Origin of the sequence: Bacillus sp. NPDC093026 (genome assembly GCF_044754665.1) — a bacterium.
GTDB classification, from domain to species: Bacteria; Bacillota; Bacilli; order Bacillales; family Bacillaceae; genus Bacillus; species Bacillus maqinnsis.
Genome location: NZ_JBIVPN010000002.1, coordinates 689,993 through 773,830 on the forward strand (window position 1 = coordinate 689,993; position 83,838 = coordinate 773,830).

The following is an 83,838-nucleotide window of genomic DNA, read 5'->3' on the forward strand; positions in this document are numbered from 1 at the left end:
GTGTGATGTGTCCGTTCATTACATTTACCCCTTCAGCAATGGCTCTGTTCTCATTGATGGCTTTCGCAACGCCTTTGTTTGCAATTTGCAGCGCATAAGGAACGGTTACATTGGTTAGAGCAACTGTGGATGTTCTTGGGACAGCGCCCGGCATGTTAGCGACTGCATAATGTAAAATGCCGTGTTTTACATAGGTTGGTTGATCGTGTGTTGTTATATGATCGACTGTTTCCACAACTCCGCCTTGGTCAATGGCAACATCTACAATTACGGATCCAGGCTTCATTTGTTTGACCATTTCTTCTGTGACAAGTGTTGGTGCTTTAGCTCCTGGAATGAGCACAGCACAAATGAGAAGGTCCGCTTCTGCTACTGAATCTGCAATATTTACTGGATTTGATATCAATGTTTTGATTTGATGACCAAATTGATCGTCAAGCTGGCGCAGTCTTTCTGCGTTCAAATCAATGAGTGTTACATTTGCTCCAAGTCCAATCGCCATTTTTGCTGCATTTGTTCCAACAACACCGCCGCCAATAATGGTGACCTTGCCTCTTGATACCCCTGGAACACCGGCAAGCAAAATCCCTTTCCCGCCTTTTGGTTTTTCAAGGAATTGTGCACCGATTTGAGCTGCCATTCTGCCGGCAACTTCAGACATAGGGGTTAAAAGTGGAAGTGACTTTCCGTCTCTTACCGTTTCATAAGCAATGGCTGTGACACCTTTTTGTTTTAATGCTTCAGCCAAGGAGGGCTCTGCTGCAAGATGAAGGTACGTAAATAAAATAAGGCCTTCTCTGAAATGTTGATATTCCTCAGGCAATGGTTCTTTCACCTTCATGATCATATCAGATGATGCCCAAACATCTTTCGCATGCTTGATGATCTCTGCACCAACAGATATATAATCGTCATCGGTGAATCCGCTTCCAAAACCAGCATTTGTTTCAATTAAAATCTGGTGTCCAGCAGAAAGCAATTGAGAAGCTGCTCCTGGTGTTAATGCTACTCGGTTTTCATTGTTCTTAATCTCTTTTGGTATGCCGATGATCATGTTTATTCCTCCTATGTGTATCTAATGATATTGTATGTATAGTTTATCCTGAAAGATAAAAAAATTCTTCGGTTGAAATAAAAAATAAAAAAACGTCTGTTTGTGAAATTTCACAAATGGACGTTTTTTAGCTTTATATCAAGGTAAATGGTCATTTTTTCATTCATATTTTTCAAGTCAATTTCTGCAATGTCTGTAATCCGCTTTAGTCTATAATTCAATGTATTAATATGAATATTCAATTGCTTTGCAGCAATATTGACGTTACTGTCACAATCTATAAATCGTTCAAGTGTTTCGACTAAATTAGAGTGGTGTCTCAAATCATAATTCTCAAGCTTGGATAAAGAATAGCTTGAATAAGAGGAGCCTTTTCGTTTTTCAGCAAGCACATCTAAATATTGATAAATACCTAATTCAGAAAAACTGTTTAAACGTTCTGTTTCTAAGGGAAAACGTTCTTTTGTTTTTAATACAGCCAGTGCCTCTTTGTAGGATGGTTGAATATGAGAAATATTATCATAAATTCCGCCAATAGCCGCTTGCACGTGATGGATATGATAACGATCAGACAATTGTTGCAGCATACTGTTTGTAAACTGTTTAATATCTTGAAGTGGATGTTCCGTTTTTGGTGAGACAAGAATAATCATTTCATGAAAATCAACAGTCGTTAATAACACCTGTACTTGCTGCGTCGTTTCAAGCAGATATGAAAGCTTTTTCTCTGTCTCCTCTGTGAGCTCATCTAGAAGACGAAAGATGATGATCGCGTACGTGTCCGGACATCTCATGCCAAGTCGCATAAATAGGTCAAGTATTTCATCCTTTTCATGAATATGGCCTGTGAGCATCTTCCAAAAAAGTTCCTGGTTTCGTTCTTCTGTTTTCGTTTTTCGAATTTGTAAATTAAGCAATTTGTTTTTAACGGCGTTTGCCGCCATTTTGAGAAGCTCCATTTCTTTTTCTGAAAAAGGCTGTGTTGATTCAATGGCCCAGATAAATCCGAGCACTTCTTTGTCCTTCCAAATTGAAATCGCTACCCTACTAGAGAGACCGACTTCGGCTATTTGAGGCACACGAAGCGGTTCATCAGTTTTCAGGAGTGTAGGAATAATGCCATCCTTCCAAAGCCGATTAATGACTTTTTCCGGTACACGGCGGGAGATAATAGTTGAAGTTCTAGCGGGATCAGTGAAATCATTATGTGTACTATACGCTAATAATCTATGATGAGTGTCTTCTATTGTAATAGGGCAATTGAGCACATCACTAATTTGATCTGCCACATCTTCTAAACGATCAAGACTATACTTAAATGGATCTGTCTTTTTGGTCATAAAAACCCCTGCTTTTTAGAATATTTCACGTACTTACATTATGAAGAGAACTAGTCACGTAAATCAATAACAAAATGCCAAAAAATTAAAAAAACAGGAAGATTGGATGTTCATCAGTTTGGTCAAAACGGGATAATTTGAAGGAATAGTACAATAACAGCTTAGTAAAAAAATAATAGGCATAAAGATTCATTGGAAGATACTTCATCATATTGGTAATATATAACTAAAAATATGTAAAATAATAGATAAAGAGCGAAAAAACAGTAATTCTATAGACTCATTTTGTAAAATAAAAACAGATTTGTTTGACTGTGTATCATTTCTGTTTTTATAATAATAACGTTAAAAAATAAGTGGATTAGCCCATTATATAGCGGCTATGCACGGGAGGTAATGAGGAATATGTCAGGAATTATTCGCGTAACCCCAGAAGAACTAAGAGCGACCGCTAAGCAATATGGTGTAGAAAGTCAAGAAGTGCTAAACCAAGTTGATCGTCTAAATAGAATGATCTCTGATTTAAAAGGTATGTGGGAAGGTGCTTCTAGTGATGCGTTCGCTGATCAATACGAACAGCTTAAGCCTTCATTCATTAAAATGTCTGATCTATTAACAGATGTCAGCAATCAGCTTGAACAAACTGCAAATACACTTGAAAGCACTGACCAAGACATCGCTAGCCAAATTCGCGGCTAATCAAAGTTACTTCCTTTCTAAGTGTAATGAGCAAAAAAAGCGCCGAGTCTGTCAGTTGATGCCGGCGCTCTTTCTATTTTGCGAGGTGGAAATTTGTGTATATCGATATTACCATCGACTTAAAAAATTATGATGGCAGTGTGTTTGATTTGAGACTATCAAATTATTTACAAATTAAGCAAGTCATTCATATCGCCTGGCAGGCAAAACAAATCTCGCTTCCAAAGAGAGCAGGCGGATGGGTGCGTGTAGTCAATAAGAAAGCTGTGTTTTCAGGCGAATATAAGCTGTCAGACTGTGGGATTACCACGGGGGATAGGCTGGAAATACTATGAAAGGACTTTTGTAAATGGCAGATAAAAAGAGTTCCTATTTAGAAGAACAATTAGAAGCAGTCATGAAAAAAGAGGAAGGCATCTATACCTTCATTTTTCAAAGAGAGACCATTAAACTCTTAGACGGTTTAGAAGCGGCTCCCATAAAAGATATCAATCCTTCATTTAAAAAAGAGATTCAATTGACTGAAGGGGAGGTCATCATATCCATTGAACCGCCTTCTGCCTATCAGGAATTTCGTTTCATCCATGCAAAAGATGAAAAAAGCAAATGGATTTTTTCATACCAGCTTGTCGATGCTGTTTGCAAACACGACGTGAAACGGCTGCATCTCATTGTTTCTCCTGAAAACATTGTTTTTCATCAGGGCTTAGCCCCTGCATTTTTGCATTACGGTGTAAAAGAAAGCATCCCGCCATATGAAACCGACTCGAATCGTCTGCTCAGAGAGGTTAAAGCAGTTGTCCTAAGAGTCGTTGACCATGAATATGAGTTCAAAGAATATTTAACCTATCATGATACGTTGAAATTATCTGAGTTAGCAAAGGAAATCAGTGAAACAGCTTCACTCGACGAGCTGCTTCATCTTATCCAAAGCAAGATTGAAGCGATCGAAACGAAAGAAAAAACGTTGTTATCTATTCCAAAAAAGAAAAGGAAGATCGAACGATACATAGGGCTAGGTCTTATTGTCCTTTTAGTGCCTGCATTGGTGTATACCATCTACAGCCTCTTTTTTGCGATGCCGAAACAAGAAGCATATGTCGAGGCCAATAAATATTATCTCAACAAACAATACAGTCAAGTAATTGACACATTAGAAAAATATCCCGCCAATCAAATGCCGGTCTCTCTTCAATATGAACTGGCCATTTCATATGTGCAAACGAATCAAGGTAATCTGTTATTAGATCAACACAAAAAGGAAATTACCGATACGTACACCTTGCAAACAGATCCGCAATATTTTCTATTTTGGATTTACATTGGTCAAGGAAACAGCAAAGAAGCCCTTGATATTGCAAGGGTACTCGGGGACGATCGTTACATTTTTACAGCACTCGTCGCATATCGTAATGAAATCCAAAACGATGACAGTCTCTCGGCTGAAGAAAAACAAAAACAGCTAGATCCAATCATTAAAGAAATGGCGAAATATGAAGAAAAAGAAACAACTAAGACAAGCACAAATGAGTCTTCAAATACTAGTCAAACGGGCGAAACATCTGATCAAAAAGAGCAATCAAAAGCTGATCAGGAGAAAAAAGAGAAAGAATCTAATGAAAAAAAAGAAACTTCTCAGACGAAAAAAGATGAGAAAAAATAATTCTTTCGATACAACTGACAGTTGGTACTGTCCTATGAGGAGGTGGAGGGTTTGAGCCTGTTTTGGGTTTTTTATCATGATAATTATCAAACCGTCCGTTTAGAAGAGCAGTTCAATCGAGAGGTCGTGATTGGACCTGAAATAGAGCATACAGTAACAATCCCTTCATTTTCATTTGATGAGGGAACGATTCGTTTATCTCCTGATCAACCGAACGAAGGCTTTTTCGTTTACCAAGGAGAGAAGAAGGATGGAAAATTGCTTCCATATGAAGCATACAAGATTGGGCCGCTTACACTGATGTTAACGGATGAACATCCTGATCAGAATATTTATTACCTAGGAAATAGAGTAGAAGTTTCCTTTTCATGTGGAAAGCAAGAAGATGCGGATATATGGAAAGAACAAGCTCATCCTATTTTTCAAGATGCCAATCATTTCTCTTTGGAACAGATTGAAGGACATTGGTACGTCATGCCTCAAGATGAAACCATTTATGTAAACGGAAAGCAAGTCCATCGACCAGAGAAGGTCGAAGTTGGGGATGAGCTTTTCTGGAATTTTCTCACGTTATCTTTCAAAGATGATGATTTACTACAAGTGACAGGACATGAACCATTTCATACACGCTTAGAAAAAACAAGACAACCGAGCACCGAAACAAAACAAAAGTATCCATTATACAGACGGACGCCGCGTTTGATTTATGATTTACCTGATGAACGGGTGTCATTTAGCTTACCTTCACAGGAGAGTGAAAATAACAGCAGGGGGTTGTGGCTTGTTATCCTCCCGCCACTTGTTATGTTAATTGTCATGGGAATTGTTGCACTTGTGCAGCCGCGGGGGATCTTTATTGTGGTTTCTATGGCGATGTTTATTATGACGCTCATTACATCGTCTGTTCAATATTTTAAAGAAAAGACACAGCGCAAAAGACGTGAAGAAAAAAGGCAGCGGGTATACACTCTCTATTTAGAGAATAAGAGGAAAGAATTGCAGGAACTGTATGATAGGCAGCGATATATACTGACCTATCATTACCCATCATTTGAACAAATGAAGTACCTGACATCAGAAATTAGTGGACGGATTTGGGAGAAAACGCTTGTAAGTGATGACTTTTTACATTTACGCCTTGGAACGGGTGCTGTTCCGGCAAGCTACGAGTTATCCATGAGCGGCGGCGATATGGCCAATCGGGATATTGATGAGTTAATGGAACAAACGCAGCAAATGCAGAGAGTTTATCATGAAATTAAGGATGTACCTATTACATTCGGTCTTGCTGACGGTCCAACAGGTTTAATTGGGAAGCCTGCTATTGTGAAAAATGAAATTCACCAGCTTGTCGGCCAGCTTGCTTTCTCGCACAGCTATCATGATTTGAGATTTGTATTTATCTTTAATGAACAGGAATATAAGAATTGGGAATGGATGAAGTGGTTGCCGCACTTTCAACTGCCTCATACATACGGAAAAGGGTTTATTTACAATGAACAAACACGTGATCAGCTATTATCATCAATTTACGAAATTTTGCGTGAACGTGACTTAGAAGAAGAGAAAGAGAAAAAAATCTTTACTCCTCATTTTGTGTTTATCGTAACAAATCATGAATTAATTGCTGAGCATGTCATTTTAGAATACTTAGAGGGAAGTGGTACAGATCTTGGTATTTCTATTATTTTTGCAGCGGAAACAAAGGAAAGTTTAGCTGAAAATATTTCAACACTTGTCCGTTACATTAACGAAGAAGAAGGCGATATTCTCATTCAGCATAAGAAGGCTGTGCGCATTCCATTTACCCTTGATGCACATCAGCGCGCGGACAATGAGCTGTTTGCAAGAACATTGAGAACATTAGATCATCAAGTCGGGATGACAAATTCAATCCCTGAGACCGTCTCTTTCCTAGATTTATTTCATGCCAAGCAGGTGAAAGACATTGGCATTCGAGAAAAATGGCTGACGTCTGAAACGTCAAAATCATTATCAGTGCCTATTGGTTATAAAGGGAAAAACGATATTGTCGATCTGAATTTGCACGAGAAAGCACATGGCCCGCATGGACTTCTAGCTGGAACAACAGGATCAGGGAAAAGTGAATTTTTACAGACGTATATTCTATCTTTAGCTGTGCACTTTCACCCGCATGAAGTGGCTTTCCTATTGATTGATTATAAAGGAGGCGGAATGGCGCAGCCGTTTCGAAACATTCCGCATTTGCTTGGGACAATCACCAACATTGAAGGTAGCAAGAACTTTAGTGAAAGAGCTCTTGCCTCCATTAAGAGTGAACTAAGGAAAAGACAGCGATTGTTTGACCAGTATCATGTGAACCACATCAATGATTATACGAAGCTCTATAAGGAGAAAAAGGCTGAACAGGCGATGCCGCATCTGTTCTTGATCTCTGATGAGTTTGCTGAATTAAAAAGTGAAGAGCCGGATTTTATCAGGGAGCTTGTCAGTGCCGCACGTATTGGTCGAAGCCTTGGTGTCCATCTCATTTTGGCCACACAAAAGCCAGGCGGGGTCATTGATGATCAAATTTGGAGTAACTCCCGCTTTAAGGTGGCGCTAAAGGTGCAAGATGCATCAGATAGTAAGGAAATTTTGAAAAACAGTGATGCAGCGTCGATTACAGTCACTGGCCGAGGGTATTTACAGGTTGGGAACAATGAAATTTATGAATTATTCCAATCGGCTTGGAGCGGAGCACCGTATATGGAAGATGGCTACGGCTCAGAAGATGACATTGCCATTGTGACCGACACCGGTTTGGTTCCGTTATCAGGGGTGAGCACAGAGCCGGCAGTGAAAAAAGAGACCGTAACGGAAATTTCTGTTGTAGTTGATGAAATTGAACGAATGCAGCATGAACTTGGTATTGAAAAGCTTCCGAGTCCATGGCTTCCACCGCTTGAAGAGCGCATTCCTAAAACACGTTATGTGTCGAGTGAAGAGCATGTCTTCCACTTTGCGCTCGTGGATGAACCTGATCAGCAAAGTCAGCACCCGCTTTCATATCAAATGATGGAAGATGGCAATATTGGTATTTTCGGGTCATCTGGTTACGGCAAATCCCTTGCTGCCACGACATTATTGATGAGCTTTGCAGAAAGGTATTCACCTGAAGAATGGCACGTCTATATTTATGACTTCGGAAACGGTTCCTTGCTTCCGCTTGCAAAGCTGCCGCACACAGCGGATTACTTCTTGATGGATCAAATGAGAAAAATTCAAAAGTCAATGAAGCGACTGCGTGAAGAGGTTGAATACCGCAAGCGTTTATTGAGACAACAAGAAATCAGTCATATCAAAATGTACAACGCATTAAACAAGAAGAAGCTTCCATTTATTTTTATCGTCATTGACAACTTTGATATTGTCAAAGATGAAATGCACGATCTTGAAGCTGAATTTATCCAATTGAGCCGTGATGGCCAGTCACTTGGAATTTACTTCATCATCACAGCAACTCGGGTAAATGCAGTGCGCCAATCACTCATGAATAACCTGAAAACAAAAATTGTGCATTATTTAATGGACCAAGGAGAGGCATATTCAATGATTGGCAGACCAAAATTTAGTTTAGAGCCAATCCCAGGAAGAGTCATTATTAATAAGGAAGAGCTTTACTTTGCCCAAATGTTTCTACCAGTTGAAGCAGAGAATGATCTTGAATTGTTTGAGCATTTGAAGCAAGAAATCCAGCTTCTTCATGATCGTTTTGCTGAGGCAGAGAAACCAAAGCCTGTTCCAATGCTACCTGATAAGCTGACGGCATGGGAGCTGGAAAGTCGTTTAGATCAGCAAAGACAACCTTATCAAATTCCTGTTGGACTAGATGAGGAATCTGTCGCTCCTGTTTACTTTGATTTGAAAAAGAATAAGCACTGCCTGATTATCGGACAAACGCAACGCGGGAAAACAAACGTGGCAAAACTTATGCTTGATCACCTATTAGAGGCAAAGCCCGAGAAGTTAGCGGTTTTTGATTCCATTGATCGGGGACTTTCCCATTATGCAAAAGAAGAAAACATAGATTACCTTGAAACAAAAGATGACATCACCGAATGGGCAATGGAGATTGATCGTTTATTTAAAGCACGTGAAGCAATGTACGTCGAAGCCGTTCGTAACGGAGAAACAGATCAGTTAGCATTTCCTCAAGTTGTGCTTGTGGTTGACGGAATCACACGTTTTCAGCAAACGATTGATACACGTTTGCAAGATCAAATAGCTGATTTCATGAAATCATATGCACACCTTGGTTTTAGTCTTGTTGCGTCAGGTAATCACACAGAATTTAGCAAGGGCTATGATGCACTGACAAACGAAGTGAAACAAGTTCGTCATGCCCTGTTACTAATGAAAAAATCAGAGCAAAGCATTATACCGCTTCCGTATGTAAGACAAGAACCAGAGATTCAGCCAGGGTTTGGTTATATGGTTGAAAATGGGAAAGAGAAGAAAATTCAGGTTCCTTTATGTGCGGTAGAAAGGAAGAGTGTTCAATGACAGAGCAGAAAAAAAGCTCAATAAAAATCGTGTCCACCATAGTACTGATTCTCGTATTGCCGATTCTGTTCTTTCACCTCATTGGGGATGAACCGACAAAGCAGAAGAAAAATGCTACCCGAAATATCGCTGTTGTGAATGAAGACATAGGAGTCAGTGAAAGTGAAAACACCGCTCGATTCGGACAGGATGTGGTCGCTGCCTTATCAGAGCGGTCTGATTATACATGGACAGTGGTGAATCGCAGTGCGGCGGAAAATGGGCTGAAAAACAGAAGGTACGATGCTGTACTGTATATTCCGTCTGATTTCTCTAGAAATGTACTGAGCTATGATAAAGATCATCCAGAAAAGGCATCCATTCAGTTTTCCATTCAAGATCAGCTCAATGCGGTCAATAAAGAAAAAGTGCAGAGAGAGCTAGAGAATGCACAACAGAAAATGAATGAGCAGATGTCGACTTTGTATTGGAGTTTTGTGTCACAGGAGATCGGCAATGTAAGAAAAGAATTCCAGCACATTGTCGGCAAAGAGGTAGAATTCCAAAATACGATGTACAACTTCTATAAGCCGAGCTCAAACAAACTATCAGATGCACTCCAGCAGCAGAAAAAGCAAATAGAAGAATTAAAAAATGCCATGGCCAATTCACAAAAACAGTATAAAGACGGTCTGAGTACAACGAAAGAAGCAAAGAGCCAGTTAAAGAATTTTGTCCAAGTTGTGGATCGATATCAGCAGTATCAAGACAAACAAAAAGATCTGCTGATCAAGGCTCAATCGACAAGTAAAAAGCAAATCCAGCAGGGGCTCAAGCAGCTCTCTGACATTCAAAATCAAAATGCCCGTAGCTTTAGTGAGCAAATGGGAGGACTTAAAACGGACATCAATGGTGTGCAAAATCAGCTAAAAACAACTGACAGCGCCATTCAATCTGTTCAGCAATCGAGACAACAGGCGATCAAAGCGCAATCTAATGGATTGATGGGGCTTATGGAAACGTTTCAAAAAGAGCTGATTAAAAATTATGAAGATCAATATATTCCTTATATGGATGGTCAAATTACTCATATTACTCAAGTGCAAAAGCAATTATTAGCTTCAAGAGAAACGTTGATTAATGCAGGGATACAGCAAGAGGAACCAAATAAAGATACAAACAATAAAGGTGAAGAACCGCAAAACCCCTCTGACGATTTGAAAATCAATCTTAAAGATGAAACGAATCAATTAACTGAAATCTCAACAGAAATGAATCAATTGGCAGATGAGTTGACAGAGCCAAAAGACAACATTTCTCCACCTTCAGGGAATGATAAAACAAATTCTAATCAATCTGTTCAATCAAAATCAACGACAGACCAATCAAAAGAGAGACTAAAAGCACTTTCTTTAAAATTGGAAGAAGTTAAAAAGAACATTGAGGATAAAACCGCAGCTCATAACGATCAATTACAAGGAAAAGTCGATCAGTTGAGCGAGGAACTGAAGTCTTTAACAGAGAGAATAGAAATATTAGAAGAGAAAGAAAGCAATTACAATAAAAGTATAAGGAATATGAAACAAAAAATCAGAGAACAAGAAGCGGATATTTCTAACAGATTAGAAGAACTAAAAAAGAGTCAATCTCCGTTAGAACAAATTACAGAGGGAGTTATTCATGAAATTGGAAATTTTGTTACAGCATCAACAGATGCATTTGATTTATTAAATTATTCAAATGAATTAGCGCAGTATAATGAGTTACTTAACAGTTTCTATACACAGAAAAATCCTTCATCCCTGCTAGACACCAAAAAAGACAGCATTCAGTCAATTCTCTCTATCAAACAAGACGAGACAGAGCGCTGGGATTCTTTAAAGAGTCAGATGCTGTCCTCAACTGACGATGTGTCTTCTTTTATTGATGGTATGCAAAAATTTTCAGATGGCTATGCCAATTACATTGCGACTCAGCAGGCCAGCATACAACAGGAATTAAACGCTATTTCTGAAAGTGCGGACAACGTAGCTGACCAAATGGCTAATCCAGGGGATACGGTGTATACGGCAGAGCTCGCTGGTAGTTCAATTGTTGTCAGTGCACAGGATTCGATTGGTCAAGAAGTGCTTCGCCTATCTGAGAATATGAGCTCTTTAACAGATCGTCAAAAAGGTGTGGCAGATTATACGAATAACATTGAAGAAAGTGTAACAACCGTTCAAGAAAAAGCGGATACTTTGAATAAAAACTGGAGTAAAAACGTCAATTCAACCAAACTTGTTCAACATGATTTGAATGGTATTTTAGGAAATACACTAAACGATCAAGGGAACAGCAACTATGTGTATAACTACTTAGCAAACCCGCTGAAAATTAGTGGAGATGTGCCGGAAGAAAAGACACAAACTGTACCGCCGGTGGTCATTTTGGTCATTATAATGATTAGCAGTTTATTGATTGGCTATTTTAGCTCGTATTATGCGAATGCCCCAATGCTGGTCAAAGGTGCATTGTTTGGCATTTTGAACCTTTTAGTCGGACTGATGATTAGCTTGTTTGGGTTAAATATATACAAACTAGCAGATGATCAAGCTATTCAATGGTCGATCTTCACCATTTTGCTGTTGATTACTTGTTCAGCCTTTATACGCACGGCCTTCCTTTTCGGTTCGATTGTAGGATGGATGGCAGCCACTGCACTCATCTTCTTCTTTATCGCACCGTTAATTGATTTGGTCATGCCGAATTTCAACTTTACAAATCCGGTCACTGACGTGTATATGTCCATCCAATACGGAAATGGTGATGAGTTTGGTATGGGCATCACCGGTTTACTGATCTTAACTGTGCTGTTTATGCTGATACCGTTTGTGACAAAAATATGGAAAGACAAAACAGAGGATCGTGATGTGACACATGAGGCTTAAGCTGTTTGTCAAGGGAGTGGTCCTTTGTATCATATCCCTTTTTCTCCTCATACCTGTTGCTTTAGCTGCTGGTGAAGATACGGATACGAATGTAAAACCGAATGAGTATAAGGAAAAGGAAATCGATATTAATACAGGTATATTGAGGGATCAAACCGAATACGAACAAAGCAAAACAACGTCGAAAGTCAAAACAGATATTCATTTTGCTGAACCGCCTAAAGCTCCAGGCGGTAGTCTCGCACCTGATCTATTCAGTGATCTGAAAGAGAACCCGCCAAAAACACCTGCTCGTATGATGAAAGAGATGAACATCTCTTTTAGTGACTCGGCTGTGTCAGCACCTTCTGAAGAGGATCATGAGAAGCAAACATCGGCAATGCTTTCTATAATCTTTGGTTTTCTAATCGTCATAGGCATGATTGTGATGGTCATACTGATACCAAAGGTGAGCGTAAAAACGGAAAAGAAATAGCCTGTCCCTTGAAAGGGACGGGTTTTCTTTATGCAGATCATTTGATGTTATCCCTTTGATGTTCGTAAAATAGTCATAACAAGGGAGGAGATTGTTATCCGAATTTCAATCGTTACAGGAGGTTCAACAGGGTTTGGCTTGGCACTTGTGAACCAATTGCTGTCTTGCGGTGATCATGTTTACTCTGCGGCAAGGCGTGCTGCGCCAATTTCTCATCCAAAACTGACACATGCACAGGTCGATCTGACGAATGAAGAAGCGGCTACTGAATGGCTGCAAAGCGTGCTGTCCCCGCACACATTAGCAGAAGCTGATGAAATTTTGCTGATCAATAACGCAGGAATGGTGACCCCCATCAAACGAGTTGGTCAAGGGGGGCAGGATACACTTCATCAGCACTATACGTTAAATCTTGTGACTCCAGTTCTGCTAAGTCATCTGTTCGTCGAATTGACGCAATCATTCAAAGGAAAGAAAACGGTTATTTATCTTTCTTCGGGAGCGGCAAAGAACCCATACAAAGGATGGAGTGCTTATTGTAGCTCAAAAGCAGGTCTTGATATGTTTATGAGAACATTACATGAGGAGCAGAAGGACGAGGCATATCCTGTGAACACTTTTTCTTTCTCACCAGGCACGATGGATACTGAGATGCAGGGAGAAATCCGGAAGTCATCAAAACAGGATTTTGAACAAATTGATCGTTTTCAACATTTATATGAAACAGGTACATTGAAGAGTCCAAATGAAGTCGCTGGCATTTTGCTTGAACTTTTGGCAGGTGATCCTGTAGGCGGGAACGTATACGATGCGCGTGAGTATGGTAAAAAGCAGTCATAGTGGCTGCTTTTTTTATATATTGTACAAGCAAAGACTACTTGTACGGCATAAGCTAATCTTGAGTCTTGAGTCAATATGACAGAACATTTGAGTTTCTTTTCGGAATATGTTAGGATGCTAAAAATATAGATAAGGAGGGGTTTCCATGAGAAAAGTAACACTAATGGATGTATACACCCATCCAGTAGCTCAAAAATACTTGAATCGTTCAGGTAAAGCCCATGCAATTGCGTGTGCTGATCATGCTTTTAAACTAGCTGTGCAAGCTGGTATTAACCCTGATCTAGCTGTCAAAGCAGCACTCTTGCATGACATTGGACACTATGAATGGTACACAGCAGGCGGAGAATGGGATTACGAGACATATAGACGTAATGATATACATGCAATTAAAGGAGCAGAGCGTGCACACAAACTGCTCATACGGCTCGGTGAGGAACCAAAAGCAGCCAAAGATATTGCACTTGCAATTCTCCTTCATACGGATTCTTATTTGCCGGAGGGCGACCTTCATATGGACACACTCCAGCAAATTGTGAAGAAAGCAGATGAAATGGATGAAGAGCCTGGAGGACATCATCACTACCGGCAAATAGATGAATCGCTTGCTTTGAAAAAAATTGCTGACTTGGATCAGAAGGTGCAGCAGGCCCTTCAGCCCATGAAACGTTCTGTTTAGTATGGAATGTCTCCATGAATGTTTCCATGCTGATCCACATACAATGTGCGAATGACGGTACGGTTAAAGGTCGATGTTCCAGAAGCGGTCAGTCCGGTATAATTGACTGTGATTGAATATGCGCCTTCCTTTTTCAAATGGGTAGCTGATGAGGAATGTGTCTGGAATCCCTTCTGTGCATCCTTAAAGTAAACTGTCTCGACTGTTTTATTTAAGCGTTTGATCAGACCGCTTGAATGTGTAAATGCATCATCTGACTTCGATGTCATCCCTTTAATTTCTTCATTTAATGGTGAATCATAGGATACTAGCAGCAAATAAGGAATCTTTTTCCCTGAATTTGATCGAATCGCCCATTTTCCAGGAACGGGTTTGTTGATTTGCACTTGATGTGAAAAAGCGCCTTCATATGGGAAAGATGCTTCTGTAGTCGTTAAATTCTTTATGACATCTCCATTTGGGGCGACTAATTCAAGCTGTGCATCCTTTCTTTCATTTAACCACTGAATTGATAAGCCATTCGTTCCTTCCTCTACATAAAATTCTTCCGTTTTATCTTTTTCACTTTCACCGCCTCTTACGTAAACATCTGTATTCGGCTCAGTAGATTCGTGATCATCTTCTTTTTCAATATTTGCTATATTTGCTACTAGTTGATTTTGAAACACTGGGAACATGTTTGAGCCGTTCTTAAGTGAAAAATGATCCCATTTTCCAGTTAAGGTATTATTTGCATAGGGTAACCTTGTGCTACTGACAGTGACAGCACCGTCATTTTCTCCAAAGCTCTTTAAATACACGCCTCCTAAATATAAAACACCGCCAAATGCTCCCCAATCAGATCCAGAATAGGTGACATATTTCATTGGGGAAGATTCTAAACGGTCCGTTTCACTTCGAAAAGCGGCCATTGGACCGGTCTGCAGAGAAAAGAGAGCTTCGCTTTTTTGCCCAAGAATTTCCGCTAGCCAGCTTCCTCCTTTGCTATAGGCTAGATCTGCCAGTGGTGTTCCGTAGTGAGGAGACCCAAGTGTGAGGACCTTACTGACATACGGATGAGCACCGTAATAAACGAGTGCGGATTGTGTATCTACCCCGCCTTTACTATAACCGATTACAATGAGTTTTCGTCCAAAGAAATCATAGATTTCTTTTAATTTTTCTGCTAGTAGTTTTCCATTCTTTTTCATGTCCTGATCTGGATACAAATCTATGAACGCGCTTTCATATCCATTCTGAACAGCCTGTTTTGCCATATCGTTTTGATCAAACCATGTGGAGGAAGAGCTGTTAATGCCATGAACAAAAACAAGAGGGGGTTTAGACCGATCTTTTTGAATCGGTTCTTCTCCTCTAAACCACTTCCCTGGTGTACCAGGTTTTTCTCCAATTGTGCCTGCATGTGCATCACTTGCAGAGGATAGAAAGAGCATGACAGCGATCATACAAATTAGTTTTTTCAAAATGAACCACCTCTTTAATCATTTGAGTTGTTGGCAGCACCAATCTATTATACTTCTAAAAAATGTAAAGAAATATAATTTGAAAAAATACGGTATTAACGTTGTAGGTTTGCTGAGTGACATTCACATGGATCTTTGCATACGCTGTGGGTAAATACACAAGTAAAGGGGCATGAAGGATGGCACAACAAGGAAGTCCACAGCTAGTTTCGTTAGTTGATCCATATGTTTATCAAACATTGCAGAAAGTGATCGGTATGAGATTAATTGTGCAAACAGTGAAAGATACGGTGCGTGGAAAATTGAAGGAAGTGATGCCGGACCATATTGTGATTGAGGCGGGGACTAAATCAGTTTTTTATGTGCGGATCCAGCAAATCGTGTCGGTGATGCCTGATCATAGCGAAAGAGTGTAATGGGCAGACGCATATGTGTCTGCTTTTTTATGCTTACTGAATTTATATATGGAAAAAGTGAATGATATGCCAATTGTTCTTTTTTTTTCAAAAAATATGGTTCTAAAACAAGAAGCAGTTGACAGAAGGTGGGTTGAATAGTAGGTTTTTATTAAGATCAATTCGTAACAGGAGGAGCATCCTTGTTAAATTCTAAAGTTCATTTTTGGACATTCCAAATACTACTTGTTTTACTCATTGTGTATGTATCAACAAAAGTATCTTTTTTATTTCAGCCGATTATTTTATTTGCGTCAACCCTGTTTGTCCCAATCTTACTGGCAGGAATCCTCTTTTTTATTTTTAATCCGATTGTTCGGTTCTTATCTAGGAAAATCCCTAGGACACTCGCCATCTTGGTCATTTATCTCCTGTTCATTGGACTCGTCACGATTATTATCAACGCTGCCGGACCTGTGATTGTTACGCAGGTGACTGGACTTGTGAAAAGTTTTCCGGGCTATGTGACTGACGTGCAGAAATTTATCAATGATTTCTCACATTCTAAAACCTTTACTTGGATGATGAACCAAGATTATGTCTCTGTGTCAAAGTTTGAACAGACGATCGTTTCGACATTAAAAAGCTTGCCAGAAAACATTGTATCAAGTATGTCTGCTGTTTTTGGCGTCATTGCCAATATTGCACTTGCGGTCATTACGGTTCCGTTTATTTTATTTTATATGCTGAAAGACGGTCATAAGTTTCCGGACAAGCTCGTTCAATTTTTGCCGATGCCTTATCGCAAGGAAGGACTGAAAATTTTCAAAGAATTAAATGACACACTTGCTGCTTATATACAAGGACAAATTGTTGTGTGTTTATTTGTCGGTGTCGCTTGTTTTATCGGATATTTATTAATTGGGGTGAAATATGCGCTGATTCTTGGCATCATCATTGCGGTTACAAATGTAATTCCATACCTCGGACCATATCTTGGAGCGACACCAGCTGTCTTGATTGCATTTCTTGACTCTCCTGGAAAAGCAATCGTGACCGTGATTGTCATTCTCGTTGTACAGCAAATTGATGGAAACGTGATTTCCCCGTTAATCATTGGAAAACGTCTGAATACGCATCCACTGACGATTATTCTTCTATTAATTGGTGCTGGAAGTTTTGGGGGAATACTAGGCATGATATTTGCTGTTCCGGTTTATGCTTTATTAAAGGCTATTACATTAAACATTGTCAGATTGATTCAGCTACGTCATCGCTCACGGGCAGAGCAACATTTAAACGTATAGGACAGATGCACAACTTTTCCTCCTTTGCATAAGATGGCTCACATAAGCAGATAGGGAGGAGAAGCAAGATGCCAGCAATTGTTGGACCGATTCATATCGAATCCTTAGGAGGGAACGCTGCGGCTACGTTTGGTGATGTCCTTGCCATCGCCCCTTTAGCTGTTGACCATTCTAGTGGTGGAGCGGGAGCCTTTAATTCGGGCGATTATATGGCCCTTACAAGTGATCCGAATGCCACCATGCTTTGGGATTTTACACTGCTAAGTCAGCCCCAATCTTTTAATGCATAAAAAAGCAGTTGATTGTAAGTCATATCAGCTGTTTTTTTATTTTTGATACACCTATCTTCGTTCTAGACATATGATGAGGTAGAAAAGGGGGTGGGAAATATGCCGGCAATTGTTGGGCCTATTCATATTGATCGTGTAGCGGGGAACGGATCGGCACAATTCGGTGATGTTTTTGCAATCTCTCCAAAAAGTGTGGATCGCTCTGCCGGTGGTTCAGGCACATATAATGCAGGAGACTTTGCACAATTTTTCAGCACTCCGAACGTCACATTTGTTTGGGATGCAAGCCTCATCAGCCAGCAAAAGAGCTTTCTTGCGTAGACAGCTTTGAAAGGGATTCCTTTTTAAGAAGCTGTCTTTTTTTATGGTACAATGGATATGGAAGTGCGAAGAAAAAGAGGTGTAAAAAACGTCAAATGAAAATAAGAAAAGCACACGTAATCGGCGAACATCCGAAAACCTACAATGTATATTTACATGAAAATAAAAAAGAATATAAAACGCTTGTAGCAGTACCTGATATTGAATGGAGTATTTCCATTGCGTATGAGACTGAAAAGCAGCAGCTTGAACGATCACTTGAACAATCCTTAATTGAAAGAGTCGAGACAGACGAAGCCCGTGAGCTGGCACAAAAAATTGTGCACTGGGTCACAGAAATGTAAATTTCATAAACCAGGAGTGAAAGCATCAATGAAAGAAGAATCCGTAGATGTTTATTTGCAGCATGGGATTTTTGGACATGCTGAAACAAAGCCCGATGAACGAAGAATGTTTCTCGGTTCATTAAGGGAACGAGCGCTTCTCGCTCTGACAAAGGGGCAGGTTTCTAGGAATCAGCCTTATCAAGAGGTAGAGGAATTATTGCGTTCCAATCGACAAGCCACTGTTCTTTTCAATGGTGAACTGTCTTATGCTACTTATTCTCAATATGTTAAAATGGCGAATGCCACTGGATGTTCCTTTAAAGTGGTCAACCATCACGAAGCGCACTCTCCTTTTGGACTCGTCATTGACATGCCACATGCGATAAACAAAGAACAGATTTATATAGAAGATGAGCTGTTTCAGAAAGCTTTTTCTCGTGAATCTGTTGAATAGGTTTTACTTGTGAAATGAATAAGCTATAATTGTTCAAAAGAACTTATTGGAGAGATGCGAATGGGCAAAGCATTGATTTGTATTGATTATACAGTTGATTTTGTTGCTGACGACGGGAAACTGACATGCGGAAAGCCAGGACAAGCCATTGAGTCAAAGATTACAGATATCACATCTTCTTTTATTGATGAAGGACACTTTGTCGTATTTGCGGTCGATCATCATGAAAAACAGGATCCTTATCATCCAGAGTCTAAGTTGTTTCCGCCCCATAATATTCGCGGAACAGAAGGAATTGAGCTTTATGGCAAGCTAAGTTCACTATTTCACACGACTAAACATTTGAAACATGTCTACTATATGGAAAAAACAAGGTACTCTGCTTTTGCCGGCACTGAATTAGATATCAAACTGCGCGAGCGCGGCATCACAGAGCTTCATTTAGCCGGAGTGTGTACCGATATTTGTGTACTTCATACAGCTATTGATGCGTACAATAAAGGCTTTAATCTTGTGATTCATCAGAATGCCGTGGCCAGTTTTAATGAAGCAGGGCACGAGTGGGCACTTTCTCACTTTAAGCATACGCTTGGCGCGAAAGTGATTGAGTAAGGGAAGGAGAATTGGAAGTTGGAGCATCGATTTGACGACGACAGTTTATCACTACATACAGATCTTTATCAAATTAATATGGCAGAAACGTATTGGAGAGATGGCATTCATGAGAAGAAATCAGTCTTTGAACTCTTCTTTAGAAAGCTTCCATTTGACAATGGTTTTGCTGTATTTGCTGGCTTAGAGAAAGCAATTGAGTATTTATCGGACTTCTCCTTTACAGAAAGTGATCTTGCTTATTTACAAGATGAACTTGGTTATAAAAGCGATTTCATTGAATATTTAAGCGGATTGTCCTTTACAGGTACACTTCATTCAATGCGAGAAGGAGAAATTGTTTTTGCCAATGAACCGATAATGCGTATTGAGGCGACACTTGTTGAAGCGCAGTTAATCGAAACGGCATTGCTCAATATCGTGAATTTCCAGACACTGATCGCTACAAAGGCGGCACGTATCAAGGGAATTATTGAAGATGAAACAGCATTAGAATTCGGTACAAGACGCGCACATGAAATGGATGCAGCGATGTGGGGAGCGAGAGCTGCACTGATCGGTGGCTTCCAAGCAACGAGTAATGTTCGTGCGGGAAAACGCTTCAATATTCCAGTGGCAGGTACACATGCACACGCGCTTGTACAAGCGTATCGAGACGAATATATAGCGTTTAAGAAGTATGCTGAAACTCATAAAGACTGTGTCTTTTTAGTGGATACATATGATACCGTGAGATCAGGCATCCCGAATGCGATTAAAGTAGCGAAAGAATTCGGAGACAAGATCAACTTCATCGGTATCAGACTGGATAGCGGCGATCTTGCATACTTATCTAAAAAAGCTCGGTCGATGCTTGATGAAGCAGGCTTCCATGAGGCGAAGATTATTGCATCAAGTGATCTTGATGAGCATACCATTATGAATTTAAAAGCACAAGGCGCTAAAATTGATGTATGGGGTGTTGGCACAAAACTGATCACGGCATTCGATCAACCGGCACTAGGTGCAGTCTATAAACTTGTCTCAATTGAAGAAAACGGCATAATGAATGATACAATTAAAATCTCGTCGAACCCGGAGAAAGTGACGACACCAGGACGTAAGCGTGTGTATCGCATTATCAATCAGTTGAATCACCACTCTGAGGGAGACTACATTGCCCTTGAAGAGGAAGATGTTCAAAGTGAAGATAAACTGAAAATGTTCCATCCTGTGCATACCTTTATCAGCAAATTTGTGACAAATTTTGTGGCAAAGGATCTTCACGTCCCAATCTTCGAACAAGGAAAACTTGTGTATGATAATCCGGATATTCAAACGATTCAGGCATATGTACAGGAAAGCCTTGGACTCTTCTGGGAGGAGTATAAACGAATCAGCAAACCAGAAGAATATCCAGTGGATCTCAGTCAGAAATGTTGGGATAATAAAATGCAATTTATCCATGATGTCAAAAATAAAATAAAAAAAGAGCTGTATGAAAGCTAAGTTTGTAAATGAAGAAGATCATCAAGCCTGATGGTCTCTTTTTATCGTTTTAGTCTGGTTAAAATGAACCATAGACGGAATCATTTGGTATACTAAAAACACATCTTGTTTTTCTTTGTATAAAGGAGGATTGGAGCAGTTGAGGGTGTTTGTTGCAAGACAGCCTATTTTTAACAGAAAAGAACAAGTCGTATCATATGAGCTGCTTTATAGAGATAGTGAAATCAATACATATAGCGCTGAAGATGGTGATCAAGCGACAACGGACCTCATTATTAACAGTTTTTTAAACATTGGCATTGAAACACTGACTGAAGGAAAACGATGCTACATTAATTTCACCGAAAGCTTGCTTTCATCTGATCTGCTTACCTACTTTGATCCACATCAGCTTGTAATTGAGATATTAGAAAATGTACCGATTACCCCGGCACTTATAAAGAGATGCAAGCAATTAAAAAAATGGGGATATACGATTGCACTCGATGATTTCTTTCTCAACGGCACTCATTTTTGTGACAAGTTGCTTAACGACCTCCTCTATTGTATTGATATTTTAAAAATTGATTTTCTTAAAACAACATTAGAAGAACGAAGAGAAATCCTTAGTACATATAAAAAGTATCGACTTCGATTTCTCGCAGAAAAGGTTGAAACACGAAAAGAATATGAAGAAGCACTTGAAGCTGGTTTCCACCTGTTTCAGGGGTATTTCTTTAGTGAGCCTCATGTGATTTCGGGGCGGGCATTATCGACTAGCTTTCATGCGTATCATCAGCTTCTGAACGAGCTGAGCAAGGAGCAGCCCAATATACAGACAGTGACACATTTGATAGAAAGTGATCTTTCACTATCATATCAATTATTAAAAATGCTGAATTCAGGCGGCATGAGAAGGCTTTATCAAATTAAGAGTATCAGACAGGCGATTATTTTGCTTGGTTTTAATGAGATCCGGCGCTGGATCTTTATCCTTTCATTTAAAGAGCTCAATGTACAAGCCAACTCAAGTCAAAAAGAAATTATCAAAATGTCATTCATTCGCGCTAAAACGTGTGAATTAATTGCCGATCGTACGGGAAGAGAGCATCCCGCATCTTATATGCTGACAGGCATGTTCTCACTGATTGATACGCTAGTGAGGGCAGACATTACGGAGCTTGTCAAAGAGCTTCCACTCTCTGATGAGGTTGGACAGGCTTTGTTAGGCTATGATAATGACTATTCCATTGTCCTGCAAGTTGCCAAGCTGATTGAACGAAATGAGTGGGATAATGACATTTTTGATGGAGATATTCCTAAGCAAGAAGCTTATGCCTGTTATATAGAAGCCATTGAATGGTGCTATAAAATGTTTGAATCATAAGAAAAGCCGTTCTGGACCGGCTTTTCTTTATGATCCCCACCGCAGTAGCAGAAAAAGTCTGCTTGAAGACAGGGATAAATATATACGTATGCCTTCGGGACTAAAGCGAATATCAATATTGCTTTTTACACCGATTTGTTTCAGCATTCGTATGACACTTGTCGTATCAGATTGTTCAGCAGCCTGCATGATCCGCTGTGCAAACGAAAGAGAGCTTGCAATCTGGCGTGTAATCAATGTTGCGTCCTCGACGAGCCGAGTGGATTCCTTTGCAGCTCTTTGAAAGGAGTGGGCATCAGCTAGAGGAAAGGTCATAGGTGCGCGCGGGTATGCGCTTATTGCGGGAACATGCAAAGCAGGATAAGGAACATAGTAAAGCAATTGGACACCTCTTCTCTCATTGAAGTGAAATTGGACGGATATCTGTTTTAAATGTATGTAGAAAATCAGAATAAAGAATCAAAAAGATTTTTCTATCTTTCTATGTTCAGCCTAAAAATAGGTATTTTTGCGGTCAATTTCGGTGGTTGTCACCAAAAAATTGCGGTGTCCACAGCAATACCTGTCGTCTGACCTATTTCATGGAAAACTTCTGAAATAAAAGGGATCGTACGTTCTGTTACGAGAGAATCGTGACGAATGATGCCTTTTTGTGTCGCGATTTTGACAAAATTCCTTTAAAATTGAGATAAAAGTATGATTAGAAAAGTCAGAAAATAATGAAAAAAGACCTATTGAATTTTGCGGTATCACGCATACTTTTTGTGTATAGTTTTCGGTGAAAAAATACTCAATAGCATATAAACTGTTAGTAACAGATCAAATACTTATGACCCAATCACCATACACAAATACATTGATCTTCCAAAAAAGGAGAGTGGAATCGATGGAAAAGTATGAAATCGAAGAACTTAAACAACTATTATGGAAACTTGAAAACGAAATCAGAGAAACAACGGCTTCTCTTCATAACATTAACAAAAGCATTGATCAATACGACAAATATGAATATGTGAAAATTTCTTAAAGACTTGATGACCATCAAGTCTTTTTTTTATCCAAATACATACAAAAAAAGGATATATTATTATATAATTGTTAAATAGTGATGTCAGTGGACATTTGCTTCTATCTTTTTAGTAAAATAAGAGGCGAGAGGGTGAGGAAACAGACCGAATATGCTAAACTATCTAGAGAACACAAAAATCAAGCAGAATATGTCTGATTTTATTCAACATGCAGTCAGGCATCATGATTTACAAAAGCTGCTTCTAGAATTTACTGATATAAAGAATGAATTTCCTTTTGCTCAATTGGCTTATCAACATTATGAGGCATTTGGCGGACAAGATAAGCAAGCGATTACAAAACTTGCAGCAGGAATTGAACTTCTCATTTTATCAGCCGATATATTAGATGATATTGAAGATCAGGACAATGATTCGTATCCTTGGATGAAGCGTAAGAGCGGAATTGCGATTAATGCGGCGAATGTTCTTTTTACATTGAGTTTTGAGGTCTTTTCAAAGCTTGACCATGCAACAGAGCTGTTAAACAGTGTATATTCCTATTCCATTCAGTCAATGCAAGGGCAGCATATGGATATGACACTGGAGCCGGAGAATGAGCAGGATTGTTTAAATATCATGAAGTTAAAGGCAGGATCACTGTTTGTATTACCCTGTGTACTGGGGGTTATTTTGGCGACAGGTTCTTTTGAGAAGAAAGTAGAAGAGTATGCTTATTATCTAGGAATGGCAGAACAGCTTGAAAATGACTATTTAGGTCTTTTTAATAAAGATAATACTGATTTTAAAAGAATGCAAACATTGCCGCTATTATATTTGAAGAGTGAGTTTAACCAATCAAGTTCAGACTTGCTTCGTTATTTTAAATCAACTGAGAAAACCCTTTGCTCTGAAGATTTAAAAGACAAATTAAAGGAATCAGGCGTTCAGCAATACGTATTTATTATGAGAAACCTCCTCATAAACAAGTTTAAACAATCAATCAAAAAGCTATGTATAGAGGCTTCTAAAAGAGAAAAGCTAATACTCTTTTTAATTGGAGATGGAGAAGATGAACATTCAAAAATTGGTTAGTTATCTAGTGGAGAATCCCTCGGCATTAAAGCAAGTTGCTAATGGAAATGCATCGTTACTTCACGTTGATCAAGTGACTGCAAGCATTATTGTTGATGGATTCCAGAAAGAAGACGTTATTAAAGCAATCATATGGGCAACTGCTTGAGTAGATAAATATTATGAGAAAGTTTTACTCTAAGTTAACAGTTATATTAGTTATCCTTAGCTTCATCTATGTGATTTACATCTCTTATATCAACGTATTTAATATTTTTGTTGGAGCAGCTGTTAAGGAAAATAGTCAGGGTCAACTTGAGGTAGTGGATGTCGATAATTTTACAGATAGCTATCTAGCTGGAGTTAGGAAAGGCGATATCATACTTGAAGTGAATGGGAATAAAAAACCAGTTGAAGAAGTTAAAAGAGGTTTTTTAGCTAATGTTAAAAGTTTAGTCGTTGATAGACATGGTGATAAAATTGATTTAGAGAATGTAAGGTTATTGAGTCAAGCGAATCTGTTTATTTATCTAATACCAGTCATTCTTTATTCCATCTGTCTATTTTGTATATTTATGATTTTAAAAATGAATAAAGCAAACCCAAAAGAGTCAGCTTATATTTTAGCTTTATTTCTTTTGGCGGTGTCTATAGGTTATGTAAGTTCTGGTGGTTCTGGAAAAGGAGAGGCTATCAGTCGTATTCTTGTAATCGTTACAATGAATAGTGTACCTCCACTATATATGCACTTTATGTATCAATATTTAAAAGAATTAGGAACAGAAATTATTCGTCGTCGAGTTCTTTTTTATTTGTATCTAGTTCCAGTTACTAACGTTTTATTAGTTTTATTCTATAAAAATAAAGCAGGACCAGTAAATCTATTAGCATATGTCAATTTACTTTCATTTTTTGTTCTGGCTTTCCTTTCGATTATTATCACTATAAGGGCTGCTAAAAAATTGAAAGACAATGAAGTCAGCAATGTACTTCGAGCATTTGCACTCATTTTAATCTCAGCATTCAGTCCATTCATGCTATTTTTTATCATTCCTTATTTTTTTGGTATATATTTTATTTCACCTTATGTTGTTGCATCGTTTGTTCTTTTAATTCCTTTTTTCTTAGTCTATCAATTTATGTCAAATAAGCTGTATAATGTTGATTTCTTTATGGGGAGGATTAAATACTACGGTTTTTTAGCGATTACACCAACAATACTAGTGGTTGTTATTTTTGATTTTATTCAAAAGCCAAATGCAAATTTCTATACAGTGAAATTTACGATTATCACGTACATTCTTATGCTCACCGTCTTCTACTTTAAAGAAATTATCGATTTCCGTTTTCGATTGAAGCGTTTTTCAGAGAAGCATAATTATCAGGATAGTGTATTTAAATTTACACAGCTTATTCGTGAGGCGTCATCACTTCATCAAGTATTGTATCATTTAAAATACACCATCTTAGAAGTACTTGTTGTGAACAAAGCCTTTGTGCTTGAAGTGAAGGCAGATGGACAAATTGTTGAAATTGATGAATCAATAGAAGAAAGCCAGCTATGGAAAGATTATGTGGATCAATTTCAAGATATTTTGGGTGAAGTTGGTAAAATCATCGGGTTGGATAAAGGATTCATGATGAAAATTGGAGAACGGGGCGGTCACTCGTTTGTGATTTGCTGTTTATCAAATTTAAAGACACCGAAGCTGACACGTGATGAAATTTCTTGGCTGAAAACATTGGCATTTTACACAAGTGTCAGTTTAGAAAATGTTGTGAAGATCGAGGAATTGATGGAGCATCTTGAAGACTTGAAACAGCGTGAAGCAAACCCTGCTTGGCTAAAAAAGATCATGTTTGCGATGGAAGAAAAGCAGCGTTCAGATTTAGCCAGGGACCTTCATGATTCGGTTCTTCAGGATTTAATTTCATTGAAAAGACAGTCAGAAATGTTTTTAACAAATTTTCAAAACGATCAATGCCCGAATTCTATTGAAAATTCGCTCATCTCATGGAATGAACAAATGTCTAAGGTGATTCAAACGACAAGAGAAACGTGTCATGAACTTCGACCGCAGCTGCTTTATGATTTAGGTTTAGTGAAGGCGATATCGAAGCTGACTTCGCAAATTCAAGAGGAAGCACCGTTTCATATTAGGCTGAATACAACACGCTTTGATAATGAAATGGACATTGACATTGATTCACAACTGAATATTTACCGGATCGTTCAGGAGCTATTATCCAATGCGTTGAAGCATTCTAAAGCCAATCAAGTCTTAATTATGCTCATTTGTATTAAAGATCAGGTCGTCCTTCATTATGAGGATGACGGAGTTGGTTTTGATTCAAGTCAGCTTGATCAGCATACAATGAGCATGGGGCTCTCTGGAATAAGGGAGAGAGTGAAGGCGTTAAATGGGAAGCTTCACATTCAGACAGCTCCAGATAAAGGTCTCAAGGTGAAAATTGAAATGGAATTGTAACGATTTATTAAGGATTAAGACTTGGCAGATGCCAAGTCTTTTATATAAAATGGGAGTGAGTGATTAAAAGGGAGGAAGACATGAAGAAGATATTGGTCATTGATGATCATCCGGCTGTCATGGAAGGGACAAAAAGCATATTAGAATCAGATCAGCACCTATCAGTCGATTGTTTAAGTCCTGATGCAGAAGCCGCCTTTTTAAAAACGCATGATTTTTCCATCTATGATGTGATTTTGATGGATTTAAACCTCGGGGATATCAATGGAATGGACATTGCGAAACAAATTCTTGAAACAAATGAGCAAGTGAAAATTATCATTTATACAGGCTATGAAGTGGATGATTATTTTGAAGAGGCCATTCGAGCTGGATTGCACGGTGCAATTAGTAAAACAGAGACAAAAGACAAGATTATTGAATACATACATCGTACATTGCAAGGAGAAGTTGTCATTCAGCTATCCTATTTAAGAAAATTAATTTCACAGCAACAAGAAAAACCAGAACAGGGGCAGCAGACAGATCATGATCTGTTAACAGAGCGGGAATGTTTGATTCTTCGTGAAGTGGAAAAAGGCTACACCAACCAAGAAATTGCCGATGTACTTCATTTGAGCAAACGCTCGATTGAATACAGTTTGACATCCATCTTTAATAAGCTGAATGTTGGATCACGAACAGAAGCTGTGTTAATTGCAAAATCTGAAAATGTGCTGTAAACGTGTGAAGGGAGAGGGCAACCATGGATGTGAGTGTGTCAAATACACTGCTTGAGGCGCTTGGCATTGAGATTGTTGAATGCAATCAATCACGTTGCATTGCGACAATGCCAGTCGATCACCGAACAAAACAGCCATTTGGATTACTGCACGGAGGCGCATCTGCTGCTCTAGCAGAAACGGTTGCGAGCATGGGAGCTGCTGCTCATTTAGATTTAACTCAAAAGGTCTGCTCTGGCATTGAAATCAATGCCAATCATTTAAAGTCTGTACGTGATGGAGTGGTGACAGCGACAGCTGTTCCTGTTCATGTAGGGCAGCGTACCATGGTATTTCAAATCGATATAAAAGATGATCGAGATCGGCACATTTGTACATCAAGATGCACACTTGCTGTCATTGATCGTATATAAAAAAGCTCCCGGTGCAGCGGAAGCTTTTTTTTATAAATAAGAATCTTCTTTTCGCTTAATCACGAAGTTACGAAAACCGTCATAGTCATCTTGGACACTTCGTTTATCCAGTTTAACCCCTGTATTGTAAGCGGCTCTTCCGATTAAGTGAGCACCGACTGGGGCTGTCAGAAAGATAAAGGCAATCCCTAATAAGATTTTTGCAGAGATGATACCTGCAAGAAACCATTCGTGAAAAAACACACCAATTAAAATCAGTACAACGCCAAGTGTTGATGCTTTGGATGCCGCATGCATCCGTGTATAGACGTCTGGTAATCGAAGCACACCAATGGCTGAGATCAGACAAAGTATTGCACCGAGCAGGATAAAGAAGATGACAATCGCTTTAGCGATGACGATCATTTTCAATCACTTCCCCTTTCTCAAGGAATTTCGAAAAAGCGACAGTGCCAATAAATGCGAGGATACCGAGCAGTAAAATAATTTCAAAGAACGTTGTTGTTCTGAGCAATACAGAAACAATGGCTGTCATCCCGATTAAATTGATTCCTATCGCATCAAGTGCACTCACGCGGTCAGGGATAGAAGGTCCTTTGATGACCCGTATGACAAAAAGCAAGGTAGACAACGCTAAGATGCCAAGTGAAATTTGCAAAAAAACCCCCATTATTTACCGCTCACCTCCTTGATGGCCTTTTCGAATGATACACGGATATCATGAATGGCCTTTTCAGCATCTTCAATATCCATTGCATGAATGTATAAAATGGATCGATCATCAGATATATCAATGACCAGTGTACCTGGTGTCAGTGTAATTAAATTGGCGAGCACAGTGATTTCCCAATCATTTTTCAAGTCCGTACGAAAGGCGAAAATGCCTGGCTTGATTTGAAGCTTCGGAGATAATATTGTTTTTAGTACACTTAAATTGGCAAGTAGTAGCTCTCGAATGAAAATCACAACGAGCTTGAAAATGGCATAAAGTGCATAGCCATAAAAACGTTGGGGGAAGAATCGCCGCAACATAAAAATGGCGACCATCCCTAGTATAAAGCCTGAAACAAATCCTGCGGCTGTGTAGGTATCATTCATTAACATCCATGTAAAGGCAAGGAGAGCATTGAGTAAAATTTGAAAGGCCATGTCATCTACTCCTTCAGCACAGCTTGAATATATTTTTCTGGTGTTAAAAGCATTTCAGCAGCTTGATTGATATAAGGTGCAATGAATTCTGTGCCTAACCCAATCGCAAGTGATAAGGCAACAAGAAGCACTCCGGGATACACCATTCCTTTTATAGATGGCTTTCTTCTGACAGGCAGCTCCTGTTCCTCACCCCAAAAAGCGAGCATGAAAATTCTCATCACAGAATAAAGGACAAGAAGACTGGAAAGTAAGACCAGAATGGCAAAGGTCATGTGTCCGGCTGTAAATCCGCCTTCGACAATTTTTAGTTTGCCAACAAACCCACTAAGTGGCGGGATACCTGCTAATGATAAGGCTGAAAGAAAGAACATCCATCCAAGGAGAGGTTTTGTTTGCATCAGCCCGCCCATTTTCTTTAGATTGTTTGTACCAGCACACACAAACAATGCACCTGCCAGCATAAATAAAGCACCTTTCATTACCATATCGTGAATGAGATAATAAATCGTCCCTTGAATCGATGCTGGTGTATTGGCAGCAATACCAAATAGAATGACTCCAACGGCTGTGACAATGTTATAGATCACAATTTTTTGTACATCAGAGTAGGCAACCGAACCAATCACACCGAAAATGACAGTAAGTGCGGCCAGCCAAGCCATCAGTGCATGTGTGAATTCGGTATCATGAATAAAGATCAAGGTAAATACTCTTGCAATGGCGTATAATCCCACCTTTGTCAGCAGCGCGCCAAATAAAGCCGAAATAGCTGCTGGCGGCGCATGATATGAACCAGGCAACCAGAAATAAAGCGGGAAAATACCAGCTTTTAAGCCGAAAACAATGAGGAACAGAACTGAAATGACCGTGATCAGACCTGTTTGCCCTGACTCTGTTATTTTCATACTTAAATCGGCCATATTTAGTGTTCCAGTGACTGCATATAAACAAGCAACACCGACAATAAATAACGCAGATGAAATGATGTTAAACACGATATATTTCAGTGACTCTCGAAGCTGAGGCTTTGAGCCGCCTAATACAATGAGCATGTAAGATGCCATCAGCAGTAACTCAAAGAAAACAAATAGGTTGAAAATATCTCCTGTTAAAAAGGCACCGCTGACGCCAGCCAATAAGAATTGAACGCCTGAATAATAGAACAGTCGCTCTCTTTCTTTCCCAATCGTTTGGAAAGAAAAGAGAACAGTCACAAATCCAATAACAGAAGCGGTCAAAACGAGTAGCGCAGCAAACTGGTCGGCCACAAGGGCGATGCCAAAGGGTGCTTTCCACCCGCCTAAAAAAAGTGTTTGTATTCCATTTGTGAAAATTGTCTGAACCAAGTATAGATTACAAATCATCGCTGAAAGAGATGCAATAACACTAAAACCTCTCGACAGCATGATATTTTGATTCATAAAGATTAATAGTGTAGCCGATAGTAACGGGATCAAAATAGGTAAGATCACGAGATTATTCATGCTGATCATTTCCTCTCATTTGATCCATGTCATCTGTTCGCAGTTCTTGGAAGGCCCGAAAGGCCAACACGAGTAAAAAAGATGTCACACCAAAAGCAATGACAATTGCAGTTAAGATTAATGCTTGTGGTAATGGATCTACATAGGATGTGAGCCCCTCTTTTAAAATAGGCGGTGCTCCTTTCTTTAAGCCGCCCATGGTTAATAAAAGCAAATGGACGCCGTGACTCAAAACGGCCGTACCGACGATGACCCGTAGAAGGCTTTTTGAGAGCATTAAATAGGTCGCCGCCATAAAGATAATTCCGACGATAATAGACATTAGAAATTCCATTATTCCTTCTCCCCAATCGTTTGAATAATGGTCATGGTGACACCGACAACAACCAGATATACACCGATATCAAACAGTACGGCTGTAGCCAGTTCTGTTTTCCCTAAAAGCGGCAATTGAAAATAATCAAATGTATGGGATAGAAAAGGTGCACCGAATAGGAAAGATCCCATTCCAGTTAAGATCGCAACGAGCAGTCCTGTGCCTGCTACATAAATAAAGTTAAACGGAAGGATGCGTCTTACTGTTTTCAGGTCATAGGCTAAGAGCAGCAGAACGACAGCGCCAGCACTCATCAGTCCACCGATAAAACCTCCGCCAGGATTGTTATGCCCTGCAAGAAACAGGTGGAGCGAGAAAAGCAAGATGATGAATGCTGTGATTTTTGTTGTGACCTGTAAGAGCATATCATTCGTATCAATTTTTCTCATCGCTGCACTCCTCTCTTCCGTTTTCCTTGAGCTTTTAATAACCCATAAATACCGAGTGCCGCAATGGCGAGCACGGTAATTTCAAAGAGTGTATCAAAGCCCCTGAAATCTACAAGAATGACATTGACAATATTGTTTCCGCCTGCGAGCTTGTAGCTGTTCTCAATAAAATAAGTTGAGATTGTGTCAAGTGACTGCTGGCTTGTGGAAGCGAAAGCGAGACAGGTGACAACAACTCCAACGCCTAATGAAATGATCAAATTGGTCACTTTGAACCTTCTCGTTTTTTGCTTCAAGCTCAGCTTTGGCAAATGATAGAAGCAAAGTAGAAACAGCGCAACAGAAATCGTCTCAATAATTAGTTGCGTCAGCGCAAGGTCAGGTGCTCTGAAAATCACGAAGAATAATGACAGCGTGTATCCCATGACACCAAGTGCGATAATGGCTGTTAACCGAGAACGGGCGAACACAGTTGTGATGGTCGCTGCCACCATAACGAATGAAAGAATGGCTTCGTAAGTGCCAATTGGTGCAGCTTGCCTAGTGTTAAATGAGAAGGCTTGCTGATAGACCATGACACTGCCAAGCACGATGATCATGAAACCAAACACATAGACAAGGTAGTCACGAAGAAAGCCTGTCATATAGCTGTTTGTCAGGCGATATGAGCCTTTTTCTAAGCCTGTCAGCGAACGATCATATATAGAATTAAATGACCATTTTGCTTTAAATACGTTGTACATTGGACGCCATTTTGACAATGTCAAATAGCTGATCGTGCCGAGCACAACCACACCGATTGTCATATAAAGCTCTGGCTGAAATCCATGCCACGCCTCAATTTTGACGACAAAACGACTTCCTGGTTCAATTGCATCAGGAATAATCGCTGAAATAGCAGGTTCAATCACAGAATAGGCAAGAATATTTGGGAAAAAGAAAAAGGTGACCACAAGTGTAGCCAGAATGATTGGTGGAATGAGCATACCAATCGGTGCTTCATGCGGTTTTTTCTCTAATTGATCCAAACGGAGGTTGCCTCTAAATGTTCTAAAGACGAGCATCATACTGTAAATGAACGTAAACACACTAGCGAGCCAAGCGACTGCTGGGAAAATAGCACCCCATGTTGAAACGTCAGTAAAGCTGATGTCAGAGATCCGTATCATACTTGTGAAAAATAGCTCTTTACTTAAGAAGCCATTAAATGGTGGAAGTCCAGCCATTGAGAATGCACCGATTAAAGTGATCGTAAATGTAATGGGCATGATGGTCATTAATCCGCCCAGCTTTCGAATGTCACGAGTACCCGTTTCGTGATCAATGATGCCGGCTACCATAAAGAGACTGCCTTTAAATGTGGCATGGTTGATTAAATGAAAAATGGCCGCAAGAATGGCTGCGCCAAAGAAGGCGGTATGATTTTCATGAATCGCAGCTGCGCCTACGCCAAGCATCAGCATCATCATGCCAAGCTGACTAACGGTAGAAAAGGCCAAGATGGCTTTCAAATCGTTTTGCCGGACAGCGTGAAATGATCCCCAGAACGATGTGACAAGCCCAACAATGGAAATGGTCCAAAACCAAACCTCTGAAATCGCAAAGATAGGGCTAAAGCGGGCGACTAAATAAATGCCAGCCTTGACCATTGTGGCAGAGTGCAGATAACTACTGACAGGAGTTGGCGCTTCCATTGCATCAGGCAACCAAATATAAAAAGGAAATTGCGCTGATTTTGTAAACGCACCTAGTAAGATCAGGAGCATGGCAGGGATAAAGTAAGGTGATGCCTTAATAAGCTGGAGCTGATTGACTGCTTCACGAATACTGAATGAATCCGTAATGAGGTAGATGAGGATGAAGCCACCAAGCATAGATAATCCACCGAAAACGGTAATCAGCAGTGATTTTGTTGCTCCATATCGAGAGCGTTCACGCTTATACCAATACCCAATTAAGAGGAAGGAAGAGATACTCGTTAGCTCCCAAAACAAGTAAAGAACCACCATGTTGTCAGAGAGAACGACACCTAACATTGCGGTCATAAACATGAACAAATACGTATAGAAAGAGCCAAGCTGTTCCTTTTCCTTTGATAAGTAGAAAATACTGTACAACACCACGAGTGCGCCGATACCTGTAATTAATAAAGCAAATAACAGGCTCAGACCATCTACATACACAGTGAAATTCATCCCTAGAGAAGGAATCCATTCAGCCTGTGAAAACAATGTTCGTCCATTTGACGTCATAGTGAGCATTTGGATGAAATAGCTAAATAAAAGAATAGGCAAGATGAGAACAAACCATCCCGTATGTATACGTCTAACATATTTGAAAAGGAAAGGTACAACAAAGGCAAGCATAAAAGGTGATAGAATGGCGAAGTGAATAAGCTGCAAGAAAATGAACCTCCTCTGATCAATATAAATTCACGTTCTAAAGAACTGGTAATTAAAATTATAGCGTAAATACAGACATAGTGCATTGGTTTGAACCGATTTCAAGCAACTGTATTCGTTTTAAGTTCTTCTGACCACAAAAATAATTTTATCAAAAATGAACCCCGTTGTATATTGTTTTGTATTTCGTACATGCTTTTCTTAAAAGGAGATGATTACATGAAAATGAAGGTCGGCATCAGCTTAAGCATATTCTGCACGATTTTAGGAGGAGCATTCTTCATTGAACGAAATGAACAAAAAAGGTGGCAGGCAGAAAGCGAATGGCCGCTATTTTCAGAGCATCTCCTCTACATGACCTATCATGAAGCGAAACAGTATCCTTTTCAGCCTCGAGAATATATACGTATTGTGCTAGCTGATGAATGAGGTCTTTATAGGAGAAAAAAATATAAAAAAGAATGTGCCCTCATTGAGATCACATTCTTTTTATTGCCTATTTTTATGAAGTAAACAATCTGAGTAAGATCGTTGCGCAAATGACCGTCGCAGCTCCGCCAAGTCGTGTAGATACTTGGGCAAAGGGCATAAGACCCATTCTTCCAGAAGCTGAGAGAATCGCAACGTCACCAGTACCGCCTAGACCGCTGTGACAACCAGTCACGATCGCAGATTCTACTGGGTACATGTTCATTAATTTACCAACGAAGTAACCAGAACCAACCATTGCTAGAACAACAGCGACACATACGCATACAAAAGGAATAGAGATAATCGTTGCTACATCATCAAGCGGAATATATAGAATTCCTAGACCAACCATTAGCGGCCATGTAAAGCTTCTTGATACGAATTTGTAGAACTGTTGTGACCCGTTTTGTAAATGTTGTGGCATGACATTTAAGTATTTGATTAAAGCTGCAAGAACAATCATCAGGATTGGTCCTGGAATATGAACAAAGCTTTCTAACAAGCTACCAAAGATGAAAGTTGTACAAGCAACCAGTACACCTGCACCCATCAGACTGAAATCCACTTTTGCCTCCATATTAGGTTGCTCGAAGATTTCGTTTGTTTCTTTCGATTTAACAAGACGACCATTCCCGTTCAGTTCAGGACGCTTTTCCCCAAGCTTCTTCAATGCGCCGGCACAGATGATGGCAATGACGTTCCCAATAACGGCTGCAGGAATTAATTGAGATATTAATGACTCTGCTGATACAGAAAGAATTTGAGAGTAAGCAATAGATAATGGCAAGATACCTTCGCCGATGCCTCCTGCAATAATTGGTACAATAATAAAGAAGAAAGAATGATGTGGTGTATAACCAACTAAAAGACCAACAAGAATTCCGGCAGAAACAGCGGCAATTGTACCTGCTACAAGTGGGACAAACATACGAATAAGTCCTTGTACTAAAACAGTTCGCTGCATCCCAAGAATACTACCTACTACAAGGGCAGAAATATAGAAATAAAGAAAGTTAGACGTTTTCATCAGAGACGTAACCGCTTCCAATGAGTTCGGGTTTAGTACATGAAAAAAGACCAGGAACGATGGTACGAATAAAGAAAGAATCGCTGGTCCACCAATATCTTTTACAATTGGAATACGTTGTCCTACATCTCCGAGGAAAATCCCCAAAATCATAATAACAGCGAAACCACCAAGCATATTTGCTGGAATCTTATTAAAATGAGCGGCAGTTAAAATAATTGCTGCCAGTACTAAATACACAGGAAGATCAATAACACCAATTTTCCAAGATATGATCTTTTGGAAAACGCTTTTATTATTATCATCAAAATCATTTGTAATCGATTTCAATTTTTGTGCATTAGCCACATAAACACCCCCAAATGCTATTTGTCTCAATTGTAGAAGATTAAAAGGGGCTCTTCTATTTATTAAACTAAATTAAGTTTAATAAAAGTAAAATAAACAAAGGAATCCTTCGTTTTTATCATACAAAAATCCCCTGAAGGTCGTTCATCCTCCAGAGAATTGATCATACAACGTATTTATCGTTTCCCTTTTAAATAAGGTGTACCGAGGGCTTTCGGTGCATCAGCGCGTCCAATAAATCCAGTAAGTGCAAGGATGGTGAGCACATATGGTGCGATGAGCATGTACACGTTCGGTATATCTTGAGATAGCGGTAAGATAGAGCCAATAATGAGCAAATTTAAAGAATCGTGCTGCTCCCATAGCACCGATTGGATGACATGACCAAATACAAGTGCAGCTCATAAATAGAAATTTGTTTTATTTAAAAAATGTGAAAAGGCATCATTCTTTGTCTTTTTATGTCAAGAGATATGATATAATGCGGCTTTTGTGATGTGCTTTACTACAGTGGAACCATTGATATCAAGGGGGTTGTCACATCATATGACATAAAAAAACATCTGACCTTTCTTAAAGGTCAGATGTGTAGATTATAAATATTGCTGTATTAGATTCATATTACTTGTATTGAGTTTATATTGGAACACAGGGCGTCCAATTGTCCCGTAAGCCATTTCTACATCAACCACTTCGATATCCTCAAGGAATTTCAAATATTTTCTAATTGACACTTGTGATATTTCTGTGTGATTGGATAGGTCTTCTGTTGTAAAAGCCTGCTGACCAAACGATTGAATGCTTGTCCAAATGAGTTTGAGTGTACTTTTGGTTAGTCCTTTTGGCAGAAGGACTTTTTCCGCTTCCGTTTTTTTATGAAAGAGCTTCGCATCTAAATCATGTTGTGAGATGCTGTTCATGGTTTGATACAGGTCATGTTTTCTTTTATAGTCAGCTAGAGCGGATTGGAAGCGCTCAAACTCAAACGGCTTGATTAAATAATCAACCGCTCCGTTTCGCATCGTTTGTTGAACGACCTCCACTTCATTGGCAGCGGATATCACAATCACATCTACACGATGATGTTGCTGGCGAATTTCTGATAATAGTGCCAATCCGTTTTGCCCAGGCATATAAATATCGAGAAGTACAAGATGAATGACTTCTGTCTTTAATAAATCGAGTGCCTGCTGAAAGGATGTCGCAATTCCCTTTAACTCAAAGCCATCTATTTGGCTGAGGTAGCGTTTGTTCAGCTCCCCAACCATCGGATCATCTTCTACTATTAATACATTAATCATTTGAATCCTCCTTTTGTTTATACGGAATGCGGAGACTAAAGGTCGTCCCTTCTCCTTTTTCACTCGTGACAATCATATGTCCGTTCAGTTTTTTGATGCTCTGATCAACGAAGTAGAGGCCGAATCCTCTGTCTTCTCCTTTTGTTGAAAAGCCTTGATCAAACATCAGTTGCTGTTCTTCTATTGTAAGACCGACGCCTGTGTCAGTAATTTCGATATGAAGCTGTCCTTGTACGAATCGGAATGAAATCGAAATGGTTTTTTTGTCTGTATGAGAAACGGCATCGAGTGCGTTGTTTAACAGGTTGCCAATGACTGTAATGAGATCATGTGTCACCGCTGGGTCCCAAGCTTCTGGAACTTGGGTGCTACAGATGACTTCTAAGGAAGCCCCTTGCTCTCGAATGTAGCTTTGTTTTCCTAGTAAAAAGCCTGCTAAGACAGAATTTTTGACATGATTGATGATTTCGTTTGTTTCCGTTTGTTGATAAATTGCAATATCCTTAATATAGGTGCCAAGGTCATCATAGTTTTTGAGTTGAACCAGTCCTAAGATGACATGAAGCTTGTTCATAAATTCGTGCGATTGTGCACGAAGGGCATTTGCATACATTTTGACACCGCTTAGTTGCTCAGCAAGGTGTTTGACTTCTGTTTTGTCACGGAATGTCGCAATGGCACCGACAATTTCGCCTTTTACGGTAATCGGGACCTCGTTAAAGACAAGTTCCAGCCCGTTCATTCTAACATCACGATCCAAAAGCGGCTTTTGCGTCTGAATCACTTGCTTTAATCCGCTTGATGGAAGAAGGGATTGAACGTCTTGTTCCCTAGGGTCAACCATGATCCCCATATGATGAAAAAGACGTTTTGCTTCTGCATTTGCCAACTTAATTTTACCGTGCTGATCGACTGCAAGGATTCCTTCCTTGGTGGATTCTAGCATGGCGCTTCGTTCTTTTAGTAATGTCGCAATTTCATCTGGCTCCAGCCCAAACATAATCTTTTTTACTTTTCGTGCCACAATGAGTGCCCCCACAATTCCAAATAGGAGACTAATGGATGTGACGAAATAGAGCGGAAGTAAGCTCTGATGAATAATCAAGTCAATTTCTTTTAACGTAATCCCTACTGCTACCGCACCAAGCTGTTTCCCATCTCGATTATAAACAGGTACAAAAGCACGCATTGATTTTCCAAGTGTTCCAGATGCGGTGCTAATGTGTTCTTTTCCTTGTAATGCTGCTTTCTCATCGCCGCCAGCAAAACGTTTTCCGATTTTTTGCGGATTCGGATGTGTTTTGCGGATGCCTTTCATATCCATGACGACAACGAATTCGGTTTTGGTAATGTGCTGGACACTCGTTGTATATTTACGTAGCGCTGTATATGAATGTTTTTCTAATGATTCGGCAGTGATAGGTGCTTCCGCGACTATTTTGGCCGTGGAGAGGGCAATGTTACGCTCCTGCTGATGAATGTTCTTGGCTGTTTCAGACCATATCGTAAAGAATGTAATACACAAGGAGATCAAAACAACGATACAGACAAAGAGGGTCAGCCTTGTTTGCAGTCTTAAATTTTTTTTCACGAGTATACCCCTAACGCTCGATTTTGTAGTCAATAGTATTACTTTAACGGGAAAGTGTTAGTTTGTGAAGGAATGCGCGTACAAAATCGAAAATTTGCTTTCCATTCCAGTTTACTTGGAAAGCATCTTGTCAATCGGTTTTAAGTGAGCCATAATAAATGTGAGCTTATGAGAAAGGATTTATTTATGAAAAATACATACTTAACTGGATATTTTCCACTGATATCAATTTTACTATTCAGCTCTGCATTTTCAATTTTTACTGTAGGTATCACCACGGATTTGTTGACACAAGCGGGTATTTTAAAAGGAATGCTGGAATTCTTTTCAGAACAGGGTATTCGTCTCGCTTTATTTGCCGCATTCGCACTCGTTTATTTTATGATATTATCTGCTTTAAAACTCATTGCTGATACGATCTTAGAGTTGTCTTTACTCTTTTTTGCGAGAGATCCTGAAGGGGAGAACTTAAAGAAAATCCGGATTTCATCACTCGTTTATTTGTTTGCAAGTTTACTTGCTTTTATTTTCACACAGCAGCTTATCTTACTTGTAGGGCTCTTTGTTGTGGCAAGTCTTGTCTATTTCATTTGGGTTGTGGTCCGAATTTATCAATCGCTGTCCATGTGGAATTTAATTGGTTTTATGATGTTTATTATTTTGTTTTGGGCCACATTTTTGATCGGAATCTTGTACTTATTTATGAAGCTTTATAACAGTGTGATGGCAAGTCTTCCTTCTTAAACAGACGAAAGCATCCTCCAAAACGGAGGATGCTCTTTTTTATGTGAGAAACCGTTTTTTTATATTTGGTGTAGGTACCATACAAGAAGTTCTTTGACCAAACCATTTGTATCGATTTTTGGCGATTAGCTGATAAATCCAATCACGAATCGGTCGAGGAATAGCGAGGAGCAAATAGCTCCACTGATAAATACCCTTTAAATGTCGTGCCGCTTTTAAGACGCCCGTTGATTTCTTGTAAAGGGTTCCTTCTTCGATATAAATGAATGAATCGAACTGATTGATTGGCAAACCATGTTCTTTTAAGATGAGTTGTCCGATATCAGATTGAAGGGAAGCAAACATCATGCGTTCATTCGGATCGTGTTTGATCACAAACTGAACAGCACCGCTACATATATGACAGACACCATCAAATAAAATTAAATGGGTTGGAAAAGTGGCATTCATTGCAATCAAACCCCCTATCTTTATCTGGCGTATTGCATCGTATTTTTCCAAATGCGTAAGTGAGGACTTGAATGATAAATGGATTCAACGCTTCCTCTATCTCTTCCGACCCATACACCCATCGTGTATTGATCTGTTAGTCCAACAAACCAAATGTCTTTGTAGTCATTCGATGTACCAGTCTTTCCGCCAATATAAGGAGAATGGAAATTGGCTTTTTTACCTGTACCGCTTTTCACAACAGATGCAAGCAGCTTGCGCATCGTTTCATTTGTACGCGGAGAATACACTTGCTTCGGTGATTCTTTCCACTTGTAAAGCGTTTTTCCATTTAAGTCTGTGACCTTTGTAATGGAATGGCTTTGCGTGTAGGAACCTTGATTGCCAAAGACCGTATACGCATCGGTTATTTCAAGCGGTGAGAATCCTTTCGTAAATCCTCCAAGTGCTGAAGGGAGACGGTAATCATCCGCCACAATATGCTTGAACGAAAATTTTTCTAAATAGCTGAATCCTTTTTTTACACCGACAGTATCCAGCATGCGGATAGCAGGTGTATTATAAGAATTCTTAAAGGCTGTTTCAAGTGTGACCGTTCCATAGGTTTTGTGATTATAGTTTTGCGGGCAGTATCCGCTGTTGCAAAACTTCCCAGCACTGATTGTGCTTGAGGCTGTGGCGCCGGTTTGGTCGATATAAGGTCCATAATCTAAAAGCGGCTTAATTGCAGACCCAGGCTGTCTTTGCGCTTGAAAGGCATAGTTGAAATCAAATTTTTGATAGTTTTTCCCCCCAGCAAGTGCCACAATTTGATGGGTCTGATGATTGATGACGGCTGCTCCTCCTTCAACACCTTGATATGGTAATTGAGCATTCAACTGATAGACAGCTCTTTGCTGCAAGGAAGGAAGAAGCGCTGTATAAATCTTCACGCCATCTTGAAGCAGGGTACTGACCTTTTCAGATAATTCCTTTTGAATCGCTTTTTTCTCTTCAGTTGTTTTGGCTTTATTTAATCGTTTTGTAAAGCCTTCTTGATCTGACACAAGATCTGTGAATTCTTCATTTGCATATGTCACATAGTCAGGGTAGAGATTTTTCTTTTGACTTAAAGACAAGTTGATTTTTTCTTTGATGGCCTTTTTGTATTGTTTATTGGTGATGACACCATCTTTTTTCAAAATACCGAGCAGTCGTTCTTGGCGTTTCTTTGTATGGTTGAATTGTTTCAGTGGATCATAAAGAGTCGGATTGTTTGGAATGGCACATATAAACGCCATCTGTGCAAGCGACAAGGAACTAAGCGGTTGATCAAAATAATAATCGGCGGCAGACCCGACACCGTAAACACCGTTGCTGAAATAAATCGTATTTAAATAGCTTTCGAGAATTTCATTTTTTGTGAATTTCCGCTCTAGTTCATAAGAATAGAGCAACTCTGTCAACTTCCGACTAAAGGAACGCTCATGGCTTAAATATAGGTTACGGGCCAACTGCTGTGTGATGGTACTTGCTCCTTGGCTGATACCATGGTTTTTGACATTTGCTACAAGGGCACGAACAACCCCCATAAAGTCGATGCCTTTATGATCATAAAAGTTGCGGTCCTCTGAGCGAAGGAAAAGTTCCTTTACAGGATCAGGAATTTTATCATATGTGACGAAAATGCGGTTCTCATCGTTAGATACGATTTCTGATATAAGAGAACCATCCCGATCATACATGTAACTGTTTTGGGCAAAATTTATCTTTTCTAGCTTGATTTTTTGATCAAGCACTTTGTTAACAGGTTTTACACTTGCAGCTTCTTCCTTTGATAAATAAAAAGTAAGAACAAATAATGGGATGAGGGCAGCAAGTAATAACCAACCAATGATTGCACGAAACATGAGGTCACTCACTTTCTTCAGATTTCTAGCCATATCGTACCATTCTTTTGCGGATACGAGAAGGTTATTTTTAGAAAAGAATGGGCGTGAAGCCTAGAGAATAGGCGGGACAAGCATGAAAAAAGAGCATCTGATTGATCATCAGACACTCCTTTCTTTTGTTTTTGAATGATAGCGGACTGCCCACAAAAATAACGCACCAAAAAGAAAAATAACGGCGGTTACATAAAAGACTGCTGGAATTCCGTAATGACTTGCTACAATCCCGCCAATGACTGGACCAACCACATTCCCAAGAAAACGGAAGCTTACGTTATATCCGAGTACTTCACCTTGCATAGATGCAGGTGCTTTGATTCGTATGTACGCCGTTGTACATGGAATAATTCCGCCTAGTGCCATCCCGTATAGAAAACGGAATATAACTAGCATGCCATAGGAATCAGCTAGCGCTTGGGGGATAAATAAGATCGAAGAGAAGATGAGGAGTGCAAGCAGCACTTTATCATGTCCAATTCGATCTCCAAGATCTCCCCACTTTCGTGTAAACAGCAGATTTCCAAGCCCTGTAGCGGAAAACGCCAGACCCGCAAAAAAGGCGAGATTTTCTGAACCGTGTAAATCATGAATGTACAGGGCTAAAAGCGGTTGAATGCTAAAGTTCCCCACTTGTGTAATGAATGTCAATAGCATAGTGACAACAAGCAAAGGCTGTTTCAAAATATGAGCGAGTACGTCCTTACGTGAGTAAGCGATGCGCTTTGCTTCTTTAGATTGGATCGGTTGTTCTTTGACACCGATGATAATCACGATGGCTGATAGATAAATCACAGTAGCTGTTAAAAAAAACGTATAAATGAATCCGACGCTGTCTGCCATCAAGCCGCCCATTAATGGACCGAACAGCCCTCCGGCGACATTGCTCATCTGCATTGTCCCAAGTGTTTTCCCAGCAGTTGCCTTTTCGGTTTGAGCAGAGATAAGCGCCATAGAAGTGGAAATGAAGCCTGTCACAAGCCCCATGAATAGCCGAAGCGCAAATAGCTGGTAAACGGTTTGAACAAGTCCCATAAATAGAATACTTGTCGCAATCCCAATTCCATTGATTAATAAAATCTTTTTGTAGCCATGCCGGTCTCCAATCCGCCCCCAAATAGGAGAAATAAGAAAGGCTGTTAAAAACGTGACCCCAAAGACGTAGCCGCTCCATCTTTGGACAAATTCATTAGAATAGCTACTATCAAGAGACGCTATGTATAGTGATAAAAAAGGAACGATCATTGTGATGCTGGCAGATACGAAAAAGTTCACAAACCACATGATGTATAAGTTTTTCTTTCTGTTTGTGATAAAACCACCTTCTTTATTTATTTCGTGTTCCTTAATAATTATAAAGGAAAGTAAACGATCTTTCATCTGATGAATAGGTTGGGCATAGTGAATCTGCATTATTTTCACGAAATTGAAGTGATTTCAAAGTCCGTCTTAATATAATAGTATCAGAGATGAAAAACAGCCGAGAAAGGGAGGTGAAACTGTTGGAACAGAAGACGCTGCTTGTGGTCGATTTTGAATTTACGATGCCTGACGGAAAGTATCATCCGCAAAATTTTTTCCCTGAAATTATTGAGGCTGGTGTCGTGAAAGCAACGAGTGAAAACATCGTAGATACCTTCTCAAGTTATGTCAAACCGAAAAAATTTCCGAAACTGACGAAGCGTTGTAAATCTTTTCTCGGAATTACGCAGCAAGATGTGGAAAGCGGGATTACATTTGAGGCGTTTATTGAAACGCTCATGTCACTTGATGGAGGAGAAGACTGTGATGTGATCACTTGGGGGAATATGGATATGAAAGTGCTGAAGCAAAACTGTATGCTCAATCATATTGCATTTCCATTTAAGGGAAATCTACGGGATTTGGCCTTTGAATATAAAACTTTTTTTGGTGACAGAACACTGACAGGACTTAGAACAGCGGCGAAGGAATACGGAAGTGAAGGAGCTGGTAAGCACCATAAAGCACTAGATGATGCCATGACAACTTATCAGCTATTTACACTATTTGAAAAAGACAGAGCCTATGTAGAAAATCCGCAAACAACCAAAATTGGTGAACTCATCGATTTCTCTCATTTTTTTGATTCGACGGATTAGCGAGCGTCTTCTGGAAAATAGTCTTTCTCAAGGGAAGAAAGGCAAGCTCTCGATTTTTTAGCCCATTCAGAATCATCTGCGCTGAGCGATTTTTTTAATTTTTCTACAGCTTCTTTCAGTGACACTTGATAGTCAGGAATTTCGCCATTATACGGCTTGACCATATGGTGAGGAATATTTGTTTGTTCTCTAAATGCCAAAGCTCGTCTCTCTTGGAAAAAAGGCACTTCTGCTTGTTTAGGGTGATGAAGGTCACCTTGGGTGGGATGAGTAAGGACTGCTTTTACTTGAACGAGAAAGGTCGATTGTTTCACTGCTGTCACTTCCCCAATGTATACACCTGTTTTGTAAAATCCTTTCACAATTTGTCCGATTTGAATGTCTGTCATGTGAAATTCCTCCATTTCCTTCTCATAGGAAGGTATTTCATTTTTTTTCGCCAATATAGTGAAGTAAACCAATAAAAGGGGGGAATTGCGGATGATTACGTTCATCGCACTCTTTCTACTGTATTTTCCTGAAGATAAAAGGGAGTACATCCCTGCGGCGATCACAACGGTGCTTTTCTTTATTGCTGCATTTATTTGTTTTCGTCTCATCGTTCGTGCTTCTAAGAAGCAGGAGCAAAAGGATGAAAAATGGACAAAAAAAATGGATTGATCATTTTCTTCTTGTATCTTCAGGAAATTTTACGGTGACTGTTGTACCAGAATGTAAGGAGCTTTTGAAACGAATCGTTCCATGGTGATTTTCGATAATTGAAAAAGTCACTGTCAGCCCAAGTCCAGTTCCTTTGTTTTTCAAGGTGTAATAAGGTTCGCCAAGCTTTTTCATTTGGTTTTCTGTCATCCCTACACCGTTATCTATGAAACAAAGGCATATTTTATGATTCTCTTTAGAAGCAAAGAGTTCAATTTTCCCTTCATGTTCTGGTGCTGCTTCAATACCATTTTTGATTAAATTAATCAAGACTTGTTTCATCTTGGTTTCATCACCTTGGATATATAAGTCCGGTTCAATCGATTGATGAATGGTGACCGATTTAAAGTTGGCATATGATGTCATCAAGGATGCGCATTCTTCTAGCAATTGAGATAGGTTCAAAGATTCAATTTGATAATAGTTTTGTTTGGCAATGTCAAGATAACTCGTAATAATGTCTTGCGCACGGTCTAATTCAGAAAGGACAAGGTTTTTATAATCTTTATTGGTCGATTGCTCTTTCGCATTTTCGCTTGAAAAAAGCAATTGAATAAATCCTCTAACGACCGTAAGCGGGTTGCGCACTTCATGGGCGACACTTGCAGCGAGTTCACTCACAATTGTCAGCTTCTCTGATTGGACGAGCTGTGTTCTCATTTGGGCGTTTTCTTTGATGAATTCAATTGTATATATACTGAGTACGAGAACGAAAATGTAGTAAAGAGTTGAGAAAAATAACTCAAGGAATTTTTGCTGCATAATAAATGCTGGACTATATTCCATTAAGCTGGCCACAAGCAACCCAATGTAAATAAATATGCCTTTGGATAGACCGATGAGCACACCATATATCAGCTTTTTCATCCTAGGATATTGCCACCATTTTCGGTAGAACAGAAAAGGGATGAAAAAGTACATTGGTACAACGATAAGTCCGATCCATAAGAAGGAGCCGTACATCACGAATTTTACGATTGAGCTGATCAATATCGCCACGATTCCAGCGGTATACCCACCGTATAAAATGGCAAGCACAAGAGGAATTGATTGAAGCCCAGTCTGCAAATCTAAAATCGAACCTACTGGATATATAATACAAAGCGCTGAAGAGATAGATGCAAATATTGTGATGAGCAGTTTATTCGTTTTCGGGAAATGAGCAGGGGTCCGGTTTAGCCATAGCACATGATATAAAAAGATTGGAAATAGAATAAAAGAAACATGGAGCAAAAAATCCTTGAACATTTCCATTTAAATGCTCTCCTCGTAAATAATTGTAATTCCTCTCATTATATCATTTCATGTACAAAGTAGATATCATAAAAGGATGGTTTTTTCTTTAAAAAGAACACCCGCTAGGATGTTCTCATATTGTTCACAAAGAGGCTAAAATGAAGTTTATTTTAACCCCTTTGTCATCTTATCAACGTGGTTTGAAACCCCTTGAAGTCTAGAAACACCCGCGCTATTTGTGCGGAGCGAGTGAAACATTCGTGATCACCAGCGCTCAAGATCAGACAACGATGAGCTAGAATGTTCTTTCTGTAGAATTGGTCTTATTTAGTTTAAAGGGTGAACGCTTGATGGAGTCGCTTCAGTCCTTCTTTTGCAGTTGAAGCAGGACAACCGAGATTCATCCTAATAAAACCTTCCCCTTCATGTCCATACACATGCCCTAATTCTAATATGATCTTCCCCTTTTTTAATAAGTTCCTTTTCAGTTCTGCCTGAGTGAATCCGTAATCACGTATATCCAGCCACAATAAATAAGAAGCATCTGGTTTCATATAACGCATATTTGGAAGATGTTCATCGACGTATTCCATCGCCATTTTTAAGTTGCTCTCAAGATAGGGAACAAGTGAATCGAGCCACTCATCTCCATGCCGATAGGCGGCTTCCATCGCTGGAATGGCAAATGCATTCAGTTTTGACAGCCCGTTACGCTGCAATTCATTGGTGAAAAGGGTTCTTCTTTCTTCATCAAAAATAATAATGGCAGATGCCTGCAATCCAGCTAAATTAAATGTTTTGCTCGGTGCAATACAAGTTACAGTCATTTTCGCAATCTCATCAGACAGACTAGCAAAAGGGACATGTTGATTGCCGTAAAGCATCAGATCAGAATGAATCTCATCTGAAACAACCGTAACGCCATACTGCACACAAAGCTCTCCTACTCGCTTCAGCTCTTCCTTCGACCAAGCTCTTCCAGATGGATTGTGTGGATGACAAAGGAACATTAGCTTTGCTTGTGGTCTGCTGAGTTTTTTCTCTAAGTCTTCAAAGTCCATCACGTAACGTTCGTTTTCTATTTTTAATGGATTAGTTGAGACAATACGTCTATTTCTCTCAATCATCTGATAAAAAGGGGTATAAACTGGCGACTGGATGACCACCTCATCATTCGGTGATGTAAAGGCTTGGACAGCTAAACTAAGTGCTGTCACGATACCTGGCGTGAATGTAACAGATTCTGTCTGAATCGTCCATCCATGTCTTCTCTTTAGCCAGCCGGCCACTGCCTGCTGTGTATCTTGATCCTGAAATGCATAGCCAAACACGCCGTGATCTAATCGTTCCTTTAATGCATCCAGTACGACTTGCGGCGCTCTAAAATCCATATCTGCCACCCACATAGGGAGCGCATCTGTTGTCAGGAACAAAGACTCTGCTTGATCCCATTTCACTGATTTTGAACCTTTACGTATAATCTGTTCGTCGAAATTCATGAAACCCACCTCTAGCCGTTTTTCAACCAATGTTGGTTGTGCTAAAATAAATATTACAAAATTTATTATAAGCGGTGATACCCATGAAAGATAGTCAAGCTGTTGAAGAGATGATTCAGATCATTAAAACATGGGATCCTTTTCATTATGGAGAAGACTTTTATGAAACGGAGCCCGCAGACGTCATCGGAGCATTATATGACGCAAAGGACCGAGTAACTCTTGCGAAAGAGATTCAAACCATTTACAACCATTCATTTGATCAGCTTCTTCCAATCGAGAGCTGTCAAGATATCGCAAATCAACTTTTTGTGATAAGAGATCGCCGTTCCTGCTCACGCTAAGATAGACTGAAATCACCAATTTTATCAGAAACAAAGACTGGGTTTTCTTCTGGAATGAGGTGCCCAGTTTTTTTTAATACATGAAATGTTGAATACGGCAAATCTTTGTGCAATCTCTCCCCAATTTGAAGGGGAATGATCCGATCCTCTACGCCCCAAATCAGTAAGACAGGTGTCTCTAACTTCTTCAGTACATCTGACGGCAAATCACCTTCTCTATGACGAACCAAACGCAAAAGTCCTCTAAAGATTTTATCATCAGAAAAAGGCTTTAAATATCCGTCAATCATCTCTTGGTCAATAATGGAATGATCGTGAACAACAGCAGTTAAATTTTTCATAATGCCTTGCTTTAAAAGCTTTCTTTTGAGAATTAAATAAAAATAAGGAATATATGTGCTGTAAACAAGCGATCTCTTTGATTTATTCAAATACCCAGAGCTGCATAAAAGAACCGCCTTCTCAAAGAGGTCTGGGCGCTCAGATGCAGCATATAAAGCGACCTGCCCTCCCATCGAATGACCGACGAGAATGGCATGCTGAATTTGCAAGTAAGCGGCTAATTCGATGATAATTTTCCCCATGTTGCGATAACTGTAAATAAACGTATTGGACTTCTCCGATTGCCCAAATGGAGGCAGATCAACCGCAATTAAATTGAAATCCTTTTTAAGAAGCGGGATGAGCTTACGATAGCTGAAGGTAGAAGAGAAGAGACCGTGAATTAAAATCAATGTCTTTTTTCCCTCATGTTGATAATGCTCATAATAGATGTCTAAACCGAATTTACTTTTCATATAAGCTGGCTGAACAATGTCCACACTCATCACTCCGATACTTGATACTCACTGTCTGTTTAAGTGACTGTATTGTACCCTAAAAAGTGGATTTTAAGCTACGAATTGAATCTTTTTCCTGCTTAGCATAAAGGGAAAAACGTGCTATAATGTTCAGAAGATTTTTTAAAACTAGCTTTTTACATTTAGAGGTGTGAAATCAAATGAAACTAACAGAAAAAGAAACGGAAATATTAGAGATTTTAGATGAAAACAGTCGCGCCGATTTAAATACGATTGCTAAAATGGCAGGCGTGACCACAGAAGAAGCCGAAGCCATTATTCAAAAGCTAGAAGATCAAAAGGTTATCATAGATTATTCGACTATGATTGATTGGCGAAAAGTAGACGGACATGAAGGCGTCACAGCTATGATTGATGTCAAAGTAACACCTAAAAGAGGCGTTGGCTTTGATGAAATTGCAGAACGAATTTACCGATTTCAAGAAGTGGAATCTGTTTATTTAATGTCAGGTGTTTATGATCTATCTGTTGTGATTCGTGGAAGATCCATGTCTGATATTGCTCGGTTTGTTTCAGAAAAACTATCGACACTCGATTCCGTTGTATCAACAACCACCCACTTCATTTTGAAAAAATATAAACATGATGGGAAAGTGTTTGAAACAGGGGACGATGACAAGAGAATCGTGGTGTCTCCTTAAATGAAAAAGTCTTATCTATCTGAAACGGTACAAAGCATTCAGCCGTCAGGTATTCGAAAATTCTTTGATCTGGCAGCAACGATGGAAGGGGTTATTTCCCTTGGTGTTGGTGAGCCGGATTTCGTAACAGCTTGGAATGTCAGGGAAGCGAGTATTCTATCATTAGAACAAGGATTGACTTCCTATACGGCAAATGCAGGCTTGTTATCCCTTCGAAAAGAACTAAGCCACTATTTATACAAGCGGTTTCATGTTGATTACAGTCCAGAAGAAGAACTCATCATTACAGTGGGTGGAAGCCAAGCCCTTGATTTAGCTTTTCGGGCGATTTTAAACAGGGAAGATGAAGTGATCATTCCAGAGCCTTGCTTTGTTGCATACGGAGCTTTAACGACACTTGCAGGCGGGGTGCCTGTCTATTTAAGTACGTCGGCTGAGAAGGATTTTAAAGCGGATTCTGCTGATTTTCAAAAGAAGCTTTCATCCAAGACAAAAGCCATTTTACTATGCTCTCCGTCAAATCCAACAGGTTCTGTCTACACGAAGGAAGAGCTCGAAGACATTGCCCGATTTGCAAAAGAGCATGATCTCTTAATAATTACAGATGAGATTTATGCAGAACTGACGTATGATGAATCTTTTACAAGCGTTGCAGCTATTCAGGATATGAAAGAAAGAACCATCTTGATTTCAGGCTTCTCAAAAGGGTTTGCGATGACGGGCTGGCGCTTAGGGTATGTCGCAGCACCACCTGACTTGCGCGATGCCATGCTGAAAATACACCAATATTCAATGATGTGTGCCCCGGCCATGGCACAATACGCTGCAGAAGAAGCATTGAAAAATGGACTTGAAGATGTAGAGAAAATGAAAAAAAGCTACAGAAGACGCCGTAATTTATTTGTCGGCTCCCTCAATGAACTGGGCCTGACATGTCATCAGCCAAACGGAGCGTTTTATGCCTTTCCGTCCATAAAAAGCACAGGCATGTCCTCAGAACAATTTGCTGAGGAACTGCTGCTGAGCGAAAAAGTAGCAGTTGTGCCAGGGAATGTGTTCGGTCCAAGTGGTGAAGGGCATATTCGCTGTTCGTACGCTTCGTCACTTGATCATCTTCAGGAGTCACTTTCAAGGATCCAGCGTTTCCTACAGAATCGACAATTAAAGCAAGAAACACCTGCCATTTTAAAATAAAAAAAGACATCAATCCATCTGGATTCATGCCTTTCAAATTAGGGGGGAATACTAGAAAGCATTCTTGTTTTCAGGTATTCCCCCTTTTGATGCACAATAAACTCCTTTAAAAAATATTTTGCTTAACTGTCCGTTCTATGATATAGTTTTTAATTGCGTATAAACGATTATTAAAACATTTATTTAGGAGTTGTTATCATGGCGACAAAGTTTGAAGTAGGCAGTGTTTACACTGGTAAAGTAACAGGATTACAAGCGTATGGTGCGTTTGTTGCATTAGATGAAGAAACCCAAGGACTTGTGCACATTTCAGAAGTAACACACGGCTTTGTAAAAGACATCAACGAGCACCTTTCAATTGGTGATGAAGTACAAGTGAAAGTCCTTTCTGTTGATGAAAAAGCTGGTAAAATCAGTCTTTCTATCCGTGCAACACAAGAAGCACCTGAAAGAAAGGAAAGCAAACCAAAGAAACAAAGACCACAGCAAGTGAAAGACGATGCTACTGCACCACAAGGGTTCAATACACTTAAAGACAAACTTGAAGAGTGGATTGAGCAATCTAACCGTAAAGACTTAATTAAGAAATAAAAAAGCACCGTATAAAACCGGTGCCTAGGCTGCCATGATGAGGCAGCTTTTTTTATGCCTTTTTCAATTAACGAACCTCTGGTTTCGGCTCGTCACGAACAACTTCTTCACTTGGCTTAAACAATAGACCAAGGTTGACAAGACCTGCGATTCCAACAAGACCATAAATAATACGCGACAATGCAGAATCTTGACCGCCAAAGATCGCTGCTACTAAGTCAAATTGAAAAAAGCCGATTAGTCCCCAGTTAATAGCACCGATAATCGTGAGCACGAGGGCAATACGCTGAATAGCGCTCATCGTGATTCCTCCTTTCGCTACAGCATCAATACATTTATATTTTGCAGGTTTTTAGCCAAAATATGCATAAGAAAAATTGAATAAAGCAAATTACTTTACTTTTGGAATGAATGAGGCGCATAATGTAGCCCGAGGAGGAGATCGAATGGATCGATTTACTTATTGGAACCCAACAAAATTAATTTTTGGAAAGGGAGAAGTTGCAGCCCTTTCAGATGAACTTAAACATTATGGAAAAAACGTATTGCTTGTATATGGTGGAGGTAGCATTAAACGAAACGGTCTTTACGATCAAGTGACCCGACTCTTGAATGAATCAGGTGCTACTGTCATTGAGCTTGCAGGTGTTGAACCTAACCCGCGCTTAACAACTGTGAGAAAAGGTGTTGAACTGTGTAGAAAGAATAACATCGACTTTATTTTGGCAGTAGGTGGCGGAAGTGTGATTGATGCCACAAAAGCCATCGCAGCTGGTGCGAAGTACGATGGAGATGCTTGGGATATTGTGACTAGAAAACATATCCCAATGGAAGCCATTCCATTTGGTACGGTCTTAACCCTTGCAGCAACAGGCTCTGAAATGAACTCAGGCTCTGTGATTACAAACTGGGAAACAAATGAGAAGTATGGCTGGGGAAGTCCAGCAGTATTCCCTAAATTCTCAATTCTTGATCCAGTCAATACATTCACTGTGCCAAAAAACCATACCATCTATGGAATGGTGGATATGATGTCACACGTATTTGAACAATACTTTCACCACACGGAAAACACGCTGTATCAAGATCGCATGTGTGAAGGACTTCTTCGTACAGTGATTGAAACTGCACCGAAGTTGATCAACGACCTTGAGAACTATGAGCTCCGTGAAACGATATTATTCACTGGTACAATCGCATTAAATGGAATGCTTTCAATGGGTGCACGTGGTGACTGGGCATCTCATAATATTGAGCATGCTGTATCTGCTGTATATGATATCCCTCATGCAGGCGGACTTGCGATCTTGTTCCCGAACTGGATGAAGCATGTTATTCAAGAAAACCCAGCTCGCTTTAAGCAACTAGCTGTGCGTGTATTTGATGTGGATCCTGCAGGCAAATCAGATGAAGAAGTAGGATTAGAAGGTATTGATAAACTGTCAGCATTTTGGAAAAGTTTAGGTGCACCAAGCCGTTTAGCTGATTATGACATCAATGATGAAAAAATTGATTTAATCGCTGATCGTGCAATGGCACGTGGTGAATTTGGTCAGTTTAAAAAGCTAAACAAAGAGGATGTCCTTGCGATTTTGAACGCTTCTTTATAACGCCATTTGCCGCTTCTCATCAAGAGAAGCGGCTTTTGATGTAGCAGTGACGATCACTTGATTTCAATAGCCAGTTCCGCTAAAGTGAAAGGGACAGAATTAACGTAATGGAGGGCTTACAAGCGATGACACATATTCAATTTGACTACTCGAAAGCGTTACCTTTCTTTCAAGAACATGAACTTACATATTTAAAAGATTTTGTGAAGGTCGCCCATCATAATCTTCATGAGCAAACGGGTGCAGGCAGTGATTATTTAGGCTGGATCGACTTACCGAAGCAATATGATCGCGAAGAATTTGCCCGCATTAAAAAAAGTGCAGAAAAGATTAAGGCTGACTCTGATGTCCTGCTCGTTGTCGGAATCGGCGGTTCTTATCTTGGCGCACGTGCGGCGATTGAATTTTTGAACCATTCTTTCTATAACACTTTACCAAAAGGCAAACGCAAGACACCACAAATCATTTTCATTGGAAACAACATTAGCTCATCTTATTTAACAGATGTGATGGATCTGCTGGAAGATGCAGATTTCTCGATCAACGTGATTTCAAAATCTGGAACAACAACAGAGCCAGCCATTGCGTTCCGCATCTTTAAAAAGCTCCTCATTGAGAAATATGGTGCTGAAGAAGCGAAAAAACGTATTTATGCGACAACTGACAAAGCGCGTGGTGCACTGAAAACATTAGCAAACGAAGAAGGATACGAATCATTTATCATCCCTGATGATGTGGGTGGACGCTATTCAGTCTTAACGGCAGTCGGTCTATTGCCAATCGCTGTGAGCGGTGCAGACATTGATCAAATGATGGAAGGTGCTGCCAAAGCAAGCGATGACTTCTCTTCCTCTGAGCTGTCAGAGAATGCTGCTTACCAATATGCTGTTGTCCGTAATGTCCTTTACAATAAAGGCAGAACCATTGAAATGCTGATTAATTATGAGCCAGGATTACAGTATTTCGCAGAATGGTGGAAACAATTATTCGGCGAAAGTGAAGGAAAAGACGAAAAAGGCATCTACCCTTCATCTGCTAACTTCTCAACGGACCTCCATTCACTTGGGCAATATGTCCAAGAGGGAAGAAGAGACTTGTTTGAAACGATTGTGAATGTTGACAAGCCTCGACATGAACTTGTCATTGAAGCAGAAGAACAAGACCTAGATGGGTTAAACTATCTAGCAGGAAAAACGGTAGATTTCGTGAATAAGAAGGCATTTGAAGGGACAATGCTTGCCCATACAGATGGAAAAGTACCGAATCTCATTGTGACGATTCCTGAAATGGATGCCTATACATTCGGATATCTCGTATATTTCTTCGAGAAAGCATGTGCGATGTCTGGTTATCTATTGGGTGTGAATCCATTTGATCAGCCTGGCGTAGAGGCTTATAAGGTTAACATGTTTGCTTTATTAGGAAAACCAGGTTTTGAAGAGAAAAAGGCAGAGCTTGAAAGCCGTCTAAAACAATCATAAGAACAAAAGGGCAACCCTTTATTTGAAAAAGGGTTGCCCTTTTTGTTTTCTAATGGTTCTGTCTAAGCCTTCACTCGTATTATACATAGAATAGATAGAGGAGGGTGAAAGGTTTATGACAACAAATCACATCTATATTCAACAAATCTCTGGGCAGGCCATCGTCAACTTTGGGAATGTCGGCCGGATTTGTCCAAAGAGTGTCGTGAAAGATACAGCAGGTGCAGATAGTGCGTATGAATTCAGTCAATTATCTGGGCAGAGCTTAATTGATGCTGCTTTTAGAAACAATGTCCAAATCAAACGGGGCAGATGTATGAAATCCTTGGTTTAACGAACCCTATAAAAAAAGGAGGGTTCCATATGATTCATGTACCATCCAAGCTGACAGGTGAAAGCTTTTCGCTCTACCATTTGGAAGAAATAATGAAGCCGCTCGGCTATGTCATTAATGGGAATTGGGATTATGATCACGGGTATTTTGATTATAAAATTGATAACCGTGAAGGCTACACGTTTCTCAGGGTTCCATTTACAGCCGAGAAAGGTCAGCTTGATCAACCAGGCGTTGTTGTCAAAATAGGGCATCCGTTCCTCTTAAAGCATGTGTATCAGGATCAATTAGATGACCATGCAATGGTTGGCAATGTAGGAGCATCATTTAACCAATTCCAAGAACCTAAAGAGAAAGATGGAGATGTTTCAAAGGTCTATGCGGAGATAGGTTTTTCATTAGTAAAGGAATTGGAAGACGCGCTTCTTTAAAGGGAAATCAGCTCATCCTCTGGATGAAGCTCATATCCAAAAGGAGGATTCATCATGGGTCCTTCTTTTTTTTGTATGCCAACAATGATCACATGATGTTCTAAGAAGTGATGGAGCACTGTTAAAAAAGTTTCACCGACTAACGCAGATGGCACAGGAAAGATGGTGACGTTTTTATGTAGCGTCATTTTTCGCTTTTTCGTTAAGGACATAAGCTGTTCCTTTAAAAGAAAATTCTCAACCATTAAATGATTCACCGCATCAGAAGTGTGAATGACTTGATTTGCACCAGCACGTTCAGCATTTTTCACGTAACGGTCTGTTAATATTTCAATCAAACAATATAAGGAAGGATTCAGTCCTTTTGCTGCAAGTAAGGTTAAGACACTTTGCATATCTGCCGTTAGTTCATTTTCATGTTGATCTGCGGTAATCATCAATGTATCTGCATCCATAATATTGGCCTTGCGAAGCGTTGCATCTTCTGTCCCATGTCCTTTAATAAAATGGACATTATCTAGAAGTGGTCCTTCTTTCAAAGAGTCATCAATAAGGACAATAGGCATCGCTGGATCAATGGTTTGAAAGGATTGGAGCAGTTTATTGGTTTTCTCATTCCAGCCGATGATAATGAGGTGTCCTTTCCCCTTAAACGTCACCTTCCCCTCTACGTAATGGTGCTGCTTGCTAAATACAGCTGCGGCAAGCGTGGCGAAGTACGCTGTGACAAAGCTTGCTCCAATTAAAATAAGGGCCATCCCAGCAACTTGTCCAGCCATGGTTTGCGGTACAAAATCACCGTACCCAACAGTAGAAACAGTAATTAATGCCCACCAGATTCCGTCAAAGATTGTATGATACTGCTTTGGTTCAAGTAAGACAATCAAATGACCAAAGAAGAGAAGTAAGAAACAAATGATGATGGCAATACGAAGATAAAGAGGCCATCTCAGCCAAGCGATAAATAGACGATTTGATTTCATTGAACTCTTCCTTTCAAAGACAACTAATGTCAGTATGCCCGATTAATGAAAAGTTTTTTCATCTTCGTCATGTATGGAAACTGACACCATATCTTAAAATAAGAGGGGAGAAGGAGGGAGTTCGAATGTCATTCGTTCAAAAGACCATACTTCTTTTTATCGGCGCACACTTGTTGTCATCCGCCGTCATCTTATTCGTGTTTGATTTAAATGCTGTGAATCACTTCGCAAGTGAATTCTCGTGGGTAAACTTTTTTCAAGAGTTGTATGGCACAATGACTTTTTATACGGCATGTTTAGGCATTTTCTTCTTTTTCATTGGAGTGGTCATTCCACTTAAAAAGACCTAGTGCTTTTTGCTGTACACGTAACATAAAAGTCATTAAAATTGTAAATAAATATATAAAATAAAAGGAAGCTGATGAGCATGCTGTTTTTTTATTTTCTAACATTTGCCGCATTGGGATTGTCGTTTTGGGCACAATTTAAAGTGAAGAATAATTTTGAAAAGTATTCAAAGGTCGAAGCATCCAGTATGAAAACAGGTGCTGAAACCGCTCGATATATTTTAGATCGCAACGGGTTATACGATGTACCTGTTGAACCGGTAAGAGGAACTTTGACTGATCATTACGATCCGACGCAACGTGTGGTTCGTTTATCTGAACCTGTGTATTATGGTCACTCGATTTCGGCCATTTCAGTGGCATCACACGAAGTTGGACATGCCTTGCAGCATCAGGAATCCTATGGTGCGCTTGTCTTGAGGCATAAAATCTTCCCTGTAGTGAACTTTGCATCTGGTGTCGCCCCGCTTCTTTTCCTTGGTGGATTATTGCTTGGCAGCCTTAACTTAATCGGGCTTGGGATTATTTTGTTCTCAGCAGCTGTATTCTTTCAGCTTGTGACATTGCCTGTTGAGTTTAATGCAAGTTCTCGTGCAAAAGATATGATTGTTTCAGAAGGAATCATTAGAAGTAGTGAAGAAAGAGGCGTAAATAAAGTATTGAATGCTGCAGCTCTTACTTATGTAGCGGCGGCGCTTGTTTCGCTGTTTGAATTGCTTCGATTTGTAATGATCTTCCTGAATGGTCGTAATGATTAATTGATGCCAAGGAGGTGAGCCCTTACCAATTACAGGTGAGGGTTTTTTTGTATATTTTAAATGTTTTTTTAGTCATATTACTCATTGCTGCGACAGCATTCTTTGTTGTCACTGAATTTGCGATTGTAAAAATTAGAGGCTCAAAAATCAATCAGCTCATTGAGAGCGGTGACAAGAGGGCCATTCATGTTCAAAAGCTAATATCCAATCTCGATGAATACTTATCCGCCTGCCAACTTGGCATTACCATCACGGCATTAGGTTTAGGGTGGTTAGGTGAGCCAACCGTTGAACATTTCCTGCATCCGCTTTTTGAAAAGCTAGAGATTCATTCGGCATTGACAGACATCTTATCTTTTATCATGGCGTTTGTGTTTATTACCTTTTTACATGTTGTAGTAGGTGAGCTGGCGCCTAAAACCATTGCCATTCAAAAGGCAGAGGCCGTCAGTCTCATGACAGCGAAACCGCTGATTTTTTTCTACAAAATCATGTACCCTTTTATTAAAGCACTGAATGGTGCTGCAAGTGGGATTGTGAAATTATTTGGTTTTCACTCCGTCAAAGAACATGAAGTAGCGATCAGTGAGGAAGAATTGCGCCTGATATTGTCTGAAAGCTATGAGAAGGGTGAAATTAACCAATCTGAATACAAGTATGTAAATAAAATATTTGAATTCGATAACCGAGTGGCGCGAGAGATCATGATCCCTCGCACAGAAATCTCAGCTGTAGAGATTGAGCAATCACTTGAGGATGTGACCCATTATATGTTGAATGAAAGGTACACACGCTATCCAGTGATTAAAGAAGACAAAGATCATGTTGTCGGTGTGATCAATAGCAAAGATGTATTTAAAGCAAGCTTCCTGCATCAAGAAGTGTCAATTGAAGATTTGATGCGTCCTGTGATTCGGGTGATTGAGAGCACACCTGTTCAAGAATTACTCATTTTCATGCAAAAAGAACGGATTCACATGTCAGTGCTTGTGGATGAATATGGTGGCACAGCCGGACTCGTCACAGTAGAGGATATTTTAGAGGAGATTGTCGGTGAAATTCGTGATGAATATGATCAAGATGAAACACCGCATATCGTCAAAAAAGGTGATTTCCACTATGTAATGGATGGAAAAGCATTGATAGATGAGGTCAACGATTTATTGGGTTTAGCCATCGAGAATGATGATGTCGATACGATTGCCGGCTGGATGATGACACATAAAATTGATTTTGACGTTGGAGATGTCATCGAGGAAGAGGGCTGTGAGTTTAAAATTGTAGATGCAGAAGACCATCATATTCGTACCATCGAAGTGAAAAAAGTTCATTTTTCATAAACCTCGTACGGTTGACGAGGTTTTTTTACTTGATAAACTTTAGATGGGGGATTCATTTTTGCCTATTGTCAGTGATTTTTTTCACATAAAAAGGGTATGGTTTGATAGAAACGACAAAAAGGAGCAGCTCATATGAAAAAAATCGATTTACAAACAGACAGACGCGATGACATGATAGACGTTACTCGCGAGGTACGTCAATATGTGCGAGAAACGGGGGTAAAGGATGGTACAGTCATTGTCTACTGTCCTCATACAACAGCAGGCATTACCATCAATGAAAATGCTGATCCAGATGTGAAACGAGATATGCTACGTCGGCTTGATGAAGTATTTCCATGGGAACATCCAAAGGACCGTCACAAGGAGGGAAATACAGCTTCTCACATGAAGGCTAGTTATATGGGTGCATCTCAGCATGTTCTCATCAATAACGGTGATCTTGTGCTTGGAACATGGCAGGGAATTTACTTCTGTGAATTTGACGGACCGAGACATCGCCACTTTTATGTACAAGTGTCACCAAACGAGTAAGAGATGGGGGAACTGAAATCCTTACTAAGAATTCATTATAAAATGATTCAAGCCCCAATGGCAGGAGGAGCAGGTGCCCATTATACATTTGGATTATCTTCATAGGAACTGTGGCAACAAAAGAAGGAGCATTGTTGTTTGAAGAACAGGGCGTTGACCGTATTCACTCCATCTTAACCGTAAAAGACATGATGAATCAGCTTGCTCCGGCATCAATTTTAAATGATGGATATCTTAAAAACAATCATATTGAAAAAAGGACAAATCGAATTTGTATTTGATGATTTTCCGCACTCTCCTGCCGTCCTTTCCCCCATTCGTCACTACTATTTCGTGCGTTACGTGAAATGGAGCCAGCACGACCCTCCGGTCACAAGAAACGATCTAGAAAAAATGGAGATTCTAGCGAATACGATGCTTGGCACACTCCCAAGCTTATCACAAACGCAAGGCATACAAAGGCCCCTTGTCATCACATTTAGACAAGAGGCCTTTTTTAGCTGCCGAACATTTGCCTTAAGTAAATCACATCCATTCGGGTAGTCTGCGGCAGTAAATAAGCGGATTGAACAGCACCTGGGCGCCTTTTGCTGTTTAATTTGTCTATTATTTCTGCGGCGGTTAAAATACCAAGCCCATGCCCGTAATATTGATCTTCTCCTAAGTAGATGACATTTTCCCCGCGCCATTGAGACTGCTGATAGCTAAACTCTGGATTTTCGAAATATAAACAGTCCCCATAAATAAAATCATTTCCTCGTTCTGTATAAATGGACAATGTATCATAATGCCAATCATACAACGTTAAAGTACGCAACCTCAGGTTAAACTTCTCATCTCCTATAGTTTGCAGTACCCCCATATAAAAAACGATGACAATGGCCGTTGCGCATTCAAAGGCATATTTTGACCCATTTTCAAAAATATCTTTTATGCCTCTGGATGGCTCGACTTGATAGCGTAACTCTAGTGCTCCCGCCTCTGAGACACGCCAAAATGCCTCATTTGCGCGAGATCGCTGAAAGACGGCAAATGAGGCACCACTTTTATGCAAATCTCTTGCAGCATTCATAATGTTCGATCTCAATGTCACTTCAAATAATAAATCAGATGCTTGCCTGTAACGAAAAGTATCATTCGAGGCTTGCAATTGCATTAAAATGATCCGCTTCTGTCCCTCTAGCTGAAACGATGCCAGTTGATCATTTGTCACTGGCTGTCCTGAAAGGATAATCATATCAAAAGCGCCTCCTTTTTTATTAGCGTATGCGTGATGCTTGGGCAAGGAATCAATTTGTGGAAATAAACAAAAAGACATCCTTTTTATTTGAAAATATGAAAATAATATGAAACTGTCCGATATAAAACGTAACGTCTAAAAGGAGGAAAAACATGAAAAGTGTAATAAAATGGTTGAAAAAACCATCGATCTCAAAGAGGCTGATTATTTCATTTACACTTGTTCTTGCCTTACCAATCATCACACTTAGTACGATTTCATATCAGATTGCAAAACAAGAATTAGATCACGAAATGATGTTTGGAGCGAAAGCAAGAGTAAATGACCTGAATGACATGATTCAACAAAAGCTTTTGAACAAAGAAAAGGCAGTGAAACTTTTTACCGAAACGTCATCTGCTAAAGACCTTAAAAAGAAGAAAAATAAACATGAACTTTATGAGCATTTTGAGATATATAGCAAAATCAATGAAGATGATGTTGTCGGGTTCTATATAGGAAGTAATAAAGGCGATTTCGTACAGTATCCTGAAGTGAAAATGCCAAAAGGCTATGACCCCACCACACGAGATTGGTATAAGCAAGCCATGCAGAATGAAACAGGCAAGCCTATCGTCACCAATCCATACATTTCTGCCACAACCAAAGGCATGGTCGTAACCATCGCTCAACGATTAAAGGATGGCTCAGGTGCTATCGGTATCGATATAGACGTTCAGGACATTGTCGATAAAATAAAGGAAATGAAGATAGGACGAGAAGGATATCCGGTTATTGCGAATAAAAATAAACAATTTGTGGCTCATCCAGAGGAGAAATCGGGCTCACAAGTTACCAAAAATATTGCATCAATCCTTTATAGCAATAAAGAAGGCACAGCTACTTATGAGAATAAGGGAAAGCAAAAGCGTCTCGTTTTTGTCACGAATGATTTAACAGGTTGGAAAATTGCTGGAACGATGTATGTATCTGAAACGGAAGAAGCAGCACAGCCAGTTTGGAATTCTGCCATTATTCTTTTAATTACTTCATTTATACTTGGTGGCGTCGCCATCTTCTTCATCGTTCGATCCATTACAATTGGGCTTAGAAAGCTTGTTGATTTCTCAAACAAAGTGAGTGAAGGTGACTTAACCGAAACACTTGAAACAAAATCTAAAGATGAAATAGGCGATTTGACAAGAAGCTTTAGTAAGATGAGTGAGTCGCTCCGCGAAGTAATTCGTGCAGTTCAACAATCTGTAGACAATGTTGCCTCAGCTTCTGAGGAACTGACAGCAAGTGCAAGTCAAACGAGTCAAGCAACAGAGCATATTACGATGTCGATTGAACAATTTTCAAATGGAAACGAAGCTCAAAATGAGAAAGTCGAAGCGAGTACCAATCAGCTTGTGGCGATGAATGAAGGTCTTCAAGGCATGTCAAAAACCTCATCAGAAATCGCAATCGTATCACTTGAATCGACCGAAGCTGCTGGTAAAGGCAGTCGTATCGTTGAGAGCGCTGCTACCCAAATGAAACATATCGATACGTCCGTTCAAGAAGCTGAAAATGTTGTGAAAGAATTAGAATACAAGTCGAAAGATATTACGAGTATATTAAATGTTATTAATGGAATTGCAGATCAAACGAATTTGCTTGCGCTAAATGCTGCGATAGAAGCAGCAAGAGCTGGTGAATCTGGCCGAGGCTTTTCAGTTGTTGCAGACGAAGTCAGAAAACTAGCTGTACAATCTGCTGACTCAGCGAAAGAGATTGAAAAGCTTATTCAGGAAATAGTGATGGAAATTGCCAAATCACAAGATATGTTCAAAGCCGTCAATCGAGAAGTCAATGCAGGGCTGGGTATGACAGAGGAAGCCAAAAAAAGCTTCCAGAACATTTATGAGGCAACAGAGGGCATGTCCAAAAAGCTCACGCAATTAAACGATACGGCCACTGATCTATCCACTGGATCAAAGCTTGTTTCACAAGCGATGCAAGAGATCAGGCAAGTCTCAAGAGAGAGTGCAGCGAACATACAAGATATAGCGGCTTCTGCTGAAGAACAATTGGCATCAATGGAAGAAATCACTTCATCTTCGGTTACACTTGCAAATATGGCAGAAGAGTTAAAAGAGCGAACAAGTCAATTTAAAATGAAATAACATAGTCAGAAAAAATATCCAGAATTGTCTGGGTATTTTTTTTATTTTTAATCGTCATTTTCAGTCTCTAAAAATATATCTTTCATCCGATAATAACCTAGAGAAGTAAAAGGGGGAAAGAAAAAAGTGGGAAAAATGATTCAATGGTTCAAAAAGCCATCCATTTCAAAAACATTAATAATTGCCTTTATGGTGGTCCTCATTCTGCCAACAGTCGCTTTAACCATTAGTGCGTTTTTCACATCGAAGACAGAACTAGATAAACAGATTATGAGCAGTGCAATGAGTCAGGTCAATGCGTTTGATACGTTAATCAATGAGAATATCGGAAACAAGGCGGAGGCTGTCACGCTTTTTGCGGATTCTCTTAAGGCTTCTAACCTTCAAGAAAAAAATAGAAACGCTATCATTAAAGAATTGGAGCAATATGGAAAAATTAACCAAAAAGATGTAGCTGCTTTCTATGTAGGCTCTGAAAAGGGACTGTTTATGCAATATCCTGTTCAAAAAATGCCTAACGGTTATGACCCAAGAAAAAGACCTTGGTATCAAGAAGCAATGAACGCCGAAAATGGCAAGCAAATCATCACAAAGCCATATGTAGCAGCTTCAACTGGTAAAATGGTCATCACCATCGCTGAAAAAATGAAAGATGGTTCAGGAGTTATCGGGCTGGATATGGAAATAGACAGCCTACTTCAAAAGCTAAAAGAAATCAAAATCGGACAAAAAGGCTATGCCTTCATCATGGAAAAAGACAAAACAGTTCTTGCAGCTCCAAATCAAAAACCAGGAAGTCAAGTGAATGAGAGTCTAGCAAATATTATTTATCAAAACAAACAAGGAAACGGCAGTTACACGTTCAAAGGGATAGATAAAAAGGTTGCTTACGTGACCAATGAATTAACAGGATGGAAAATCGGTGGAACGATGCTCGTATCAGAAGTAGAAGATGCAGCGAAGCCAGTTTTCATTACTGCAATTATCGTGTTTAGTGTGACACTCATTGTAGCAGGAACCCTTATCTTCTTTATTGTCCGCTCCATATCAAAAAGATTATCAACACTAGTCATTTTCTCGAAAAAAGTCAGCAATGGTGATTTGCGTGATAAACTTCAGATCCAATCAAATGACGAAATTGGACAAGTTGGAAAAGGTTTTAATACCATGATTGATTCATTAAGATCCCTCATTGGTGCAGTTCAAACCTCAGTAGAAAGTGTCGCTTCTTCATCAGAAGAATTGACTGCCAGCGCAGGACAAACAAGTAAAGCAACAGAGCATATTACATCAGCCATTGAACAATTCTCTAGCGGAAATGAAAGTCAAAATGAAAAAGTTGAATCCAGCTCAGTCGAGTTAGAGGAAATGGACCGAGGTCTCCAACATATGAATGAGTCTGCTCAATCCATTACCGCTTCATCAATCAAATCAACAGATATTGCAGGAGATGGCGGACAGCTAGTTGAAAAAACCGCTTCTCAAATGAATGTCATTGATCAATCAGTGAAAAAAGCAGAGAATGTCATTGGTGCACTGAAAAGTAAATCGAAAGACATTACACACATTCTCGGTGTTATCAATGGAATTGCAGACCAAACGAATTTGCTTGCGCTAAATGCGGCAATAGAAGCAGCAAGAGCTGGTGAAGCTGGTCGAGGCTTCTCAGTAGTAGCAGAAGAGGTGAGAAAACTCGCTGTTCAATCTGCAAGTTCTGCAAAGGAAATTGAGAATTTGATCAAAGAAATCGTTCAAGACATTGATGTATCACAGGAAGTGTTCACTGCAGTGAATCGTGAAGTTCAATCAGGATTAAGTTTCACAGAACAAACGAGAGTGAGCTTCCGCAATATTTTCGAAATGACGAAAGAAATTTCAGATCAGCTACAAATCATGAATCAAACCGTTGTTCAGCTTTCAAAAGGCTCTTCACAAGTATCAGAAGCTGTCCGTGAGATTGCAGAAGTGTCACGTGAAAGCTCAGCGAACATCCAAGACATCGCAGCCTCTGCTGAAGAACAATTAGCATCAATGGAAGAGATTAGTTCATCCTCAGCAACACTCTCCTCCATGGCAGAAGAATTACGTGATTTAATTAGCAAATTTAAGGTGGAATAAAGCCATATTGAAAAGAGCTCCAGCTAGGAGCTTCTTTTTGAATAATTTGGAGTAAATAAGTATTTATGCTTATTTTGGAGGTTTTTTGAGATTTTTATCTTGAAAAATAATTCATATTACTTAAGAACGAAAGAAGTCAGACCATAAAACATAAATCTAAAGGAGTAGAAAAATGAAAAAAATCAACTTTTTTAAGCATTTTACGATGACAAAGAAATTAATCACTGCATTTTTAGCTATCCTCCTAGTGCCAATTCTTGTATTGGCAGCATGTTCTTATAAAGTAGCATCCGATTCACTCAATGATGAAATTATGTCTAGTGCTGAAAATGGCGTCAATCAATTAAATGAACTCATCAATAAAGATGTAAAGCCTAAGATTGATATGGTTGCATACTTATCGAAATCGGTGAAAAAGGATGAACTAAAAGCAAAGAACAAAGATTTACTGAAGATGAAACTTGAGCAGTTGTCTAAAACAGATAAAGAAGTGGTGGAAGTGTTTGTTGCAGATCGAAATGGTAAACGAATTGAATATTCCGAAATCAACAAAAGCAATGCGAAGAGTGCCAAGGATGAACCATGGTTTCAACAATCGATGGGAGATCAGAAAGTGATCATTTCAGATCCTTTTATGGACAAATCATCTGATGACCTGCTCATCACAATATCAGAACAGTTAGCAGATGGTTCTGGTGTCATTGGTATCCATATGCGTCTAAATACAGTCGTGAAAGATACGAACAGTATTAAGATTGGTAAAGAGGGCTATGCCTTTATTTCCACGTCTAATAAACGATATATTGCTCATAAAACGGAAAAGGCCGGCACGAAATTGACTGGTGATTTTATCAATCAAATGTATAACGCCAAAGAAGGTAGCTTTGAATACGAATACAATGGACAGCCAAAGCAGATGTTTTTTGCAACCAATGAGACCACAGGTTGGAAGCTGGGAGGAACAATGTATGTCAATGAAGTGAAAGAAGCAGCAAAGCCAGTACTTGACTTGACCATCATCATCCTTGTCGCAGCCATTGTGATAGGCGGAATCGCAATTTATTTTATAATCAAATCAATTCGAAAACCACTAATAGAGCTATCTGAATCGGCTGAGAAAATTAGTCAGGGAGATCTCACGCAGCACATTGAGGTTCGTTCTCACGATGAAATCGGTAAGCTTGCTCATAGCTTTAACGATATGTCAGCCAAGCTGAGACAAGTGATTCAGGCAGTGCAGAATTCAATTGAAAATGTTGCCGCCTCATCTGAAGAACTGACAGCTAGTGCGGGACAAACCGCCCAAGCGACAGAGCACATTACATCATCTATTGAACAGTTCTCAAACAGCACTGAACATCAAAATGATATGATTGAAAAAAGCTCAGCTCAATTGAATCAAATGGATCGTGGCTTATCACATATGGTACAAACAACATCTGATATGACGGAATCGTCTATCGAATCGAGCAGAACCGCTCAGGCAGGTGGAGATCTCGTTCAAAAAACAGCAGGTCAAATGCAGACAATTGAACAGGCAGTCCAAGAGGCAGAGCTTGTCATTGCAGGGTTAGAGCAGAAGTCAAAAGATATTACCAATATTCTCGGTGTCATCAATGGGATTGCAGATCAGACAAACCTCCTTGCCTTAAACGCAGCGATTGAAGCGGCACGGGCAGGAGAAGCTGGTAGAGGGTTCTCTGTTGTCGCAGAAGAAGTCCGCAAGCTGGCAGAGCAATCAGGTAGCTCTTCAAAAGAAATTGAAAGCCTGACGAACGAGATTGTCGAAGAAATTGGAAAATCACAGCAAATGTTTAAGCGTGTAGCGGGTGAAGTTCAATCTGGATTAAAAATTACAGATGAAACAAAAGAGAGTTTTGAGAAGATTACCCATAAAACAATTGAAATGACAGAACAAATGAAACAAATGAACGTATCGGCAAATGAGCTTTCTCGTGGCTCGAACGATATTTCACATGCTGTCAATCAAATTAAAGAACTTTCACGAGAAAATTCTGCAGGCTTCCAAGATATTGCGGCTTCCGCAGAGGAACAACTGGCATCAATGGAAGAGATCAGTTCCTCATCTGCCACTTTATCTCAGATGGCAGAAGAATTACGAGACCTCATCAAACAATTTAAAATGTAAGAGGAAGATTCGAAAGCACCTGACGTTTCGGCGTCAGGTGTTTCAGATTGTTGACAAAGGAGCTTTATTATTCCCGGTCAGCAGGATAAACGATTCCCATTTGTCTTCTTGCCTCATCCATTACTGACATCGTTTGGACGGATAAGGCAAAGGTATTAACGGAAGACTGCCATTTCTTTTGTTGAATACATTTAATAAAATGGTCAATTTCATAATACATGGCAGGCCGATCATCTTTGAGAGAGATATCCTTTTGATTCCCATGGCGATCATGGATTTTGATACGGGAAGGGCGATGAAATTGATCAATTACCATTGTGGCATCTTCTCCTTGAATTTCAGCAGGTAAATGAGATGTCGAAATTTTAGAATGAAAAAGAAGTGCTTGGTGCTGGTCATATTGTAAAAGTAAAGAGCCGTTTCCATCCACGCCGGAAGAGAGTTTATAGCCAACGGCTGTCATTTGATTGGGCAGACCGAATAAATAAATGATTGGATATACGAGATACACTCCGATATCCATTAATGATCCATTGGACAGTTCAGGCTTAAAGGCGTTTGGGATGTCACCGTTTCGATAGGCATCGTATCTTGAGGAATATTTGCAGTAATGTGCCACGACTTTTCGAACAGGTCCTAATTGGCTAAGATGCTTTTTGATTTGAATAAAGTTTGGCAGAAACGTGGTTTTCATTGCTTCCATCAAACAAACCTGATGCTTTTTAGCTGTTGCAATCATCTGTTCAGCTTCTTTTCGATGGGAGGCTAATGGCTTTTCGCATAGAACGTGCTTTTTGTGCTCCATCATCAAAATGGCTTGCTCTTGGTGAAGTGCATTTGGACTAGCAATATATACAGCGTCAAACTGATCACTTGCTGCCATTTGATGTAAGTCTGTAAAGACCGTTTTGATTCCGTATTTTTGTGCGAAAGCCTGACCTTTTTCGGCGGATCGTGAATAGACGGCCGTGCATGTAAAATCGTCCAACCCCTCAGCGGACTGTAAGAATCGATCTGTAATCCAGTTCGTTCCTATTACAGCAAATCGAATCATGTCATTTCCTCCTTCTTCTTCTCTCTCATTATACATGCTTTGAAAGCGTTTGTATGAAAGAACATTCTTTTTATTGAAAAGCGGATGAAACCTTTATCTAGGCTGATGCGTCTTAAATAAAGGATATAAATGTACGAAAAATGGGTAGTTTTCTCCTTCATTCGGGTAATACTCAAAAGAAGGGAAAGGAGGAAAGCATCCAGTATGTTGGAATTACATATGTATTTGCAATGTTATTCATAACAGCCGGCGTTTTTCACGTGTTAGAGCCGAGCAATTTTGCCCGTAGATGAAAAGGCGACCATATCATGATCTTATGGTTTATGCCACTGCTAAGTGGAGCTGGTCGTTTTGCTTCTGCTGTCAAATGTGAGGACCCGAGCTACAAAATGGATCGCTGTCTATGGTGTGCTGACCTTCCCGTCAAATGGATTTGTAGTGAGAGAAGGCATCTTATTTTCAGGTCAAGAGCACACAGAGCCAGCCATCTTAAGGATCAATTCTTATTTTACGGGTGATGTCCATTGCCAAAATAGAAAAAGTGAAACAATGTTCACCATATCATGACCAAGTAGTGTACAATTTACTAATAAAAAGCCCGTGTTTGGAGGAACAAGATGAATTCTATGCAAATGTGGAGCAGTCGATTTAAAACATTCTTTCTTGATAACAAGTTTGTTCTCTTTTTACTCATCCTGTTATTAATAGGATTGAATATCCTTGTTTTCATGAAAACATCTTTTATTTTCACACCGCTCATTGTACTCGTCAAAACCATAGCCTTACCCATTATTTTAACGGGGGTTGTGTACTATGTATTAAATCCAGTTGTCAACTTGTTGGAGAAATTGAAAGTCAAACGGATCTATTCTATTTTGCTTTTATATATTGTCATTATTGGCATCATTACAGTGACCATTGTGTCAATTATTCCTATTTTACAAGCACAAACCATGAGTCTTTTTCATAACCTTCCAAAATACGTCGATACGGTAGAAGAGCAGATTAGACAATTAACAGGCAGTAATTTCATTAATCAGGCACAGAAAACGACGAACATTAATGTGTCAGAGTTAGTGAGTAAAGCGTCAAGTCAAGCAACTAAGATTTTGGAAAGCACCTTCAATGGCGTTGGTACATTCTTAGGTGCGTTGACAGAAATAGTTATCTCGATCATTACAGTACCGTTTATTCTGTTTTATCTATTAAAAGACGGTAAAAAATTACCTGACTACTTCTTGAAATTTATTCCGAATAAGCTAAGAGATCATACACATATTGTCCTTCATGAAATGAACCATCGCCTTAGCTCTTATATTAGAGGACAGATCATTGTCAGCTTCTGTATCGGGATTCTGCTATTTATTGGGTATATGATTATCGGTTTAGACTATGCAGTGCTGCTTGCTATCATTGCCTCATGTACAAGTGTCGTTCCTTATCTTGGACCAACGATTGCGATTACTCCAGCGATTGTGATTGCACTTGTCACGTCACCAATCATGCTGTTAAAATTGATCATTGTTTGGACCATTGTCCAACTGATTGAAGGGAAATTCATTTCTCCACAGGTCATGGGGAAAAACCTTCATATCCATCCGGTTACCATTATTTTTGTGCTTTTAACAGCGGGTAAACTGTTCAGTATCGTTGGTGTGGTTGTCGCTATTCCTACTTACGCAGTACTGAAAGTCATTACAACCCACTTATTTGATTGGTTCAAAATGCGATCCAATTTGTATAAAGAAGAAAAGGTTTGATGTCATAATCTTTTTTGAAAAAAATATAGTATCATAAAGACGAGCTTTCGAAAAAGGAAGCTTGTCTTTATATGGACATAGATGTTTGGCTCGTTCAAAAGATCAGAATTGAAAGGAAAGAAAATCATGAATCTATGGGATTTATTCGTGGCACTGGTTTTAGGAATTGTCGAAGGTTTAACAGAGTATGCACCTGTCTCTTCTACTGGACACATGATCATTGTTGATGATCTCTGGTTAAAATCGAAGGACATCATTACGCCAGAGGCGGCGAACACATTTAAGGTCGTTATTCAGTTAGGCTCCATCTTGGCTGTAATGGTCGTGTTTAAAGACCGAATTCTTAACTTGTTAGGCTTAAAGAAAAACATTACAGAAGAACAAAGGCAAAGCGGACATAAGCTGACAATTGCCCAAATCGCTGTTGGACTAGTACCAGCTGTTATTTTAGGATTCTTATTTGAAGATTATATTGATAAATATTTATTCGATGTCAGAACTGTAGCGATTGGTTTGATTTTGGGAGCAGTGCTTATGCTTGTTGCTGACTGGATTAACAAACGTAAAACGGAAACAAGTTCTGTAGACAACATGACATACCGGCAGGCATTGTTTATCGGACTGTTTCAATGTTTAGCGTTATGGCCTGGTTTTTCGCGCTCAGGTTCTACGATCGCAGGTGGTGTTATCCTTGGTCTCAATCACCGGGCTGCGGCCGACTTTACGTTTATCATGGCAATGCCAATTATGGCTGGTGCAAGTTTCTTAACACTTGTGAAGAACGCCGAATACTTAACAACTGATATGCTTCCATTCTTTATTGTTGGCTTTGTGAGTGCGTTTGTTGTGGCTCTGTTCGTTGTTCGATTCTTCCTAAAACTGATTAATAAAATCAAACTTGTGCCTTTTGCGATTTACCGAATCATCTTAGGGCTTATTTTATTTATTTTGTTTATGCAAAAGTGAAGCGACTCTTTTGAAAAAGTAGTTTCAGTTTGTTCTCTTTTTAGCTTGAATTGAAACCCCTTGAAGTCTAGGAGGACCCGAGCTACTTGTGCGGAGCGAATATGAAATTTGTGAGCACCAGCACGCAGGATCTGACAACGAATGCGAGGGTTTGCCTATACGCTGAGTCTGCCGAATAAATCGGCAGACTTTTTTATAGAGCACACTCTTCTATCTCAAATCCTAAATCCTCAATGATGTGATGATCGGTCTGGACTTGTTGTCCTTTCGTCGTCAAATAATCGCCTACAAAAATAGAGTTTGCGGCATAGAGTGCTAACGGTTGAAGCGTACGTAAATTAAATTCTCTTCCTCCAGAAACGCGAATTTCCTTTGTTGGATTGATAAACCTCATTAATGCAAGAACCTTTAAGGCTTTTATTGGATGTGTTCGCTCTTGATGTTCAAGCGGTGTTCCTTCAATTGCATGAAGAAAGTTGACCGGAATTGAATCTGCATCAAGTGCTCTTAGGGCAAAGCCCATTTCAACAATCTGCTGGTTGGTTTCTCCCATTCCAATGATCACCCCTGAACATGGTGACATACCAGACTGCTTGACTTGCTGAACGGTCGAGACACGATCGTCATATGTATGGGTGGTCGTGATGTTGTCATGATGGTCATGATGTGTATTGATATTGTGATTATAGCGATGGACACCTGCCTCCTTCAGCCGTTTTGCTTTTTCCTCATTTAATAATCCAAGACAGGCGCATACTTTCAGCGGCATGGTCTCTGTGATTTCCTTTACTGCCGCAGTCACTTCATCTAATTCGCGGTGTGAAGGCGACCTTCCACTTGCCACAATGCAATAAGTACCCGCTTTTCTTTTTAACGCCTCGCGTGCGCCTGCTACAATGGTTTTTTGATCCAGCATGGTATATTTGTCAACCGGTGCATTTGAAATGATTGATTGAGAACAATATCCGCAGTTTTCAGGGCAATATCCACTTTTGGCGTTAAAGATCATATTTAATTTCACTTTTTTTTGAAAAAAATGATACCTCACTTGATAGGCTGCATGCATAATAGGTAACAATTCCCTGTCATCTGCTTCAAGAATCTCAAGCCCCTCTTGCAGTGTGATTGGCTGATTTTGAATGGCTTTCTCTGCTAATGATCCCCAAGATAAAGACGCTTGTTTTCTCATAAAAAAGCCCCCTTTTATGTTAACTTAATTTTATTAAAAGTTAACATAATGAGCGGTCTACGGCAAGTAGTGGATTGAGAGGCGTCATTAAAAGTAAAATACGAAAGGCGATGAAACATAATGTCATCGCCTTAGGTATAATCAGCATCATACGATTGATTAACGAACAGTAATATAGTTTATCACAAGCTCACCCTGTGAATTATAGTAAGATACAGTGACAGAACCGCGCTGTACGGCACGAATCCAAGTGAAGTTCGGAGCAGTTTGATCTAATTGAATGGCATAAGTTGCGCCCGTCACAGATATTTGACTTGCTGGAAGAGAAACAGCAATCGAAGAACCGACAGAAAGCGTACGGTTCACAGTAATCACTTTATTCATAATAGGTGCTTTTGCTAGAACGGGTTCTTTAGACTGAACAGATGCATGAGCGCCTTCTGTTTGGAAGAATGTAAGAGCTCCTAAGGCAGCTACAGACAATGTACAGGCTTTCATTAATTTTTTCATAGGTAACACTCCTTTTTTTGGTATATACATATATTAACATTAATAGAATTACATGTCGATTCAAAAAAGTATTTTTGGTGAAAATTGTCATATATTATTCTAATATGTTTCGTGTGAATAAGAAAAAAATCTCATAAATCCTTATCAATTCGGCGACCAAGTTGCATTTATTTTAGTGGAAAAAAGTCATAAAAAAGCTGGGATGGGATCCCAGCAATAATAATAAGTTATAAAAAGAGGCTAAGAGACAACCAACTGGGGCAAAACGTTTTATGATTCGCTGTCCGGTCGTTTTGGCTGACGGCCTTTTTGTTTCTCTTTCTCTCTAATATAGTTGATAAAATCAATGGTTTGTCTGCGTGCTTCTTCGGAAAAGTCAGAGGCTGCTTTAAAAGCAATTTGCAAATCAGGATCATTCGAAAGATCATAATCTGTCATGCTCTTGTCTTTACCCGTCAAGAGATAATCAGTTGAGACCCCATACAACTTAGCAATTTTCACAATCATTTCACCGTCTGGTTTTCTCAAACCATATTCCCAATTCGCATAGGTAGACATGGCTTTTAACCCGAGCTTTTTTGCAACGGTTGACTTACTCCACCCATGCTTCTCTCTTAATTCAGTTAAAATCTTTCCAGTCATATTTTCCATTGGAAACACCTTTTTTCATATTATGTGTAAATTTTATCACGAATTACACGGAAAAAATAAATAAATACACAAAAAGAATAAAAATATTATTGACTTACTCGTTTTGTGTATATTATGATGATGAATATTACTTACACAAAATGAGTAATATGTGAAAGAAACTTGGTTACAAATACACAATTGTCTGTGTAAACAGCGAAATGTGCTGAACGAAACCTAGCATAGGATAGGTAATTTTTTGAGTAAAAGTTACACGTAAAGAGTAATTTTTTGGTGGGAAAACCAGTCTTTAAGTTACTAGAAGGGAGACGAATGAAATGAATATTGAACATCCGATTGTGACACAAATGAATGATTTTGGATACCCGAAAAGTCATTGGTCATATGATGTAAAACGAAGAGGTTATCAAACAGAAGCTGAGGAAAATCAGGCAGGTGACGACAATGACGAGACATCAACTGACGTTTGATGCACGAAAAGAAGCGCAGCTTTGTTTAGTACAAGCTGGCGGATGGATCACAATCTATCAAGGTTATCCGGTGTTTGCTTTTGCAACTGCAGAAGATAAGGAGACATATAGGACCCTTACAGCAACGCAATTCGCTATAAAAGAAAGAAGGAGAGGACCACATCTAAATGAAACGATTGAAGCAAGCAGTTGCACTCATAAGATGTTTGCTCAAAGCGAGTAAAAAGGAACAAGAGATACGTCAGTGGGCTGAGGATGACGGGAGGTTCTGACATGGTTATACATTTCATCATTGATACAGAGCCTCATCTCACAAGTAAGCAATTAAAACAAAGAATAAGCGCCGCTGCAAAAGCACAATGCCAAAAGCAGATAAGAGGCGCGCTCTCACTGGAGATACGTTTATTTTATAACATGCCGCTCTACATAGCAGGCTGCCAGCACAAGCGTACATATGCTGAGAAAGGCATGATACGTCCAATTGAAGTAAATATCTGCAGACCAAGTCTTGAGGATATTCAAGTAGCGCTACACTCCATTGTCTACGAAGAGCCTACACAGATAGTCGATTTGAGAGTTTATCAGTTTTATAGCGTACGTCCAAGAATTGAAATCATTTTAAACAGAGTGGATGACCTGATAAGGTCATAACAAAAAGGAGACTGTCAAATGAACGAGCCAAAACAATTATTCATTCAAGAAAACTTAACGTTTGTCGGAGAAATTGAAAAAGGAAAGATACAAGTTATCGTGCTAGATGGAAATGTAGGAACGGCTTATATGATGGACGCACCTGAGCACGGAAAAACCATTATTCAAACCGCAAAGGGACATTTTGCAAGAGTGAATCACGAAATTGGATTTAAAATCAGCTAGCTGATAATTGAATGATAAAACTATACGTCCAAGACGGAAAGCCTGCGGACACTGATCAAGGCCCTTCTGAAAGGGTGCTGATTGGTGTCCGTTTTTTTTTTCAATAAAAGGGAGAGATCAAACATGCAAGACTTACTGATTGACTACAAACGAGCATTAAAGGACGCTAGAAAGCGATACGAATCGTTTAGAGAAAAAGATGACAAGCAGCTGACAGATCGAGACCAGCATGATAAAAAAATCATTGCTAGTATGGTGAGTGATCTAGAATATGTCGTGGAATGGCTCCAAATCGGCAGACAGCCAGGGGCACGTAGAGGATTAGACAGACGTTCAGTCTATCAACGCACCATGCTTGCAAACCAAGAGGTATTAGAAGCTTTATCACATGAATATACCCTTATTCAGGAAAAGGAGAGAGAGGTGAGTGAGCGGGATCAAAGTTCAGGAACAGCGGTGAGCTGGCATTTCACTGTGGATGATAAGGTCATCTATCAGCATTTACCTTTAAACGAAAACGGATGGCACGCAGGAGACGGAAGAGGAACAGGTAATATGAAGTCGATTGGCATTGAAATCTGTGAGAACAGTGACGGAAAATTTGAAAAAGCGGTCGAAAATGCACAATGGCTCATTCGGAAGTTGATGACAGAGCAATGCATTCCGCTTGCCAACGTTGTACCGCATAAGAGATGGAGCGGCAAACAATGCCCTCGTAAGTTGCTTGATCGTTGGGATAGTTTCAAAGCGGGTATTGCGACTGCTCATACAGGTAAGAAGGCAACTGCCAAGCCTGTTAAAGCAACACCAGTCAAAAACACCTCTAAAAAGGCGTACAACTTGCCGTCAGGCATCTTAAAAGTAACAAAACCTCTTACAAAGGGTGAGAGTGTAAAAGCCTTACAAGAAGCCCTAGCCGATCTTTTCTTCTTCCCTGACAAAGGGGCAAAAAATAACGGCATTGATGGCATTTATGGACCAAAAACAGCGGATGCGGTCAAGCGATTCCAATTGATGTATGACCTTGTGGCTGATGGAATTTATGGACCGAAGACTAAAGTGAAACTTGAAGCTCTCTTGAAATGAATTCAAAAGCCCTTCCAAAAACATGGAGGGGCTTTCCTTTGTTATTCATTTTTCACTGTCCAATTCCCATATTTTTTGACCGTCTGCTAAATATACTGCTTTTGGTGGATCATTATAAAGGGAAATTTCAGTAAAAGCATTACCTTCTCTTAACCATTCATAAACACTACCACCATTATTAGAGGGATGAGCCAATATTTTATTCACTTTAAATCCAGCTCCATGGTATTCTGTGTAATTTACATCGTCATCTTCTAATCCATTGTCTGTTTCATAAACCGTATCTAGTTTACCGATAATTCTAAAACCACTTTTCCATTCTAGTATCATATCACTTTTTTCATAATCTATTAATGTTCTAATTAAAGAATCGTATGCCATGTATATCCTCTTCTCATAATGATTTTTATGGTCTCGCTGGTACTATGTGAGCTCCATCTTTTCCGTAATGTATCAAACCGTTAGTAGTTTCTACATACTTTTTGGTTTTATGATCATAGTATTTTCCTATTACTTGACCAAAATTTATTCTTTCCCTATTTTTAGTGAACATATCACCTTTTCCTGCAAACTTATCTAGTAATTCTTGTGCCTTTTTATTGTCCCCATAGAAGATACTCTTGGTTTTACCATTCGCAACTTCTTGCTTATAGTTAGGTGCATCAGTAATATGTTTTTCTTGAGATCCTGGTTTTACTTTTACAGGGAAACCATTTACTTCACGATAAGGACCTTTTGGTACGGAGTGTTTGCCGTAGGAAGATGTTTTTACAATCTTCTTAGCTACTTTCTCCCCTTTCATTATTTTAAACACGTATTTTCCAGCTTTAACGATTTGAGCTCCTGGTATCATGAACAAGCTTGATACGAGGCGGTCCGTGTCAGTGACTTTATTACCTGTTACAGGATCTCTCCCTGTAATGACTCGAATTGCGTCGTTTATTCCTGTAAATTCTACCGCTGTATTTAAGATTTTTTTTGTTTGGTCACCTGTTTTCACATCAGAAATTGGTGTGACACTCTCAATCGTTACTTTGTTTTTCTCCGATAATCGTAACCGATACAGCATTCCATCTCGCATGACTTCAACTGTTTTGGCATTTGCGAAGTCGATATGTTTGTACTCACTTGTATCATACACTTTCCCATTGATGATCACTACGTTTTGATTGATTTTAGTAGGTGGGTTTTCCTTCATAACCGTATCCACATTCGCCCGTTCTTTCTCACTCAGCTTCCTCAGCATAATCATCATTGGGGTCTCGTCAGGATTGTCTATTTTTTCATTCAATCCATTGATGGTACTGCTGATTTCTTCGTCTTTTCCATTTTTGAAAATAGAGCCTTTTTGATAGCTGGTGATCTCGATTTTCGGACCAGTGAACATGGTGCTTAGGGTGTCTATGTATTGCTTCATTGTGTGAAGGGAGCTTTCTGTTTCATGTAAAGCACTCGTTTGTTCCCTGTCAAATGCATGAAGCAGTCCAATGGTTCTTGAGGTCTCAAGCCATGCTTTTTGATAGCTTTGTTGAAAAGCAGATTCATCTACATGAGGCAAATGCACAATATGGCTGACCTTGCCGAGGGCTTGATTGACATCTGATACGATATCAGAAATGGTCCGTTCGGCTTTTTTTAACCCTTGGTCAAGCTCGTGTTCAATGAATGATTGAGAGATAAAGCCATTCGGGTTTGGTTCAAGTGCATGGAGTGCCTGCTTTGTCTTTTTTAGCGCACTGGTGTATTCTTCAATGACGACCTGAAAGAATTGCAAAAAGGGGATATGACACTCTGCATAAAACGCTCGAATGGCTTCTCCAGTCTTGCCCTTTAGTGCGCCATCTAGTGAGATGATTTGATTGATTTGTATTTCAAGGGATTTGATGTTTTGTGATTGTTGATTTAATTGTTCCAGCGTTTGATCAATGGCATTGTGCAACGCCTGAACATCTAAAGTTTTCATGGCATTCTCCTTTAATGCTTGGTTGCAATCAATAGAGATTTTACCATTATAAGGAGAATGGTTGGGAAATAAATACTTAACTTCCGTGAAAATGAAACAATTTACATAGGTGATAAAGACTAGATGCTCAAATAACGAGTATGGAACAATCTGAGAATGTGTGTGTTCTCACAAAAGACATAGAAGAAGGGCGCAAGAAATACCGCCTTTATGATTAAAATTAAAGTACCCATTCATTTTTTTCTTTATCCCATCTCAACTCTTAACGGCTTTCCGTATAGATTGTTCGTCTTTACCTGTTTTTCTTTTTAAATCATCCATTGTTGGATTCTTGCGGAATCGGCTCATATTATAAATGATTCGATAAAGTTTCCTTTCGAGATCAGTCATTAAATCACCTCAAAAGCATTTTAACAGAATGTTCGTTCGGTTTCTAAATGTGGTGTATAATTAGAAATATACGGTTTACCCGCAGAAACGGGAGTATAAAAATTCGTATATTTCAATGATTTTCTTCTTATATTACTCACACTTTTGCTGTCCGTTAAGGACAGTTTTTTGTTTTATTTGAGAGTTTTTAATCAAATGGCTCCAAAATGGCCCCAACACGAAAAATAAAAATGTTGAAAATAAGAAAAACCCTTACAGCAGTAAGGGTTTTGTGTATGGAGCATAGCGGGCTCGAACCGCTGACCTCTACACTGCCAGTGTAGCGCTCTCCCAGCTGAGCTAATGCCCCGAGGTCTTACGACATATTTAATTATAATCAATCCTCTTGTGAAATTCAAGCTGTAAAATGTAAAGCTGAAGTCTATTTTTCTTGCTGATTAATCGGGATATATTGAAAAATTTCTCCAGAATGAACAGATTGAGCTAATCGTCTGAGCCAGTCATAATATGCTTTTGAGCTTTCAAGCTGTTCCAATAGCCGTTGCGCCTCTTCTTTGATCGCTTCATCAACCTGTTGATGATTCACCACATCTTGAAGGCGTTTTTGTGCCTCTTCTATTGCCGCTAGATTGACCACTACTTCGCGTTCCCATTTTTGAGGGAAGAAGTTCATGAAAAACTTAAAAAAATCCTTTTCAGCGACAAAGCTGTGTTTTCTTCTTCCTCGATGGAAGGTCTTTTTGACGATATTCATATCTTGCAGCTTTTTAACGCCTGTACTCATACTTGGCTTACTCATTTGTAACTCTTCGCGCATTTCATCAAGCGTCATTTCCTCATTTAAATACATGGTCCCATATAATATGCCCGCACTTCTTGTAATGCCGTAGAGATCCATGGTTTCAGCGATGGAATCAATGACTAGATCTTTAGCAGCTAAAATACTTTCCTCTGCTTGTTGCTTTTCCTGATTTTTCATCTTGTCCCTGCTTTCTATTAAGAGAATTCAATACGTTCAAAAAAATCATTATGGACTATATGTTAACGAAAGAATGCAAAATGTCAAAAAAAATGGAACATATCTCCCTTTGACAGAAAAATTTGAACATGTTAAGTTAATTATATTCAAAACGTTAAATTTTTATTTAACAAACTTACTAAAAATAAATTCAGAGGAGGTTCCTTCTATGAGTCAAACACTTTTTATAGATGGACAATGGGTTGCCGCTAAAAGTGGCGAAACACGGGATATCATCAATCCTTTTAATCAAGAAGTGATTGCCACAGTCAGCGAAGGATCAAGAAGTGATGCGCAGCTTGCCATTAAAGCAGCGAGAAAAGCCTTTGATCAAGGTGATTGGGCAAATTTGCCGGGGCTCGAAAGAGGAAACATCGTATTCAAAATAGCCGAATTCATTAGACGAGACCTTGCGGAATTAGCAAAATTAGAATCACTTGATACAGGCAAAACATTAGAAGAAAGCAAAGCGGATATGGACGATATTGCGAACGTGTTCCAATATTACGCAGGACTTGCTGACAAAGATGGCGGGGAAATCATTGCATCGCCAATTCCAAACTCAAAAAGTGAACTAGTCAGAGAGCCTGTTGGAGTATGCGGTCAAATTACACCTTGGAATTATCCATTACTACAGGCAAGCTGGAAAATCGCTCCTGCACTTGCGGCGGGAAATACGATTGTCTTAAAGCCGAGTGAACTTACACCATTAACGACTATCAAAATATTCAAATTAATGGAAGAGGCGGGTGTCCCAAGGGGTGTAGCAAACCTTGTACTTGGACCTGGTGCAACTGTTGGAGATGAGCTTGCTGTAAACGATCAAGTGGACCTGATCTCCTTTACAGGTGGTATTGAAACAGGTAAGAAAATCATGCAAGGAGCAAGCGGGAATGTGAAAAAAATTGCCCTTGAGCTCGGCGGGAAAAATCCGAATATTGTGTTTCAAGATGCTGATTTAGACGTAGCGGTTGATCAGGCAATGAATGCTGTTTTCTTTCATGCGGGGCAGGTGTGTTCAGCGGGCTCACGATTATTAGTGGAAGAGTCCATTCATGATGAATTTTTAGAAGAACTGGTGAAGCGGACGAAAAACATCAAGCTAGGCAACGGCTTTGATGAAGGAACGCAGAGCGGGCCGCTTATCTCAGCTGAGCATCGAGAAAAAGTAGAAAAATACGTCAGCATCGGTTTAGAAGAAGGCGCAACATTAGAAACAGGCGGAAAACGTCCTGAAGCAGAGGAGCTTCAAAATGGTTTCTTCTACTTGCCAACCATTTTCTCTGGCTGCATGTCAGATATGCGGATTGTACAAGAAGAGATCTTTGGACCAGTGCTAACTGTGGAATCCTTCCGTTCAGAAGAAGAAGCTGTCCAACTGGCAAATGATACGATATATGGTTTAGCAGGGGCTGTTTGGTCTGCAGATATCGGGAAAGCAGAAAGAGTGGCTCGCCAATTAAGATTAGGAACTGTATGGATCAATGACTTCCATCCATATTTTGCTCAAGCACCTTGGGGAGGTTACAAACAATCTGGCCTTGGGCGCGAGTTAGGACGAACGGGACTTGAAGAGTATACAGAATTGAAGCATTTATATAGAAATACAAAACCTGAAGCAGTTCATTGGTTTAAATAAATATCACTCATTTGGAGGAGATTCTATATGACATTAAATATGAAAATTGAAAGCATGCAAAAGTTCCATACATTTGAAATCCCGACTGTCATCAAGCATGGAATTGGTGCGGTGAAACATGTTGGAGAAGAAGTGAAAGCATACGGCGTCTCAAAGGTATTACTTGTAACAGACCCTGGCATTCATCAGGCTGGTGTTGTAGATCCAGTCATTAAATCTTTAAAAGAAGCGCAAATTAATGTCGTGCTTTTTGACAAAGTAGAACCAAACCCGCCAGTAAGACTTGTGAATGAAGGCACAGCTTTATATGAAAAAGAGGGCTGTAATGGTTTAGTTGCAGTAGGCGGTGGAAGCTCCATGGACACAGCGAAAGCCATCGGCGTTGAAGTGACACATGAAGGCTCAGTGCTTGATTACGAAGCAGCGGAGGGGAAAAAACCGCTAGAAAATAGAATCCCTCCTCTAACAACGATTCCGACAACTGCTGGTACTGGTTCAGAGGTCACGCAGTGGGCCGTGATTACAGATGAAGAAAGAGAATTCAAATTTAATACAGGCGGACCGCTGATTGCTGCCCACTTAACTGTAATTGATCCGGAGCTTCACGTATCGATGCCGCCTCATGTGACGGCAATGACTGGAATTGATGCACTTGCGCACGCAATTGAATGCTATACAATGAAATTTGCGCAGCCGATGACGGATGCGGTGGCGCTCATGGCAATTGAATATGCTGCTCATTATATTCGTCGTGCCTTTGCGGATGGTGAGGATTTAGAAGCAAGATATGGAATGGCTCAAGCAGCGATGCTTGCAGGACTTTCTTATGGTAGTGAATCAGCTGGTGCAGCCCATGCGATGAGTCAAACACTCGGAGGCATTATTCCTGTAGCGCATGGTCAGTGTGTAGCAGCGATGATGGGACCAGTGATGGAATATAACTGGAAGGGATACCCAGAAAAATTCGCCCGAATTGCACAAGCGTTTGGGATTAATACGAGTAGCATGTCAACAGAAGAAGCGGCAAAAGCGGCAGTTAACTGGATGTATGATCTAGTAGAGGATCTAGAAATTCCTTCATTAGAAGAACAAGGTGTATCTAAAGATATGATTGACCGTTTATCAAAAGAAGCGATGAAAGATCCGCAAACAGTTGGAAATCCAAGAGATCTAAACGAAAAAGCGTATAACTGGATTTATGCACGCTGCTTTAACCTGACGCCTAAAACAGTATAACGAATTCAAGACTCCCAACGAGTGAGGGAGTCTTTTTTATTTGTCTTATAATTGTTCTTTAATCTCTTTAATTTGATGAATATGGCGTTTCTCATGAGCACCAATAAAATCAATATATTGCTTAAGTGATAACTCTTCAAACACTGGATGTGCGATTACTCGTTTGAAATCTTCTTCAGTAAAAGTCGATAAAATTTGATTCAATTGCTCGCGTGCTGTATCGAGCTCATCCTTTAACTGAGTAGGTGTGACATGTTTACGCTCAGGGTCAACAATACTAGGGGCAGTTGCTTTTTTTGATCGGTCCTCAGCCATTTCTACCGGCTTTGGTTTATATTCTTTGATCGGCGCTTTCTTTCCTTCTGCTGCCAGATGCTTTGCCGCAACAAGATCCATTTTCTTCAAATGATCTGCAACCTCTTGAATACTCCAAGTATCTTCAGATATTTTTTGATTTAATGCTTCTTCATTCAAACCTTGCAGTTCTTGCCATAATTGTTGTCTTGCTTCATGTAATAAACTCATTTTCAATCACCTCAACTTTAAATTTTATCATACTGGTACATGACAATCATTCTTTAGCTATCTAAGAAATCCTTTGAAGAAACATGATGAAAAGTGAACCCTTTACAAAAGTGGTGAGTATGGTCTAAATGGAACAAAAACTTTCTAATATTGATCAAATTACAGTTATTCATACAGGCGGTAATGGGGAAGGAAGCAGAGCCAATAAAGTGACAGGCTAATGTGTCTAGCCATCAAGAAAGCCTAAAAGCATCTTCCGGTATTGATATGAAAGAAATCATTGAGAACCTCTAGAAAAGGCAATGTGAAACAAAGCATTCAAGAATTAACTGAAAAAAAGCAACAGTCGAAAGTAAAATAGAAAAATAAAGATCAATAGGCACCTATCAAAAGAAGGTGTCTATTGATCGATCTCTCTTGACATATGAAGAGAGACTCACAAGGGCGCCGCTGAAAACATCATGAGCACTAGGAATTTTACGAAATACAACTTTATCATAATGAGTAAAAACAGACGAATCACTTGAGGGGATTTGTAGTTGAAGATGGGATATTTGGCTTTGTCTCCTTTGGAGAACAATGTGACAACCGCTATTCAGAATCTATTTATTTACTAGAGCAAAAGTAGAGGTCTTGGAGCGGGTATAGCTTTCTTAGCGAAAGGAGTAAAGTATTGAATAGAGAAGGGGTACATGAGTATGCTGCTATGGGTGTTTGAACGGAATTCAGCGAAGCAATTTTACGAAAAATTCAACCCGCTTTTGTCGTTACTAGGCATTTTGAACTGGCTGATCATGATGATGAGATCGACTTTGCATGGAAGCTGTCTGTATGAAACGAACATTTACAAAGAATTAAATCGTCAGTTTCCAATAATAATGAGAGAAAAATGTAAAAAGGGTAGCAAGCAGAATATAAGAAATGAAAGGAAAAGCTTCTACTTTTCCTTTTAAGCCTGATATTTTTAATGCTTCATAGAAACCTGCCAAAAAATAGGCAAGGCTGAGAATATAGCAACAAAGCATAATGGAGTAAGGGTTCATTGTCGTACCTCCAACATAAAATCTTCTACTACTAATAGATTCCATAGAGCAGAAAATTATGCATAAAAAAACAGCTGAAATCAGCTGATTATTTTTGAAGAGGAAAAACCAATCGAGATGCACTAGGGATGAGTAAACAAAGGATGATACTACAAATGATAAAGGAAGGAATCATATATGTACCGTTATAGATTAAAGAATAAACCCAACCTGCCATTCCTTTTGGTGCATTTTGCGAAAAGAAAACGATCCCAGAAATAAAGAACGTCAGCAGTCTGAAAAAACTTGCAACAAAAACAGATAGTGTAATATAGAAGAATTGTTTTTTTCGACTTTTCTCCTGAATCGCTTTTTTGATCGAACCTGAGAATATGCCGCTCAGACAAATGACAACAGATGCTACGAAATAATCTAAAAATCCCTGTACGGGCGTTGCAATAATGGGGTTATTCATAAGCTGCAGTCCAGCAATTAACACACCAATGATAAATCCAGTAGACACTCCCCACCTGATAGACATCAGAATAACCGGAATCATAATGAGAGCAATTGACCCTCCATTTGGCATTCTTAAAAAGAGACCGGATAAGTAATCTAATACAAGTGCAAGTGAAGTCATAATTGCTATTTCCATAAGACGTAATAATTGGTTTGATTGTTGCATACAAAAGAATCTCCTTTTTCATAAATTGAGCAAGGAGAGACCATGTAAGGATGAGTATGTTGGTCATAGAAAGATAGATCGGGTTGAACATAATGGATAGATAACATGTATTCAAATGACTCCACATTCCTACTTCAGTATTAACTGACAGGTTCAAAGGGTCAGAACAACGAATCGTTCACTCTCAGCACAAAGCTCCCCCTGCGGTTATTTAGTTCATCAATCATATATTATAAATATACTAGAAACCTTCATAATCAACAATAGAAAATTCCCTTGACAATCGCTTATCCTATTAAATAAGAAGAAATAAATTATTTAGAAAAAATACTTGTCTCTTCTTTCGAAAGGTGTTATATTTGTATTCGCCGCTGAAATAGAGCGGTTGATAAAAAATGTTAAGAAAAAAGTTATTGACTTATTCTTGATAGAATGTTATATTAATAGAGTCGCTTATGAGCGATAATGAAATGATCTTTGAAAACTAAACAAGACAAAACGTACCTGTTCATTCGAGATTTGATAAAAAATCCTATGATACATCATAGGTAGTCGGTCAAACTGACGAG

General features: G+C 39.5%; 86 protein-coding genes, 1 tRNA gene, 6 pseudogenes and 1 riboswitch (1 of these 94 running past the window's edge). Of the genes and pseudogenes, 56 read left to right on the forward strand and 37 right to left on the reverse strand.

The annotated features are described in order from the left end of the window. Both ald and ACIQCE_RS08460 read right to left on the reverse strand, forming a co-directional pair. Positions 1 to 1,054: the 5' portion of an alanine dehydrogenase gene (gene ald / locus ACIQCE_RS08455; protein ID WP_400494392.1), read on the reverse strand. It extends 83 nt beyond the left edge of the window; the window shows 1,054 of its 1,137 coding nt (coding positions 1–1,054); it begins with the start codon at positions 1,052 to 1,054; its stop codon lies beyond the left edge, outside the window. A gap of 110 nt (positions 1,055 to 1,164) precedes the next feature. Next, positions 1,165 to 2,394 carry a sporulation transcriptional activator AdeR gene (locus ACIQCE_RS08460; protein ID WP_400494393.1) on the reverse strand — a complete coding sequence of 410 codons (1,230 nt, stop codon included), beginning with the start codon at positions 2,392 to 2,394 and terminating at the stop codon, positions 1,165 to 1,167. A 405-nt stretch (positions 2,395 to 2,799) separates the two neighbouring features. Here ACIQCE_RS08460 and ACIQCE_RS08465 point away from each other — a divergent pair, with 405 nt between their 5' ends. The 8 genes from ACIQCE_RS08465 (at position 2,800) to ACIQCE_RS08500 (ending at position 14,186) form a co-directional block, all read left to right on the forward strand. Further along, positions 2,800 to 3,093: a WXG100 family type VII secretion target gene (locus tag ACIQCE_RS08465; protein WP_353854669.1), complete on the forward strand. Its 294-nt coding sequence runs from the start codon at positions 2,800 to 2,802 to the stop codon at positions 3,091 to 3,093. A 95-nt stretch (positions 3,094 to 3,188) separates the two neighbouring features. After that, complete coding sequence (yukD, locus tag ACIQCE_RS08470) at positions 3,189 to 3,428, forward strand: ESX secretion system protein YukD (RefSeq protein WP_353854670.1); 240 nt, start codon at positions 3,189 to 3,191, stop codon at positions 3,426 to 3,428. A 14-nt stretch (positions 3,429 to 3,442) separates the two neighbouring features. After that, positions 3,443 to 4,756 (forward strand): type VII secretion protein EssB, encoded by a 1,314-nt coding sequence (gene essB / locus ACIQCE_RS08475; RefSeq protein ID WP_400494394.1) that lies wholly within the window; start codon positions 3,443 to 3,445, stop codon positions 4,754 to 4,756. Positions 4,757 to 4,807: 51 nt separating this feature from the next. Next, positions 4,808 to 9,283: a type VII secretion protein EssC gene (gene essC / locus ACIQCE_RS08480; protein ID WP_400494395.1), complete on the forward strand. Its 4,476-nt coding sequence runs from the start codon at positions 4,808 to 4,810 to the stop codon at positions 9,281 to 9,283. Further along, on the forward strand, positions 9,280 to 12,192 hold the full coding sequence (gene esaA, locus ACIQCE_RS08485) for a type VII secretion protein EsaA (protein ID WP_400494396.1): 2,913 nt from the start codon (positions 9,280 to 9,282) through the stop codon (positions 12,190 to 12,192). Before essC ends, esaA begins: the two co-directional genes overlap by 4 nt. Next, entirely contained in the window at positions 12,182 to 12,667 is a 486-nt protein-coding gene (gene essA / locus ACIQCE_RS08490) for a type VII secretion protein EssA (RefSeq protein ID WP_400494398.1), read from the forward strand. The genes esaA and essA overlap by 11 nt, the downstream gene beginning before the upstream one ends. A gap of 96 nt (positions 12,668 to 12,763) precedes the next feature. After that, positions 12,764 to 13,507 (forward strand): (S)-benzoin forming benzil reductase, encoded by a 744-nt coding sequence (locus ACIQCE_RS08495; RefSeq protein ID WP_400494497.1) that lies wholly within the window; start codon positions 12,764 to 12,766, stop codon positions 13,505 to 13,507. Between the two features lie 145 nt (positions 13,508 to 13,652). Next, positions 13,653 to 14,186 (forward strand): HD domain-containing protein, encoded by a 534-nt coding sequence (locus ACIQCE_RS08500; RefSeq protein ID WP_400494399.1) that lies wholly within the window; start codon positions 13,653 to 13,655, stop codon positions 14,184 to 14,186. On the opposite strand, the gene ACIQCE_RS08505 is transcribed toward ACIQCE_RS08500, so the two are convergent. After that, on the reverse strand, positions 14,183 to 15,649 hold the full coding sequence (locus ACIQCE_RS08505; RefSeq protein ID WP_400494400.1) for an esterase/lipase family protein: 1,467 nt from the start codon (positions 15,647 to 15,649) through the stop codon (positions 14,183 to 14,185). The genes ACIQCE_RS08500 and ACIQCE_RS08505 overlap by 4 nt on opposite strands. 179 nt (positions 15,650 to 15,828) lie before the next feature. Between ACIQCE_RS08505 and ACIQCE_RS08510 the strand changes: the two genes are divergently transcribed. The 9 genes from ACIQCE_RS08510 to ACIQCE_RS08550 all read left to right on the forward strand — a co-directional run bounded on the left by ACIQCE_RS08510 (position 15,829) and on the right by ACIQCE_RS08550 (position 22,208). After that, positions 15,829 to 16,065 carry a YuzF family protein gene (locus tag ACIQCE_RS08510; protein ID WP_034282580.1) on the forward strand — a complete coding sequence of 79 codons (237 nt, stop codon included), beginning with the start codon at positions 15,829 to 15,831 and terminating at the stop codon, positions 16,063 to 16,065. 182 nt (positions 16,066 to 16,247) lie between these two features. After that, the gene (locus ACIQCE_RS08515) at positions 16,248 to 17,351 is read left to right on the forward strand and encodes an AI-2E family transporter (protein WP_400494401.1); all 1,104 of its coding nucleotides are present in this window, start codon (positions 16,248 to 16,250) and stop codon (positions 17,349 to 17,351) included. A gap of 68 nt (positions 17,352 to 17,419) precedes the next feature. Further along, positions 17,420 to 17,641, forward strand: a complete 222-nt coding sequence (locus ACIQCE_RS08520; RefSeq protein ID WP_400494402.1) for a spore germination protein — start codon at positions 17,420 to 17,422, stop codon at positions 17,639 to 17,641. A gap of 99 nt (positions 17,642 to 17,740) precedes the next feature. Then, a complete protein-coding gene (locus tag ACIQCE_RS08525; protein ID WP_400494403.1) occupies positions 17,741 to 17,962 on the forward strand; it encodes a spore germination protein in 222 nt (73 codons plus the stop codon). Between the two features lie 95 nt (positions 17,963 to 18,057). Then, complete coding sequence (locus ACIQCE_RS08530) at positions 18,058 to 18,306, forward strand: YueH family protein (RefSeq protein WP_400494404.1); 249 nt, start codon at positions 18,058 to 18,060, stop codon at positions 18,304 to 18,306. 28 nt (positions 18,307 to 18,334) lie between these two features. After that, the gene (locus tag ACIQCE_RS08535) at positions 18,335 to 18,742 is read left to right on the forward strand and encodes a YueI family protein (RefSeq protein WP_400494405.1); all 408 of its coding nucleotides are present in this window, start codon (positions 18,335 to 18,337) and stop codon (positions 18,740 to 18,742) included. A 60-nt stretch (positions 18,743 to 18,802) separates the two neighbouring features. After that, positions 18,803 to 19,354: a cysteine hydrolase family protein gene (locus ACIQCE_RS08540; RefSeq protein ID WP_353854683.1), complete on the forward strand. Its 552-nt coding sequence runs from the start codon at positions 18,803 to 18,805 to the stop codon at positions 19,352 to 19,354. A gap of 18 nt (positions 19,355 to 19,372) precedes the next feature. Beyond that, positions 19,373 to 20,842: a nicotinate phosphoribosyltransferase gene (locus tag ACIQCE_RS08545; protein WP_400494406.1), complete on the forward strand. Its 1,470-nt coding sequence runs from the start codon at positions 19,373 to 19,375 to the stop codon at positions 20,840 to 20,842. 139 nt (positions 20,843 to 20,981) lie between these two features. Next, positions 20,982 to 22,208, forward strand: coding sequence for an EAL and HDOD domain-containing protein (locus tag ACIQCE_RS08550; protein ID WP_400494407.1), 1,227 nt, complete (start codon positions 20,982 to 20,984; stop codon positions 22,206 to 22,208). Between the two features lie 27 nt (positions 22,209 to 22,235). On the opposite strand, the gene ACIQCE_RS08555 is transcribed toward ACIQCE_RS08550, so the two are convergent. After that, positions 22,236 to 22,589, reverse strand: a complete 354-nt coding sequence (locus tag ACIQCE_RS08555) for a YuzC family spore coat inner layer protein (RefSeq protein ID WP_400494408.1) — start codon at positions 22,587 to 22,589, stop codon at positions 22,236 to 22,238. A 505-nt stretch (positions 22,590 to 23,094) separates the two neighbouring features. Here ACIQCE_RS08555 and degQ point away from each other — a divergent pair. The 6 genes from degQ to ACIQCE_RS08585 all read left to right on the forward strand — a co-directional run bounded on the left by degQ (position 23,095) and on the right by ACIQCE_RS08585 (position 27,913). Next, positions 23,095 to 23,235, forward strand: a complete 141-nt coding sequence (gene degQ / locus ACIQCE_RS08560; protein ID WP_003213123.1) for a degradation enzyme regulation protein DegQ — start codon at positions 23,095 to 23,097, stop codon at positions 23,233 to 23,235. A gap of 151 nt (positions 23,236 to 23,386) precedes the next feature. Then, the gene (locus ACIQCE_RS08565; protein WP_400494410.1) at positions 23,387 to 24,310 is read left to right on the forward strand and encodes a polyprenyl synthetase family protein; all 924 of its coding nucleotides are present in this window, start codon (positions 23,387 to 23,389) and stop codon (positions 24,308 to 24,310) included. Next, complete coding sequence (gene comX / locus ACIQCE_RS08570; protein ID WP_400494411.1) at positions 24,288 to 24,458, forward strand: competence pheromone ComX; 171 nt, start codon at positions 24,288 to 24,290, stop codon at positions 24,456 to 24,458. The genes ACIQCE_RS08565 and comX overlap by 23 nt, the downstream gene beginning before the upstream one ends. Positions 24,459 to 24,471: 13 nt before the next feature. Further along, entirely contained in the window at positions 24,472 to 26,778 is a 2,307-nt protein-coding gene (locus ACIQCE_RS08575; protein WP_400494413.1) for a sensor histidine kinase, read from the forward strand. Positions 26,779 to 26,858: 80 nt separating this feature from the next. Further along, positions 26,859 to 27,500: a two-component system response regulator ComA gene (gene comA, locus ACIQCE_RS08580; protein WP_400494414.1), complete on the forward strand. Its 642-nt coding sequence runs from the start codon at positions 26,859 to 26,861 to the stop codon at positions 27,498 to 27,500. Between the two features lie 23 nt (positions 27,501 to 27,523). After that, positions 27,524 to 27,913, forward strand: coding sequence for a hotdog fold thioesterase (locus tag ACIQCE_RS08585; protein ID WP_353854689.1), 390 nt, complete (start codon positions 27,524 to 27,526; stop codon positions 27,911 to 27,913). Between the two features lie 30 nt (positions 27,914 to 27,943). On the opposite strand, the gene mnhG is transcribed toward ACIQCE_RS08585, so the two are convergent. Genes mnhG through ACIQCE_RS08620 form a run of 7 tightly spaced genes read right to left on the reverse strand, consistent with a single transcriptional unit; the run spans position 27,944 to position 33,716 of the window. After that, positions 27,944 to 28,318 carry a monovalent cation/H(+) antiporter subunit G gene (gene mnhG / locus ACIQCE_RS08590; protein ID WP_400494498.1) on the reverse strand — a complete coding sequence of 125 codons (375 nt, stop codon included), beginning with the start codon at positions 28,316 to 28,318 and terminating at the stop codon, positions 27,944 to 27,946. Beyond that, positions 28,302 to 28,583, reverse strand: a complete 282-nt coding sequence (locus ACIQCE_RS08595; protein WP_400494415.1) for a Na(+)/H(+) antiporter subunit F1 — start codon at positions 28,581 to 28,583, stop codon at positions 28,302 to 28,304. The genes mnhG and ACIQCE_RS08595 overlap by 17 nt, the downstream gene beginning before the upstream one ends. Beyond that, positions 28,583 to 29,062, reverse strand: a complete 480-nt coding sequence (locus ACIQCE_RS08600; protein WP_353854691.1) for a Na+/H+ antiporter subunit E — start codon at positions 29,060 to 29,062, stop codon at positions 28,583 to 28,585. The genes ACIQCE_RS08595 and ACIQCE_RS08600 overlap by 1 nt, the downstream gene beginning before the upstream one ends. A 5-nt stretch (positions 29,063 to 29,067) precedes the next feature. Continuing rightward, positions 29,068 to 30,549, reverse strand: a complete 1,482-nt coding sequence (locus ACIQCE_RS08605; RefSeq protein WP_400494416.1) for a Na+/H+ antiporter subunit D — start codon at positions 30,547 to 30,549, stop codon at positions 29,068 to 29,070. Further along, on the reverse strand, positions 30,542 to 30,883 hold the full coding sequence (locus ACIQCE_RS08610; RefSeq protein ID WP_353854693.1) for a Na(+)/H(+) antiporter subunit C: 342 nt from the start codon (positions 30,881 to 30,883) through the stop codon (positions 30,542 to 30,544). Before ACIQCE_RS08610 ends, ACIQCE_RS08605 begins: the two co-directional genes overlap by 8 nt. Beyond that, on the reverse strand, positions 30,883 to 31,314 hold the full coding sequence (locus ACIQCE_RS08615; RefSeq protein WP_353854694.1) for a Na(+)/H(+) antiporter subunit B: 432 nt from the start codon (positions 31,312 to 31,314) through the stop codon (positions 30,883 to 30,885). Before ACIQCE_RS08615 ends, ACIQCE_RS08610 begins: the two co-directional genes overlap by 1 nt. Next, complete coding sequence (locus tag ACIQCE_RS08620) at positions 31,311 to 33,716, reverse strand: Na+/H+ antiporter subunit A (RefSeq protein WP_400494417.1); 2,406 nt, start codon at positions 33,714 to 33,716, stop codon at positions 31,311 to 31,313. Before ACIQCE_RS08620 ends, ACIQCE_RS08615 begins: the two co-directional genes overlap by 4 nt. Before the next feature lie 219 nt (positions 33,717 to 33,935). Between ACIQCE_RS08620 and ACIQCE_RS08625 the strand changes: the two genes are divergently transcribed. After that, positions 33,936 to 34,145, forward strand: coding sequence for a hypothetical protein (locus ACIQCE_RS08625; protein WP_400494418.1), 210 nt, complete (start codon positions 33,936 to 33,938; stop codon positions 34,143 to 34,145). A 73-nt stretch (positions 34,146 to 34,218) separates the two neighbouring features. Here ACIQCE_RS08625 and ACIQCE_RS08630 read toward each other — a convergent pair whose 3' ends face one another. The 4 genes and pseudogenes from ACIQCE_RS08630 to malK all read right to left on the reverse strand — a co-directional run bounded on the left by ACIQCE_RS08630 (position 34,219) and on the right by malK (position 38,454). After that, positions 34,219 to 35,562, reverse strand: coding sequence for a 2-hydroxycarboxylate transporter family protein (locus ACIQCE_RS08630; RefSeq protein ID WP_400494419.1), 1,344 nt, complete (start codon positions 35,560 to 35,562; stop codon positions 34,219 to 34,221). Between the two features lie 176 nt (positions 35,563 to 35,738). Next, a pseudogene (locus ACIQCE_RS08635) lies at positions 35,739 to 35,963 on the reverse strand (ABC transporter permease); the annotation flags it as partial. A gap of 192 nt (positions 35,964 to 36,155) precedes the next feature. Beyond that, positions 36,156 to 36,863 carry a response regulator gene (locus ACIQCE_RS08640; protein WP_400494420.1) on the reverse strand — a complete coding sequence of 236 codons (708 nt, stop codon included), beginning with the start codon at positions 36,861 to 36,863 and terminating at the stop codon, positions 36,156 to 36,158. Further along, a complete protein-coding gene (malK, locus tag ACIQCE_RS08645; protein ID WP_400494421.1) occupies positions 36,856 to 38,454 on the reverse strand; it encodes a malate sensor histidine kinase MalK in 1,599 nt (532 codons plus the stop codon). Before malK ends, ACIQCE_RS08640 begins: the two co-directional genes overlap by 8 nt. Positions 38,455 to 38,640: 186 nt before the next feature. Here malK and ACIQCE_RS08650 point away from each other — a divergent pair, with 186 nt between their 5' ends. After that, a complete protein-coding gene (locus tag ACIQCE_RS08650; protein ID WP_353854700.1) occupies positions 38,641 to 39,198 on the forward strand; it encodes a YufK family protein in 558 nt (185 codons plus the stop codon). 39 nt (positions 39,199 to 39,237) lie between these two features. Here ACIQCE_RS08650 and ACIQCE_RS08655 read toward each other — a convergent pair whose 3' ends face one another. The 3 genes from ACIQCE_RS08655 to ACIQCE_RS08665 form a co-directional block, all read right to left on the reverse strand. Next, positions 39,238 to 39,648 (reverse strand): thiol-disulfide oxidoreductase DCC family protein, encoded by a 411-nt coding sequence (locus ACIQCE_RS08655; RefSeq protein WP_400494422.1) that lies wholly within the window; start codon positions 39,646 to 39,648, stop codon positions 39,238 to 39,240. Between the two features lie 20 nt (positions 39,649 to 39,668). Next, positions 39,669 to 41,570 carry a transglycosylase domain-containing protein gene (locus ACIQCE_RS08660; RefSeq protein ID WP_400494423.1) on the reverse strand — a complete coding sequence of 634 codons (1,902 nt, stop codon included), beginning with the start codon at positions 41,568 to 41,570 and terminating at the stop codon, positions 39,669 to 39,671. A 108-nt stretch (positions 41,571 to 41,678) separates the two neighbouring features. Continuing rightward, positions 41,679 to 42,923 (reverse strand): MFS transporter, encoded by a 1,245-nt coding sequence (locus ACIQCE_RS08665; RefSeq protein ID WP_400494499.1) that lies wholly within the window; start codon positions 42,921 to 42,923, stop codon positions 41,679 to 41,681. Positions 42,924 to 43,075: 152 nt separating this feature from the next. Between ACIQCE_RS08665 and kapD the strand changes: the two genes are divergently transcribed. Beyond that, positions 43,076 to 43,693: a 3'-5' exonuclease KapD gene (gene kapD / locus ACIQCE_RS08670; protein ID WP_353854703.1), complete on the forward strand. Its 618-nt coding sequence runs from the start codon at positions 43,076 to 43,078 to the stop codon at positions 43,691 to 43,693. On the opposite strand, the gene kapB is transcribed toward kapD, so the two are convergent. Then, positions 43,690 to 44,082, reverse strand: coding sequence for a kinase-associated lipoprotein KapB (gene kapB, locus ACIQCE_RS08675; RefSeq protein WP_400494424.1), 393 nt, complete (start codon positions 44,080 to 44,082; stop codon positions 43,690 to 43,692). The two genes, kapD and kapB, sit on opposite strands and share 4 nt — an antisense overlap. Positions 44,083 to 44,173: 91 nt before the next feature. Here kapB and ACIQCE_RS08680 point away from each other — a divergent pair, with 91 nt between their 5' ends. Beyond that, positions 44,174 to 44,353, forward strand: a complete 180-nt coding sequence (locus ACIQCE_RS08680) for a hypothetical protein (protein WP_353854705.1) — start codon at positions 44,174 to 44,176, stop codon at positions 44,351 to 44,353. Here the strand turns inward: ACIQCE_RS08680 and ACIQCE_RS08685 are convergent, their stop codons facing one another. Further along, entirely contained in the window at positions 44,354 to 45,646 is a 1,293-nt protein-coding gene (locus tag ACIQCE_RS08685) for an ATP-binding protein (protein WP_400494425.1), read from the reverse strand. A 314-nt stretch (positions 45,647 to 45,960) separates the two neighbouring features. Further along, positions 45,961 to 47,127, reverse strand: a complete 1,167-nt coding sequence (locus ACIQCE_RS08690) for a MalY/PatB family protein (RefSeq protein ID WP_400494426.1) — start codon at positions 47,125 to 47,127, stop codon at positions 45,961 to 45,963. An 83-nt stretch (positions 47,128 to 47,210) separates the two neighbouring features. On the opposite strand from ACIQCE_RS08690, the gene ACIQCE_RS08695 reads away from it, so the two are divergent. Next, the gene (locus tag ACIQCE_RS08695) at positions 47,211 to 47,471 is read left to right on the forward strand and encodes a DUF1871 family protein (RefSeq protein ID WP_400494427.1); all 261 of its coding nucleotides are present in this window, start codon (positions 47,211 to 47,213) and stop codon (positions 47,469 to 47,471) included. Here the strand turns inward: ACIQCE_RS08695 and ACIQCE_RS08700 are convergent. Further along, positions 47,468 to 48,292: an alpha/beta fold hydrolase gene (locus ACIQCE_RS08700; protein ID WP_400494428.1), complete on the reverse strand. Its 825-nt coding sequence runs from the start codon at positions 48,290 to 48,292 to the stop codon at positions 47,468 to 47,470. The genes ACIQCE_RS08695 and ACIQCE_RS08700 overlap by 4 nt on opposite strands. Before the next feature lie 179 nt (positions 48,293 to 48,471). Here ACIQCE_RS08700 and ACIQCE_RS08705 point away from each other — a divergent pair, with 179 nt between their 5' ends. The 3 genes from ACIQCE_RS08705 to yugI all read left to right on the forward strand — a co-directional run bounded on the left by ACIQCE_RS08705 (position 48,472) and on the right by yugI (position 50,757). Next, the gene (locus ACIQCE_RS08705; RefSeq protein WP_353854710.1) at positions 48,472 to 48,972 is read left to right on the forward strand and encodes an Lrp/AsnC family transcriptional regulator; all 501 of its coding nucleotides are present in this window, start codon (positions 48,472 to 48,474) and stop codon (positions 48,970 to 48,972) included. Beyond that, positions 48,973 to 50,166 carry an aminotransferase gene (locus ACIQCE_RS08710; RefSeq protein ID WP_400494429.1) on the forward strand — a complete coding sequence of 398 codons (1,194 nt, stop codon included), beginning with the start codon at positions 48,973 to 48,975 and terminating at the stop codon, positions 50,164 to 50,166. Positions 50,167 to 50,364: 198 nt separating this feature from the next. Further along, positions 50,365 to 50,757: a S1 domain-containing post-transcriptional regulator GSP13 gene (gene yugI, locus ACIQCE_RS08715; protein ID WP_400494430.1), complete on the forward strand. Its 393-nt coding sequence runs from the start codon at positions 50,365 to 50,367 to the stop codon at positions 50,755 to 50,757. Positions 50,758 to 50,824: 67 nt separating this feature from the next. Here yugI and ACIQCE_RS08720 read toward each other — a convergent pair whose 3' ends face one another. Then, positions 50,825 to 51,058: a DUF378 domain-containing protein gene (locus ACIQCE_RS08720; RefSeq protein ID WP_353854713.1), complete on the reverse strand. Its 234-nt coding sequence runs from the start codon at positions 51,056 to 51,058 to the stop codon at positions 50,825 to 50,827. A gap of 145 nt (positions 51,059 to 51,203) precedes the next feature. Between ACIQCE_RS08720 and ACIQCE_RS08725 the strand changes: the two genes are divergently transcribed. The 4 genes from ACIQCE_RS08725 (at position 51,204) to ACIQCE_RS08740 (ending at position 54,613) form a co-directional block, all read left to right on the forward strand. Beyond that, positions 51,204 to 52,367, forward strand: coding sequence for an iron-containing alcohol dehydrogenase (locus ACIQCE_RS08725; RefSeq protein ID WP_400494431.1), 1,164 nt, complete (start codon positions 51,204 to 51,206; stop codon positions 52,365 to 52,367). Positions 52,368 to 52,492: 125 nt separating this feature from the next. Next, complete coding sequence (locus ACIQCE_RS08730) at positions 52,493 to 53,848, forward strand: glucose-6-phosphate isomerase (RefSeq protein WP_400494432.1); 1,356 nt, start codon at positions 52,493 to 52,495, stop codon at positions 53,846 to 53,848. 115 nt (positions 53,849 to 53,963) lie between these two features. Then, positions 53,964 to 54,182, forward strand: a complete 219-nt coding sequence (locus tag ACIQCE_RS08735; protein WP_400494433.1) for a spore germination protein — start codon at positions 53,964 to 53,966, stop codon at positions 54,180 to 54,182. Positions 54,183 to 54,211: 29 nt separating this feature from the next. Continuing rightward, positions 54,212 to 54,613: a YugN-like family protein gene (locus tag ACIQCE_RS08740; protein WP_353854717.1), complete on the forward strand. Its 402-nt coding sequence runs from the start codon at positions 54,212 to 54,214 to the stop codon at positions 54,611 to 54,613. On the opposite strand, the gene ACIQCE_RS08745 is transcribed toward ACIQCE_RS08740, so the two are convergent. Continuing rightward, positions 54,610 to 55,596 (reverse strand): potassium channel family protein, encoded by a 987-nt coding sequence (locus tag ACIQCE_RS08745; protein ID WP_400494434.1) that lies wholly within the window; start codon positions 55,594 to 55,596, stop codon positions 54,610 to 54,612. The two genes, ACIQCE_RS08740 and ACIQCE_RS08745, sit on opposite strands and share 4 nt — an antisense overlap. 125 nt (positions 55,597 to 55,721) lie before the next feature. Here ACIQCE_RS08745 and ACIQCE_RS08750 point away from each other — a divergent pair, with 125 nt between their 5' ends. The 6 genes and pseudogenes from ACIQCE_RS08750 (at position 55,722) to ACIQCE_RS08775 (ending at position 59,095) form a co-directional block, all read left to right on the forward strand. Beyond that, positions 55,722 to 55,946: a YuzI family membrane protein gene (locus ACIQCE_RS08750; RefSeq protein WP_400494435.1), complete on the forward strand. Its 225-nt coding sequence runs from the start codon at positions 55,722 to 55,724 to the stop codon at positions 55,944 to 55,946. Positions 55,947 to 56,026: 80 nt separating this feature from the next. Beyond that, on the forward strand, positions 56,027 to 56,701 hold the full coding sequence (locus ACIQCE_RS08755) for a zinc metallopeptidase (protein ID WP_353856708.1): 675 nt from the start codon (positions 56,027 to 56,029) through the stop codon (positions 56,699 to 56,701). 47 nt (positions 56,702 to 56,748) lie between these two features. After that, positions 56,749 to 58,041 (forward strand): hemolysin family protein, encoded by a 1,293-nt coding sequence (locus tag ACIQCE_RS08760; protein ID WP_400494436.1) that lies wholly within the window; start codon positions 56,749 to 56,751, stop codon positions 58,039 to 58,041. A 132-nt stretch (positions 58,042 to 58,173) separates the two neighbouring features. Next, positions 58,174 to 58,575 (forward strand): secondary thiamine-phosphate synthase enzyme YjbQ, encoded by a 402-nt coding sequence (locus ACIQCE_RS08765; RefSeq protein ID WP_400494437.1) that lies wholly within the window; start codon positions 58,174 to 58,176, stop codon positions 58,573 to 58,575. Between the two features lie 134 nt (positions 58,576 to 58,709). Next, entirely contained in the window at positions 58,710 to 58,856 is a 147-nt protein-coding gene (locus tag ACIQCE_RS08770) for a hypothetical protein (RefSeq protein ID WP_400494504.1), read from the forward strand. Next, a pseudogene (locus ACIQCE_RS08775) lies at positions 58,801 to 59,095 on the forward strand (hypothetical protein). Before ACIQCE_RS08770 ends, ACIQCE_RS08775 begins: the two are co-directional and overlap by 56 nt. On the opposite strand, the gene ACIQCE_RS08780 reads toward ACIQCE_RS08775, so the two are convergent. Next, positions 59,072 to 59,812, reverse strand: a complete 741-nt coding sequence (locus ACIQCE_RS08780) for a protein-glutamine gamma-glutamyltransferase (RefSeq protein WP_400494438.1) — start codon at positions 59,810 to 59,812, stop codon at positions 59,072 to 59,074. The pseudogene ACIQCE_RS08775 and the gene ACIQCE_RS08780 overlap by 24 nt on opposite strands. A gap of 338 nt (positions 59,813 to 60,150) precedes the next feature. Here ACIQCE_RS08780 and ACIQCE_RS08785 point away from each other — a divergent pair. The 5 genes and pseudogenes from ACIQCE_RS08785 to ACIQCE_RS08805 form a co-directional block, all read left to right on the forward strand. Beyond that, positions 60,151 to 61,020 (forward strand): annotated as a pseudogene (locus tag ACIQCE_RS08785) (cache domain-containing protein); the annotation flags it as partial. 114 nt (positions 61,021 to 61,134) lie between these two features. Next, complete coding sequence (locus ACIQCE_RS08790; RefSeq protein WP_400494500.1) at positions 61,135 to 61,962, forward strand: methyl-accepting chemotaxis protein; 828 nt, start codon at positions 61,135 to 61,137, stop codon at positions 61,960 to 61,962. Positions 61,963 to 62,088: 126 nt separating this feature from the next. Then, positions 62,089 to 64,080 carry a methyl-accepting chemotaxis protein gene (locus ACIQCE_RS08795; RefSeq protein ID WP_400494439.1) on the forward strand — a complete coding sequence of 664 codons (1,992 nt, stop codon included), beginning with the start codon at positions 62,089 to 62,091 and terminating at the stop codon, positions 64,078 to 64,080. A 385-nt stretch (positions 64,081 to 64,465) separates the two neighbouring features. Then, positions 64,466 to 65,290: pseudogene (locus ACIQCE_RS08800) on the forward strand (HAMP domain-containing protein); the annotation flags it as partial. Continuing rightward, positions 65,282 to 66,229: a methyl-accepting chemotaxis protein gene (locus tag ACIQCE_RS08805; RefSeq protein WP_400494501.1), complete on the forward strand. Its 948-nt coding sequence runs from the start codon at positions 65,282 to 65,284 to the stop codon at positions 66,227 to 66,229. The pseudogene ACIQCE_RS08800 and the gene ACIQCE_RS08805, both read left to right, overlap by 9 nt. Positions 66,230 to 66,296: 67 nt before the next feature. Here ACIQCE_RS08805 and ACIQCE_RS08810 read toward each other — a convergent pair whose 3' ends face one another. Beyond that, complete coding sequence (locus ACIQCE_RS08810) at positions 66,297 to 67,283, reverse strand: Gfo/Idh/MocA family protein (RefSeq protein ID WP_400494441.1); 987 nt, start codon at positions 67,281 to 67,283, stop codon at positions 66,297 to 66,299. Positions 67,284 to 67,900: 617 nt separating this feature from the next. Here ACIQCE_RS08810 and ACIQCE_RS08815 point away from each other — a divergent pair. Together ACIQCE_RS08815 and ACIQCE_RS08820 are read left to right on the forward strand one after the other, a co-directional pair. Continuing rightward, positions 67,901 to 69,043, forward strand: coding sequence for an AI-2E family transporter (locus ACIQCE_RS08815; RefSeq protein WP_353854729.1), 1,143 nt, complete (start codon positions 67,901 to 67,903; stop codon positions 69,041 to 69,043). 126 nt (positions 69,044 to 69,169) lie between these two features. Continuing rightward, positions 69,170 to 70,009 carry an undecaprenyl-diphosphate phosphatase gene (locus ACIQCE_RS08820; RefSeq protein WP_353854730.1) on the forward strand — a complete coding sequence of 280 codons (840 nt, stop codon included), beginning with the start codon at positions 69,170 to 69,172 and terminating at the stop codon, positions 70,007 to 70,009. A gap of 193 nt (positions 70,010 to 70,202) precedes the next feature. Here the strand turns inward: ACIQCE_RS08820 and bioB are convergent, their stop codons facing one another. The 3 genes from bioB to ACIQCE_RS08835 form a co-directional block, all read right to left on the reverse strand. Then, positions 70,203 to 71,198, reverse strand: coding sequence for a biotin synthase BioB (gene bioB, locus ACIQCE_RS08825; RefSeq protein WP_400494442.1), 996 nt, complete (start codon positions 71,196 to 71,198; stop codon positions 70,203 to 70,205). 159 nt (positions 71,199 to 71,357) lie between these two features. Then, positions 71,358 to 71,708 carry a hypothetical protein gene (locus tag ACIQCE_RS08830; RefSeq protein WP_400494443.1) on the reverse strand — a complete coding sequence of 117 codons (351 nt, stop codon included), beginning with the start codon at positions 71,706 to 71,708 and terminating at the stop codon, positions 71,358 to 71,360. Positions 71,709 to 71,978: 270 nt separating this feature from the next. Next, complete coding sequence (locus ACIQCE_RS08835) at positions 71,979 to 72,359, reverse strand: helix-turn-helix domain-containing protein (protein WP_400494444.1); 381 nt, start codon at positions 72,357 to 72,359, stop codon at positions 71,979 to 71,981. 317 nt (positions 72,360 to 72,676) lie between these two features. Here ACIQCE_RS08835 and ACIQCE_RS08840 point away from each other — a divergent pair, with 317 nt between their 5' ends. The 5 genes and pseudogenes from ACIQCE_RS08840 to ACIQCE_RS08860 all read left to right on the forward strand — a co-directional run. Beyond that, positions 72,677 to 72,829: a hypothetical protein gene (locus ACIQCE_RS08840; RefSeq protein WP_400494445.1), complete on the forward strand. Its 153-nt coding sequence runs from the start codon at positions 72,677 to 72,679 to the stop codon at positions 72,827 to 72,829. After that, on the forward strand, positions 72,804 to 73,052 hold the full coding sequence (locus ACIQCE_RS08845; protein WP_400494446.1) for a hypothetical protein: 249 nt from the start codon (positions 72,804 to 72,806) through the stop codon (positions 73,050 to 73,052). Before ACIQCE_RS08840 ends, ACIQCE_RS08845 begins: the two co-directional genes overlap by 26 nt. Before the next feature lie 50 nt (positions 73,053 to 73,102). Further along, complete coding sequence (locus tag ACIQCE_RS08850; protein WP_400494447.1) at positions 73,103 to 73,480, forward strand: RusA family crossover junction endodeoxyribonuclease; 378 nt, start codon at positions 73,103 to 73,105, stop codon at positions 73,478 to 73,480. 18 nt (positions 73,481 to 73,498) lie between these two features. Then, complete coding sequence (locus ACIQCE_RS08855) at positions 73,499 to 73,705, forward strand: XtrA/YqaO family protein (protein ID WP_400494448.1); 207 nt, start codon at positions 73,499 to 73,501, stop codon at positions 73,703 to 73,705. Between the two features lie 450 nt (positions 73,706 to 74,155). Continuing rightward, positions 74,156 to 74,791, forward strand: a pseudogene (locus tag ACIQCE_RS08860) (peptidoglycan recognition protein family protein); the annotation flags it as partial. A 45-nt stretch (positions 74,792 to 74,836) separates the two neighbouring features. On the opposite strand, the gene ACIQCE_RS08865 reads toward ACIQCE_RS08860, so the two are convergent. The 5 genes from ACIQCE_RS08865 to cudC form a co-directional block, all read right to left on the reverse strand. Then, complete coding sequence (locus tag ACIQCE_RS08865; RefSeq protein ID WP_400494449.1) at positions 74,837 to 75,172, reverse strand: hypothetical protein; 336 nt, start codon at positions 75,170 to 75,172, stop codon at positions 74,837 to 74,839. Between the two features lie 25 nt (positions 75,173 to 75,197). Continuing rightward, positions 75,198 to 76,754 carry a T7SS effector LXG polymorphic toxin gene (locus tag ACIQCE_RS08870; RefSeq protein ID WP_400494450.1) on the reverse strand — a complete coding sequence of 519 codons (1,557 nt, stop codon included), beginning with the start codon at positions 76,752 to 76,754 and terminating at the stop codon, positions 75,198 to 75,200. A gap of 255 nt (positions 76,755 to 77,009) precedes the next feature. Further along, the gene (locus tag ACIQCE_RS08875) at positions 77,010 to 77,144 is read right to left on the reverse strand and encodes a hypothetical protein (RefSeq protein WP_400494505.1); all 135 of its coding nucleotides are present in this window, start codon (positions 77,142 to 77,144) and stop codon (positions 77,010 to 77,012) included. Between the two features lie 276 nt (positions 77,145 to 77,420). Next, positions 77,421 to 77,493: transfer RNA gene (locus tag ACIQCE_RS08880), tRNA-Ala, on the reverse strand. Positions 77,494 to 77,565: 72 nt separating this feature from the next. After that, complete coding sequence (cudC, locus tag ACIQCE_RS08885) at positions 77,566 to 78,123, reverse strand: transcriptional regulator GbsR (RefSeq protein WP_400494452.1); 558 nt, start codon at positions 78,121 to 78,123, stop codon at positions 77,566 to 77,568. A gap of 208 nt (positions 78,124 to 78,331) precedes the next feature. On the opposite strand from cudC, the gene betB reads away from it, so the two are divergent. Together betB and gbsB are read left to right on the forward strand one after the other, a co-directional pair. After that, complete coding sequence (gene betB, locus ACIQCE_RS08890) at positions 78,332 to 79,801, forward strand: betaine-aldehyde dehydrogenase (protein WP_400494453.1); 1,470 nt, start codon at positions 78,332 to 78,334, stop codon at positions 79,799 to 79,801. 27 nt (positions 79,802 to 79,828) lie between these two features. After that, positions 79,829 to 81,037: a choline dehydrogenase gene (gbsB, locus tag ACIQCE_RS08895; RefSeq protein WP_400494454.1), complete on the forward strand. Its 1,209-nt coding sequence runs from the start codon at positions 79,829 to 79,831 to the stop codon at positions 81,035 to 81,037. Between the two features lie 45 nt (positions 81,038 to 81,082). On the opposite strand, the gene ACIQCE_RS08900 is transcribed toward gbsB, so the two are convergent. Next, positions 81,083 to 81,562 (reverse strand): DinB family protein, encoded by a 480-nt coding sequence (locus tag ACIQCE_RS08900; RefSeq protein ID WP_400494455.1) that lies wholly within the window; start codon positions 81,560 to 81,562, stop codon positions 81,083 to 81,085. A 140-nt stretch (positions 81,563 to 81,702) separates the two neighbouring features. Between ACIQCE_RS08900 and ACIQCE_RS08905 the strand changes: the two are divergent. After that, a pseudogene (locus ACIQCE_RS08905) lies at positions 81,703 to 81,923 on the forward strand (flotillin family protein); the annotation flags it as partial. 493 nt (positions 81,924 to 82,416) lie between these two features. Here ACIQCE_RS08905 and ACIQCE_RS08910 read toward each other — a convergent pair. Beyond that, positions 82,417 to 82,605: a hypothetical protein gene (locus ACIQCE_RS08910; protein WP_400494456.1), complete on the reverse strand. Its 189-nt coding sequence runs from the start codon at positions 82,603 to 82,605 to the stop codon at positions 82,417 to 82,419. Between the two features lie 88 nt (positions 82,606 to 82,693). Further along, a complete protein-coding gene (gene thiT, locus ACIQCE_RS08915) occupies positions 82,694 to 83,269 on the reverse strand; it encodes an energy-coupled thiamine transporter ThiT (protein WP_400494457.1) in 576 nt (191 codons plus the stop codon). A gap of 109 nt (positions 83,270 to 83,378) precedes the next feature. Beyond that, positions 83,379 to 83,481, reverse strand: a riboswitch (TPP riboswitch). Between the last annotated feature and the right edge of the window lie 357 nt (positions 83,482 to 83,838).

What these genes read in the sequence shown, in the direction of transcription:
- ACIQCE_RS08510 (WP_034282580.1), top strand. Translation starts at nt 15,829, where the DNA reads ATGGCACAACAAGGAAGTCCACAGCTAGTTTCGTTAGTTGATCCATAT.
- ACIQCE_RS08845 (WP_400494446.1), top strand. Translation starts at nt 72,804, where the DNA reads ATGACGAGACATCAACTGACGTTTGATGCACGAAAAGAAGCGCAGCTT.
- cudC (WP_400494452.1), bottom strand. Translation starts at nt 78,123, where the DNA reads ATGAAAAATCAGGAAAAGCAACAAGCAGAGGAAAGTATTTTAGCTGCT.
- ACIQCE_RS08565 (WP_400494410.1), top strand. Translation starts at nt 23,387, where the DNA reads ATGCTAAACTATCTAGAGAACACAAAAATCAAGCAGAATATGTCTGAT.
- ACIQCE_RS08605 (WP_400494416.1), bottom strand. Translation starts at nt 30,549, where the DNA reads ATGAATAATCTCGTGATCTTACCTATTTTGATCCCGTTACTATCGGCT.
- ACIQCE_RS08730 (WP_400494432.1), top strand. Translation starts at nt 52,493, where the DNA reads ATGACACATATTCAATTTGACTACTCGAAAGCGTTACCTTTCTTTCAA.
- bioB (WP_400494442.1), bottom strand. Translation starts at nt 71,198, where the DNA reads ATGAGAAAACAAGCGTCTTTATCTTGGGGATCATTAGCAGAGAAAGCC.
- ACIQCE_RS08595 (WP_400494415.1), bottom strand. Translation starts at nt 28,583, where the DNA reads ATGGGGGTTTTTTTGCAAATTTCACTTGGCATCTTAGCGTTGTCTACC.
- ACIQCE_RS08815 (WP_353854729.1), top strand. Translation starts at nt 67,901, where the DNA reads ATGAATTCTATGCAAATGTGGAGCAGTCGATTTAAAACATTCTTTCTT.
- ACIQCE_RS08810 (WP_400494441.1), bottom strand. Translation starts at nt 67,283, where the DNA reads ATGATTCGATTTGCTGTAATAGGAACGAACTGGATTACAGATCGATTC.
- ACIQCE_RS08530 (WP_400494404.1), top strand. Translation starts at nt 18,058, where the DNA reads ATGAAAATAAGAAAAGCACACGTAATCGGCGAACATCCGAAAACCTAC.
- ACIQCE_RS08695 (WP_400494427.1), top strand. Translation starts at nt 47,211, where the DNA reads ATGAAAGATAGTCAAGCTGTTGAAGAGATGATTCAGATCATTAAAACA.
- ACIQCE_RS08655 (WP_400494422.1), bottom strand. Translation starts at nt 39,648, where the DNA reads ATGAATGCCACTTTTCCAACCCATTTAATTTTATTTGATGGTGTCTGT.
- ACIQCE_RS08540 (WP_353854683.1), top strand. Translation starts at nt 18,803, where the DNA reads ATGGGCAAAGCATTGATTTGTATTGATTATACAGTTGATTTTGTTGCT.
- ACIQCE_RS08705 (WP_353854710.1), top strand. Translation starts at nt 48,472, where the DNA reads ATGAAACTAACAGAAAAAGAAACGGAAATATTAGAGATTTTAGATGAA.
- ACIQCE_RS08820 (WP_353854730.1), top strand. Translation starts at nt 69,170, where the DNA reads ATGAATCTATGGGATTTATTCGTGGCACTGGTTTTAGGAATTGTCGAA.
- ACIQCE_RS08865 (WP_400494449.1), bottom strand. Translation starts at nt 75,172, where the DNA reads ATGGCATACGATTCTTTAATTAGAACATTAATAGATTATGAAAAAAGT.
- ACIQCE_RS08780 (WP_400494438.1), bottom strand. Translation starts at nt 59,812, where the DNA reads ATGATTATCCTTTCAGGACAGCCAGTGACAAATGATCAACTGGCATCG.
- ACIQCE_RS08680 (WP_353854705.1), top strand. Translation starts at nt 44,174, where the DNA reads ATGATTACGTTCATCGCACTCTTTCTACTGTATTTTCCTGAAGATAAA.
- ACIQCE_RS08725 (WP_400494431.1), top strand. Translation starts at nt 51,204, where the DNA reads ATGGATCGATTTACTTATTGGAACCCAACAAAATTAATTTTTGGAAAG.
- ACIQCE_RS08465 (WP_353854669.1), top strand. Translation starts at nt 2,800, where the DNA reads ATGTCAGGAATTATTCGCGTAACCCCAGAAGAACTAAGAGCGACCGCT.
- ACIQCE_RS08500 (WP_400494399.1), top strand. Translation starts at nt 13,653, where the DNA reads ATGAGAAAAGTAACACTAATGGATGTATACACCCATCCAGTAGCTCAA.
- ACIQCE_RS08790 (WP_400494500.1), top strand. Translation starts at nt 61,135, where the DNA reads ATGTCGATTGAACAATTTTCAAATGGAAACGAAGCTCAAAATGAGAAA.
- ACIQCE_RS08535 (WP_400494405.1), top strand. Translation starts at nt 18,335, where the DNA reads ATGAAAGAAGAATCCGTAGATGTTTATTTGCAGCATGGGATTTTTGGA.
- comA (WP_400494414.1), top strand. Translation starts at nt 26,859, where the DNA reads ATGAAGAAGATATTGGTCATTGATGATCATCCGGCTGTCATGGAAGGG.
- ACIQCE_RS08745 (WP_400494434.1), bottom strand. Translation starts at nt 55,596, where the DNA reads ATGAAATCAAATCGTCTATTTATCGCTTGGCTGAGATGGCCTCTTTAT.
- esaA (WP_400494396.1), top strand. Translation starts at nt 9,280, where the DNA reads ATGACAGAGCAGAAAAAAAGCTCAATAAAAATCGTGTCCACCATAGTA.
- ACIQCE_RS08835 (WP_400494444.1), bottom strand. Translation starts at nt 72,359, where the DNA reads ATGGAAAATATGACTGGAAAGATTTTAACTGAATTAAGAGAGAAGCAT.
- ACIQCE_RS08650 (WP_353854700.1), top strand. Translation starts at nt 38,641, where the DNA reads ATGAAAAATACATACTTAACTGGATATTTTCCACTGATATCAATTTTA.
- kapB (WP_400494424.1), bottom strand. Translation starts at nt 44,082, where the DNA reads ATGACAGACATTCAAATCGGACAAATTGTGAAAGGATTTTACAAAACA.
- ACIQCE_RS08805 (WP_400494501.1), top strand. Translation starts at nt 65,282, where the DNA reads ATGTCAGCCAAGCTGAGACAAGTGATTCAGGCAGTGCAGAATTCAATT.
- comX (WP_400494411.1), top strand. Translation starts at nt 24,288, where the DNA reads ATGAACATTCAAAAATTGGTTAGTTATCTAGTGGAGAATCCCTCGGCA.
- ACIQCE_RS08840 (WP_400494445.1), top strand. Translation starts at nt 72,677, where the DNA reads ATGAATATTGAACATCCGATTGTGACACAAATGAATGATTTTGGATAC.
- ACIQCE_RS08685 (WP_400494425.1), bottom strand. Translation starts at nt 45,646, where the DNA reads ATGGAAATGTTCAAGGATTTTTTGCTCCATGTTTCTTTTATTCTATTT.
- ACIQCE_RS08625 (WP_400494418.1), top strand. Translation starts at nt 33,936, where the DNA reads ATGAAAATGAAGGTCGGCATCAGCTTAAGCATATTCTGCACGATTTTA.
- ACIQCE_RS08585 (WP_353854689.1), top strand. Translation starts at nt 27,524, where the DNA reads ATGGATGTGAGTGTGTCAAATACACTGCTTGAGGCGCTTGGCATTGAG.
- ACIQCE_RS08855 (WP_400494448.1), top strand. Translation starts at nt 73,499, where the DNA reads ATGAACGAGCCAAAACAATTATTCATTCAAGAAAACTTAACGTTTGTC.
- mnhG (WP_400494498.1), bottom strand. Translation starts at nt 28,318, where the DNA reads ATGATCGTCATCGCTAAAGCGATTGTCATCTTCTTTATCCTGCTCGGT.
- ACIQCE_RS08875 (WP_400494505.1), bottom strand. Translation starts at nt 77,144, where the DNA reads ATGACTGATCTCGAAAGGAAACTTTATCGAATCATTTATAATATGAGC.
- ACIQCE_RS08900 (WP_400494455.1), bottom strand. Translation starts at nt 81,562, where the DNA reads ATGAGTTTATTACATGAAGCAAGACAACAATTATGGCAAGAACTGCAA.
- ACIQCE_RS08460 (WP_400494393.1), bottom strand. Translation starts at nt 2,394, where the DNA reads ATGACCAAAAAGACAGATCCATTTAAGTATAGTCTTGATCGTTTAGAA.
- essA (WP_400494398.1), top strand. Translation starts at nt 12,182, where the DNA reads ATGAGGCTTAAGCTGTTTGTCAAGGGAGTGGTCCTTTGTATCATATCC.
- ACIQCE_RS08870 (WP_400494450.1), bottom strand. Translation starts at nt 76,754, where the DNA reads ATGAAAACTTTAGATGTTCAGGCGTTGCACAATGCCATTGATCAAACG.
- ACIQCE_RS08525 (WP_400494403.1), top strand. Translation starts at nt 17,741, where the DNA reads ATGCCGGCAATTGTTGGGCCTATTCATATTGATCGTGTAGCGGGGAAC.
- gbsB (WP_400494454.1), top strand. Translation starts at nt 79,829, where the DNA reads ATGACATTAAATATGAAAATTGAAAGCATGCAAAAGTTCCATACATTT.
- ACIQCE_RS08740 (WP_353854717.1), top strand. Translation starts at nt 54,212, where the DNA reads ATGATTCATGTACCATCCAAGCTGACAGGTGAAAGCTTTTCGCTCTAC.
- ACIQCE_RS08765 (WP_400494437.1), top strand. Translation starts at nt 58,174, where the DNA reads ATGAAAAAAATCGATTTACAAACAGACAGACGCGATGACATGATAGAC.
- ACIQCE_RS08735 (WP_400494433.1), top strand. Translation starts at nt 53,964, where the DNA reads ATGACAACAAATCACATCTATATTCAACAAATCTCTGGGCAGGCCATC.
- thiT (WP_400494457.1), bottom strand. Translation starts at nt 83,269, where the DNA reads ATGCAACAATCAAACCAATTATTACGTCTTATGGAAATAGCAATTATG.
- ACIQCE_RS08910 (WP_400494456.1), bottom strand. Translation starts at nt 82,605, where the DNA reads ATGAACCCTTACTCCATTATGCTTTGTTGCTATATTCTCAGCCTTGCC.
- yugI (WP_400494430.1), top strand. Translation starts at nt 50,365, where the DNA reads ATGGCGACAAAGTTTGAAGTAGGCAGTGTTTACACTGGTAAAGTAACA.
- betB (WP_400494453.1), top strand. Translation starts at nt 78,332, where the DNA reads ATGAGTCAAACACTTTTTATAGATGGACAATGGGTTGCCGCTAAAAGT.
- ACIQCE_RS08850 (WP_400494447.1), top strand. Translation starts at nt 73,103, where the DNA reads ATGGTTATACATTTCATCATTGATACAGAGCCTCATCTCACAAGTAAG.
- ACIQCE_RS08640 (WP_400494420.1), bottom strand. Translation starts at nt 36,863, where the DNA reads ATGATTAATGTATTAATAGTAGAAGATGATCCGATGGTTGGGGAGCTG.
- ACIQCE_RS08750 (WP_400494435.1), top strand. Translation starts at nt 55,722, where the DNA reads ATGTCATTCGTTCAAAAGACCATACTTCTTTTTATCGGCGCACACTTG.
- essB (WP_400494394.1), top strand. Translation starts at nt 3,443, where the DNA reads ATGGCAGATAAAAAGAGTTCCTATTTAGAAGAACAATTAGAAGCAGTC.
- ACIQCE_RS08575 (WP_400494413.1), top strand. Translation starts at nt 24,472, where the DNA reads ATGAGAAAGTTTTACTCTAAGTTAACAGTTATATTAGTTATCCTTAGC.
- ACIQCE_RS08720 (WP_353854713.1), bottom strand. Translation starts at nt 51,058, where the DNA reads ATGAGCGCTATTCAGCGTATTGCCCTCGTGCTCACGATTATCGGTGCT.
- degQ (WP_003213123.1), top strand. Translation starts at nt 23,095, where the DNA reads ATGGAAAAGTATGAAATCGAAGAACTTAAACAACTATTATGGAAACTT.
- ACIQCE_RS08615 (WP_353854694.1), bottom strand. Translation starts at nt 31,314, where the DNA reads ATGAGAAAAATTGATACGAATGATATGCTCTTACAGGTCACAACAAAA.
- ACIQCE_RS08710 (WP_400494429.1), top strand. Translation starts at nt 48,973, where the DNA reads ATGAAAAAGTCTTATCTATCTGAAACGGTACAAAGCATTCAGCCGTCA.
- ACIQCE_RS08690 (WP_400494426.1), bottom strand. Translation starts at nt 47,127, where the DNA reads ATGAATTTCGACGAACAGATTATACGTAAAGGTTCAAAATCAGTGAAA.
- ACIQCE_RS08610 (WP_353854693.1), bottom strand. Translation starts at nt 30,883, where the DNA reads ATGGAATTTCTAATGTCTATTATCGTCGGAATTATCTTTATGGCGGCG.
- ACIQCE_RS08660 (WP_400494423.1), bottom strand. Translation starts at nt 41,570, where the DNA reads ATGGCTAGAAATCTGAAGAAAGTGAGTGACCTCATGTTTCGTGCAATC.
- ACIQCE_RS08600 (WP_353854691.1), bottom strand. Translation starts at nt 29,062, where the DNA reads ATGGCCTTTCAAATTTTACTCAATGCTCTCCTTGCCTTTACATGGATG.
- ACIQCE_RS08830 (WP_400494443.1), bottom strand. Translation starts at nt 71,708, where the DNA reads ATGAAAAAATTAATGAAAGCCTGTACATTGTCTGTAGCTGCCTTAGGA.
- ACIQCE_RS08520 (WP_400494402.1), top strand. Translation starts at nt 17,420, where the DNA reads ATGCCAGCAATTGTTGGACCGATTCATATCGAATCCTTAGGAGGGAAC.